The organism is Amnibacterium flavum (genome assembly GCF_003097495.1).
Lineage (GTDB): Bacteria > Actinomycetota > Actinomycetes > Actinomycetales > Microbacteriaceae > Naasia > Naasia flava.
Window position 1 is genome coordinate 229,342 of record NZ_QEOP01000001.1, and the last position, 111,987, is coordinate 341,328.

Consider the following 111,987-nt stretch of genomic DNA (forward strand, 5'->3'; position numbering starts at 1 on the left):
GTTCCGTCGGTGTGTTGATTATGCGAGCGAGTGCTTACTTCCCCAGACGGTCGCTAGAGTGAAATCCAGCTCGGGACGTGACGCGCTCGACAAGGTTCTCGAGCGGGGATTGTCCGGGCGCACGACGGCCGACCACAATATGAAGGCGTGATTGTCTGTGTCGTTTCGGCCCTGCCGCGAGGCAGCGCAGATGACATGGGAGCGCAAGGGACTACTATATGTCGCTTCGGCCTCGATGTCCAGCGGCATCCTTGACCGTCACTGTCTTGTCGGGTATAACCCCGGTGAGATGGGCCGGTATTCCCCGTTTCTTCCGCGGCATTCCGCTGATTCCCCGCTGATCGATCCGCCCCGGTTTGGGGCGCGGCCGGCTATGCGCACGAGTGCGAGAGGATCGTCCGATGGCTGAGTACCGCTTCGAATCCGGCGTCATCGCCGAGATGACTCTTCCCGGCGGCGAGAAGGCGCTCCTCGAGTACGACCGATTCCGTCCGGGCATGATCACACTCGTCGTCGACGACACACCGCAGTCGCAGGTCGACCTCGACGACCCGTCGGCGCTGGGCTTCGAGTACGTGCAGCGCATCGGCAATGTGATCGATCTGATCGGCGATCCGGGGCAGCCCATCTCGGCGGTGCATCTCGGCGCGGGCGCCCTGACGCTGCCGCGCTACGTCCTCGCGACACGCCCGGGCTCCCGCCAGCAGGTAATCGAGATCGAGCAGGCTCTCGTCGAGTTCGTCCGCGAGCACCTCCCCCTCCCGCGCGACTCGGGGATCCGCGTCCGCTACGGGGACGCACGGGAGAAGCTCGGCAACCTGCCCCCCGCGATGCGCGGCAACACCGATCTGGTCGTCGTCGACGTCTTCAGCGGCGCCCGCATCCCCGCGCATGTGACGACGGTCGAGTTCTACCGCGAGGTGGCCGAGCTGGTGTCGCCGACGGGTCTCGTCGCGGTGAACATCGCCGATGGGCCCGGACTGCAGTTCGCGCGCGGCCAGGCCGCGACCCTGGTGGAGACGTTCGGCGAGGTCGCGGCCCTGGCCGAGACCCAGATCCTCAAGGGGCGGCGGTTCGGCAACGTGGTCCTCGTCGCCTCCCCGGGGCAGCTGCCCCTCGAGTGGCTGCCGCGCCTGATGGCCGCGGGCCCGCACCCGGCGAAGGTCGTGGCGGGCCGCGAGCTGCGCGACTTCATCGCCGGCGCCCCGGTCGTGACGGACGCGACCGCCGTGGCGAGCCCCCTGCCGGGCAAGTCGATCTTCCAGCTCCCCCGCAACTAGCCCCTTCTCCCCCACGAGTGGCGCGGGCCGTCGGCGCGCGCAGGTCCGATCCTGCAGCGGGCACCCGACAGCGCCCCCGTCCCGCCGTCACCGCGAACCCGGGCATTCCGGACAGGTACGCACGTTCCGGCGCGACCCCCTGTCCGGATCGTGCGGTCTCGCGAACGCGCGGTCTCACATCGGGCTCACACCCGCTCGCCGGGGATGCGGAGGTAGGGGTGGCAGGGTCGGCGGATATGAAGAAGGTGCTGCCGCTTCTCGCTCTGACCGCCGTCGCGGTCGCCCTCGTCGGCTGCACGGAAGCGCCGGAACGCACCGCGTCACCGCGACCGGTCCCGACCGCGTCGGCCTCGACCGAGCCGACGGCCCCGCTGATCGGTGCGGTCGCTCCCGTCGGCGAGGCGACGGCGCTGGCCGCCGGCCTGCAGGCACCGTGGTCGGTGGTTCCTGTGCAGTCCGGTTCCGCGCTCGTGTCGGAACGCGACACCGCGTCGGTCGTCGAGCTCACCGCCGACGGACAGGCGCGCGTCGCGGGAGTGGTCGAGGGCGTCGTGCCCGGCGGTGAGGGCGGACTGCTCGGCCTCGCGGTTCTGCCGGAGGACTCGGGCGCCACCTGGCTCTACGCCTATTTCACCGGGGCCGACGACAACCGCATCGTCCGGATGCCGCTCGAGGGCGGCGCCGGCACCTTCGCGCTCGGAGCGCCGGAAGTGATCCTCGAGGGGATCGCGAAGGCCCGCAATCACGACGGCGGTCGTCTCGCCTTCGGTCCGGACGGCATGCTCTACGCCACCTCCGGCGACGCGGGCCAGCCGGGTGCGGCACAGGATCCCCTCTCTCTGAACGGCAAGATCCTGCGGATGACCCCGGAGGGAGATGTCCCCGCCGACAATCCGATCGAGGGATCGCTGACCTGGTCGTACGGCCACCGCAATCCGCAGGGCATCGCCTGGACCGAATCGGGCGCGATGTACGCCGCCGAGTTCGGTCAGGACACCTGGGACGAGATCAATCGGATCGAACCCGGCTCGAACTACGGCTGGCCCGAGGCGGAGGGGATCGTGGGCGACAGCTCGTTCGTCGACCCCATCGTCCAGTGGTCCACCGACGAGGCCAGCCCGAGCGGACTCGCGGCGGTCGGTTCGTCGCTCTTCGTCGCGGGCCTCGGCGGCGAGCGGCTGTGGATCGTCCAGGGCGCCGACTCGGGCTCCCCCACCACCGACGCCGCGTTCGGCGAACTCGGCCGCATCCGCGATGTGATCGCCGCTCCCGACGGCACCCTGTGGATGCTGACGGGCAACACCGACGGGCGGGGCGACCCGCGCGAGGGCGACGACCGGCTCGTCTCCGTCCCGCTCACCTCGGCCGGCTGAGCGGGACTCGCGCGGCAGGGCGAGCGACGTCGGAGGAATGGCTTAGCGTTACCGGACCAATCGATCTCGTGCCGGGGACGGAGGTTCAGACCATGGCAGAACTCGAACGTGTGCGCGTCTGGGCCGACGCGCTCATCGCCCTCCACCTGGGACGAGGGTGGAGCTTCGGCTTCGACAATGCCAAACGTCGTGCCGGCCAGTGCGACTACAACGCAAAGAAGATCACCGTGTCGCGCTACCTCGCCGCCCGGTACGCCGACGACGAGATCCATCAGGTGCTGCTGCACGAGGTCGCTCACGCGATGGCCGGGCATCGCGCGGGGCACGGGCCGCGTTGGCTCGCGGTCGCCCGCGAACTCGGCTACGAGGGATCGCGCCTGCACGATGGCGAGAGCGCCCACGAACTGGCGCGATGGGTGGGCAGCTGCCCGGGCGGGCACACCCACTACCGCTACAAGAAGCCCACCGCCCCGCTCTCCTGCCGGCTCTGCGGCCGCGGCTTCAGCGAGGCACGCCTCATCACCTGGCAGCCTCGCGATGTCACGGGCGCCGACCGACGTGCGGCGATGCAGGCCCGCGAGTTCTGACGCTCCGCTCGCCCGGTGAGCCGTTCCGGGTGTCAGTCCTCGGGCGGCACCTCGGGGACGAGCCGGTCGATGAGGGCCTCGAGAACAGCTCGCCAGTGGACGAGCATGTGGTCGCGCTCACCCTGGTCGGCGAGCCGCTCGTGGTGGAGGGCGATCGTGCTGCCCGTCGCGGCGGGGATGACGGTCACCTGGAATGTGGAGTCGTGCTCCCAGTGCGCGGGACGCCACGTGAGGCGCACCCGGCGGCCGGCAGTCCATCCCCGTAACTCCCCGGTCACCGCGTGGGAGGTGCGGTAGCTCTGGCCGATCCGCTCGGGAAGAGCCGTCTCTCCGAGCCAGACCGTCACGCCGTCCCCGACGAGGAACGCCCAGACGACATCGGAGGGAACCGGGATCGTGCGTCGCACGCCCAGTTCCCATCCGGCGTCTCTGGTGCGCCCCGTCGGAGTCATCTCATCTCCTCGAGGGTCGGGTCACTCGGTGACCTGGACCTCTTTCCAGAAGGCGACGTAGTCGCTGAAGTCCTTGCCCACGCGGTCGAAGGCCGACGGGTAAGGAGTGGGGTAGCTCCACGCCCGGTCCTGGAGCAGCTGGTCGCCGTCCTTCACGCTGAAGTACTGGCATTCGCCCTTCCAGGGGCACGTGTACGGGGTGGGGCTCTTCTCGAGGAACTCGCTCTTCACGCTCGCGGGCGGGAAGTACCAGTTGCCCTCGATCTTGATGAGCTCGTCTTCGGGGGCTTCTGCGATCACGGTGTCGCCGAGCACAGCCTTCATCTGGTTCTCCTTGTTGTTCGTGTTACCTGGGGAACGCTACGCCGCCAGCCCTCATTCCGGCTGTGATCCACGGTGGCCGAACGGGCCCTCATGATCGCTCGATCAGTCGGAGGAATCGGTCGGGAGCATCGAGGAATGAGCGCCAGCTTCGAACCAGATCGAGGTCGTCCCAGACCGACTCGCGGAGGCCCCACTCGCCGACCTCGTAGATGGTCGCGCCGGGCAGTGCTGCCAGCAGCGGCGAGTGGGTGGAGAGGAGGACCTGCGACCCTCCCTCGTCGATGAGGGCCCGCAGAACACCGATCAGAGCGAGACAGCCCGAGAACGACAGGGCCGACTCGGGCTCGTCGAGGACCCAGAGACCCCGCCCCCTGAACTTGGCGAGAACGAGTTCGATGAACGATTCGCCATGCGACATCTCGTGGAAGCGGGCCCCCGGACCGATCCGCTCGAGGTAGGTGAAGAAGCCGTGCATGGTCTCAGCCCGGAGGAAGTAGCCGAACTTGCTGGCTCCCGGGCCGCGCACCAGCTGGAGGCTCTCGCTGAGCGACGACTCGGACTCCCGGGTCGAGTGACGCGCGGCCGTGGAACCGCCCTCCGGGGAGAGGCCGAACGCCAGGGCGACCGCCTCGACGATGGTCGACTTGCCCGCACCGTTGTCCCCGACCAGCACCGTGACGTCGGAGAGGTCGAGCCCGTGGTCGAGGATCTGCTCCACGGCGGGCACGGTGGCAGGCCAGACCCCGCGGGGCATCGGCTCGAGCGGATGCTCTTCGACCCGTCGGATCGGCCGGGCCATGCGTCCGATCCCCGTCTCCCAGGACATGCCGCGATGCTATCCGCGACGTGCGACGTGATGCTGCGGCCGATCGGTTATCTCCCGAGGAGGTCGCCTCATCAGGGTGGCGCGGCACAATGAGCCCATGACCTCCGTGCGCTCCGCCAAGTCCGATCACTCCACCGCGCGCACCATCGGGCGCATCGCCCTCGGCGCCGCCCTGGTCTTCGCGGGGACCAGCCATCTGACCTTCGCGCGGGAGGAGTTCCAGGCGCAGGTGCCGAACTGGCTGCCGTTCGACGAGGACTTCGTGGTGCTGGCCTCCGGTGTCGTCGAGATCGGACTGGGCAGCGCCCTCCTCGCGGCCCGCAAGCGACGGGTTCCGGTCGGCTGGATCGTCGCGCTCTTCTTCGTCGCGATCTTCCCCGGGAATCTGTCGCAGTACTTCAACAGGGTGGACGGCTTCGGGCTCACCACCGACACCGCCCGCGGCATCCGGCTGCTGTTCCAGCCGCTGCTCGTGGTGTGGGCACTGTGGTCGACCGGGGCGTGGCGGAGCTTCCGTCAGGCGCGCCGCGCGAAGCGGTGAGGTAGGGCGAGAGCGGGGCCCTTCACTTCGCTGCGCTCAGTGGGCGGGGCACGGGCTCGCTTCGATGGGCCGAGCGGGTCAGGTGAGGTGGATGACTTCCGCGAAGTTCTGGTGGTCGCGGGCACGGTCGATGACCTCGGATCCGTGGACCGCGATCAGGTCCTGACCGCTCACCGACGCCGACAGGATGTGGGAGACCGCTCGGCGGAGTCCCTGGAACGCCGCGGCGGCCGCGGCGGCCTCGGGTGAGGCGTAGTCGATGCCGACCTCGGCGAGCGCGTCGATGACCCCACCCGCGACCAGGAGGTCCTCGACGCAGAACCGCACGCCGGATCCGTCGCTCTCGGGCGCTCCGGCCGCGACCACGGCCACGGCGAACCGGTCGCCCTTCTCGCCCTGCTGCGACAGGACCCAGTTCGCGGTGGCTGCGGCGTTCGCGTTGGTCGCCTCGAGAACGGGCCCGTCGAAACCGAGCTCGAGTGCCGGCTCCCCCGCCTCGCGGAGCGCGTCGACGAGGACGACGACGTCCGCGCCGGCGGCGATCGCCTGTCCGCCCGGCCGTCCCCAGTCGAAGCGGATCTGGTACCGGCTCTGGCCGCGGGCTGAGGAACTCACCGGAAAAGGCTAGCGTCCCGCCGTCCTCCGATCCCCACGTGCGAAACTGCGCGAATGCGTGTGCTCCTGAAGCTCATCCTCGATTGCGAACCCGAGGCCGCGTGGCGTGCGATCCAATCGCCGACCGTCTTCCGCGAAGCCTCGCTGCCCCTTCTCACCTTCCGCTCGCTCGAGCCGAACGGATTCCCGAACAGGTGGGAGGAGGGCGCACACCCCATCCGGATGTCGATCGCGGGTGTCCCCCTCGGCAGCCAGACGATCGGCATCGAGTTCCCCGAGCGCCGACACGAGGGCGTGCAGATCCTCCGCGACAACGGGGCCGGCCTGACGGGGCTCAACACGGTCTTCGACAAGTGGGATCACCGGATGGCCATCGCGGCCGACCCCGCGGGCACGGGGAAGACGCTCTACCGCGATCGACTGTCCTTCTCGGCCGGGCCGCTGACCCTGGCCGTCTGGCCGTCGATGTGGGCGCTGTGGCAGCTGCGCGGCGCGCGCCTCACCGCCCTGGCGCCGTCGTGGACGCATCCGGCGACCGAGACGAGCGCCGGGACCGAACCGGTGCCCGGCGACGACGAGGCCGCTGCGGCGTGAGCGCGCTCACCGCGATCCAGACGGCCGACTGGCGTCACCAGACTTTCGCCCTCTTCGAACAGGTCCGCTCGCTGCCTCCCGTCGAGGGTCACGCGCTCTGGCGCGAGCGCCGCGACGCCATGTTCGCCACGCATCCGGCGAGTCCCCTGCTCGCCGAGGACCGATCGTCGTTCTCGGGGCTGCCCGTCGCCGACTACGACCCCGAGTGGCGCTTCGTCGTGCCGATCCTGGACGCCGAACCGGAGCGGATGGACGTCGAGACCGGCACCGACGGGGTCGTCCCGTTCGAGCGGATCGGGCGCGTGGAGCTTCCGGAGGTCGGCTCGCTCGACGTCTGGCGCCTGTCCTCCTACGGCGGCGGCATCTTCATCCCCCTGAAGGACGCGACGGCAGGTCGACGGGGCGGAACCTACGGCGGCGGCCGCTACCTCGTCGACAGTGTCAAGGGCGCCTACCTCGGCTCCGGATCGATCGCCGGCACCAGCACCCTCACGCTCGACCTGAACTTCGCCTACAACCCGTCCTGCGCGTACGACCCCGAATGGGCGTGCCCGCTCGCACCCGTCGGCAACACCGTCCCGATCGACGTTCCTGTGGGCGAGCGATACGGCGTCTGAACGCTTTCCGGCCTCCGACTGCTAGAGTCGAGGTCAACGGCGCCCATATGCGTGCGCCGGCGTCGAAAGAACGCCCCTCTCTGCGAACCGCTTGCTCCATCGGAGCCGGTCTTCGAAACGAGCAGACATCTTCTTTGCGGCGAACGGATGCGCCAACCGGCGCGCTCGCCATTTCCCCGGTCGACCATCCTGCGTCGGCCTCAGCCTGAAGGCACAGCATCACCATGACCATCGAAACCACTTTCGGCGCGCTCGGCGTGCCCGCACCCCTCGTCTCCGAGCTCACCGCTCAGGGCATCGAGTCCCCGTTCCCCATCCAGGTCGACAGCCTGCCGGACACGCTCGCCGGACGCGACGTGCTCGGCCGCGGCCGCACGGGCAGCGGCAAGACGCTCGCGTTCTCGCTTCCCCTCGTGGCCCGCCTGGGCGGCGTTCTCGCCGGCGGTCGCCGTCGTGCCGGTCACCCGGTCGGCCTCGTGCTCGCCCCCACCCGCGAGCTCGCGACGCAGATCGCGGCGGTCCTCGCGCCCCTCGCCGAGCGCTACAACATGAAGACGACGACCATCTTCGGCGGCGTCAACCAGAGCCGTCAGGTCGCCGCCCTCCGTGCCGGCGTCGACATCGTCGTGGCCTGCCCCGGGCGCCTCGAAGACCTGATGAAGCAGAACCTCATCTCGCTCGACGGTATCGAGATCACCGTCATCGACGAGGCCGACCACATGGCCGACCTCGGCTTCCTTCCCGGTGTGACCCGGATCCTCGCAGCCACCCCGGAGCGCGGACAGCGTCTTCTCTTCTCCGCGACCCTCGACAACGGCGTGGACAAGCTCGTCCGCCGCTTCCTCCACGACGAGCGCGTCCACTCGGTCGACGAGGCCAACTCGCCCGTCGCCGCGATGACGCACCACGTGTTCGAGGTCGACTCCGCCGAGGCGAAGAAGGCGCTCGTGCAGAAGCTCGCGTCGGGCACCGGTCGCCGCATCCTCTTCACGCGCACCAAGCACCACGCCAAGAAGCTCGCCGCCTCGCTGATCGCATCGGGCATCCCCGCCGTCGATCTGCAGGGCAACCTGTCGCAGCCGCAGCGCGACCGCAACCTCGCGGCGTTCTCCGACGGATCCGTCCGCGTGCTCGTCGCCACCGACGTCGCCGCCCGCGGCGTGCACGTCGACGACGTCGAGCTCGTCGTCCACGTCGACCCGCCCACCGAGCACAAGGCGTACCTGCACCGTTCGGGCCGCACCGCCCGCGCCGGTTCCGCCGGTGACGTCGTCACCGTCGTGCTCCCCGGCGAGCGCCGCGACGTCGCGAGCCTGCTACGTAAGGCCTCGATCACGGTGACGCCGCAGACGGTGACCGCCGAGTCGGAAGCGGTCCGCACCCTCGTCGGCGCCGAGGCCGCCTATGTCACGCCCGTTCCGCGTGCCGCGGTGCAGCAGCGCCAGCCCGGAACGAGCCAGGGCGCCAACGCGCAGCGCAAGCGCGCGGCCCGTGGAGGTGCTCGCGGCGGCCAGCGCAGCGAGGCTCCCGCCGGCCGCGGTCAGCGCGGCGACGGTTCGCCCGCACGCGGTCAGCGCTCGTCCGACGGATCGGGTCAGCGTCGCGAGCGCTCGAACTCCGAGGCGCCCGCACGCTCGGCCGGCTACAGCCGTTCCGAGTCGGCCCCCGCAGCACGCACCAGCGCTCCCCGCAGCGGCGGATCGCGTCGCGCCTCGAGCGGTGGCGGCGCACCCACCAAGATCACGGTCGGCCAGGTCGTCCGCCGCAACGGCGGGGGCCGCCCCGGCCGCTGATCCCGGCCTCTGCCTCGGGCTCTGTCGCTCGGCAGGCGAAAATGCCCCCAGCAGGAGGAATCTTCCGATTCCCACCTGCTGGGGGCATTTCTCACTGCTGAGCGAGAGGATCCCGCCGGTTCCGCCTGCTGAGCGAGAGTGTCGGGCTCGCGCAGGTCAGGTCAGGTCAGGTCAGGTCAGGTCAGTCAGGGGAGTTTGCCGACGGAGGCGATGGCGGTGCGCAGGAGTGCGCCGCGCCCGCCCTCCATCTCGGCGGATACCGCGTCGCTCGCGGCTTCCGCGGGCGTCATCCAGGTGATCTCGAGAGCATCCTGACGCGGATCGCAGGTGCCGGTCACGGGAACGACGTAGGCGAGGGCCACCGCGTGCTGACGCTCGTCCACGTACTGGCTGAGAGTCGGCGACGGGAAGTACTCGGCGACCGAGAACGGGTTGGGGCTGGCGGGCAGCTGAGGGAACGCCATCGGCCCGAGGTCCTTCTCGAGATGCCGGAACAGCGCGTCGCGCAGGGTCTCGCCGTACAGCACCCGACCGGAGACGATCGTGCGGGTGATGGTGCCGGCGGAGCCCACGCGCAACAGCACGCCGACCTCGGTGACCTGCCCGAGGCCGTCGACACGCACGGGAACCGCCTCGACGTAGAGCAACGGAAGACGCTGCCGGATCCCCGCCAGTTCGTCGTCGCTCAGCCACCCGGGATTGGGGTCGGGTGTTCCGGTCCCTATGAAGCTCATGCGCCTATTCTGCCTACTCTCGGAGCCAGCACGGCGCGTGGGAGAGGATGGACGGCATGAGCGACCCCTCTTTCCCCCCGATCGACGAACGAGCGATCATCTGGTCGGCGGACTCGAGGACCCTCGGCGAGCGCCCCCTTCTGGTGCTGCTGCACGGCGTCGGATCGCATGAGGGAGACCTGTTCGCGCTCTCGCCCCACCTTCCGCTGCAGCCCGTCATCGCGTCGCTGCGCGCTCCGGGACGGTACGGCACGGGTTGGTCCTGGTACGAGCTCGGCACCCCCGACGACCCCAACAGCGAGGGCGTCGACGCCGCCGCGGTATCGGTGCTGGCGTGGCTCGACTCGCTCGACCCCGCCCCCACCTCGGTCGGTCTCTTCGGGTTCTCGCAGGGCGCCGCCGTCTCGCTGCAGCTCATACGCCACGCGCCCGAGCGCTTCGACTTCGTGATCCAGCTCTCGGGCTACGTCACGCCGGGTGACCTCCCGGGGGATGCGCAGCTCGTGTCCGTGCGCCCGCCGGTGTTCTGGGGCCGGGGGACCGAGGACGACATCATCCCGCCCGAGGCCGTCGAGTTCACCGAGGACTGGCTGCCCGGTCACAGCACCCTCGACCGTCGGACCTACGAGGGCCTCGGCCACGCGGTGTCCCAGGCGGAGCTGAGCGATGTGGTCGGCTTCCTGCGGCGGCACTACTCGGCGACGCCCTCGGCGAACTAGCAGGCCGCGCTCGGCCTCTCACGCCGGATTGTCGGCGGCATCAGCGAGGATGTCCGGGTGAACAGCGAGTCCCGGGATGTCGGCGCCGATGGCATGGCGCGTTTCTCCGAGGCCACGCGCACCTGGTTCGAGGGCGCGTTCACCGCACCGACCGATGCGCAGTCGGGCGCCTGGTCGGCGATCGCGAGCGGATCCCACGCGCTCGTCGTCGCACCCACCGGTTCCGGCAAGACCCTCGCCGCCTTCCTCTGGGCGATCGACCGGCTCGTCTCGGGAACCCCTCCCGAATCCGCCGCCACCGGCTCGGACGAGAAGCCCAGCACGCGCGTGCTGTATCTCTCCCCGCTGAAGGCGCTCGGCGTCGACGTCGAACGCAACCTCCGCAGCCCGCTCGTCGGAATCACCCAGACCGCGAAGAGACTCGGCGTCGCCGCACGCGACATCCGGGTGGGCGTCCGCTCCGGCGACACGACCTCCGCCGACCGGCGCGCTCTGGTCAGCAACCCGCCCGACATCCTCATCACCACCCCCGAGTCGCTCTACCTGATGCTGACCTCGGCGGCCCGCGAGACACTGCTCGGGGTCGACACGGTGATCATCGACGAGGTCCACGCGGTCGCGGCGACCAAGCGCGGGTCGCATCTCGCGCTGTCGCTCGAGCGCCTCGACGCGCTGCTCGATCGCCCGGCGCAGCGCATCGGCCTCTCCGCCACCGTCCGCCCTCTCGAAGAGGTCGCACGCTTCCTCGGCGGCCGCACCCCGGTCACGATCGTCGCTCCCAGCGCCACGAAGAAGTTCGACCTCCGCGTGGTCGTGCCCGTCGACGACATGGCCGACATGGGCTCGGCGCCCGCGGAAGACGGCTCCGATGCCCGTAATGGATCGATCTGGCCGCACGTCGAGGAGGCGATCGTCGACCTCGTGCTGCAGCACCGCTCCTCGATCGTGTTCGCCAACTCGCGCCGCCTCGCCGAGCGACTGACCGCACGACTCAACGAGGTGTGGGCCGAGCGGCTCGAGCTCGAGCTGGCCCCGGTCGGCGCGGCCGCCGCCGAGATGCCCGCTCAGGGCGGCGCCACGCGCGGGGCCGATCCCCTCCTAGCCCGCGCGCATCACGGCTCCGTGAGCAAGGAGCAACGAGCGTTCATCGAGGACGACCTGAAGAGCGGCCGACTCCGGGTGGTCGTCGCCACCTCCAGCCTCGAGCTCGGCATCGACATGGGCGCCGTCGACCTCGTCGTCCAGGTCGGCTCACCGCCGTCGGTCGCCAGCGGACTGCAGCGCCTCGGACGCGCCGGCCACCAGGTCGGCGAGGTCTCACGCGGTGTCATGTTCCCCACCCACCGCGCCGACCTGATCACCTCCACCGTCGTCGCGAGCCGGATGATCCGGGGCGAGATCGAGGCGATCTCCGTCCCCGCCAACCCGCTCGACATCCTCGCCCAGCAGACCGTGGCCGCCTGCGCGCTCGACGAGCTCGATGTCGAGGAGTGGTTCGACCTCGTCCGGCGCAGCGCACCGTTCGCGTCCCTCCCCCGTTCCGCCTACGACGCCACCCTCGATCTGCTGGCCGGCCGCTACCCGTCCGACGAGTTCGCCGAACTGCGCCCTCGGCTCGTCTGGGATCGCGACGCCGGCACGCTGACCGGTCGACCCGGCGCGCAGCGACTCGCGGTGACATCGGGCGGCACCATCCCCGACCGGGGCCTCTTCGGCGTGTTCATGGTGGGCGACGCCGGCGGCTCGAACCGGGTGGGCGAGCTCGACGAGGAGATGGTCTACGAGTCGCGCGTCGGCGATGTCTTCGCACTCGGCACCACCAGCTGGCGCATCCAGGAGATCACCCACGACCGCGTGCTCGTCACACCGGCGTTCGGTGTGCCCGGCCGTGTTCCGTTCTGGCGCGGCGACGGCATCGGCCGCCCCGCCGAGCTCGGCAGGGCCATCGGCGGATTCCTCCGCGAGGCCGGGGCGCTCGACCAGAGCGCGGCGATCGACACGGTGATGCAACGGGGCCTCGACGACCGTGCGGCGACCAACCTCGTGAACTACCTCGCGGAGCAGCGGGAGGCGACCGGGTCGATCCCGACCGACCGCACCCTCGTCGTCGAGAGATTCCACGACGAGCTCGGCGACTGGCGGCTCGTGCTGCACTCGCCGTTCGGCATGCAGGTGCATTCGCCGTGGGGGCTCGCCATCGCCGCCCGGGTGCAGGAGCAGTACGGGGTCGACGGCAACGTCATCACCACGGATGACGGCATCGTCGTGCGTCTGCCCGATACCGACGGCGAACCGCCCTCGGCCGACCTGTTCATCTTCGATCCCGACGAGATCGACGACATCGTCACCCGCGAGGTGTCGGGGTCCGCACTGTTCGCCTCCCGCTTCCGCGAGTGCGCCGCCCGCGCCCTGCTCCTCCCCCGCTACAACCCGTCCCGTCGCTCCCCGCTCTGGCAGCAGCGTCAGCGCGCGTCCCAGCTGCTCGACGTCGCCCGCAAGTACCCGAGCTTCCCGATCATCCTCGAGACGATCCGCGAGGTCCTCCGCGACGTCTACGACCTTCCCGCCCTCGGCGAGATCGTCCGCGAGATCGAGCAGCGCCGCATCCGCATCGTCGAGGTGACCACGCAGGCGGCGTCGCCGTTCGCGAGCTCGATCCTCTTCGGCTACGTGGGCGCGTTCATGTACGAGGGCGACAGCCCGCTCGCCGAACGCAGGGCCGCTGCGCTCGCGCTCGACACGTCGCTGCTCTCCGAGCTACTCGGCCGCACCGAGCTGCGGGAGCTGCTCGACCCCGAGGTCGTCAAACGCACCGAGCGCGAGCTGCAGCGCCTCGCCGACGATCGTCGCGCGAAGGACCTCGAGGGTGTCGCCGACCTGATGCGCATGCTCGGCCCGCTCACCGAGACCGAGGTCGCAGAGCGCCTCATCCCCGAGTCCGCGGAGTTCGCCCGCGCCTGGCTCGACCAGCTGGTCGATGCGCACCGAGCCCTGAAGGTCGGCATCGCGGGCGAGGAGCGCTGGGCCGCGATCGAGGACGCGAGCCGTCTCCGCGACGCCCTCGGAGTCCCGCTCCCCATCGGGACCCCGATCGCGTTCGTCGAGCCCGTGGAGGATCCGCTCGGCGACCTCATCAGCCGCTACGCCCGCACTCACGCGCCGTTCACGGCGACCGCGGTCGGTGAGCGGTTCGGGCTCGGCGTCTCGGTCGTCACCGACACGCTCCGTCGGCTCGGCGGCGAGCGCCGCGTGGTCGACGGCGAGTTCACTCCGGGACGCACCGGTATCGAATGGTGCGACGCCGAGGTGCTGCGCCGCCTGCGCAGCCGGTCGCTCGCGGCCCTGCGCCGAGAGGTCGAGCCGGTCGACACCGCCACCTTCGCCCGGTTCCTGCCCGTGTGGCAGCAGGTCGGCGGCCGACTGCGCGGGGTCGACGGCGTCGCGTCCGTCATCGATCAGCTGGGCGGCGTGCCGATCCCCGCGTCGGCGTGGGAGTCGCTCATCCTCCCGGCGCGGGTGCGCGACTACTCACCCGCGATGCTCGACGAGCTCAGTTCGACCGGCGAGGTCCTCTGGAGCGGTGCCGGCTCGCTTCCGGGCAACGACGGCTGGGTGAGCCTCCACCTCGCCGACACCGTGGCGGTCACCCTGCCCGAACCCGAGCAGATCGAGACCTCGCCGCTCGAGCGCGAGGTGCTCGCGACGCTCGGCGGCGGTGGCGGCTACTTCTTCCGACAGCTCTCGGACACCGTGGGCAGCACGGACGACCAGGTCCTGCAGGCCGCGCTGTGGAACCTCGTCTGGGCGGGCCTCGTCAACAACGACACCTTCGCGCCCCTGCGCGCCCTCGTCGGGTCCGGCGGTTCCGCGCACCGTCAGCCGCGCAAGCCCTCGCACACCCGGTCGTACCGTTCGCGCTCGCTCCCCCGTTCGTCGATGCCGAGCCGAGCCGGGACGCCGCTGGTGGGTGGCCGATGGTCGATCGTGCCGCTGGCCGAGACCGACCCCACCGTCCGCGCCGCCGCGACGGGAGAGCTGCTGCTCGACCGGTACGGCGTCGTCACCCGCGGATCGGTGATGTCCGAGCGCATCCCGGGCGGCTTCGCCCTCGCCTACAAGACCCTCACCGCCTTCGAGGACCGCGGGCGGGCCCGCAGGGGCTACTTCATCGAGTCGCTCGGCGCCGCGCAGTTCGCGACCTCCGGCGCAGTCGACCGGCTGCGCTCGTTCTCCCGGGCTCCGGGCGATGAGCGCCCCGAGGCGCCGGTGCTCGCGCTGGCGGCGACCGATCCTGCGAATCCGTACGGGGCGGCCCTGCCCTGGCCGCAGATCGAGGGGCATCGACCGGGCCGTAAGGCGGGGGCACTCGTGGTGCTGATCGACGGCGAGCTCGGCGTCTACCTCGAACGCGGAGGCAAGACGATGCTGACGTTCACGACGAACGCCGACGACCTGACCGCCGCGGCCTCATCACTGGCCTCGCTCGTCCACGCCAAGGCGGTCGACAAGCTCACCATCGAGAAAGTGGACGGCGAGTTCGTGCTCGGCACCGATGTGGGTCGCGCTCTCGAGACCGCCGGATTCACCGCCGGCCCACGGGGGTTGAGGCTGCGTGCCTGAGGGCGACACCGTCTACCGTGCGGCGAAGAAGCTGCGCGAGGCGCTCGAGGGCGATGTCCTGACGGGCTGCGACGTGCGCGTGCCGAAGTACGCGAACGTCGACCTCACCGGAGAACGCGTCGACGAAGTGGTCAGCCGCGGCAAGCACCTCCTCATGCGCGTGGGCGACTGGACCATTCACTCGCATCTGAAGATGGAGGGCATCTGGCACGTCTACGAGCCGGGCGAGAGGTGGCGACACCCCGCTTTCGAAGCCCGGATCGTGCTGAAGACCGAGCGCGTCCAAGCCGTGGGATTCGCGCTCGGACTGCTCGAGATCGTGCCCCGTGACGCGGAGGAGGACGTCGTCGGCTACCTCGGTCCCGACATCCTCGGGTCCGACTGGAGCGCGTCCGAGGCACTGCGCCGCATGGAGGAGCAGGGCGACCGCGCCATCGGGCTGACCCTGCTCGACCAGCGGGTCATGGCGGGCCTCGGAAACGTCTACCGCAGTGAGATCTGCTTCCTCAAGGGCGTGCTGCCGACCCGCCCGACGAACGAGGCCGGCGACCTGCGGGGCTGGATCGACCTCAGCCGACGCACCCTCATGGCCAACAAGGATCGACCGGAGCGGGTGTTCACCGGCGATACCCGGAAGGGTAAGCAGAAATGGGTCTACGGGCGGGCCGGCGACCGGTGCCGCCGCTGCGGCACCCCGATCCAGGAGGGCAGACTGGGCGACCCGATCCGACCCGCGCAGGAGAGCCAGGACCGGGTCGTGTACTGGTGCCCGCGCTGCCAGACATGATCTGGTCGACGAGTCGAAACATTCGACCGATATCGGCGCGCTTCCCCCTTTCAGTCCGCCGTCGAGGCGAGTAACTTCTGAGCCACCGGAGTCGCACGGCCCCTCCATCCGCCGCGATGGACGCAGTCAGCGAAGCACGACGGAGGGATGACTTCGGCACCGCACAGGGCCAACGCCCGAACGAAGCCGGTGGTTCATGGCAACGATGCCGGGCTCCACGGAGTCAGAACACAACACGGATCCAGAACACGACGCGGAATCAGGGCACGACTCCGCGTCCCAATACGCCGGGTCGGAAGACGACGGCGCGTCAGAACCCGCGGCGGACCGGTTCGGGCCCGTCTCGGCGTCGCCACCCGCACGCGGGGCGGGCGATCTGCCGATCACGCGCCCGATCGACATCATCCCCGTCGGCGAGGCGAGCGTCCGGCGCCGACGACAGGACGGCCACGGGCGCCGGACGACCTACGTCCCCGGCTCCCGCCTCGCCGTCTTCCTCGCGATCGCCGTCGGCCTGCTCGGGCTCGCGCTGGTGCTGCTGGTGCTGCTGGTCTTCTTCCTCGAATGACCCGCTCCCGTGGCTGTCACCCGTGGGCGAGGAGCTCCAGGGCGACGACGGCGGCGCCCAGCGCACCCTCGGCGAGGAGGACGACGGCGCGCTGCCAGAACGGCATCGGGATCCGCCGGACGGCGACGTAGCTGATCAGGATCAGTGAGACGAGCAGCACGATCGTGGAAGCTCGGAGCGCAGCCTCGATGGACATGACGTCGAGGGCGGAGAGCCCGACCAGGATCAGGGGGACCGTAACGGTCCCGAGCGCGCCGAAGGTGACCCGGTACATGTGGCCGAGCTCGCTGCGCGTCGGGAGCTGCGTGTTCACCGCGAGATGCGAGATCAGGTCGGCGAGGAAGACGGCCAGCAGTGTGCCGAGCACGGTGACGAACAAGGTGAGGGCCGCCGCGCCGGGCGAGGTGTCCTCGGGGTGGGATCCGAGGGCGAGGACGACGGCGAGCGCCGTGAAGGTGACGTAGACGCGTTCCTTCAGGGCCGCGGCGCGCTCCTCGCGCGAAGCCCGCCCGTCGCCGCCGTTCGCTGCGCCGCGCGTGCCGCCAGCTCTCATCGCCCGACCCCCCTCACCGGTCGATCCTCCCACCCGCGGATCGGTTCGCCGGCGGCCCGGTTCGTCGGCGGCCCGGTCCGCCGGCGGATCGGTTTCGCGGCGGCTCGGCTCATCGGCGGCTCGGCTCATCGGCGAGGTCAACGCAGAGTCAGGGGCGCGGCGAGCGCGCCAGGGTCTCCGGAGTAGGAGGCGGCCTCGACGGTGATCTCGCCGGGGTCGGTGACGAATCCGTCGGCGGTCCAGCGTTGGAGCGGCCGGGTCGATGCGCCGACCTCGACCTCGACGGTCTCGCCCGCCCCGATGGCGACGGAGCGGAATCCGAGGAGCGGACGGACGGTGCGTCCGCCTTCCTCGCGCGCCGCGTACACCTGGACGACGTGGCGGCCGGCCCGCACGCCCCGGTTGGTGACACGGACGACGGCGGAGAAGCGCTCGTCCTCCACCGGGCCGAGCGTGAGCGAGTCGAGGGAGAACGGCGAGTAGCCGAGGCCGAACCCGAACGGGTAGGCGGCGGGGACGCCGTCGCGGTCGAGTTTGCGCTGCCCCCACCAGCGCCCGTAGCGCACCGAACTCGCCCGCCAGTCGAGGACGGGCAGATCGCCCTTACGGTGCGGGATCGCGAGCGGCAGACGTCCCGCGGGCTCGGCGTCGCCGAACAGCACGTCGGCGAGTGCTCTTCCGCCCTCCATGCCGGGATACCAGGCGAGAAGGACAGCGGCGACCTCCTGGTCCCACGGGTCGAGCACGATCGTGCCGCCCCCGATGACCACGACGATGACACGGCGGTTCAGCCGGGCCGCCGCGCGGATGAGAGCGACGTCGGAGGCGTGGAGGCGGAGGTCGTCACGGTCACCGCCCCAGCCCTTCCATTTCGAGAGCACCCCCATCACGCGTCCGAGTGCCGCGGCGATCGGCCTGATCCTGGCGAGCCCGCCGAGAAGCTGGGTGGCGGGTGTCGTCACACCGAGGAGGGACTCCCCCTCGTCGGCCGAGGACAGTCCGACGACGACGACGACCGCATCCGCGTGCGCGATCCCCGGGAGGTCGCGTTCGGCGACGTGGACGACCCGGTCGCCGAGGCGCTCGCGCAGCCCCTGCAGCACCGAGACGGTGCTGGGCGGTGTGACCACCGACGAGCCGACATCGCCGAGGTTGGGGCTGTCGAGGAGCGAGCCGAGCACCGCGATCGTGCCGATCGCGTCGGCGTCGAGAGGGAGCGCCGGCGCCTGTCCGACGGTCGTGTTGCGGAGCAGCACCACCGAGCGACGGGCCGCCTCGCGTGCCAGCTCGCGGTGGGCCGGCGAGGCGATGACGTCGAGATCGGGGGTGGGCCGGGCCCGGAGGGCGAGTCGGATCTGCGCGGCAAGGAGCCGATCGGCCGCCGCGTGAACGTCGGCCAGCGCGAGCCGGCCGTCATGGAGGGCCTGAGGCAGCGTCGCGGCACGCTGCTGGCGGAGCGGCATCTCGAGATCCTGACCGGCGCGGACGGAGCCGACGGGGTCGCGCAGCCCCCAGACGAAGTCCGTCATGGTGAACCCCTCGAAGCCCCAGCGCTCGCGCAGGATGTCGGTCATGAGGTGCCCGTTGTCGCCGGCCCAGGTGCCGTTGACGCTGTTGTACGCCGTCATGACCGAGTCGGCGCCCGCCTCGACGACCTGGCGGAAGTGCGGGAGGTAGATCTCGTGCAGCAGGTCCTCGTCGACTCGGACGTCGACCTGGAATCGCGACACCTCCATGGAGTTGACCGCGAAGTGCTTGAGGCAGGACATGACCCACGGGTTGACGCCCTCTGTCACGGCCGAGCCCATCGCCCCGAGCAGCACCGGCTCCTCACCGTAGGACTCCTGCGATCTGCCCCACCCGGGCGCGTAGGCGAGGTTCACGCAGATCCCCGCGAACAGGTTCGCGCCCCGCGCTCGCGCCTCGGCGCCCATGGCGTCGCCGATCCGGCGCTCGAGCTCGGGATCGAAGGTCGCCGCCCTGGCGAGGGCCGCGGGGAACGCCGTGGCCACACCCGTGACGACACCGCGGGGGCCGTCGGTGAAGCGGATGCCGGGGATGCCGAGCCGATCGAGCTGGCCGCCCTGGTAGGTCGTCGCCCCGTATCCGATCGCGAAACCCCACAGGCCGCGCACGACGGGGAGATCCCCGTCGAGCAGCCACAGCAGCTCCTGCTCGGTGAGGAGCGAGCGGAGGGATGCGGCCGCTTCCTCGACACCGCGCGCGCCCCGCCGGACCGAGTCGACCGCGTCGGCGAACGCGGTGCCGGGTGTCAGGATCGGGTCGCCCGTCGTCGTCCCCCGAGGCGCCCTCTGCATGCAGTCATGCCTACACCCTCGTTCCTCGTCATTCGCTCGGTGGCAGCGGTTTCTATGCATCTGCGGGCATGGAGTGGAAGAGTTGGGTCGTCGCCGAGCCAGGCGGCAGCAGCCCACCAGGAGAGATCAATGCAGCTCATGCGCCTGGGAGCCGTCGGCTCCGAGCGACCCGTCATCCGCCTCGACGACGAACGCTACGTGGATGTGTCCGACGTCGTCGACGACTTCGACGAGGCCTTCTTCGGAAGCGGGAGGATCGCCGAGCTCCCCGCGATCGTCGATGCCCGCGTCGCGAGCGGTTCGATGGGCACCTTCGCGGGAGAGCGCATCGGCGCCCCGATCGCGCGTCCGCATCAGATCCTCTGCATCGGCCTCAACTACAGCGACCACGCCGCCGAGACCGGTCAGGCGGTGCCGAGTGAGCCGATCCTGTTCACCAAGTCGCCGAACACCCTGGTCGGTCCGATGGACGATGTGCGGATCCCGCGCGGATCGACGAAGCCCGACTGGGAGGTGGAGCTCGGCATCGTCATCGGGCGCCGCACGAGCTATCTCGACAGCGTCGACGAGGCGCGGGACGCGATCGCCGGCTACACGGTCGTCAACGACGTAAGCGAGCGGGCCTTCCAGATCGAGCGCGGGGGTCAGTGGTCGAAGGGCAAGTCGGCCGAGACCTTCAACCCGGCAGGCCCCTGTCTCGTCACCCCCGACGAGATCGACGACGTGCTCGCACTCGACATGTGGCTCGACGTGAACGGCACCCGGCGGCAGACCGGATCGACCTCGACCATGGTCTTCGACCCCTACTTCATCGTCCACTACCTGAGCCAGTTCCTGGTGCTCGAACCCGGCGACCTCATCAACACGGGAACCCCTCCCGGCGTCGGCATGGGCTTCAAGCCGCCGATCTGGCTGCAGCCGGGCGATGTGATGGAGCTCGGCATCGAGGGTCTCGGTTCGCAGCGGCAGAACGTCGTCGCCCCTCGCGCGTGAGGGCCTTCGCCCTGACGGGTCCTCGTCAGTTCGAGGTGCGGGACGAACCCGATCCGGTCGCGGGACCCGGTCAGGTGGTCGTCCACATCGAACGGGTGGGTGTCTGCGGAACCGACGTCGAGTTCTTCACCGGGGAGATGTCGTATCTGCACACCGGCCGCGCCGCGTATCCGATGCGCCTCGGCCATGAGTGGTCGGGGACAGTGACCTCCGTCGGCGACGGTGTCGACCCGGCGTGGCTCGGCCGACGCACCACTGGAGACACGATGCTCGGCTGCGGCCGGTGCGACCGGTGCCTCAGCGGCCGCCACCATGTCTGCGCCGAACTCGTCGAGGTGGGGATCAGCGGCGGGTTCGCGGGGGCTCTCGCCGAGCGGCTCGCCGTTCCGGCCTCCGCTCTCCATGCGCTGCCCGACGCGGTCGACGCCGTTTCGGGTGCCCTGGTGGAGCCCGGAGGCAACGCCCTGCGCGCGCTCGACGCCGCCTCACTCGCGGCCGGTGATCGACTGCTCGTCATGGGTCCGGGCACGATCGGGCTGCTGACGGCGCAGTTCGCGCATGCCGCCGGTATCGAGGTGCACGTGCTCGGCCTGCCGCTGCCCGCGCTCGAATTCGCGAAGGGCTTCGGCTTCGCGGGGGTGTGGACGGACGCCGATCTGCCGCTCCTGCCCTGGGACGCGGTAATCGACGCATCGAACGCCGCGGCGCTCCCATCGCGAGCGGTGGAGCTCGTCGAACCGGGCAGGCGTGTGGTGTTCATCGGTCTCGCGGGCGCGCCGAGTCTCGTGGACAGCAGATCGATCGCGCTGAAGGATGTCACCGCCGTCGGGATCCTCGGCGCCTCCGCCGGCCTCGACGGAACCATCGACCGGTTCGCGAGCGGAGCGGTCGACCCCCGGACCCTGGTGGCCGCCACGGTGGGCCTGGAGCGGGCCGGCGACGTGCTCGGCGGCTGGCGGCCGACGGACGCGGGAGCGGGACCCAAGATCCACATCGATCCGCGGCTCTGACCGAGCCCCGATCACCGGCACGAGCCGACTTCACCGGCACCAGCGAACATCACCCGCACCAGCAGACATCGCCGGCACGTCCTACTACGACCGCTTGACCGAGCCCCGATCGCCCGGAACGGCGACTCGGCGGCGGGTGCGCCCGGCGGGCTGCCGGGTACCGGGCTCAGACCAGTGCCAGCTCCACCTGCGATGCGTCGAGGATCCGCTCGCCGCTGACGAATGCGACGCGCGCCGAGCGACCCGTCTCCGCATCGACGAAATCGACGAGAGGCAGCTCGTCGACGGGACGGAAACGCATTCCCCATTCGCCGAGGGCGCCGAGCACGGCTGCGAGCCCGCGGCATGCCTCGGTGGGGATGTACTCGTCACGCGTGCGACCGCCTTCGGGCTTGTAGGCGCGCTTCTCGAGAAGTCCGCTCTCGACCAGGGACGCCAGCCGTGCGGCCAGGACGTCCCTCGGAGCTCCGAGCTCGCGCTGGAACTCGCTGAAGCGGGTTCGTCCGGCGAGCGATTCCCGGATCACGAGGAGGGTCCATCGATCGCCGAGCACGCTGAGGCTGCGTGCGATCGGGCAGCGGGTGTCGGGAGCAAGCGCGTTCATCACCCCATCCTAGGTTGAGTTTGCTAATCGAATCCAGCAGAGCTAGGTTTGCGATCCATACGCAGCAGATTCCGCTGCGGCCTGCCGCATGACGCGGCGGGCCGCGGCACGATCAGAAGGAGACCATCGTGGTCGCACTCGACGGAGCAGTAGTACTGGTGACAGGCGCGGGCGGCGGCCTGGGGGTGGAGTTCGTGCGCCAGGCGCTCGAACGAGGCGCACGCAAGGTCTACGCCACGGCGCGCATCCCGCGCGAGTGGGACGACTCGCGCGTTGTGCCCCTCGCCCTGGACGTGACCGACGAGGCGAGCGTCGCCGCCGCCGTCGCCGCCGCGGGTGACACCACGATCGTCGTCAACAACGCGGGAGTCGGCGGCGCGAACTCCCTCCTCGACAGCGATCTCGCCGAGGTGCGCCGCGTGTTCGAGACCAACCTCTTCGGAGCGCTCGCCGTTGCGAAGGAGTTCGCGCCCATCCTCGCCGCGAACGGAGGCGGCGCGCTGATCGACGTGCACTCGGTCCTCAGCTGGATCGGACTCGCGGGCGGCTACAGCGCATCCAAGGCCGCATTCTGGTCGGTCACGAACTCCCTCCGTCTCGAGCTCGCCCCGGCGGGCACCCAGGTGACCGGGGTCCACGTCGGATACACCGACACCCCCATGACCGCGGGTGTCACCGCCCCGAAGAACGACCCCGCCGACGTCGTCCGCGACACCTACGACGGGGTGGAGGCCGGCGCGACGGAGGTCCTCGCCGACCAGCTCAGCCGCGACGTTAAGACCGGCCTCGCCGGTCCGATCGAGCGGCTCTATCCCCAGCTCAGCCCTATCAGCTGAGCCCACTCCGCTCAGTCCAGCCCGGCGAACGCCCCCGCCGAACCCCGTTCGCCGGGCACAGCCGGTCCACTTCCCGCGAGCCGGGAGATCGGAACCGCGGCACTTGCCCCTCGACGCGCGGCGTCGCGGCGGGAGGTGCCGCGGTTCGGTCTGCGAACGACTCCCCGGCCCGCGCGTATACACCCCGGATCGCCGGATCCGGCGGCGCGACACGCCCGAGGTGCGTCGGAGAGGGGGTCCCTCGGCAAAGTTTTCAAAATGTACCCCGTTTTCGGGTCAGTGCCCCCCACTGCACCTCAACCCACCCCTAAGAGGTGGTGCAACTGAGCCCGCCCCGGCCATGTACCCCAGAGGGGTCACAACCCCGCCACGGCTGCCTATCGCCCTCTTGACCAGTACTTTTGCTCTCCCGGACAGCAACCCCGCGGGCGGGATCTCCCCCCGATCGGGGGTCACTTCGCGGATGGAGACAGGTCTGTCCGCCGAACGTCGGACTGGCGGATCGCTGCCAGCCGCGCCGCGCCGCCGAAACGGGCGTATCGACGGCGGTCGCGTTTGACGCCCCCGTTCGGGCGTGGTGCCATTCACTCCTGACCACAACCCCTCGACGATGCGGGACGAACACACACGAGCCGGGGGGCAATCGTTGTTCATCTTCATCCTTCAAGTCCGCCACATGCTGGGCGGGCACCCCGAGATCTACCTCTTCGCCATCTACTCGGCGCTGATCTGGGGCCTCTGGGCGCTCAAGCTCGTCCTGTCGATGCGCTACCGGCCCTTCACCGGGGAGTTCACGGGCACGACCAGCGTCGTCGTGCCGGTCGTCGACGAACCGCTGGATCTGTTCCGCGATGTGCTCCAGCGCATGGTCGACCAGAAGCCCGGCGAGATCATCGTCGTCATCAATGGCGCCCCCAATCCGGCACTCGTCGGGGTGTGCGAGGAGTTCGCACCGGCGGTCCGCTGGGTGCACACCCCGATTCCGGGCAAGCGCAACGCCGTGATGATCGGCACGCGGATGTCGACCGGTGACATCACGGTGCTCGTCGACTCCGACACGATCTGGACGCCCGGCACGCTGACCGAGCTGGTCAAGCCGTTCGCCGACGACTCGGTCGGCGGCGTGACGACACGTCAGCGCATCCTCGAGCCCGAGCGCAGCTGGATCACCCGCTGGGCCGACTGGCTGGAGAACTCCCGGGCGCTCTACTCGATGCCCGCGCAGAGCGTGCTCGGCCAGATCGGCTGCCTGCCCGGCCGGACCATCGCGTTCCGCCGCAACATCCTGATGCGCGTCATGGACAAGTTCATGACGCAAAAGTTCCTCGGCGTCTTCCTCGAGGTCTCCGACGACCGGACCCTGACGAACCTCACGCTCAAAGAGGGCTACCGCACCGTGTACCAGTACACGAGCCTCGTCTACACGGATGCTCCCCTGCAGGTGAAGAAGCTCTACAAGCAGCAGCTCCGCTGGGCTCGCGGCAGCCAGTACAACACCCTGCGGATGCTGCCCTGGATGCTCGGTCACGCACCGGTGCTGGCCCTGTTCTTCGTGATGGACATCATCCTTCCGTTCCTGCTGCTCGGCGTGATCGGCGGCTGGGTCTGGCGGGCGATCGTCGGAGGCGGATACAACTTCTACTCCGACATCCTCACCACCTACGGGGTGCAGAGCGGGCTGGCCCTGGTGGTCGCCCTGATGGTCGCCTCGTCGGTGCTCAGCATGGCGATCCGGCAGCTCCGGCACCTCGCGGAGAAGCCCACCGACTTCTTCCGCCTCCCTCTCTTCATCATCGTGTCGACCGCGTTCCTGATGCCGATCCGGATCATCGGCTTCTTCCGGATGGCGCACGCCAGCGGGTGGGGAACCCGCGCCGGTGCGTACTCGGGCGGCGATGTGGACATGAGCGACTACGAGGCAGGCGGCACGCCGGTCGCCGGCTCGGCGTCACCTGGCGCAGCCCTCGCCCTCGAACGCACCTCGGCCGAAGGGGAAGTCCTCACCCGCGCCCGCCGCCGCGTGGCCGCCCCGCAGAAGGTGCGGAAGGGCCGCCACTACAACCCACTCGCCGCTATCCCGTACCTGATCGGATTCACGATCATCGCGCTGGAAGGACTCCTCATTGTCTCCGCGTAAGCCATCCCGCCACTGGTGGGCGCAGTCGAGCCGCAACGTCCGGATCGGCGCCATCGGCGGGTTCATCCTGCTGGCCGGACTAACCACCGTCAGCTACGTCATCTGGACCTCGCCCGGCAATGCGGCCGCCACCGTCGAAGCGATCGCCGAGCAGGTCGACAACCTCGACCCGCGCATCTCGTCCCTGAAGGCCGAGAACGCGGCACTCCAGCAGAAGGTCGAGGGACTGCGGGCCGAAGTGGCCAAGCGCGACCTCGCGCTGCGGGCCAAGTACACCCCGCCCACCACTCCGACGCCGGACACCGGCGTCAAGGACGACAGCAGCCTGGGAACCGCGCCGAAGGCTCCGACGGCCAAGCCGCCGACCGCCGCGAAGCCCGCGGCACCGACCACCCCGGTCGCAGCGGCCCCCGCCCCGATCACGGCCCCGCCACTGTCGGAGCTGGTGACGGCGCAGCAGCGCTACATGGGGCTGTACACCGAGCAGGCGCCGTTCAACTGGGCGACCTACGACGACATCGCGAGCAAGCTCGAGGTCTCGCCGTCGGTGGTCGGCTACTTCGGCGGCTGGGACGAGCCGTTCCGCGCGAACGCGGTCACCCGGGCGTGGGAGAAGGGACGCCTCCCCCTCCTGACCTGGGAGTCGCGGCCGATCAACGCCCCGAACAGCGTCATCAACGAGCCGGATTACACCCTCCCCCGCATCATCGGGGATCCCGCGAACGGTGTCCCTGGTGCGTTCGACGACTATCTGCGGCAGTACTCACGAGACATCGTCAGCACAGGACTCCCCATGGCGATCCGGCTCGATCACGAGATGAACGGAGTCTGGTACCCCTGGGCCGAGACCACCGGCAGCGGAGCTCCGATCAACGGCAACAGTCCCGGCGACTACGTGAAGATGTGGCGGCACGTCCACGACATCTTCGAGCAGGAGGGCGCCGGCGAGTACGTCATCTGGATCTGGGCTCCGAACATCGTCAACAACCTGCCGGCGACGCATCAGCCGGTCGAGTATCTGGCGTCGCTCTACCCGGGAGACGAGTACGTGGACTGGGTCGGACTGTCGGGCTATCTCCGCCCGGCGTACAAGCCCGACAACGACTTCACCTTCTCCTACAGCTTCGACCGGAGCCTCAACCAGCTGCGGACGATCGCTCCCGGCAAACCGATCCTGCTGGCGGAGGTCGGCGCGTCCGAGACGGGAGGCCACAAGGTCGGTTGGGTGAACTCGATGTTCGACGCCCTCGCCAAGCCCGAGAACTCCGACGTGATCGGAATGGTCTGGTTCAACCTCGCGGTCTCGACCTACACCGAGGGAGAACTGGGCACCAACGACTGGCGGATGGACTCCCGACCGGACACCCTCGCGGCGTTCAAGACCGGGTTCGCGAGGCCCGAGCTCGAGTTCGATATCAGCCCATGACCCGCGACCTGTTCACCGACCTCAAGTACCGCACCGACCCCGCAAACCCGTGGCTGCACCCACATCCAGGAGGAGAACCGATGGACGACACGACACGACGCGCTGACAGTCACCACCCCGACAGCGGCGTGGAGGCGATCAGCTCCGGCGAGAGCCGGATGAGCAGCACCCGCCCCCGCATCAACGTGGTGGGCACCGGATACCTCGGTGCGACCCATGCCGCGGCGATGGCCGAGATGGGTTTCGAGGTGATCGGCGTCGACTCCGATCCGGCGAAGGTCGCCGCGCTGAGCCGCGGCGAGGTGCCCTTCTTCGAGCCCGGCCTGCCCGAGCTGCTGAGACGTCACGTCGAGAGCGGTCGGCTCCGGTTCACGACCGACCTGGCTGAGGCGACCGCGCTGTCGGATGTGCACTTCATCTGCGTCGGCACTCCCCAGCAGGTCGCGAGCTTCGCCGCCAACCTCTCCTATGTCGAGGAGGCGACGGCCGGGGTCGCCCGCAACCTCACCCACGACGGCATCATCGTCGGCAAGTCGACGGTGCCCGTCGGGACGGGTGAGCGGCTCCGCTCGCTCATCGCCGGGCTGGTGCCCGACGGTGTCGACGCCGAGCTGGTGTGGAATCCCGAGTTCCTGCGGGAGGGGAAGGCGGTCGAGGACACGCTGCGGCCCGACCGGATCGTCGTCGGCGGCACGTCCGACCGGTCCGAGGCGGTCCTGCGGGCCGTGTACGCGGCGCCCCTGGCGACGGGCACGCCGATGATCGTCTGCGATCTGCCGACCGCGGAGCTGGTGAAGGTGAGCGCGAACGCGTTCCTCGCGACGAAGATCTCGTTCATCAACGCCATCGCGGAGGTCTGCGAGGCGGCCGGCGCGAACGTCTCGGTCCTCGCCGATGCGCTCGGCCACGACGCACGGATCGGACGGCAGTTCCTGAACGCTGGGCTCGGCTTCGGCGGCGGCTGCCTGCCGAAAGACATCCGCGCCCTCATGTACCGGGCCAGTGAGCTCGGCGCCTTCTCGGCCTCGTCGCTGCTGCAGCAGGTGGACGAGATCAACATGGGACAGCGGCAGCGCATCATCGACATGACACTCGACGCCTGCGGCGGTTCGGTGCTCAACCGACGAATCGGGGTGCTGGGTGCCGCGTTCAAGCCCGACACCGACGACGTCCGCGACTCCCCCGCGCTCAATGTCGCGGCAGCCCTCCACCTGAGGGGCGCGCAGGTGGTCGTCTACGATCCCGAGGCCTCCGAGACCGCCCGGCGGATGTACCCGACGCTGAGCTACGCGAGCGAGCTCGACGACGCGGTGGCCGGGAGCGACGCACTGCTCGTGCTGACCGAGTGGCCCGAGTTCGTCGATGCCGACCCCGCCCGTCTCGCGGCGATCGCGGGCGTCCCGTCGCTGATCGACGGACGCAACTGCCTCGACCCCGCGATCTGGGCCGAGGCCGGCTGGCAGGTGCGGTCGCTCGGCCGCCCGACCGTGCACTCCGCCGTCGCCTCCACCGCGGCACCGTTCACGCGTCCGGCGTGGGCGTCCGCGGGGCGGCTCGTCGCGGCGCATTGAAGACCCCGGCCGTTCGGGGGGACGGCCGGACGACGCGGTACCCGTCGGGGGGCGGGGCCGCGCCTGGCGTGACTCGTTCGAGAGTCCGCCGAATGAAGAAGCTCCGGAGGCGTTCCAGGGATCGCTTCCGGAGCTTCTTCGGCAGAGGAGAACCGGGGTCAGGGATCGAGCCGGCGCACAGTGCCGGTCAGGCCGAGGACTTCCCGGTCAAGCTCTGCGGTCCTGCGGTCTTGCGGTCCTGCGGTCTTGCGGTCTTGCGGTCTTGCGGTCCTGCGAGAGCAGGCTCGTCCATGCGAGAGCAGGGTCGTCCTGATCAGGACAGGCCCGACGTGATCACCACTCGGGTCACATCCGGGTCCTTGAGGGCGTCGTAGCCCTCGTTGACGCCGTCGAGCGCGATCTCACGAGACATGAGGTCGTCGAGGTTGAAGCGACCCTGCAGGTAGAGGTCTGCGTAGAGCGGGATGTCGTGCTTCGGGGTCGTCGAGCCCATGTAAACGCCCTGGATGCGCTTCTGCGTGCCGATCAGTCCGATGGTCAGGAGGGGCAGCGTGGCCGACGGGTCGATGATGCCGATCAGGTAGAGACCGCCGCCGGGGCGGATCATCTCGAGTCCCGACGCGGTGACCGCGGGGATCCCGACGAAATCGAACGCAGCGTCCGCACCGCGACCGGTGATCGCGAGCACCTCGGCGACGGCGTCGACCTTCGTCGAGTTGATCGTGTGAGTCGCCCCGAAGCGCTTCGCCTTCTCGAGCTTGTCGTCGGCGACGTCGACCGCGATGATCTTCGTCGCGCCGGCGATGACGGCCCCGTTGATCGCGTTGAGGCCCACTCCGCCCGCACCGATGATGACGACGGAGTCGCCCGCCTGCGTGTTCGAGGTGTTGATGACGGATCCGGCGCCGGTCACGACGCCGCAGCCGAGGAGGGCGGCCTGCGGGAACGGGATCGCGTCGCTCACCTTGACGAGCTGGTTCTCGTGGATGAGCGCCTGCTGCGCGAATCCGCCGAGACCGAAGACCTGCTCGATCTTCTCGCCGTCGCCGGCGGTGACACGGGGTGCGTCGTCCGCGTGGCGGAGGGTCTCCTCGGGGTGCTCGCACTGGAAGGTGCGGCCGGTGAGGCAGGCTTCGCATTTGCCGCAGGACTGGACGAGGCATCCGACGACGTGGTCGCCCACGGCGAATTCCGTGACCCCCGGGCCGATGGCGGTGACGACCCCGGCGACCTCGTGGCCGAGCAGCATGGGCAGCGGGGCGCCCATCTCATTCCGGGAGAAGGTGAGGTCGGTGTGGCACAGGCCCGACGCCTTGACGTCGAGCAGAACCTCTCGGCCGATCGGGTCGGCGAGGGCGACGTCCTCCGTGACGAAGCCTGCGCCGATCTCGCGCACGAGTGTGGCTTTCATGGGTGTTCCTTTCATCGGGTCCGGTCAGCGCACTCCGCTGAACCAGGGCGGCAGGAGCCGCGTCAGGTGATCCACCATCTGGGCTTCGGTGAGATCGAGTTCTTCGGTGATCCAGGCGTCGAGCAGGCCGTACGCGGCGCCGGCGATGTAGCGCGCGGTGGCGACCGTGTCGAGACCGTCGGGCTTGCGGTCGTGGACGGCGAGGGTCTCCTCGATCACCGCCGCCATGGCACGGACGCCCGCCAGGTAGTGCTCCCGCGACACGGGGAGCGAGGAGACGCTCCGGTAGAGCGCCCGGTTGTCGGCGAAGTGTGCGACCAGTCGCTCCTGAGACAGTCGGAGCGCATCGACGCGCTCGTCGACATCGAAGCGATAGAGGTCGCCGATCGCGAGGAACGCGTCGCGGCGCAGGCTGCTGGCGAGCTCGTCGAGGCTCGCGTAGTGGGAGTAGAAGCTGGCGCGGCTCAGCCCCGCGGCGCGGACGATCGCGCTGACGGACAGCTCATCGCCGCTGTCGGACAGTTCGCGGACCGCGGCGAGGATCGCCGCCCTGGTCCGCGCGACCCGGGGGTCCTCGGATCGCTGGAGGGTGTGCCGGACGGCGGCGTTGCTTCCCAGAGGCGAGATCACGCCCTGAGGCTACGCCTCTTCTGGACAGGTGTACAGAAACTGCGCCGCCCTATCGGCGGGATGCAACCAGCGATGACGCCCCGCCCGAACTTCCCCGCCATCCGAGCATGTTCAACCCTCGAACGGGGATCCCGCCGACACCGCGGTCATACGACGCCGCTGGTGCCGAGCAGGGTGCCGATGAGGAACGTCGCGGCGAGCGCGATGGCTCCTCCGATCACGACGCGGAGGGTGGGGCGCAGCGCGGGGCTGCCGCCGATGCGCGCGCTGAGAGCTCCGGTCGCCGCGAGGGCGAGCAGAACGGCGGCGAAGGTGACGGGCACCCGCACCTCGGGTGGGGGAAGGAGGATGGCGAGCATCGGCAGTACGGCGCCGATGAAGAAGGCGAGGGCGGATGCGCCGGCCGCCTGCCAGGGACTCACGACATCGGCCTCGTTGATGCCGAGCTCGGCTTCCAGATGCGCACTGAGGGCGTCGTGAGCGGTCAGCTCCGTCGCCACCTGTTTCGCGGTCTCGGGCGTGAGTCCCTTCGCCTCGTACAGACCCGCCAGCTCCTGCAGCTCCTGGTCGGGGAGCTCCGCCAGCTCCTGCCTCTCCTTCGCGATGAGGGCGCGCTGACTGTCGCGCTGACTGCTGACGGAGACGTACTCGCCGAGCGCCATCGAGATCGCTCCCCCGACGAGACCCGCCGTGCCGGCAGTCAGGATCGGCGCGATCTCCGAGGTCGCGCCGGCCACCCCGACCACGATCGCAGCCACCGAGACGATGCCGTCGTTGGCGCCGAGCACCCCCGCGCGAAGCCAGTTGAGCCTGCCCGCGATGCCGTCGCCGTGGGGCTCGTGAGCGTGGGAGTGCGGTGCTGCGGCGGCGGACATGCGCACAGCAAAGCACTCGACGCGGGCGACCGCCAGCAAGGGCACCCTGGCGTGCACACCGGGGGTCCGTGCACACCGGGGGGGGGGGGTCAGCGACCGATCGCGTCCTCGTCGTCGACGACGATCTGAGGCCCCGTCCCGAGTTCGGCTGCACGGTAGACGAGATCCGCGTACCCCTCGAGCACGCTCTGGCAGATCACGAGCTGCTGCGCGGCGATCGCCTGCTCGTCCAGGGCGACGACGGAGCGCGCCTCGAGCTCGGCGAACCAGCGCTGCAGCCGCTCGAGGGACTGCTCCTCCTCCTCGAGCTCGGCGAAGGTGAGCTTGTCCGTCTCGATCTCCTTGCGGATCTCGACCTCGAACTTGCCGCACTCCGCGATGAGCTCCGTCCACTCGTCGCGGCGGGCTCCGATGAATGCCTCGCGCAGAAGATCGGTGTCGCTTCCGGATCCCCGGGTGACGACGAACACCCCGAGGGTGCCGCCACCGCGCTCAGCGAGGACACGGGCGCCGTCGATCCCCTGCTCCATCACCGGGAGTTTCGGCGCGGCCCACATGCCCGAACTGATGGGGACCGCCCCGGTCTTGCGCAGCGCCCGCCAGACGGCGACACGATGACGACTGGGCTCTTTGGGCACGCGGGCGTTCACCAGCAGCCAGTCGAACTCCTCGTCCATCGGGGCACTCTAACTCGTTGATACTGAAAACTGTGTGAAACCTGACAGTTGACTATATGGGAGGAGGCTGCATGTAACCTCGGTTACCGTTCACAGAGATGCGGACGCCGCCTTGCGCGGGACCAGCCATTCCGCCATTCGGCGGTATCAGCAAAGGAGCAATCATGAGCCTCGGAGCGGGAATCTTCCTCTTCGCCGTCGGCGCCATCCTGGCCTTCGCCGTCAACGTGTCCGTCGACTGGGTGAACCTCCAGGTCATCGGCTACATCCTGATGGCGGCCGGCCTTGTCGGCATCATCCTCGGCATCGTCCTGATCACGCGCAAGCGCACCGCCACCTCCACCACGGCGACCGGCGTCGACCCCGTTTCGGGCGAGAGCGTCCGTCGGTCGGTCCGCACCGAGGACCAGATCTGATCGGATGATCGACCGCCTGGCGACGGGAGACATCCTCGGCTCCGTCCTGGACGACCGCTACACCGTCCACGAGCTGATCGGCCGGGGCGGGATGGCCTCGGTGTACCGAGCCTGGGATGCGGAGCTCCACCGCTCCGTCGCGATCAAGGTGCTGCGCGGCGAGGCCGATTCCGGCCCCGACGCGCGGCGCCGTGTGCGCGAGGCTCGGGCCGCCGCCGCCATCAACCATCCGGCTCTGGTGACCCTGTACGACGCGGTCATCCGGGACGATCGCTCCTACCTCGTGATGGAGCTGATCGACGGGGCGACTCTGCGTGCGCAGATCGCATCGGGCCGACTGGACTCCCGGGACGTCGCTGCGATCGCGCACGACCTCGCCGACGGTCTTCACGCGGTGCACGCGGGTGGCGTCATCCACCGTGACATCAAACCCGCGAACATCCTGCTCGCGCGAACGACCCTTCCGGAGCGGCCCTTCCGGGCCAAGCTGTCCGACTTCGGAATCGCGCACGTCGTCGACGCCACCCGGGTCACCTCACCCGGACTGTTCCTCGGCACCGCGAGCTACGTCAGCCCTGAGCAGGCGCGCGGCGAGGAGGCCGCGGCGCCCGCCGACATCTACGCACTGGGACTGACCCTCCTCGAAGCCCTCACCGGCACACCCGCATTCGTCGGCTCTCCGTTGGAGGTCATGACCGCGAGGCTGGTGCGCGACCCCTCTGTTCCCGCCTGGCTCGGGTCCGAGTGGTCCGCGTTGCTGACGCGGATGACGGATCGCGACCCGAGCGCACGGCCGACGGCGATCGAGGTCGCTGCCGCGGCCCGTGCGATCCCCGCCGCCGACCGCCATCCCGGCGACCTCTCGGTCAGCACAGGCGCACTCGAGATGGGCACCCAGGAGATGAGCACCCAGGAGATGAGCACCCGGGAGATGAGCACCGTGGCGCTGAGCGCCGACGAACTCAGCACCGCAGCGACCTCCCCGACCATTTCGACCGAGAACCGCGCGACAAGAAACTCAGCAACAGCGAACTCGGCAACAGCGAACTCAGCAACAGAGACCGCAGCGACCGAGCCGTTCGATGACGGCCATCCGACGCTCCTTCTTCCTACGACCCCGACGCCCCCTGGGGCCGACGACCGATCGACCGACCTCGACGACCTCGCGATGGCCACCGCCGATCGACAGGCGGAGACCGCGGGCGGGCCGACGGAGACCGAGCGGTCGCCGCGAACACGCCGCCGCCTCACCTGGACCCTCGCCGTCACCCTCGTCGCACTCACGCTGATCGCGGTGAGTCTCCTCACCCTGCCCCGACCCGCCGCCGGGGAGAGCACGGAACTCCAGCCGAGCCCCTCCCTCCCCAGTCTCGCGCCACCGCTCGACGACGACCTCCGCGATCTCCTCGAGCAGGTGTCGCCGTGACCCGGCGCGCAGCGGCCATCCGGGCCTCCGTCGCACTGCTCGTCGCACTCCCCCTCGCGGGATGCGCGAGCACCCCTTCGACCGATATCCACACCGCGCTCTCGAAATCGCTCACCTCGGCGGTCTACGAGCTCGCCGACCAGGCGTCGACCGGCGCCTACGCCGACGCACTAGGACGGCTCGATGAACTCGAGGCGCAGGTGGCGGACGCCGCGGCGGACGATGAGATCTCCGCCGCCCGGCTCGTGACGCTGCAGGCGGCGATCGACCGTGTCCGCCAGGATCTCTCGACACTGTCGGCGTCGTCATCGGACACCGACACGACCGACACGACAGCCGACTCCGAACCGACTCAATCCACCGCCCCCGTCGACTCGACCGACACCGCACCGGAGCAGCCGGCGCCCGAGACCTCGAACGCCCCGGCTGCGCCGAGCGACGAGTCTCCGGCGACAGGGCCCGCGACGCCGGGCGGCGGCAAGGGGAACGAGAAGGGTGGAGGCAAGAAGGACGAGCAGGGACAAGAGGGCAAGGGCAAGGCGGGCGGTCCCGGCAAATGATCGGTGGTCGCGTCCTCTAGACGCTCACCCAATACTCAGGATCGTCGGTTGTAACATGGGTTACATCGCCAGGCACTGGGGTTGGCGATGAATGAACAAAGGAACCGCTGTGAACGTTCTCGTCGTCATCATCGCCATCATCGCGATCGTGCTGCTCCTCACGGGCGGCTTCGTGCAGTCCCTCAACTTCCTTCTGTGGGTCGGCGGCATCCTCCTTGTCGTCGCCCTCATCGTGTTCCTGCTGCGATTCATCACCGGTCGCCGCGTCTGACCCCCACCTCACTCCACCCCGCATAGGACGCGGGTGATGCCGAATACCCCCTCGGCATCACCCGCGTTTTTTCTTACCCGCCAGCCGCGTGACGATCAGCGTGGGCCATGCACGGAAGTGCGGCTGCCGTCATGCAGCTGAGCACTTCGCGTCGCAGAGAGTGCGACTGCCGTCATGGTGTTGGCCATTCCACGACGATCACCGCGCGACGATCAGCGCGCGAGCTCCGCGACGATGGCCGCTGACACCTGGTCCGTGGTCGCGGTGCCTCCGAGGTCCGCGGTGCGGACCCCCGCCTTCGTGACGGCGCGGAACGCGGTGGTGAGGTCGTCGGCCGCCGCGGTGTGACCGAGGTGGTCGAGCATGAGGGCGCCGGTCCAGATGGCGCCGATCGGGTTGGCGACGCCGCGTCCCGCGATGTCGGGCGCCGACCCGTGGACCGGCTCGAACAGCGACGGGAACTGCCGCTCCGGGTTGAGGTTGGCGCTGGGTGCGACGCCGATCGAGCCCGCGATCGCGCCGGCGAGGTCGGAGAGGATGTCGCCGAACAGATTCGACGCGACGATGACGTCGAACCGCCCGGGATCGAGCACCAGACGTGCGGCGAGCGCATCGATGAGGATGCTCTCGAGCGCCACGCCGGGCGCTGCCGCCGCAGCTTCCGCCACGACCTCGTCCCAGAACGGCATGGTGTGGATGATCCCGTTCGATTTGGTGGCCGAGGTGAGCCTGCCGCCACGCGACTCGGCCAGCCCGACCGCGTACCGGGCGACCCGTTCGATGCCGTGACGGGTGAACACGTTGACCTGGATCGCCTCCTCCTCGGGGCGCCCGCGGTACGAACGGCCGCCGATCTCGGAGTACTCGCCCTCGTTGTTCTCGCGCACGAGGACGACGTCGATGTCGTCACCGCCGGCGACCGGGCTCGGCACCCCGTCGAGCGCACGGATGGGCCTCAGGTTGATGTACTGGCGGAACTCACGACGGATCGGGATGAGCAGGCCCCAGAGCGTCTCGGTGTCGGGGATCTCGGGGAGACCGACGGCGCCGAGGAAGATCGCCTCATGGCGGGCGAGGGTCTCGATGCCATCGACCGGCATCATCCGTCCGGTCTTCAGGTAGAGGTCGGAGCCCCAGTCGTAGTCCACCCAATCGACCCTGCTGCCGTGGCGCGCGAGCGCGGCGTCGACGCACGCGATGGCGGCCGGGACGACCTCCTTGCCGATTCCGTCGCCTGCGAGGACTGCGATGCTCATCCGGTGTCTCCTCCGCGAGATGTTTACAAGTTGTAAAGGTACACTGATAACCTGACATAGGTGGCGGAAGGAGGCTCATGGATCAGGCAAGCCCGCAGGCCGTACTGCTGGAGAAGCTCGCGGCGAATCCGCTGTCCCGGACGGGTGGCATCGCTCTGTACTGGCAGTGCAGCGAACTGCTCAAGCGACTGATCGAGGAGAGCCACTACCCGGCCGCCGTGCCCCTGCCCGCCGAGAACGAGCTGGCGAAGGCCCTCGGGGTGAGCCGGCCGACGTTGCGCCAAGCGATGGCGCGACTGGCCTCCGACGGCATCATCCACTCCCAGCGCGGAGTCGGGGCTTTCGCACTGCGCAGCGGCCTCGTCCGTCCCGTCGGCCTCAGCAGCCTCTACCGCGACCTCGCCGACGCCGGCCAGGTACCGACGACCAAGGTGCTCGTGCTCGAGCAGGTCAATGCCGAGCCCACCGTCGCCGCCGAGCTGCACATCCCTGTCGGCACCCCCCTGCTGCACATCGAGCGGGTCCGCTTCGCCGACGGCACTCCCGTCGTCGTCACCCGATCCCTGCTCGCCCTGCCCGACGGCGTCACGCTCACCCGGGAGCAGCTCGAATCCGACGGGCTCTATAACCTCCTCCGCCGCGTCGCCTCGATCGAGCTCGTCGGCGGTTCGCAGACGGTCAGCGCGCGACACGCGACCGCTGCTGAGGCCGAACTGCTAGATCTGCCGTCCGACTCCGCGGTCATGGTCGCCCATCGCGTGACGTTCGACAGCCGCGGCAACGGCATCGAATACGTGCACATCATCTACCCCGGCGGCACCGAGCTGAGTTCCGACCTCCGCGGCACGTCCACTCACGCGGCGGAAGTGGAAGCGCGCCGATGACCGCCGTCCTGTGCCTCGGCAGTCTGCTGCTCGACACGATCGCCGTCGTCGACCGCCTGCCGGGGGACGACGAACGGGTCGAGGCCGAGCACGTCGTGCTCGCGGGCGGCGGCAACGCATCCACCTCGGCCGTCACCATCGCCCGGCTCGGCGTCGATGTCGACTTCGCCGGCGTGATCGGCGACGACGACATGGGCCGGCTCGCACTCTCGGGCCTCGCCGCCGAGGGGGTCGGGGTCTCCGGCGTCGAGATCCGCGACGACATCGAGACGAGTCACTCGGTCGTCATCGTCAACACGGGCAGAGCGGCCCGCACGATCATCACCCGTCCGACCACCATCCCGACCGCTGTGCCGACCGGGTACGAGTGGATGCACGTCGACAAGGTCGGTTATCAGGCGCTGCGGGCCGCGGGGGGCAGCGAATCGCGCGTCTCGATCGATGACGGCAACCCGGTCGCCGACCTGGATCTGAACCTGATCGATCTGTATGTGCCCACCACCCAGGTCCTGCTCGATCGGTATGGCGTCGGCGATCCGATCGAGGCGGCGAGGCGTGCTCTGGCGGACGGCGCGCGGACCGTCGTCGCGACGGACGGGAGTCGCGGATCGTTCGCGGTCACCCTGGACACCATCGCCTATGCGCCGGCCCTCCCCATCGTCCCGCTGAGCAGTCTGGGGGCGGGAGACGTCTTCCACGGAGCCCTCCTCGCCGCGGTCGTGCTCGGCAAGGAACTGCCCGACGCGATCCGTTTCGCCAACGTCACCGCCGCGCTCTCGTGCCGCGCCATCGACGGCCGCTCGGGCATCCCCGACCGGCAGGAGGTCGAGGACGTCCTCGGCGAACTCCCCACGACCACCGGCCAAACGCCGGCGCTGATCCGAGAACTGCTCGGCCGAACCGCCTAGCACCCCACCCACAGGAGAACCATGGCCATCGCAACCGTCAATCCGACCACCGGCCTCGTCGAGCAGGAATTCGACCCCATCGACGAGACGGAGATCGAGCGACGCATCGCCGCTGCCGCCGACGGGTTCGTGAGCCTCTCGAAGACCAGCTTCGAGGAGCGCGCGGGCTGGATGCGCGCCGCTGCCGATCTGCTCGAGGCCGATGTCGACGAGCTGGCGCGCCTCATCACCGTCGAGATGGGACGGCCCATCGGGCAGTCCCGGGCCGAGGTGCTGAAGAGCGCCAAGGGCATGCGCTTCTACGCCGACCACGCCGAGGAATTCCTCGCGCCAGAGTGGCTGCCCGACCCCTCCGCCGTGAACGCATCGGCGGCGGGAACGCGGTACGAGCCCATCGGTGTGGTGCTCGCCGTCATGCCATGGAACTACCCGCTCTGGCAGGCGCTGCGCTTCGCGGCCCCGGCGCTGATGGCCGGCAACGCCGGGCTCCTCAAGCACGCGTCGAACGTGCCCCAGGCGGCGCTGTACCTCGACACCCTGTTCGAGCGCGGCGGCTTCCCTGCCGGATCCTTCGCCTCCCTGCTCATTCCCGCTTCGGGTGTCGAGCGGGTGCTCCGCGACAAGCGGATCGCAGCGGCGACCCTCACCGGATCGGAGCCCGCCGGCCGCTCGCTCGCCGCGATCGCCGGTTCCGAGGTGAAGCACGTCGTGCTGGAGCTCGGCGGTTCCGACCCGTTCATCGTGATGCCGACCGCTGATGTCCCCGCCGCGGTCTCCGTCGCGGTCAAGGCCCGTGTCCAGAACAGCGGCCAGTCCTGCATCGCCGCCAAGCGCTTCATCGTCCACTCCGACGTCTACGACGAGTTCCTCGGCCTCTTCGCCGCCCGTATGGGAGAGCTGTCGGTGGGCGACCCTCTCGACGAGAGCACCGACGTCGGCCCGATCGCGACCGAATCGGGTCGTGACGAGCTCGCCGGCCTGGTCGACGACGCCCGCGCGAAGGGTGCCGACATCGTCGTGGGCGGCGCGACGCCCGACCGTGCGGGCTGGTTCTACCCGCCGACCGTGATCGCCGATGTGACGCCCGAGATGCGCCTGTTCGCGGAGGAGGCCTTCGGCCCCGTCGCGACGGTGTCCCGTGTCGCGGACGCGGCGGAGGCGGTGAAGCTCGCCAACTCGACGACCTTCGGTCTGAGCTCGGCGGTGTGGACCAACGACCCGGCGGAGGAGGACCTCTTCGTCCGCTCGCTCGCGGCCGGCGGCGTGTTCGTCAACGGGATGACCGCATCGTTCCCCGAGCTGCCGTTCGGCGGGGTGAAGGACTCGGGCGTCGGCCGCGAGCTCTCCGCGGCGGGCATCCGCGAGTTCTGCAACCTCAAGACGGTCTGGAAGGGCTGAGCCAGCCGCGGGGCCGGCACTGGTGGTCGGCCCCGTCAGCCGGGTCGCCCGTCAGCCGGGTCGCCCGTCAGCCTGGATCGACTGACGCGTACGCCGCTGCGAGGAGGGCGTGCGCGTCTTCTGCGACGCGGGTGTCCCGGTCGAGTACATCGCGCCAGACCGCCAGCCCCGCCGCATGGTCGGGTGCGAGTGCGGACACGGTGAAGGCCTCGAGCCCGAAACGGCCGCGGTAGCCCGTCTCGATCGCTCCGGTGACGAACTCGGCGAGGGGGATGTGCCCTCGGCTCAGCTCGCCGCGGTGGTTCTGCTCGAGTTCGAGGTAGCCCAGACGCGGCAGGGCTTCTGCGACGGCCGCGACCATGTCGTCTTCCTCGATGTTCATGTGGAAGACGTCGAGGTGGACGCCGAGCCGATCCGAGCCGGAGGCGGCGACGAAGTCCATGGCCTGGCCGGCCGTATTCAGCAGGGATGTCTCGTAGCGGTTGACAACCTCCACCAGCAGACCGACACCCGATTCGGCGGCCTCTTCGGCGAGGTCGCCGAGGATCTTGGCGGTCCGGTCGAAGACGGCTCGAGAGGCGGGACCCGCCGCCTTGCCGAGCACCCCGTAGAGGATGCCGGTGAGCCGGTCCGACTCCAGCTCGGCGGAGAGCTGCACGCCGCGGCGCAGGCGTGCGAGTCCGCGATCGCGCACCTCGGCGTCATCGCTCGAGATGTCCTCCGCCGCGTTCTGGTTGGTGTTGGTCATCAGACGGAGACCGTGGGACCCGACGAGGGAGCGGATACCGGAGGTGTCGTAGGTCCAGGGGTCGCGCAGGACGGCGACGATCCGGCGGTACCCGATGCGGGCGATTCGCTCGACGAGCGACTCCGCGAGGGCGGGCTGCCAGCCGGTCATCCACACCCCCGGGTTCACCGCGAGGTCCGGGCCACCGTGATCCGAGGCGACGGGACGGGGCACCGACGGGCTCACGGCAGGATCTTCCTCGCCCGAAGAGACCCGAACAGGTCCGCGAACATCTCCTCCGTATCGATCACCTCGGTGAAGCCCGCCTGTCGCAGCTTGATGGTGCTGAGGAAGAGGGGAACCGACCGGGCTTCGTGGATCGAACCGTCGGGGGTCCAGGCGAGCATGTCGTCGGCGAACTCGTGCGAGTAGCCGAGCAGTTGCGCGAGCGTGTTCGGCCGAAGACCGTGCCGTTCCACGACCCTGTCCCAGACGTCGGCGTGCTGCGGCAGCCACTCGGCGAGACTCATCCGTTCGTCGGGCCCGGTCTCGACGTCGAGCATGCCGGCGAACGCCGGCCAGATGTCGGCCCAGGCGATCACGTCGCCGTTGGTGATGTTGAAGGTCTGGTCGCGCGCTGCCGGGGCCTCTGCAGCCCAGTGCATCGCCGAGCCGATCAGTCGCGCGTCAACCGCTTCGACGGGATACCGGTGACCGCCGGTGAAGGAGAACGGCTCGCCGAGTTCCGCCCGGATCGCGGCGTAGGCGCCGATCACCGGCACCATGTTCATGGCGACGCCGATCCGGTCGCCGAAGATCGCCTGCGGCCGCCAGATCGTGTAACCGAAGCCGCGTTCGGTCGCCGCCGCAGTGAGCGCGTCCTCCTGCAGCCAGTAGAAGTTCGGATGCTCGACGCGCGGCTGGGACTCCTTGGCCGGGACGGGCATACGGCCCACGTGGTAGCCGTAGGCCTTCGTCCCCTGCAGCAGAGACACGTGTTCGACCGGGGAACCGGCGATTCCCGCCAAGACGTTCTCGAACATCAGCCCGTTGGTGATGCGCTGCTCCGGGTCCGTCCAGCCGCTGATGAGCGACGGCTTCTCGAACAGGGCCGCATAGGCGACGTGCGTGATCGGGCCGACGGATCCGAGAGCCTCGACGACGGCGTCGGCGTCGGTCAGGTCGACCGCGACATGGCGGAGACGGTCGTGCGGCGCGTAGTCGGGCAGCCGCCGGGACACGGCGACGACCTCGTACCCGTCGTCGTCGAGGAATCGGCGGGCCGCGGCGCTGCCGACGGTACCGCTCGCCCCGAGGACCAGGATCCTCTTCTGCCCGCTCATCGCTGCCTCCCGGACCCGGTCGTCGCCGAGCGGGCCGCGAGGAACTCGTCGACCTCGGCACCGGTCGGCATGGCGGTCGAGCACTCGTAGCGGGTGGCGACGATCGCGCCGGCGGCGTTGGCGAACTGCAGCGTCCGCTCGAGCGGCCAGCCTTCGATGAGGCCGCGGCACAGCGCCCCGCCGAACGCGTCGCCCGCACCGAGCCCGTTCACGACGTCGACGGGGATCGGCGGGACCTCGATGCGCTGGTCCCGCGTCTTCGCGAGCACGCCCCTCGGCCCGCGCTTGACGATCGCCAGCTCGACCCCGTGGGAGAGGAGGGCATCGGCGGCACGGTCGGGATCGCGCTCGTCGACCGCCATCTCGCACTCGTCGGCATTGCCGATGGCGACCGTCACATGCTCGAGTGCGGGCCGCACGGCGGCGGAGGCCTGTTCGAGGCCGTCCCAGAACATCGGACGGTAGTCGAGGTCGAGCACCGTGTGCGGGACACGACCTCTCGCCTGCCAGGCCGCGAAGTGCGCTGCCCGCGAGGGCTCTCGGGAGAGCCCGGTGGCCGTCGCCCAGAACACCTTCGCCGCGGCGACCTCATCGAGGGGGATGTCATCGCCGTCGAGGTACATGTCGGGCGCGGTGGGGTTGCGCCAGATGTAGAGCGGGAAGTCGTCGGGTGGGAACATCTCGCAGAAGGTCAGCACCGAGGGGATGCCGGCGACGGGGTGCACGTGACGCGTGTCGACGCCGAACCGGGCCAGCTCCTCGACCGCGTAACGGCCGAACGGGTCGTCACCGGTGCGGGTGAGTATCGTCACGGCCAGGCCGTGCCTGGCCGCGGCCACCGCGACGTTGGTCGCGCTGCCGCCGATCGACTTGCTGAAGGTCGGCACATCCTCGAGCCGGACCCCGGACACCGTCGGGTAGAGGTCGATGCAGATCCGACCCGCGACGACGACGTCGGGGCGCGCGCCGGTCACGCGACCTCCGCGGCCGACAGCTGCTGAAGGCGACGGACGGACTCGCCGGCGAGGAACGCGGCCGGGTCGTCGGACGTGGTCGCATCCGCCCAGATGGCGCGACCGGCGAGGAAGCCCTGGGCACCGCCGGCGACGCACGCGCGGACAGCGTCGGGGAAACGGGCAGCGGTCACGCCCGACGAGAGGACGACCCACGGGCAGTCCACCACTTCGGTGATCGCGCGGGCGGTCTCCGTGATGACCTCGGGGTCGCCGGCGCCGTAGGAGGGGACCTCCGCCTTGTAGAGGTCGGGGTTCGTCGTCGCGAGATCACGGGTCGCCTCGACGAGAGCGGCGTTGCGGTCGGCGTCCGTCCACGAGGCGATGTCGTCGGGTCGCACGACGCCCTCGACCACGCCGGGGAGGCCCGCACGACGGCAGAGGTCCATGAAACGGGCCGACAGGTCGATCGCCTCATCGCGGCGGTCGGGGGCCCACGGAACGAGCACCTTGAGCGCGGCGGCGCCGAATCCGATGGCGAAGTCGGGCGTGACCTCCTCGTCGAGCGAGGCGACGTTGACCTGGCCGCCCGGGATCGACGCCGACAGGATATCGGCTGCGAGGATGACCGGCCGGGTCGAGACGGCGGCCGCTGGTCCGCCGTACTGACGGTCGATCAGCACCGCGCTGGCATGAGGCACCAGGGTCTCGACGACGAGCAGCTTGAATGCGGCGAGCTCATCATCGCTCACGGGCGACGGCGCACCGACGGACAGCATGTTCCGCAGCGACTCGCGTTGATCGATGGCGAGCATCGAGAAGCGCCCATGACGATCACGCAGTCGATCAAGGGGAAGGGAGGAGGTCATGAGGCCGTCCGATTCGTCTGAGTGCCCCGATTGTCCGTGAGCGCCGTTGGTCTAGTAGTTACAAGTTGTAAACGTATCCTATCAACTGGGCATCTGATAACCTCCTTGCCCATGCGAGCAGCGCGTTATCAGGGGGATCATCTCGTCACCGTCGACGACATCCCCGTCCCCGAGGTCGGTCCGACGGACGTCCTCATCGTCCCCGAATACGTCGGACTGTGCGGCACCGACGCCCACATCGTCGACGGCGACTACCGGAGCATGCCGCCCATCACGCTCGGCCACGAGATCGGCGGCCGGATCGCCGCGGTCGGCTCGAGCGTCCGCAACCTGAAGGTCGGCGACCTCGTCAGCGTCGAACCGCACTACTACTGCGGCGTCTGCCTGTACTGCCAGACGGGACGGCTCAACATGTGCCCCGACCGGCGCGCCCCCGGAGTGCACCTCGACGGCGGGATGGCGGAGTTCCTCGTCGTCGACGAGACCATCGCCTACACGGTCCCCGGGACCGAGGACGCCCGTCGGGCCGCGCTCACCGAGCCGTTGGCCTGCGCCGTGCACGGGATGGACCGCCTCGCCCCCGAGTCGGGCCTCCCCATCGTCGTCTTCGGGGTCGGCCCGGTCGGGGCGCTGCTGATCATGCTCGCCCATCGCGCCGGACTGGGTCCGATCGTCGCCGTCGAGGGTCGGCCCGCCCGTCGTGACCTCGCTCAGCGTGTCGGCGCGGATGTGGTGCTCGACCCCTCGAGCGACGGCCTCCACGATCTCCTCATCGAGGCGAGCGGTGGCACCGGATTCCCGTACGCCATCGATGCGGTCGGCTCCGTCGCCGTAATGGAGACGGCGCTGCCCGCCCTCTCACGGGGCGGCCGCTACCTGATCTTCGGCGTCGCGCATCCCGACGCTCGTGCCAGCATCTCGCCGAACGACATCTACGCTCGCGAGCTCACCATCCTCGGCACCGCACTGAATCCGTACACCCACCGGCGGGCCGCCAATCTGGCCCACCAACTCCCCCTCGATGAACTGCGCTTCGGCGACTTCCCGCTCGAACGGTTCGACGAGGCACTGGCGGCTCAGCGGGACGGCACGTACGACAAGGTCTTCATCACCCCTCAGACGAAGGATTGACCGACATGGACCTCTTCCGACTCGACGGACGCGTCGCCCTCATCACCGGCGGCGCCTCGGGAATCGGTCTCGCGACCGCACGACTGCTCTCGGAGGCGGGAGCGAAGGTGTGGATCGGCGACCTCGACCCTGCGACGGGCGAGCCGGCCGCGGACTCCGTCGACGGGCGGTTCGTCCGGATGGACGTCTCCTCGACCGAATCGGTCGACGCGGCGGTCGACGCCGTTCTGGCCACGGAGGGGCGTCTCGACATCGGCGTGAACTGCGCGGGGATCCGGCACCTGGGCGCGAACGCGGAGTCGCTCACCGACGACGAGTGGGCGACGGTCATGGACATCAACTCCACGGGCGTCTTCCGGTCCTGCCGGGCGGAGGCGCGTCCCATGCTCGCCGCGGGTTCCGGCGCGATCGTGAACATCGCCTCGATGTCGGGGCACATCGTGAACCGGCCGCAATCGCAGGCGACGTACAACGCGTCGAAGGCGGCTGTCATCATGCTGACCAAGTCGGTCGCGGTCGAGTGGGCGGCCCGGGGAGTCCGTGTCAACAGCGTCTCCCCCGGCTACGTCGAGACGGCTCTCACCGCGCGCAGCAGGGCGATGCCCGAGCGCCTCGACGCCTGGCTGCAGGCGACACCCATGGGCCGTCTCGGGCAGCCCGAGGAGATCGCCGCCGCGGTGCTGTTCCTCGTGTCCGACGCCGCGTCGTTCGTCACCGGCTCTGACCTGTCGATCGATGGCGGCTACACGTCGGTTTGAGCGAGGGATAGTCCCTGTTCGGCGCCGCAGGATCGCGAGGGTCAACCCGACCTCGCTCTCCCTCTCCGTCTCCGTCTCCGTTCCCGTGTAAGGGCATGGAGAATGACTCGGCTCCGCACAGCAGCTGTCGCGCGGAGCCGAGTCGTTTCCGTCAGTGCAGTCAGCCCTCGGCGTGCAGTCAGTCCTCGAAGTGCAGTCAGTCCTCGAAGTGCAGTCAGTCCTCGGCGAGAAGTCTGTCGAGGGCGGCGCCCGCTCCCCCGTCGTGCAGCACGGCGAGGGTGGCAAGATACGGCTCTCGGAACGCCGGGTCGTCGACGAGGTCGCCGAAGAGCAGACGGTTCTCGATGAACGCCGTCGGGTTCTCGCGCTGCGAGAGGGCGATGGCCTGCAGGCTGTCCGCCAGCCGGTCGACGATCACGATGGGCTGGCCCTCCTCATCGACCCCCTCGGCGTAGCGAGCCCAGCTGGCGACGACGCCGGCGGAGAGCGGCACGGGAACGCCTGCCGCGAGGTCGTGTCGCACGACGGGGAGCAGCCATTTCGGGATCCGGTCGCTGGACTCCGCGCAGAGCCGAGCAAGGGTGTCGCGGATCTCGGGGTTCGAGAAGCGCTCGATCAGTTCCGCCTTGTACGCGTCGAGGTCGATGCCGGGAACGGGGTCCAGCGAGGGGGTGGCCTCGCGGTCCATGTAGCGGCGGAGGAGCTCAGCGATGCGCTCGTCGGCGAGCGCCTCGTGCGCGTAGCGGTACCCCGCGAGGTAGCCGAAGTAGGTGAGGCCCTGGTGGCTGGCGTTGAGCAGGCGCAGCTTCATGAGCTCGTACGGCAGCACATCGTCGACCAGTTGCGCTCCGACGAGCTCCCACTCGGGCCTCCCGGCCGGGAAGTGGTCCTCGACGACCCATTGCGTGAACGGTTCGCACACGACGGGCCAGCGGTCGACGATGCCGAACCGCTCTTCGATCTCGGCCCGATCGGCGTCGGTGGTCACCGGGGTGATGCGGTCGACCATGGCGTTCGGAAACGCGACCTCCGACTCGATCCAGTCGGCCAGCTCGGGGTCGACGAGGCGGGCGAAGCCGCCGATGGCCTGCTTCGCCACATCACCGTTCGATTGGATGTTGTCGCAGGACTGCACGGTGAACGGCGGGGTTCCCGCATCGCGCCGTCGTCGGAGCGCGGCCACGATCAGACCGAACGCACTGTGCGGGAGTCCCGACCCCGCGAGATCGGCCGCGATGTCGGGGCTGCTCGGGTCGAACTCGCCCGTGGCCGGGTCGATGCTGTACCCGCCCTCGGTGATGGTGAGCGAGACGATGCGCACCGCCGGATCCGCCATCCGCGCGATGACCGCCTCGGGGTCGTCGGGGGCGAACAGGTAGTCGATCATCGAGCCGATCACGCGGGCTTCGCGGCTGCCGTCCGCGTGCTTGAGCATCACGGTGTACAGGTGGTCCTGTGCGGCGAGCGCCTCGGCCATGCGCCGGTCCTGCGGGAGCACGCCGACACCGCAGAGCGCGAAGTCGAGGGCAAGACCCCGCGACATCAGTTCGTCGAGGTAGACCGCCTGGTGGGCGCGGTGGAAGCCGCCCACTCCGAAGTGCACGATTCCCACGCTGAGACTCGACCGGTCGTAAGCGGGTACCGCGACCTCCGGATCCAGCTGGTCGAGGGTCTGGTCGGAGAGCTCTGTCATGTCGGTGAGTCCCGTCAGCGGATCGCGATGGGGTTGACCGGTGCGCCGCTCGCCCCGTGCACCTTGAGAGGAGCCGCCGTGTAGAGGAAGTCCCAGCGGTTGTCCGCGGCGCAGGCCGCGGCCAGGTCGTCGAGCCAGACGATCTCGGTGAAAGCGATGCCGAGGTTGCGCATGAGCGCGTTGTGCAGTGGCAGCTCGACGCCGGACTCGTGCCAGGTGGTCTCGTTGGCGACGAGGTCGGTGACCAGGTTGGGGATCTCCATGCGCTGGAACCATTCGACGAGGTCCCGCGACCAGGTGAGTCCCGGCTCGTTCCAGTCGGCGTAGAACTCCTCCGGGGTCGTCTCGTAATAGTGCCCCAGCCAACCGGTACGGATGACGATGATGTCGCGCGGCTGGATCTCGATGCCCTGCGCGCGGGCCGCGTCCTGCAGGTCGAGGTGCGTGAAGCTCTCACCCTTGCCCAGCGACTCCTTGCCGTAGTAGCGAGCCATGTCGATGAGCACGCCGTGGCCGACCACCCCGCGTTCGGCGATCGGGAGGATGGAGGCCTTCCGCAGCTCGCCGTCGGTGGTCATCGCGTCGTAGCCGTTCCAGATCTGCCCGCCGTACCAGAGGTGCCCGAGAGCGTCGTACTGGGTCGAGCCCTGGAGGAACATTTCGATCTTGTCGTCGGCCCAGTGGTGACCGCTCGCCGGCTCCTCAGCGCCGCGCTGGAAGAAGCCCTCGTCGGACACCGACGTGCGGACGGCCCCGGTGCGGGTGGGGTGCACGGGGTCTTCGAAGCCGGGCTTGCCGATCGGCACCTGCAGGGTGAACGACTGGCCGGAACGGATCGCGGCCGCCCCTCGCAGGGCCTCTTCCGGGGTCAGGTAGTTGAGGCTGCCGACCTCGTCATCGGGACCCCATTTGCCCCAGTTCTTGGGCGCATCGTCGCCGAGCAGTTCCGCGATCGTGCGCGGTGAATCACTGGACATCAGGTACCTCTTCTACTTCTCGTCTGTCGCTTCTTCGGGACGGTAACGCCGGGGTCGCTGCCGGGTCGGCGTCAGCCCGCTCGGGTGAGCTTGCGGGCGACGGTGCTGAAGGAGACCGCCGCGATGAGCACGAGACCCTGGAACAGGAACTGCGCGAACGCCGGGACGCCGATGATCGCGAGCCCGTTGAAGCCGGTGGCGACGGTGACGACACCGACGACGGTGCCGAGGATGTGGAACTGCCCCTCCCGCATCACGGCTGTTCCGAGGAACGCGGCCGCGAAGGCTTGCAGGGTGTACCCGTCACCTCCCGTCGCCTGCCCGCTGCCGACGACGGAGGCGAGGAGGATGCCGGTGATCGCCGCGCAGATCGAGCAGATCACAAACGCCGCGGTCGTGACGCTGCGGACGGGGACGCCGACGAGACGGGATGCCTCCGCGTTGCCGCCGACGGCCTGGATGTTGCGGCCGAGGACGGTGCGGTTGAGCACCACCCAGAGGATCGCGACGATGACGACCATGTAGTAGACGTTCTTCGGGATGCCGAACCAGGTGCCGACGGAGATCTCGGTGAACTCGGGCACGTAGGCGCCGAACGGCTGGGCGGCTCCGCCCGAGATCAGGTAGTTCGCACCGATCGCCACGCTGCCGACACCGAGGGTGGCCACGAGCGCGTTGACCCCGAGTCGCGTGACGAGGAACGAGTTGAGCAGACCGACAGCCAGGCCGATCAGGATGGCGACGATGATCGCGACCGGGATCGGGACGCCGCCGATCAGCATGGCGGCGACGGCGATGCCCGAGAGGCTCGCGGTGTTGCCGATGCTGAGGTCGAACTGGTTGGCGGCGAGGACCAGGGTCAGACCGCACGCGACGATCGCCGCGAGAGCGGACTGGTTGAAGATCTGGACGATGTTGCCCCAGGACAGGAAGTACTTGGGCTCCATGATCGAGAACACGATCACGAGGAGTGCGAGCACGATGAGAGCGCCGTACTTGCCCATGAACAGGGTGACGGACTGCCCCGCCGACCGCTTCGGAGTTGTGTCGACGGCGGGCGCCGGCGCGATGTCGGTGGTCATACGATTTCTTCCTTCACGTGGTCGTTGTAGATCTCGGAGAGCATCTGTTCCTCGGTGACGCCCGGCCCCTGCAGTTCGCCGATGGTCCGCCCCTCCACCATCACCACGACGCGGTGGCAGATGGAGAGCTCCTCGAGCTCGGAGCTGACGACGACGACCGCATTGCCGGCCGCCGCGAAATCCTCCATGGTCTGCCAGATCTGCTGGCGCGCACCGATGTCGACGCCACGGGTCGGCTCGTCGAGGAGCATGACCCGGGCGCCGCGCGAGAGCCACCGGCCGAAGACGACCTTCTGCTGGTTGCCGCCCGACAGGGTTCCGACGGCCACCTGGGGGTCGCGAGCCTTGATGCTGAGCGCCTTCACCATGCGGTCGGTGACGCCGTTCGCCTTGCGGTCGCTGACGAACGGGGAGAAGCGGTTCGCGACGGTCGAACCCCAGGCACCCATCGTCATGTTCGAGCGGACCGAATCGGTCATGATGAGCGCCTGCGAGCGGCGCTCCTCGGGGACGAGTGCGACACCCTGGCGGACCGCATCGCGCACATTGGCCGCGCGGTACGGCTTGCCGTCGAGGGTCATCTCGCCGCTCGTGAGCTTGCGCTCGCCGAAGATGGCGCCGAAGGTCTCGGTCCGGCCGGCGCCGACCACGCCGGCGATGCCGACGATCTCGCCCGCGCGGACATCGAAGCTGACGTCGCGCACGCGGTCCCCGTCGGAGAGGTGCGATGCCGAGAAGACGATAGGCGCGTCGCGATCGACCCGCGAGATCTCGGCGCGGGGGCCGAGACCCACGGTCGAACCGGTGATGCCGCGGACGAGGTCGTCGCGGGTGTACCCACCGCGTTCGAAGCGACCCGTGACCCTGCCGTCCTTGAAGACGGTGATGCGGTCGCTGAGGTCCTCGATCTCTCCCAGCCGGTGACTCACGTAGGCCACGGTCACACCGGTGGCGGCGAGGTCGCGGACGATGCGGAAGAGGCGCTGGCATTCGACGTCGGAGAGCACTGCCGTCGGCTCGTCCATCGCGATGAAGCGGACATCGCGGACGAGCGCACGACCGATCGCGACGAGGCCGCGCTCCGCGGGACTGAGCTGGCGGACCGGCTTGCGGAGCGAGAAGCCCATGCCGAGCAGGTCGGCGACGTCCTTCGCGCGACGCGACGCCTCGCGTCGGTCGACGAAGCCGAGACGTCCGACCTCCTTCACACCCAGCGTCATGTTGTCGATCGCCGAGAAGTCGGGGATCAGCGCAAGCTCCTGATGGATGAAGGAGAAGCCGAGCGCATCGGCGTCGGCCGGACGCTCGATCGAACGCTCCTCGCCATCGACGAGGATGCTCCCCGAGCTCGGGGTGATCACCCCGCCGATGATGTTCAGGAGGGTGGACTTGCCGGCGCCGTTGGCGCCGACAAGTCCGTGGATCTCACCTCGACGGAAATCGAGACTGACCCCCGAGAGCGCCCTGACAGCTCCGAACGACCGGCTGACGTCGCGTGCTTCGACGAGGGGCACGCTCGGGTCGACCTGAGTCACGGTGTCGGGAGCTGGTTCGCGGTTAGCCATTGGTCCATGGTCTTTCTCGGGGGTCGATCTCGGTTCTGGCGATGCGAGCGGGAATTAGTTCCGCTCGACCTCCGGGTGATCTTCGAGGAACTGGTCGATGTTCTCGGAGGTGAGGACGATGTTCGACGCCGTCAGTCCCTTCGGCTCGCCATCCTTCAGGTATCCGTTGACCAGCTCGAGCGCCTGGGCACCCATGCCGTCGAAGTCGATCCAGAGGTCGGCGGCCACGGCACCGCTCTTGATGCCGTCGAGGATGGACACGCTGTAGTCCCAGGTGAAGATGGGCAGCGCATCGGTGCGGCCGGCCTGCTGGATGCCCGCGAGGGCTCCCGCGGTCGAGTCGGAGAAGCAGGACCAGATGGCGAAGTTGCCGGAGCCCTCCGGGTTCGCCGCGAGCCATGCAGCTGTCGCGTTCTGCGCGTCGACGACCTGGCCCGGGATCGGGAACTCGTGCTTGTCGACCTTGATATCGAGCCCGGCCTTCTCGATCTGCTCATCGCGGTACTCGGCGCGCAGACGGCACGGGGTGCCGGGCGTGTAGTCGAGCGTCAGGATGTTGGTGACCTTGTTGTCCTCGAGGTACTTCACGAAGACGTCGTTGATGGGCTCGGGGGCGACGAGGTCCACCGCGCCGGCCATGCCGTCGAGCAGGGGGCTGGCGAGGAAGAACACAGGGATCTCCGCGGCCTTCGCCTGGGAGAGGCACTGGGCCATCTGGTCCTGGGCGAACGTGGTGATGATGAGCGCCGTGACCTGACGCGTCACGTACTGGCTGCAGATCGTGTTGGCCTGGCCTGCGTCGCCCTTCGGGTCCTGGGTCAGGACCTCCCAGCCGGCATCCTTGAACGCCTTGTTGGTGCTGTTGTCGAACGCGGCGTCGGAGGCCGACGTCATGTCGAACGCGACGAGCCCGAGGGTCTGATCGCCCCCGCCGCCGCCTTCACCGCCGCCACCACCGCTGTCGCCGGCGCATCCGGCCAGGGTGATCGCGAGGCCGGCGACGATCGCCATTCCCGCGGCGACACGGCTGCGCCGCGCCACCTTGTTGAAAACAGTGCTGTGCATGACTACTCCACTTCTTTGTCAAGAGTCCGCGGTGCGACACAGGTGTGGCACCACCGTTGGTGCTGACAGGTTGTAAACGTATCCTATCAAGTGGTCATCTAGTAATATCTCGTTCCGACCGAACGAAGGTTGGTGTTCCGGCCGCGCGAGCGGACTCGCGACGGCGCCGGCCGAGTGCCGACGCGGATAGGCCGGTCATGTGAGCTCCAGCAGGCGGGCGAGGTTTCCGCCGCAGACGAGTTGGTGCGCTTCGTCCGAGTCGACAGTCCGGCGCATCTTCTCGAATTCCCAGCTGTAGTCGCTGAACGGGGAGTCGCTGCCCCAGATGGTTTTCTCGGGGCCGAGCTCGCGGATCTGGTGGGCGATCTCGAAGGCGGGGACGCGTGCCGCCTCGAGGTAGAGGTTCGGGAGTTCGCGCGCGGCCTCGATCGCCTGCTCATGCGTGCGGAAGACGCCACTGTGCGCCATCAGCACCGGCACCTCGGGATAGGCGCGAGCGACCTTCGCGAACGCCGGCGGGGCATTGAGCACGTCATCGGCGCCGTGGGAGAGCAGCACAAGTCGACGCTCGCGGACCGCATCGAGCACCGGAGCGAGCAGATCGAGGTCGGCGAGGTTGTAGCCGTGGATTGTCGGATGCAGTTTCACACCCCGGTAACCGCGGTCGGCGCGCTCGTGGATCTCGACGACGGCTCGATCACCGAACCACGGGTCGACCGCGAGGAACGGGATGAAACGCCCGGGGACGGCGGCGACCGCCTCGTCGACGTCGTCGTTCGTGAACCCGCCTTCGACATGCGGGAATATGCATGCGAGATCGACCCCGGCCTCATCCATTCGCGCACGCAGCTCGGGACCCGTCTGGGTCGACCCGATCCGGGTGCCGACATGGCTGTGAGAGTCGATGATCACTGGGTCGCTCCTTCGCGTTCCGCCCGCAGTCACGCTACCCAAACGGCCCCACCGCACCTAGCCCGCGGACGTCCTGTTCTGATACAAATTTTCACGTGGAGACAGTGAAGTCAGCCGGACGTGCGGAGCAACTGCTCAATCGTGCCGCCGAACTCGAGGTGATCGTGCGCCATCCGGAGCGCTCGGTGGTGTGGCTCGAGCACGATTTCCCAGCGCCGATCGCCCGATGGAACTATCACCCCGAGTACGAGATCCACCTCATCCGGCACGGCGCCGGCCGCTTCATCGTCGGCGACCACATCGGCGCATTCGGCCCGGGGCATGTGACGCTCGTCGGAGCGGGCCTGCCGCACCACTGGCTCAGCGATCTGGCACCGGGCGAGGTCCTCCGCAAGCGCGATGCCGTGATCCAATTCGATCGCGCATGGCTCGAGCGCGCGTCGGTCGAGATGCCCGAACTCCGGGAGCTCCGTCCGCTCCTTGATCAGTCCTCACGAGGAATCGAGTTCCACGGGCGCACCGCCGTCGAGGCGGCGGAGGCCATCGAGGCCATGGGGGCGACGGACCATCTGCTGCGGCTCATCCACTTCTTCCGGGTCCTCGGGATACTCAGCCGGTCGCCGAAGGAGGACCGGGTCGTGCTGGCGCGCGACTGGTTCACCCCGCCCGGAGCCGCATCGCCTGCCGCCGGCGCGGTCGAACGCAGCCTCGGCTACATCTTCGACAACCTCGCCGGCACCGTGCGGATGGCCGAGGCCGCCCGCTTGGCGGGGATGTCGCAGCCGACGTTCTCGCGGTTCTTCCAGCGGGCGAGCGGGCGGACGTTCAGCGAGATGGTCCGCATGCTGCGGATCGCACGCGCACGCGTCCTGCTCGAGGAGTCCGATGCCCCGATCGCGGGTATCTGCTACGACGTGGGCTACAGCAACCTGTCCAACTTCAACCGGCAGTTCCTCCGCGAAGTCGGCATGACGCCCCGGGCGTATCGACGATCGGTGGGCTCGAGACAGTAGGACGCCTCGACCGGCGACCTCGGCGGTCCGGGCATTTCCGGCCATGACACGCGGCAGCTCCGGCGCTCGATCGGCGGTCCCGAGGGGCGGTCCCGAGGGGCGGTCCCGCGCAGGTGTCGGGCCCACCTGACAGGGTGGACGACATGGATACCCGCCTCGCCGCAGAAACCGCTCTCCGCGAGCTGGTCGGTCGTCCCGACGCGGTGTTCCACGACGGCCAGTTCGAGGCCATCTCGGCCCTGGTCGACGACGCCCGGCGGGCCCTCGTCGTGCAGCGGACGGGTTGGGGCAAGTCGGCCGTCTACTTCGTCGCGACCCGGCTGCTCCGGCAGCGGGGCGCCGGACCGACTCTGCTCGTCTCTCCCCTGCTCGCGCTGATGCGGGATCAGGTCGCCGCGGCGGCCCGCGCGGGCGTGCGTGCCGTGTCCATCAATTCCGCCAATGCCCACGAGTGGGGTGAAGTGCGCGAGCAGCTCCAGCGCGATGAGGTCGATGTGCTGCTGCTCTCCCCCGAGAGACTGAACAACCCGACCTTCCGCGACGAGCAGCTTCCGGACCTGGTGGCCAGGACCGGTCTGGTCGTCGTGGACGAGGCGCACTGCATCTCCGACTGGGGGCACGACTTCCGCCCCGACTACCGCCGGCTCCGCGAATTGATCCAGGAGATCCCCTCCGGCGTTCCCGTTCTCGCAACGACGGCGACGGCGAACAGCCGGGTCGTCGCCGACGTGGTCGAGCAGCTCGGCGCCGCAGGTGAGGCCGCAGGCGAGGTCCTGACCATCCGCGGCCCGCTCGCTCGACGGTCCCTGCGTCTCGGGGTGCTGCGACTCCCCGACGCGGCCGCGCGCCTGGGCTGGCTGACCGCTCATCTGGCCGACCTGCCGGGCAGCGGGATCGTGTACGCACTGACGGTGTCGGCCGCCGAAGACACGGCCCGGCTGCTGCGTGAGGCGGGCCATGAGGTGCTCGCCTACACCGGTCAGACCGATCCCGAGCAGCGCGAGCAGGCCGAGCAGCTGTTGAAGCAGAACCGGGTCAAGGCCCTGATCGCGACGAGTGCTCTGGGGATGGGCTTCGACAAGCCCGACCTCGGCTTCGTGCTGCACCTCGGGGCGCCGAGCTCTCCAGTGGCCTACTACCAGCAGGTCGGCCGCGCCGGACGCGCCACCGAGAACGCCGACGTGCTCCTGCTGCCCGGCCCCGAGGATCCCGCCATCTGGCAGTACTTCGCCACCGCCGCGATGCCGACCGAGGAGCGCGCCGCGGCAGTGCTCCGGGAACTCGGTGACCAGCCGATCTCGACTCCGGCTCTCGAGGCGCTGGTCGACATCCGGCGGTCTCGACTCGAGCTGCTGCTCAAGGTGCTCGATGTCGACGGGGCAGTGCGCCGCGTGCGGGGCGGTTGGGTCTCCACGGGCCGGCCGTGGACCTACGACCGGGTGCGGTACGAGCGGATCGCCCAGGCGCGAACCGCCGAGCAGCAGCACATGCTCGACTACGAGACCAGCGACCGCTGCCGTATGGCGTTCCTGCAGGAGTCGCTCGACGATCCCTCCGCCGAGCCGTGCGGGCGCTGCGATCGCTGCGCGGGTGTCTGGTACCCCACGGACGTCCCCGAAGCCTCGACCCGAGCGGCGACCGCGTCGCTCGACCGCGTCGGCGTGGCCGTGGAACCCCGGGCGCAGTGGCCGACGGGTGCCGCCTCCCGCGGCGTGCCGATGCGCGGCAACCTTCCGCAGGGCGACCGCGCGAGCGAGGGGCGTGCGCTCGCGCGTCTGACCGATCTCGGTTGGGGCGGCCCGCTTCGCGAGCTCTTCGCGACCGGCGCGACGGATGTTCCCATTCCCGACGCGATGCTCGGCGCCTGCGTGCGGGTGCTCGCCGAATGGGATTGGGCTGAGCGCCCGGTGGGCATCGTCACCGTGCCGAGTCGCAGTCGACCGGTCCTCGTCGAATCGATCGCCGCGGGTGTCGCCCGGATCGGCAGGCTTCCGCTTCTGGGCTCGCTCGATCGCACCGGCGAGGGCGGAGCATCCGGAGAGACCGGCAACAGCGCGTACCGGCTGGGCGCGGTGTGGCCGGCGTTCCGCGTCGGCAACGAGCTGGCTTCGGCGTTGACCTCGGCGTCGGGGCCGGTCCTCCTGGTCGACGATCTGGCCGACAGTCGCTGGACTCTGACCGTCGCGGCGCGTCTGCTCCGGAACGCCGGCGCACCCGGCGTGCTCCCGTTCGTGCTCGCGCTGCGCAGCTGACGACGGGTCATCACGGGCGGGAGAGCATCGCAACGCAAGGTCTCGCCGCGACGCACTGAGGGCCCGTCGTCGGCGATTCATGCCGATGACGGGCCCTCAGAGTGGCGGTAGCGGTGGGATTTGAACCCACGGTGGAGTTGCCCCCACACATGTTTTCGAGACATGCTCCTTAGGCCGCTCGGACACGCTACCGGGGTCGAGTGTACGCGAGGGCGACGCGCCTTCGCCAATCCGAGGTCGAGCCCCCTCCCCGCGATGACGCGCGGTCGTCACCCCGCGAGATCGTCGGCGTCGCGACCGCTCGGGCCACCAGAACCCTCGTCGGCGTCGACGAACCAGTCCGCCAGGGTGGGGCCATCCGGTTTCGGTGCAGCCTTCGGCTTCTCGCCGACCTTGAACTTCCTGGCGAGGGCATCGCCGATCGCGGACGGTCGGGGCTCTGCGCCGTCGACCAGATCGTCGGATGCATCACTCTCGTCGACGACAGGTCGGAAGCGAACATCCCCCGGCGGTCTGATCACAGCAGCGGGATAGGTCTCGTAGGTCCTCCCGGTGGGCGAGGTCCAGTGGACCACGCCATTCGGATCCATCTCGACTTGCCATCGGCCTCTGGTCTTGACGGGGTGGTGACTCTTGCAAAGCGCCTCGAGGTTGGCGGCGGTCGTCTCACCGTCGTCGATCCAGGCCACCGTGTGGTCGATGTCGCAGTGCTCCGCCGACCTGGTGCAGCCGACGAAGCGGCAGACCTGGTCGCGGACCTGAACGTAGCGACGGAGTTCCACGGGCGGACGGTAGGTGCTGCGCCCGAAGTCGAGGATGGTGCCGTCGGCCGGGTCGGTCAGCAGCCGGATCCAGCTGCTGGCCGTGCCGGCGAGCTTGCGGGCGGTTTCGTGGTCGATGGGTCCGTAACCGCGCAGATGGCCGGGCTCCTCGCTGATGCCCAGCGCGGTGCCGGCCGACACGTGGATGAAGACCTCGGCTTTGACGCCTCGCTGTGCCGCAGGGCTCGGAACCGGCTCTCCGCCCGAGATGGTCGAGGTCAGCCCGAAGGAATCGCCGAGCAGGTCACCGGCGACGTCTGCCTCGATCTGGGACAGCGTGCGGGTCTCGCCAGGAACGCCATGGAGAGTGAGGGCGAGTCCGGTGATCGCCGCCTTGGCGCCGACGATGAGAGGCGCGTCCTGCAGGATGTGCAGCCAGGCCATGCCGTGCGGCGCGGGCTCGACAGCGATGCGCCGCTCGGTCATCGCCTCTGCGTGCTGCGCGACCATCGTGGACGGCGAGATCGCCGCCGCGACGAACGCCGCCTGCTTCTCGAATCGTGGTGCGGGCATGCGCTCGGCGAGCTCGAGGACCTGCGCCTCGTAGTCGGCGAGCAGCTCGGGCGGGACCCCGACAGAGCAGTCGACGACGACGCGCGCGTGCCGATCGGAGAACCGCGCCTCACGCAGGCGCCCGAGCGTCGTCGGGAAGTCGTGGACCAGCCGTCTCGCGTAGTGCAGCTGAGCTTCGGCGGTCCGCTCGTGGATGACGAGCGCGGCCGCGATCTCGGCGCGCAGGTCGCGCCACTCGAGGGCGTCGGGTCGGCTCCAGAGCGCCCCGTGCTCCGCTTCGTACCAGCCGCGCACGGCGTCGATCTGCTCGTAGCGTCGTGCCGCGAACTCGCGTTCGACGACGACCCCGTCTGCCAGCGCATCGACGAGCGCGAGTCCGGGACTCGCCTGCGTCGCCTCGCCGTATGCCTGACTCATCGCCATCCGTCTGCTCGGAACACAGGCGGGAACGGCCGCCGGCATCCACTGAAAAGGGTCACTTCGCCGGCACGCGATGTGCCTCCACTGTAGCACAAAATATCGAACGCGTGTTCGAATGTCGGACATCCGGCGCGCTCCTCGGCTGATGTCGGCGGGCGAACGTAGCCTTGCCGCATGGCTCGTGTCACCGCTTCGGCTTCGCCCTTCCGCTGCACCGAATGCGGGTGGACGACCTCGAAATGGGTCGGCCGCTGCGCGGAGTGCCAGCAGTGGGGCACCGTGATCGAATCGGCCGAGAAGACGGGCATCACCCGCAGCATCCGGCCCACCGCCGTCGTCGGCGATCGGGTCGCCCGGCCCATCGGCGAGATCGAGGTGGAGTCCGCCACCCACCGACCCAGCGGCATCGCCGAGTTCGATCGCGTGCTCGGCGGCGGCATCGTCCCCGGCGCCGCCGTTCTGCTCTCGGGTGAGCCGGGGGTGGGCAAGTCGACCCTGCTGCTCGAGGTCGCCGCCCGGGCCGCAGCAACGGGTTCCCGGGTCCTCTACGTCAGCGCCGAGGAGTCAGCCGGACAGGTGCGCATGCGCGCCGAGCGCACCGGGGCTCTGCACCCGCAGCTGTACCTGGCTGCCGAGACCGACCTCGCTACCGTGCTCGGCCAGGTCGACGCCGTCTCCCCCGATCTCCTCATCGTCGACTCCGTACAGACCGTGTCGTCGGGCGAGATCGACGGCTTCGCGGGCGGACCCTCCCAGGTGCGCGAGGTGGCGTCGGCTCTCATCCGGCTCGCCAAGCAGCGCGGCCTGCCCGTGCTCCTCGTCGGGCACGTCACGAAGGACGGCAGCATCGCCGGTCCACGCCTCCTCGAACACCTCGTCGATGTCGTCTGCACATTCGACGGCGACCGTCAGACCTCGCTCCGATTCATCCGCGCCCTCAAGAACCGGTTCGGCCCCGTCGACGAGGTCGGGTGCTTCGAGATGTCAGGCGACGGCATCGTCGAGGTCTCCGACCCCAGCGGCCTCTTCATGAGCCGTAACAGCAAGGCCGTCAGCGGCACCTGCGTGACCATCGCGATGGAGGGGCGGCGCGCACTCCCCGTCGAAGTTCAGGCTCTCGTCGTCAAGACCTCGGCGCCCAACCCGCGGCGCGTCGTCAGCGGCGTCGATTCAGCGCGGGTCGCCATGGTGCTCGCCGTCCTCGAACGGCGTGCGGGTATCGGCTTGAGCGGACTCGACGTCTACGTCTCGACGGTCGGCGGCATCCGCCTGACCGAGCCCGGAGCCGACCTCGCGATCGCCCTCGCCGTCGCCTCGGCCGCCCGGGACGTACCCGTCGGCCACGATGTCATCGCGGTCGGCGAGATCAGTCTCGCGGGTGAGATCCGTCCGGTGTCGATGGCCTCGCAGCGCAGCGGTGAAGCCCGGCGCCTCGGCTTCAGGAAGGTCCTCGACCACTCCACCGGCTCCGCCGAATCAGCCCTCCGCCTCGCCCTGGGCTGACCGTTCGACTCAGCTCGCCCCCGCTCGAGCGCCGCGAATCGAGTACGCCCGAACTCGCGTCGGAAGGTTCGATGGGGGCCGGTTCCCCTCCGCCTCGACCCGCCTCTGGCGTGTCGGCTGCCGGTCGCAATACGCTCCCGCCAACCGACGAACCGAGGGCAGCATGAGACGCACGATACGGGCCGCAGCGACCATCATCCTCACGGCGGGACTCGTGCTCGCCGGCGCCACGGCCGCCTTCGCCGACCATGATGCCGGGATCGAGGGAACCGACCACTGCGAATACGGAGGCACCCTTGTCGGAGGGCCGTCGACCACCCTCTACACCGACCTCTGGACGACCAAACGGGTGAAGGGCACCCTGACGGTCGTCTGCACATTCACGGGCATCCCGTCCCTCGTGCCCGCAGATCAGATGGGCGGCTGGAAGCCCGACTGGTACGCCCCGACGAAGCCGCGCCTCTACACCGAGACGGTTCCGTGCTTCCCGCCCGGAGGCGAGCTCGCGGGCGGCACCGGTCCCGGCGGCAACGGAGTGCCGACGGCAGACCGCACCGGTGTCGTCTTCTACAGGTCCACCGCGCTGCTCACCTGCTTCTGGGCGGACGACCCTACCGACGACCCCGGCTATTGGGACGCATCTGCCACACCGTAGGACTCCCCGATCGGGGCACCGCAGGGCGGCTCAGTAGAGCAGGAACTGCTTGGTGTCCGACGAGGTGAAGCCGCCCACCGAGACCTGCAGGTGATAGGAGGCGCCTCCGGCGGCGACCTGTTCGCGAACGGCGTCCGCGGCGCAGGTGTCGGTCGAGGAGCGTTCACGCGGCCAGGTGAAACTCGCCGAGGAGGTCGGCGCCGCGCCGGATGAGGCCGGCTCCAGCGTCAGGTCGAAGTCCTTCGGATCGGTCTGGCAGTCAGTCGACGTCCAGATCTTCTCGTCGCCGCTCGTCACCGTGAAGACCTGCTGCGAGGTTCCCACGTTGATGATGCAGGCCACCGAGCCCGTGTTCGCGAGCGTCCAGGAGAGCTGCGGCTCGACACCGGCGTCATACGAGTCCGCGTCGGTCACCGGGGAGACGGAAACCTGGTCGGGAGTGCACGCGACAGGCCCGGTCGCCGCCCCCGGGTCCACGGGCGCCGACGCGTCGACAGGAGCCTGCGCCGCGTCCGTCGCGGCCGGTGCAGGAGCGGCGGCATCCGCCGGGGGACGGACGAAGATCAAGACGACGACCGCGATGATCGCCACCACGACGAGCAGGACGACGAGCCGGCGCCGCCGATAGACGCGACTCGGAAGGGGTCCGGAGGGGTCACTGATGCCCGACATGTGCACAGGCTAGGCCCGTGTCCCCCGTCAGCCCCGCATTGGCGGCCCGATCCTGCGGATTCCTCAGCCTCGTGCGTCGGAGTTCCCGACGCTTCGCGCCGGGTTGGCTTCGATCAGGACAGCAGTTTGAGCATCCGGGTGTTGCCGAGAGTGTTCGGCTTCACGCGGGCCAGGTCGAGAAACTCCGCCACACCCTCGTCGGACGAGCGCACCAGCTCGGCGTAGACCTCCGGCGGAACGACCTGCTCGCCGATGGGCAGGAATCCGTTGCGCCCGAAGAACTCGGTCTCGAACGTGAGGCAGAACAGGCGGGTGAGGCCGAGTTCCGCGGCCTCCTCCTCGAGGCGGGTCAGCAGAGCCCGACCGACGCCTCGGCGAAGGCTGCTCTCCCGCACTGCCAGAGTGCGGACCTCGCCGATGTCCTCCCAGATCACGTGCAGCGCACCGCATCCGATCAGTTCGCCGTCGGCGTCCTCCGCGATCACGAACTCCTGGATGGACTCGTAGAAGACGACGAGGTCCTTGCCGAGCAGGATGCGCTTCTGCACGAGCGGCTCCACCAGGGCGGCGATGCCGGGGACGTCTGCGGTCCGCGCGCGGCGCACGACGAACGAGGAGGAACTCACCCTCCTATCTTGGCCCACCCCGGTCCTGGTGCTCGACGGAGTACCGCGTGCGCGCACGTTCCGGGCATCGGGGCCGGCCGGATCCCCCGCGCAAGCGTGCCCGGTGGGCCCAGTGCGCGCTCGCCCGGAACGCCCAGGTGTGGTGGACCGAAGGACCTTAACGGGAGAAGGCCGGACCCGCGAGGGTCCGGCCTTCTTCGCCTACTGGGTCAGCCTGCGGCTGCGATGTCGGGCGAGGCGCTGATGGCGCCCTGGGTGGTACCCGCTCCGACCATGTCGCCGCGCTTGCCCGTCGTGAAGACGAACTCGCCATCGAGGAAATCGACGTGGACGTGGTCGCCCGCGACCAGCTCGCCGTGCAGGATCTTCTCCGACAGACGGTCCTCGACCTCGTGCTGAACCGCGCGACGCAACGGACGTGCACCGAGTGCCGGGTCGAACCCGACCTCGATCAGACGGTCCTTCGCCGAATCGGTCAGCTCCACGGTCAGGTCGCGGTCCATCATGCGGAACGCGAGACGCTTCACGAACAGATCGACGATCTGACGCAGCTCGGGCTTCGTGAGCTGCGGGAAGACGATCGTCTCGTCGACGCGGTTCAGGAACTCGGGCTTGAAGTGCTTCTTCAGCTCCTCGACCACCTTGGCGCGCATCCGGTCGTAACCGGTCGCCGTGTCGCCCTCCATGACGAAGCCGACCGGACCACCCGAGATGTCGCGGGTGCCGAGGTTCGTCGTCATGATGATGACGGTGTTCTTGAAGTCGACGACGCGGCCCTGACCATCGGTCAACCGGCCCTCCTCCAGAATCTGGAGCAGGGAGTTGAAGATGTCGGGGTGCGCCTTCTCGATCTCGTCGAAGAGCACGACACTGAACGGCTTGCGGCGGACCTTCTCGGTCAGCTGGCCGCCCTCTTCGAATCCGACGAATCCGGGAGGAGCACCGAACAGGCGGGAAACGGTGTGCTTCTCGCCGTACTCCGACATGTCGAGCGAGATCAGCGCGTTCTCGTCGTCGAACAGGAACTCGGCGAGCGCCTTGGCCAGCTCGGTCTTACCGACACCCGTGGGACCGGCGAAGATGAACGAACCGGAGGGACGCTTCGGGTCCTTCAGGCCGGCGCGGGTGCGGCGGATGGTCTTGGCGAGGACCGAGATGGCCTCCTCCTGACCGATGACGCGCTCGTGCAGGGCCTTCTCCATGAAGATGAGCCGGCTCGACTCCTCCTCGGTGAGCTTGAACACCGGGATGCCCGTCGCCTGGGCGAGGACCTCGGCGATCAGACCCTCGTCGACCTCAGCGGTCGTCGCGACGTCGCCCGACTTCCACTTCTTCTCGAGGCGCAGGCGCTCGGCGAGGAGCTGCTTCTCCTCGTCGCGCAGGCCGGCGGCCTTCTCGAAGTCCTGGTCCTCGATGGCGGTCTCCTTGGCGGCACGCACCACGGCGATCTTCTCGTCGAACTCGCGCAGCTCGGGCGGGGCGGACAGGATCGACAGACGCAGGCGGGCGCCGGCCTCGTCGATCAGGTCGATGGCCTTGTCGGGCAGGAAGCGATCGGCGATGTAGCGGTCGGCCAGGTTGGCCGCTGCCACGATGGCACCGTCGGTGATGGACACCTTGTGGTGCGCCTCGTACCGGTCACGCAGCCCCTTGAGGATGTTGATCGTGTGGGGCAGCGACGGCTCGGCCACCTGGATCGGCTGGAAGCGACGCTCGAGAGCGGCATCCTTCTCGAAGTGCTTGCGGTACTCGTCGAGAGTGGTCGCACCGATGGTCTGCAGCTCACCGCGGGCGAGCAGCGGCTTGAGGATGCTGGCCGCGTCGATCGCACCCTCGGCGGCACCCGCACCGACCAGGGTGTGGATCTCGTCGATGAAGGTGATGATGTCGCCGCGGGTGCGGATCTCCTTCGTCACCTTCTTGAGACGCTCCTCGAAGTCACCGCGGTAGCGGCTTCCGGCGATGAGCGAGCCCAGGTCGAGCGTGTAGAGCTGCTTGTCCTTGAGCGTCTCGGGAACGTCTCCGCGCACGATCGCCTGGGCGAGGCCCTCGACGACGGCGGTCTTGCCGACGCCCGGCTCGCCGATGAGGACGGGGTTGTTCTTCGAGCGGCGCGACAGGATCTGCATGACGCGCTCGATCTCCTTCTCGCGCCCGATGACCGGGTCGAGCTTGCCGTCGCGCGCTGCCTGGGTGAGGTTGCGACCGAACTGGTCGAGCACCTGCGAACCCTGGGCCTGTCCCTGCTGGGTCTCACCGCCGACGGCGATGGACTCCTTGCCCTGGTAGCCCGACAGGAGCTGGATGACCTGCTGGCGCACGCGGTTCAGGTCGGCGCCCAGCTTCACGAGGACCTGGGCTGCAACGCCTTCGCCCTCGCGGATGAGGCCGAGCAGGATGTGCTCGGTTCCGATGTAGTTGTGGCCGAGCTGCAGAGCCTCGCGGAGCGAGAGCTCGAGCACCTTCTTGGCACGCGGCGTGAACGGGATGTGACCCGTGGGCTGCTGCTGGCCCTGGCCGATGATGTCCTGGACCTGCTCACGCACGGCGTCGAGCGAGATGCCCAACGACTCGAGCGCCTTGGCGGCGACGCCCTCGCCCTCGTGGATGAGACCGAGCAGGATGTGCTCGGTGCCGATGTAGTTGTGATTGAGCATCTTGGCCTCTTCTTGGGCCAAGACGACGACACGACGGGCTCGATCGGTGAATCTCTCGAACATGGTGGTCACCTCCCCCGACGCCGTTCAGGGAAGGCGGCGCCGATAGAGAAAGGGTAACCAGGCCTCGGGCCGAATCTGCTCCTGTTCGCTCACGGCAAGACACTGGGACTCCGGTGGGAGAGTCGCGGCGTCGCGCGCCCCCATCCGGGGCAGAAAGTAACCCCGGTTACCGGTAGATTCACTGGTGTGACCGATGGAGTGAGGAGCTCGGGATGATCCAGCGCGCTCCCGGGGCCGCGATCGGGCGTTACACGATCACCGGCGAGATCGGACAGGGCGGCATGTCGACGGTGTACGCCTGCTACGACCGGCTTCTCGATCGCGATGTGGCCATCAAGGTGTTCGCGGCGCAGGCGGTCAACCCCGAGCTGGTCCGGGTTCAGGAGGCCGAGGCTCGACTGGCCGCGAAGCTGAACCATCACGCCCTGACCACCCTGTTCGACGCGGGCGTCGATTCGAGCGAGCCCGAACGCCCGCAGATCTACCTGGTCATGGAGCACGTCCACGGCGACGATCTGATGCGCCGGCTCGAGCACGGCCCTCTCACCACCCTCCAGGTCTCCTATCTCGGTACCGACCTCTCCAACGCTCTGCAGTACGTGCATGAGAACGGGTTTCTGCACTGCGACATCAAACCGGCGAACATCCTCATCGCCGATCGCAACTTCGACTCCCGCATCCGAGGGAAGCTGACCGACTTCGGCATCGCCGGCATCGTCGGTGCGGCTTCCGGCAAGGGCACGACGACGGGGACCGCCGCCTATCTCAGCCCCGAGCAGATCGAGGGCGCCGACCCCAGCACCGCGACCGACGTGTACGCGCTCGGGCTCGTCCTCGTCGAGGCACTGACCGCTCGGCTCGAATACCCGGGCACCATGGAGCAGACCGCCCTCGAGCGGCTGCGGCGGGACCCTGTCATCCCGAGCACGGTGCCCGCCGATCTGGCCGACATCCTGCGTGGCATGACCCACCGCAACCCCCTCATGCGGATACCTGCTCACGAGGCAGCCGACCGGTTCGAACGCGTCGCGGCACGCCTCATCGCCGAACGACGCGGCGACGCCCCGCCTCCCGAACCGAAATCAGAGGAAGCGCGTCTGGATGCGGTGCACCGCTACGGTGTGCTCGACACCCCGCCCGACGCCGCGTTCGACCGCATCTCCCGGCTGGCGGGGCGAATGCTCGACAGTCCGATCTCCTTCGTCTCGATCGTCGACGGAGAGCGCGTCTTCCACAAGGCGCGGCTCGGGGTCGACGTCGCCGAGGTACCCCGTGAGGTCTCGCTCTGCCCGATCACCGTCGATATCGGCCGGTCGTGGACCGTCGCCGATATCAGCGTGGATGACAGGACCCGCGACAATCCGGTGCTCAAGCAGTACGGGGTCCGCGCCTATGCCGCGGCGCCGCTCGTGACGGAAGACGGGCACAACATCGGCTCGCTGTGCGTGTACGACGTGAGGCCGCGCGCGTTCACCCAGCAGAACCTCGACGACCTGACCGAGCTCGCCGCCGTTGCGATGCACGAACTGGAGCTGCGGCGCGCAGCCCGGCGGTTGGCGTTCGACCGCGACTGACGACCCTCGCCCTTATCGAATATCGATGTATTATCGTGGAACGATAACAACGATGATCGATAAGGAGCCGTCATGTCCGAATCACGGATCGACCGCGCGCCCCGCTTCGCCTCGCGAGCGGACCTACTCACGGCCACCACCGTCGGCGGCATCGCCGCCGTCTGGACCATCGTCCAACTCGTCCTCCGCCTCGTCGAGGTCATCCCCAACCGGAACGTCCCCGTCCCGGTGTGGATCGATGACGCGAGCGCCACACTCCCCCTGCCGGACGGAACGGCCGACATCGCGCTCACGAGCGGCACGGCCATCGTCAGCGGCATGCCGGCCATCACCCTGGTGAGCGTCGCCGGGGCCGCGATCATCACCGCGGCCGCTTCCCTCGCGGTGATCGGACTCGTCCTCGCGCTCTGCCTGAACCTCGCGCGCGGTCGCTACTTCAGCACCCGCAACACCCTCACCGTCACCGCCATCTCGGCGACCATCGCGGTCGGCTGGTTCGTCAGCCACCTCTTCACCCAGATGGCGAGCAACGGAGCCATCGCTGCGCTGACGGACAGGGCCTACGAGGCGAGCACGATTCCGTTCGACTGGACGCCGATCCTCGCCGCGATCGCGGTCGGCGCCGTCGCGGCCGCCTTCCGGGCGGGCGAGCGGCTCCAGCGCGACACGGAAGGGCTCGTCTGATGCCTCCCGCCGAGGGGATCGAGCTGTCACGGGTGCACTGCCGGCTCGATGAACTCCTCGCTGCGAGGAGCATGACGCTGACCAGGCTCAGCGAGCTGGTGGGCGTCAGCCTGGTGAATCTGTCGGTGCTGAAGAACGACCGGGCGAAGGCGATCCGCTTCTCGACACTGACCGCGATCTGCGAAGCACTCGAGTGCGAGATCGGCGATCTGCTCGTGCTCGGCAGCGTCACTCGCGGCAACTAGGCGGCCGACGAGCCGGTACGACCCCGTCGCTCGGACACCGGGTCCATCGCTGCACCCGGTTCTGCACGTTCCGGCGAGACACGCCTGCCGGAAGGTGCGTCCGGAGCCGGAACATCCACCTCTGCGGGTGGTCGGGCCCGGGTGGGCGAGGGCCGGGTCAGGCGCGGGCGGGCGGGAGGCCCGCCTTCGCGCGCTCTTCGGCCTCGACCTTGGCGCGAGCCTGACGCTCGTGCCGGTCGGACCGGATGATCGCGGCCATCACGAACCAGAACAGGCCACCCACGAGGACGGTCGGCGCAATCGACCACAGAGCGTTCAGCCAGAAATCCATAACGGCACCAGGATACGCGCCCGCGAACAGCCGGCGGCCGTGCGGATCAGTCGAGGTCCGCGCTCTTCTTCCGGTTGTGCAGCGTGACCGCGACGGCCACGATGCCGAACAGAGCGAGAAGCGTGAGGACGAGGATGGGGATCAGCGGATTGGTCGGAGCCGTCGCCGCAGCAGGCGTCGCTGCCGAGTCGATGCCGTCGACCTCGACCGCGAGAGTGTCGAGGGCGCCGAGGCTCGAGGTGCCGGCGGCGGCGGTGGGGCTCGGAGTGGGCGTCGGAACCGCGATGGCGGGCGTCGTCGGGGCCGGCGTCGGCACGACGGCGGGGACCGAGCTGGTCGAGCGGCGCGGAGTCGTGGTCGTCGAACGGACGATCGGGGCCGGGACGACGGGGTTGCTCACGGGAGGCGCGGGATTCTCGGCGGCGGGGGTGCTCGGCTGAGGCTCGGGCTCGGTCACCGGGGGCTCGCTGGGCACAGGCGAGGTGCTCGGATCAATCGGGCCAGTGGGGCCAGTGGGATCAGTCGGGTCCGAGGGATCGGTCGGACCAGTCGGGTCCGAGGGATCGGTCGGATCAGCTGGATCCGTGGGACCAGTCGGATCGCTTGGATTGGTCGGGTCCGTCGGATCGACGACCGCCGAGACGACCCCGCCGACGATGTCATCGACCGGGAGCAGGTCGTCGAGACCGAGTGCCGACGCCGAAGCGGCGGGGGCGAAGACGGTGGCGGAGATGACGAATCCCACTGCCAGGGCGACGGCGCGACGGCGAGTGCTGATCCGCATGGAGCTTCCTTCTGAAAAGAGACCTGTTTTCGCCGGCGGGGGCACGGCTTGGAGCAGCAGGTCGGTCTTCGACGATAGACCACGACTGACCCCCGAACAAGGGGTCGACCGGTGCACAAGACGACACACCGGAAAGATCGGATCTGGGGGGGTCAGTTGCCGCCCGAGATCATCATGAATATTCCGTTGAGCAGGAAGTACAGACCGATGCCGCTGACGATCACCCAGATCGCGATCCGGTTCATCGACGGCGGCCTCGGCTTGTTCTTGTCGCGGAGCTCGTCGTCGGGCAGATAGCTCATCGGTCGCTCATTTCACCAGGGGGAAGAGGATGGTCTCGCGGATGCCGAGGCCCGTCAGCGCCATGAGAAGGCGATCGATGCCCATCCCCATGCCGCCGGTCGGGGGCATGCCGTGCTCGAGGGCACGGAGGAACTCCTCGTCGACGCGCATGGCCTCGGGGTCGCCCTTCGACGCGAGCAGGGCCTGCTCGACGAAGCGCTCGCGCTGGATCACCGGGTCGACGAGCTCGGAGTAGCCGGTGGCGAGTTCGAAGCCGCGGACGTAGAGGTCCCACTTCTCGACGACGCCGGGGATGCTGCGGTGATCGCGCACGAGCGGCGAGGTGTCGACGGGGAAGTCCATCACGAAGGTGGGGGCCACGAGGCCGGGCTTGACGAAGTGCTCCCACAGCTCCTCGACGTACTTGCCGCGCAGCGGGTGCTCGATCTCGACCCCGACACGGTCGGCGAGGGCTGCGAGCTCGGCCTGCGGCGTCTCGGGGGTGATCAGGACGCCTGCCGCCTCACTGAGCGACTCGTACATGCTGATCCGGGTCCACTCGCCGCCGAGGTCGTACTCCGTGCCGTCGGCCCAGGTGACGACGTGCGCCCCGAAGGCGTCGAACGCCGCACCCTGGATGAGCTCCTGGGTGAGATCGGCGATGCCGTTGTAGTCGCTGTACGCCTGGTAGGCCTCGAGCATCGCGAACTCGGGCGAGTGCGTCGAGTCGGCCCCTTCGTTGCGGAAGTTGCGGTTGATCTCGAAGATGCGCTCGAGCCCGCCGACCGCCGCCCGCTTGAGGAACAGCTCGGGGGCGATGCGCAGGAACAGCTCGGTGTCGAAGGCGTTGCTGTGCGTGACGAAGGGTCGAGCGGCGGCACCGCCGTGCTGCACCTGCAGCATGGGGGTCTCGAGCTCGAGGAAGTCGTGCCGGTCGAACGTGCGCCGCAGCGACGCGACGGCCTTCGCCCTGGCGCGGACCGTCGACCGGGCCTGTTCGCGAACGATGAGATCGAGGTAACGGCTGCGGACCCGGGTCTCCTCACTGAGCTCGGCGTGCAGATTGGGGAGGGGCAGGATCGCCTTCGCGGCGATCTTCCACTCGGAGACCAGAACCGACAGCTCACCGCGGCGCGAGGTGATGACCTCGCCGACGACGAACAGGTGATCGCCGAGATCGACGAGCTCCTTCCACCGCTCGAGGGACTCCTCCCCCACCTCCGCGAGGCTCAGCATCGCCTGGATGCGGTCGCCGTCGCCGGCCTGGATGGAAGCGAAGCAGAGCTTGCCCGTGTTCCGCAGGTGGACGACACGTCCCGCCAGGGCGACCGTGTGGCCGGTCTTGACGTCGCTCTCGAGGTTCTGGAACCGCTCGCGCACGGCGGCGATGGTGTCCGTGATCGCGACACCTACCGGGTACGCCTCGGCTCCCGACTCGATCAGTCGCGCGCGCTTGGCGAGGCGGACGGCCTTCTGCTCGCTGACCTCCTCGTCGGGGTCGAACTCGTCGGGCTGCACGGGAGCAGAGGGCTGCTCGGTCACGGATGACTCCTCGGAAGATCAGGGGGCGCACTCGAGATCGGAGCGGCCACGCCAGACAACGGTACCGTCACGAGCCGGGCGCGGCGGCGGGCGGGGCTTCGGCGCGGGTCGTCAGCCGAAGTACGCGGTGTCGTTGTCGATGAGTCTGACCCCGCCCACCTCGGCGGCGATGACGATCAGCGCCGCTCCCTTGAACGAGTCGTCGGCGGGCTGGAACGTGGCCGGGTCGATGATCGAGAGATGGTCGAGACGGACCAGGTCCTCCCCCATCAGGGCGGACTGCGCCGCGGCGATCGAGGCGTCGATCCCACCATCGGCGGCCGATACCGCCGCGTCGAGGGCCTGGTGCAGCACGCGGGCCGCACGGCGTTCGCGGGCATCGAGTCGCCTGTTGCGGCTGGAGAGCGCGAGCCCGTCGTCCTCGCGGACCGTCTCGACGATCTCGATCGTCGTCGGGAAGTCGAGCTCGCGGACCATCCGGGTGACGAGGAACGCCTGCTGGGCGTCTTTCTGACCGAACACGGCGATGTCGGGTCCGACGATGTGCAGCAGCTTGGTGACGACGGTCAGCACACCGTCGAAATGCCCACGTCGGCTGCGGCCCTCGAGTCGCTGGGCGACGTCGCCGCCGGTCACCCGGGTGGCGCTGCTGCCCTGCGGGTACATCTCGTCGGCCGATGGCGCGAACACCACCGCGACCCCCTTGCCGGTCAGCATCTCGACATCGCTGTCCAGAGTCCGCGGGTAGGCCTCGAGGTCGGCCTGCTCGCCGAACTGCAGAGGGTTCACGAAGATCGACACCACGACGATGTCGGCGACTTCGCTCGCGCGCTCGACGAGCGCCAGGTGGCCGGCGTGCAGCGCTCCCATGGTGGGGACGAGCGCGACTCGGGGATGCGGTATCCCGGCTGCGACGGCATCGGCGCGCAGCGCGCGAACCCGCTCGCGCACACCCGCGATGGTGTGCTCGACGATCGGCTGGCTCACCGGTCCTCCTGCTCTTCCAGGCCGACATCACGCAGAGCAGCCAGGTCGATGCTATCCGGCTGAGCTCGAGCCAACGTGTTCTCGAGGCTCGAGCGGGCGAGGGCACCCAGTACCCGGCCGGGGTTCTCGACCCCGATGCCGTCGAGCAGCCCGACGGCCTGTTCGATGATGGCGCTGGAGAATGTCGAGACGGTTGCGATCGCCTCGGCGTACGCGGCGCGATCCGCCTCCTCGATGAGGACGGGCTCGCCGCCCATCTCGACCACGAGCGCCTGACCGATCGGCTGGACCGGAGCGGGCGCCGTGACGGCGAACCAGGCGTCGGGCAGCCGGCCCAGGTCGATGCTCGTTCCGGTGAAGACCATCGCCGGATGGATCGCGATCGGGATCACTCCCTGAGCGGTCGCGGCCCGGAGCACCCCGGTGCCGAACTTCGCCGACGTGTGGACGACGAGCTGACCGGGCTGCCAGGCCCCGATCGCCGCCAGGCCGTCGATGAGGCCGGGGAGCTCGTCGTCGGGTACGGCGAGGAGGACGAGTTCGCTGCGCTCGACGATCTCGGGAACAGTCAAGACGGGGACATCCGACAGCATCGCCGCCGCACGTTCGCGGCTCGACTCGGAGACGGCGGAGATGCCGACGAGCGCGTGCCCCGCGCCGGCGAGTGCGGCGCCGAGGACGGGACCGACACGGCCCGCCCCGATGATCCCGACACCGAGACGACCCGACCTGTTGGCGCTCATCGCTCCACCTCTCCCACCGAGGGCGGTCCCTCGACCTCGACGACCCGTGCGGTCGCCGTTCCACCGTCGGACTGGTCGACGCGCCGGTTCCACCGATGCGTCCGGTCGTCACGTCCTTCGCGCTCGGCCCCCGCGACGACATCGAGGAACAGCCGGCGAGCCACCTCGGCGTCGATGGCCCCGAGTCGGGCGTAGATGGGCCCGCTGACGATGTGGGTGTAGATCTCGGCGAGCCGCAGCGCCCGGTAGATCGGGCCCTGCGCGAGAGCCACGCTCTGCATGCGGGCCAGCGGAACGACGGTGACGGATCTCCAGATCCGCCCCTTCCGCATGAGGAACAGATCGCTCCAGAGAGCGAAACCGGTGCGGCGCCAGGACAGCGGCCGCAGCCAGCGCGCACGACGCGGGGCCGAGGTGAAGGCCTCGTCGTCGGCGCCGGTGCCGAGCAGGCCGTCGTCGACGATGAGCGCGATCTGCTCGTCGGCGTGCCCGGGCAGCAGGAGGCCGAGGACGCGGGCCACGTCCTGCCGATCACCGACGGGCAGCACCGTCGGATTGCTCGTCGACCCGCCCGACTGCCCGGCGTTCGACCCTGCGCGGGTGATCTGGATCTGCCACCAGCCCGGGAGGCGCCACAGGATCGGCTGCGAAACGTGGATGGCGTGGATCCGCCCCGGCGGGAGGGTCTCGTTGCTCGTGCTGAGCAGACCGTACCCGATCCGCACGCCGTTCGGCGTCGCCGCGATGCTGTAGCGCAGCGACCTCGAGAAGCGGTTGACGATGAATCCGGCGAGACCGATGAGGCTGGGGATGACGCCGAGCAGCAGGTACCAGGTGTCGGTGGCGAACATTACCGGGATTCCCACGACGAGCAGCAGGATGAGGATGATCGTCGAGTCGCGGAGCAGCATCGAGCCGATCAGCCGGGGAAGCGGCAACCGGACAACGGACTCCGCCGCGGCTTCGCGCGGATCCAGCTCGGGGGCCAGCAGTTCGTCGATGCGCTGGCCGATGACTCCCGTGGTTCGCGCGCGGGCGTCGGCCACCCGCTCCTCGCGCTGCACGCCCGAGGCGAGGGACAGGACGTCGCGGCGCAGCTGGTCGGCCGCAGAGGAACTCAGATAGTCGAGCTTCACCTCGGCGTCGTTGCCGGCGACGGAGATCTGCAGCCGGGCCGCACCGAAGATCCGGGCGATGAACGGCCTCACGATGTTGATGCCCTGGATGCGGTCGAGGCGAGCCTTGCGGAACGTGCGGAACACGATGCCCGAGCGGACCTCGACCACCTCGTCGGTCACGCGGAACTCGTGGAACCGCCAGGAGAGGTAGAAGCCGAGCACGGCGAGCAGGATCACACCGAGCACGATGAGCAGCCCGGGGATCAGCCAGCCGCGTTCGATGAGCAGGTCGATCGGGTCGGCCTCGTCCTGCTGGATGACGAACTCGATGACACGATCCCGCAGGTTGGCGACTAGGAGGCCGGCGATGGCGATGAGTGCGATACCGCCGCGCAGCAGCGGCGTCGCCGGGTGCAGGCGGTGCCACTCCCCATCGGCGAGCGCACTCGGCGCGGCGGCAGTCGCGGGCGGTGCCGGAGGGCCGACCTCGTCGGTCACAGACCCACCCGGCGCGACTCCGCGAGCTCGACGAGGTGATCGCGCAGCTCGGTCGCCGCGTCCTCGGTCAGGCCGGGGATCGACACCCCTGTTGTCGCGGCAGCGGTCACGAGCTTGAGGTCGGAGAGACCCATCAGTCGGGCGAGCGGCCCGCGGTTGACGTCGACGAGCTGCATCCGCCCGTAGGGCACTGCCACGAAGCGCTGGAAGAGCAGACCGCGTCGGAAGAGCAGATCGTCCTCGCGCAGCTGGTAGCCGTAGGCGCGGACCCGGCGGGGCACGAAAGCCGCCATCACCAGCGACGAGGCGGCGATCGCCGCTGCCACGAGCGCGACCCAGCCGGCGCCGAGGTTGAATGCGACGATCGCGACGGCGAGGGTGACCACGATCGAGATGACGGACCCGAGCAGCTCGACGCCGATCTGCTTGGGCGAAACCCTGCGCCACTCTGCGTCGGAGGGTTCGAGACGAGGAGGCATCCTCCTATTGTCCCTGCTGCTCGAAGGCTGTCTCGTCGGGGTCGGACGGGGGGATCTTGCACCACTGCTCGACGATGATGCCCGCGATGATCGCGAAGGCGGCCGCGGCGACGGAGAGCACGGCCTGGACGATGTCGTTGCCGGAGGCGATGACCGGCCTGCCGACGAGATGGATCAGTGCTCCGAGCGCCGCCCCGCCGAGGAGCGCGCCGACGAGGATCGACGCCTTCGCGAGCAGGACGACGCGCATCGCGCGGAACGGGTCGAGCCGCTGCAGGCGGGTGCCCCGGAGGGTCTGGCGGATCGGCCAGCCGAGCGCCAGTTCGATCGCCCCGATGGCCGCCAGCGACAGCGCCAGGCTGTAGGGCGGGATGAAACTGGCCTGCCCGGCCGCGACGAGGCCGACCTCGAGCAGGTAGGCGAGCACGGCGCCGGCACCGGCGAGAACGAGCGGGAAGCCGGGAGTGGTCGTCTTCATTCGGTCACCACCGTCACCTGATCGGAGAGGCGGGAGGCGATCCCATCGACTCGTCCGAGGCCCGGGAGCTCGGCGTCCGGGTCGACCGCGAGCCACGGAACGAGTACGAATGCGCGTTCGGCCGCCCCGGGATGCGGCAGCGTGAGCCGGGCGTCGTCGGAGCGTTCGGCGTCGTAGCTGACGATGTCGAGGTCGATGGTCCTGTCCCCCCAGCGTTCGGTGCGCTGCCGCCCCAGCCGCTCTTCGACGGTCTGCAGCCGTTCGAGGAGCGCGAGGGGCGCGAGCGAGGTGCGGGCCAGGGCGACCTGATTGAGGTAGGCGGGTCGCCCGTCGTCGAGTCCGTGGGGTGTGAGGGCCACGCTCTCGACGATCGGGGAGCGGCGCACGACGACGATTCCCGGGATCGAGGCGACGGCGTCGAGCGCCTGACCGAGGTACGCGACCCGGTCGCCGAGATTGCTGCCGAGCGCGAGGACGACACGGTGCTCGGCTGTGCGGTCGAGCGTCACGCTCACGTCGGCGAAGGGGACGGTGATCGGCGCGGACGGCTTGTGCACCGTCACGTGCACCCGGTCGACGAGCTCGTAGCCGAGCGCGACCGATGCGATGCGCTCGGCGAGGGTCTCGATGAGGGCCACCGGCTCCCCCGCGATCACCGCGCTCACCTTCTCGGCCAGCTCGCCGTAGTGCACCGTGTCCACGACATCGTCGGTGAGGGCAGCCCGCTCGAGCGACAGCTCGAGCGTGAGGTCGGCGATGAACTCCTGGCCCTGCTCCCGTTCGTGCGCGTAGACCCCGTGCCGACCGAACGCTCTGAGGCCGGTGAGGGTGATGCGGTCGGCGCTCATGAGGCGGCCCCCGCATTCCAGGCATCGGTGACGTCGAGGGCGACCGCCGTCGAGGCGACGTCGTGGACGCGCACACCCCAGGCGCCGGCACGAGCGGCGAGGGCGCTCACGACCGCGGACGGGAGGTCGCGCGGATCGGAGCCTTCGCGAGCGGCCGCCTCGACTCGGGGCAGCTCCCGGAGGAATCGTTTGCGCGAGGCCCCGACCAGGACGGGGTAGCCGAGCGCAATGACCTCGTCGAGTCGAGCGAGGACCTGCCAGTTGTGCCCGGCATCCTTGGCGAAGCCCAGCCCGGGGTCGAGGATCAGCTGCTCCTCGCGGACACCCTGTGCGGTCAAGGCGGCGACTCTCTGCACCAGTTCGTCTCCGACCTCTCGAGCCACATCGCCATACTGGGCCAGCGCGGCCATCCCGTCGCTGTGGCCACGCCAGTGCATGGCGACGTAGCGGGTGCCGGTCTCGGCGATCACCGCGGCCATCCCCGGATCGGCGAGGCCGCCCGAGACGTCGTTCACCACGAGAGCACCCGCCCGGACCGCCGCACGGGCGGTGTCGGCGTTCATGGTGTCCACGCTCACCGCGATGCCGTCACGTGCCAGGGCCGTGACGATCGGGATGACGCGCTCGCGCTCGACCTCGGGAGCCACGCGCGCGGCGCCGGGTCTCGTCGACTCGCCGCCGACGTCGATGACGTCGGCGCCCTCGCTCACCATCACACGTGCATGCTGCAGGGCGGCCTCGGGGTCGGTGAAACGTCCGCCGTCGCTGAAGGAATCGGGGGTGACGTTGAGGATCCCGAAGATCTGGGCCCGCGGGGTCATCCGGCGGCCTCGCTCGACCCGGTGAGGAGGGGCAGCACGTCTCGACGTCCTTCGCCCGACGAGTACTCCCCCCGACCCGCGATCGTCACCACGCTCGCACCCCGGGTGCGGGAACCGCGAGCCCAGAGGCACGCGTGCGACGCCGTCACGATCACCAGCGCCCCGTCGGCGTCGAGACCGCGGTGGATCGCGTCCGCGATCTCCTCGGTCAGCCGCTCCTGGATCTGGGGTCGCGACGCGACCGCATCGACGACCCGCGCCAGACGGCCGAGTCCGGTCACACGAGCGCGAGGAAGGTAGGCCAGCGAGACGGTGCCCTCGAAGGGGAGCAGATGGTGCTCGCAGGTCGAGCGGAAGGGGATGTCGCGCAGGATGACGGGTTCGGCGCCGACCGTGAGATCGAGCACATCCGACGCCTCATCGAGGTATGCCGCGGCGTCGACGCCCACGCCCGAGAAGAGCTCGGCGTAGGCGGCGGCGACGTGGTCCGGGGTCTCCCTCAGCCCGTCGCGGGTCGAGTCCTCGCCGATGGCGGCGAGGAGTTCACCCACGGCGCGACGTATGCGGTCCGCGTCGATCGCGCACCCACCTAGGCCGTGGCGGGACGAGGCTTCACGCGAGGAGCGCGAGCGCGTCCGCGCTCACCGGGAGTCGAGTCCACACCGCCGTCGACGGCGCCCGCATCGATCGGCGCCTTCGTCTTCGGCATGGAGACGGCGGGCAGGTCGGGAAGCGGCCTCTTGTCGCTCGAGAGCCACAGCGGACGCTCGGGCAGGTGCTTGATGTCGCGGAAGATCTCGGCGAGCTGGCCCTGATCGAGGGTCTCCTGCTCGAGGAGGGCCGTCGCCAGGCGGTCGAGGATGTCGCGGTTGTCGTTCAGCACCTTGTACGCCTCGTCGTGCGCGTTCTCGATGAGACGGCGGACCTCCTCATCGACCTGCTGGGCGAGCTCCTCGGAGTAGTCGCGCTGGTGACCCATGTCGCGGCCGAGGAACATCTCACCCGATGAGGCGCCGAGCTTGACCGACCCGATGCGCGAGCTCATTCCGAACTCGGTGATCATCTTGCGCGCCGTGCCCGTCGCCTTCTCGATGTCGTTCGAGGCGCCGGAGGTGGGGTCGTGGAAGACGACCTCCTCGGCGACGCGGCCGCCCATCGCGTAGGCCAGCTGGTCGAGCAGTTCGTTGCGGGTCACCGAGTAGCGGTCCTCGAGGGGCAGCACCATCGTGTAGCCGAGTGCGCGCCCGCGGGGCAGGATCGTGATCTTGGTGACCGGGTCGGTGTGGTTCATGGCCGCGGCGACGAGGGCGTGGCCACCCTCGTGGTACGCCGTGATCAGCTTCTCCTGGTCGCGCATGACGCGGGTGCGACGCTGGGGACCTGCCATCACGCGGTCGACCGCCTCGTCGAGGGCTCGGTTGTCGATCAGCTGCGCGTTGGAGCGCGCTGTCAGCAGCGCGGCCTCGTTCAGCACGTTGGCGAGATCGGCACCCGTGAAGCCCGGGGTCTTGCGGGCGAGGACCTCGAGGTCGACGCCGGCGGCCATGGGCTTGCCCTTCGAGTGCACCTCGAGGATCTTCTGACGGCCCTTGAGGTCGGGGGCGTCGACGCCGATCTGACGGTCGAAGCGTCCCGGACGTAGCAGAGCAGGGTCGAGGATGTCGGGGCGGTTCGTCGCCGCGATGAGGATGACGTTGGTCTTGACGTCGAAGCCGTCCATCTCGACCAGCAGCTGGTTGAGGGTCTGCTCGCGCTCGTCGTGCCCGCCGCCCATGCCGGCACCGCGGTGGCGGCCGACGGCGTCGATCTCGTCGACGAAGATGATGGCCGGCGAGTTCTGCTTGGCCTGCTCGAAGAGGTCGCGGACTCGGCTTGCACCGACACCGACGAACATCTCGACGAAGTCCGATCCGGAGATCGAGTAGAAGGGGACTCCCGCTTCACCCGCGACGGCGCGTGCGAGCAGGGTCTTGCCGGTTCCTGGAGGGCCGTAGAGGAGGACGCCCTTGGGGATGCGCGCGCCGACGGCCTGGAACTTTGCGGGCTCCTTGAGGAACTCCTTGATCTCGTGCAGCTCCTCGATGGCCTCCTCGGCGCCGGCGACGTCGTCGAAGGTGACCTTGGGGGTCTCCTTCGACACGAGCTTGGCGCGCGACTTGCCGAACTGCATGACCTTGTTGCCGCCGCCCTGCATGCCCGAGAGCATCAGCCAGATGAACACACCGATCAGGATGATCGGGAGCAGCACGCTGATGGCGGAGAGGAACCAGCTGGGCTGGGGGACCTCGTCGTCGAAGCCGTCTGAGGGGTTGGAGGCGTCGACCGCGGCGACCACATCCGCACCGCGGGGGGTGACGTAGTAGAACTGCACCTGCTTGCCGAGCGTGTCGTCCTCTTTCGCGAGGACCACATCGACCCGGTTCTCGCCGTCGACGATCTTGACCGACTGCACGTTGTTGCCCTTGAGCAGGTCGAGGCCCTGCTCAGTGGTGACCTGCCGGAAGCCGGAGCCGGTCAGAAGACTCGACCCGACCCACACGACGATGACCGCGATCACGATGTAGAGGATCGGGCCGCGGAAGATGCGCTTGAGGTTCATGGTGGACTAAGGGTACCGGCACGAAACAGTGCACCAGACAGCTGTTTGCCCAGGGCGAAACAAGAGAACCCAGGGGGTTCGCTGTACGCGCCGGTCAGGGCGTCCCGTACCCCGGCAGCGTCGGCACCGACGAGGTGATCACGGTGCCGTCCTCGCGGCGGTTCTCGAGCCCGGAGTTGATCGACGGGGTGCCGTGCAGGATCGGCCCCTGGTCCTCGAGTCGCACGACGACCGGGGTCCCGACGGAGACGGTGTGCGGGGTGTCCCGGACTGTGAACTCGACCGGGTCGCCCGCGACGGCTTCGACCTCGAACTGCTCCGTGGTCACCGTGACCACGAGGTCCGTCCGATGCCATTTGATGCGGAAGCGGAGCTCGGGCCACGAGGCCGGAAGGCGGGGATCGAACGACAGCTGGCCGCTGAAGTCGCGCATGCCGCCGAACCCGTACGCGAGGGCGCTCCACACGCCGCCGACCGAGGCGACGTGCACCCCGTCGGAGGTGTTGGCGTGCAGGTCGGCGAGGTCGACGTACAGGGCGTGCTCGAAGTAGCGCAGCGCCAGGTCGCGGTAGCCGATCTCGGCGGCGATGATCGACTGGACGACCGCCGACAGGGTCGAGTCACCCGTCGTCAGCGGGTCGTAGTAGTCGAAGTCGGCGTTCTTCTCGGCCTGCGTGAACTCGTCGCCGTGCAGGAAGAGCGCGAGCACCACGTCGGCCTGCTTGAGCACCTGGAAGCGGTAGATCACGAGCGGGTGGTAGTGCAGGAGGAGGGGCTTCTTGTCCTCGGGCGTCGCCGCCAGGTCCCAGACCTCGCGTTCGAGGAAGTGCTGGTCCTGGGGGTGGATGCCCACTGTGTCGTCGTAGGGCACCGCCATCGCGTCGGCCTCCCGCTCCCAGTCGAGCAGCTCAGCCGGGTCGAGGGCGAGTCGGTCGACCATGCGGCGGTACGCCTCGGGGTACTCCTGCTCGATCGCCCGCACCGACTCGACCGCGTAGCGCAGGTTGAACCGGGCCATCGTGTTGGTGAACAGGTTGTCGTTGACGACGGTCGTGTACTCGTCGGGGCCGGTCACGCCATGGATGTGGAATGTGTCGGCACCGTTGTGACGCCAGAATCCGAGAGTCGACCACATCCGTGCGGTCTCGACGGCGATGTCGACGGCTCCGCGCGCCAGGAAGTCGACGTCGCCGGTGGCCCGCACGTACTTCGCGAGGGCATAGGTCACGTCGGCGTTGATGTGGTACTGCGCTGTGCCCGCCGCGTAGTAGGCCGAGGCCTCCTGGCCGTTGATGGTGCGCCACGGGAACAGCGCGCCGCCCTCGTTCAGCTGCTGGGCCCGGATCCTCGCGGCGGGGAGCATGCGCTCGCGCATCGAGATCGCGTTCCGCGCGAACTGCGGGTTCGTGTAGGTGAGGAACGGGATCACGTAGATCTCGGTGTCCCAGAAGTAGTGACCGCTGTATCCGCTGCCGGTGACCCCCTTGGCGGCCACGCCGAGCCCGTCCGCGCGGGCGGTCGCCTGCGCGAGCTGGAAGATGTTCCAGCGGATCGCCTGCTGGAGCTCGACGTCGTGAGGGACCTCGACGTCGGAGCGGGTCCAGAAGCCGTCGAACCAGGTGCGCTGCTTGGAGTACTGGAGGTCGACGCCCTCGGCCGCGACGCGATCGAGGGTCCGCTCGCACCGATCGAGCAGCTCGTGCGCGGGGACTCCGCGCGAGCTGTGGTAGCTGACGATCTTGGTGAGCCGGATGGGCACACCGGCCCGCGCCTGCACGCGGAAGACGTTCTTCGCGCGGTCGGGCGAGACGCTGTGCCTGCGGACGACCTCGTTGTCGGTCTCGATGGTGTGGTCGACCATGACGGCGACCGTCATGCCCGACTGGGTCACCCGGTAGCTGAGCGCGCTGCGGTCCTCGTTCTGCCAGTACAGCTCGGGGTGCAGCACGCGCTCGCCGATGGTCTCGGCCTTGCGCGGGTCGAAGCCCGCCTTGGTCTGACGGCGCGAGCCGTACTCGTCCTCGCCGTCCTGGCGATTGATGACCTGCGAGGAGAGCACGACGGGCGCATCCGCGTCCTCGACGGTGATCTCGAAGCGCATGACGGCGAGATGACGCTCGTCGAAGGACACCATGCGGTCCGATGTCACCCGGACGTGTTTGCCGCTGGGGGTCAGCCAGAGGAGGTTCCGGCGGAGCACGCCGTCCTGGAAGTCGAGCTCACGGCGGTACTCGAGCAGCTCGGCGACGTCGAGGGCGAGTGGCTCATCGTCGACGTAGAGCCGGATGACCTTCGCATCCGGCACGTTGACGATCGTCTGCCCGGTCTCGGCGAAGCCGAAGGCCTGCTCGGCGTGACGGATCTGCCAGGTCTCGTGCAGTCCGTTGATGAAGGTGCCGTGCTGGTGGTTGACCCGGCCCTCCGGGTGGTTGCCGCGCATCCCGAGGTAGCCGTTGCCGACGGCGAAGAGGGTCTCGGACAGCCCGAGGTTGTCCTCGCGGTAGATGCGGTCGACGAGCTTCCACGGGTCGGCCGGGTAGCGGTCACGGTCGAGGGGCGTGAGCGGAACCTGATATTCGCGCGCTGTCACTTCGGTCATGCCCCCGCTTCGGAGTGGTCGATCAGTTCTGCCAGGTCGAGCACGACGACGTCGGCTCCCGCCGAGATCAGTGCGGGCGCACCGACGCCGCGGTCCACCGCGACGACGAGCCCGAATCCCCCCGCGCTCGCCGCTTCGACACCGGAGATGGCATCTTCCACCACGACGGCGCGTTCCGGTGCGACGCCGAGCCGTGCGGCGGCGACCAGGAACATGTCGGGAGCCGGTTTGCCGGGGATGCCCTCCTCGACAGCGGTGACCCCGTCGACGACGGTGTCGAACCGGCCCGCGAGACCGGACGCCGCGAGGACGGGACGCGCGTTCTTGGAGCTGGACACGACGGCCGTCGGAACGCCGCGTGCCACGAGGTGCTCGACGAGCTTCAGCGAGCCCGGGTAGGGCGCGACGCCGTCGTGTTCGAGGATCGATGCGAAGACGGCGTTCTTGCGGTTGCCCACACCGCACACCGTGTCGGCCTCGGGTGCGTCGTCGGGCTCACCCCACGGCAGCTCGATGCCGCGCGAGCGGAGGAGGGCGTCGACGCCGTCGTACCGGGGCTTGCCGTCGACGTAGGCGAAGTAGTCATCATCGGAGTACGGGCGGGGGTCGCCGTGGGCGGCGAGCTCTTTCGAGAAGACTGCGGCCCAGGCGACCATGTGCACCTCGGCCGTGGGCGTCAGCACCCCGTCGAGGTCGAACAGCACGGCGTCGGCCTGGGCGAAGGGGATCGCGGGGCTGTCTCTCGTCACGTGGGCTCCGGGGTGGGTGGGGGCGTGGCGCGAGCGCGCCTCGCTGGGGCGTGGGCTGCCTCAGCTCTGAGACGTGTCGGCAACACTGTACGACCCCGAGGGGTCCTCAGTGATGCGCTGGACGACGACCGTCGCAGAAATCACGCGGTCGACGGTGTCCGGCGGCCGCGAGCGCGACCCCGGACCAGGTGCCGTCAGTCGTCTTCGTGCTCGTACACGGAGGGCGAGAGGATGCCGAGGCCGCGCAGGTTGCGGTAGCGCTCCGCGTAGTCGAGCCCGTATCCGACGACGAACGCGTTGGGGATCTCGAAGCCGACGTAGCGCACGTCGACGTCGATCCTCGCGGCCTCGGGCTTGCGGAGAAGGGCGCAGACCTCGACCGACTCGGGACCTCGGGAGCGGAGGTTCTCGAGCAGCCACGAGAGCGTGAGACCCGAGTCGATGATGTCCTCGACGATCAGGACCTTGCGGCCGTGGAGAGCGGTGTCGAGGTCCTTCTGAATGCGGACCACCCCGGACGAGCGGGTGCTGGTGCCGTACGAGCTGACCGCCATCCAGTCCATCTCGACGGGGAGGCTGAGCTCGCGAGCGAGGTCGGCCATCACCATGACGGCGCCCTTGAGCACACCGACGAGCAGGAGGTTCTCGCCCGCGTAGTCGCGCTCGATCTCACGGCACATCTCGGCGATGCGAGCCTGGATCTGCTCTTCCGTGAGCAGGACTTCGACGAGATCGTCGGCGACGTCGGCCGGGTACATGGCGCTCCTAACAGGCTGGACGATGCGGGCCGTGCGGCATCCGCTGGACAGGGGCCCACCCGGGCGCGCCTCGTCTTCACGATAGTCGCGGTCGGAGGGTCGCGACGCTCACGTCAGCTGCCCTGACCTGCCGCCGCGAAGCAGATCAGGCCGTCACGACGGAAGGCCGAGACCCCGGGGAGGTCGACCGCGCCCTGGCCGCGCCAGTCGGTCGCGAGGCGCGCTACCGCGAGGGTGTGGGCGCGGGTGAGCGAGACCCCGAACTCGTGCTCGACCGCCATCCGGATGACGCGCTGCCGGACCGCCGCCGGCTGGGAGACCAGGGAGGCGACGGGAAGAGCGATACCTGCCTCGGCGTGCTCGGCGATCTCCTCGAGCCATTCCTGGGCGAGGTGGTCGAGGGCTTCGGCGTCCTCGCGGAGCTGGTCGGCGGTGCGGGCGAGCGCGGCTGCGACGCCGGGACCGATCGAGTCCTCGAGTGCCGGGAGCGCGGTGCGGCGGACTCGGACGCGCGCGAACCGGTCGTCGCTGTTGTGCGGGTCGGTCCAGGCCTCGAGCTCGGAGTCGGCGCAGAAGGTGGTGGTGATGGCGCGGCCGACGGAGAGGAGGGGGCGCAGGTAGTTGCCGGTGTCGGCTTCCATGCCGCTCAGCGAGTCCGGGCCGGATCCGCGGGCGAGCCCGAGCAGCACGGTCTCGGCCTGGTCGTCGAGGGTGTGGCCGAGCAGGATCCGCACGGCGCCGGTCTCGACGACAGCGGCGGCGAAGGCGGCTCGACGAGCGGTGCGGGCGGCGGCTTCGAGCCCGCCCTCCGTCCCGACCTCGACGCGGGAGACGATCACCGGATCGAGACCCAGTTCGCGCGCCTGTGCCGCGGCGCGCTCCGCCACCTCGGCTGATTCGTCCTGCAGTGCGTGGTCGACGACGACGGCGCCCGCCCGGATGCCTGCCCGCGGGGCTTCGAAGGCTGTAGCGGCCGCGAGCGCGAGCGAGTCGGGACCACCGCTCAACCCGACCAGCACGAGCGGACGGGAGGCGTCCGTGCCCGCCTCCGCCTCCACCGGCGCGACCGTGCCGAGCGCCTCGCGGACCGCACGGCGGACATCGGCGATAGCGGGAGTCAGGCGGGGTCGGGAGGGCATCCACTAACGTTATTGGGTCGGCGGCGAGCCGGCGGGCCGCATCCGGCCACCCGTACCCTCGGGCCCCGCGGGCCCGCATTCCCACGCGAGGAGCTGTGCCGCAATGGCCACCTACGATGTCGTCGTCGAAATCCCCAAGGGGAGCCGCAACAAGTACGAGGTCGACCACGAGACCGGTCGCGTCTACCTCGACCGTGTGCTCTTCACCAGCTTCGTGTACCCCGTCGATTACGGATACTTCGAGGGCACTCTCGGAGGCGACGGCGACCCGCTGGACGCCCTCGTATTGCTCGAATACCCGATCTTCCCGGGCGTCGGCGTCAAGGTGCGCCCCGTCGGCGTGCTCCGCATGAGCGACGAGGCGGGATCCGACGAGAAGATCCTCGTCGTCCCTCACAAGGACCCGCGCTGGTCGCACATCCAGGACCTGACCGATGTGCCCGAGCAGACCCGCAACGAGATCGAGCACTTCTTCCGCCGCTACAAGGACCTCGAACCCGGCAAGTTCGTCAACATCGACGGCTGGGGCGACGCCGCCGAGGCCGAGAAGTTGGTCGTCGAGTCGATCGAGCGCCTGAAGACCGAAGGCCACTGAGCCGGAGCGAGCCAAGTCGAACGCCCCCGGGAGACCGGGGGCGTTCTCCCGTTAACGAACCCCGCCCCACCAGGGATGGGCGTTCCGGGCGAGCGCGCACGTTCCGGCCAGCCCCGCACGCCGGAACGTGCGCGTGGACCTGCCTGCGTATCGCTTGGCTCAACGGGCGACACGTAGAGAGTTCGCCAGCGCTGGCGACGGCCAGAGCCGCGCGGGGCATTCCTGCGCGCACGTTCCGGGCAACGGGGCCAGCCGTAACGTGCGCGTTCGCCCGGAACGCCCAGCGTGGGTCAGGCGGAGGGGCGGGCCACGTAGGCGACGCGCTCGTAGCTGCGCACCGACACCTCGCGGACGGGGACACCGTCGTAGGGCGCCTCGACCATGCGGCCGCCGCCCGTGTAGATGGTGACGTGGTACATGTCGCTGCCGTCTTCGGAGTAGAAGATCAGATCTCCCGGCTGGGCCTGCGAGTAAGGAACGAGCTGTCCGCGGTTGCGGGCGGTGTTGTACTGCGCGGTCGCCGAGTGCCCGCCGATCGAGAGTCCTGCCGCTGCGTACGCCTTCATGGTCAGACCCGAGCAGTCCCAGCGATCGGGACCTTCACCGGCGAACTGGTAGGCATCGCCGATCTGCGCCCGCGCGAAGGCGATCGCCGTCGCCGCCTTGTCCGCGACAGGAGGCGCGACCGTTCCGGGATCGTTGATCGGGGGCGCTGCAGGGGGCGGCGGCACCGACGGGGCCGACTGCTGCTCCTTCTCGGCGGTGAGTCCCGCCTGGTAGCCGGCCTCGGCCTCGGCCGTCGTGTTCTTGAGCGACGCGAGCTGGGCGAACAGCTGGCTCTGCCGGGCCTGCTGCTCCGCGACGGCGGCGGCCGCGGCGTCGGAGGTCCGCTGCGCATCCGCGAGAGCCGCTTCGGCCTCCGACGCGAGCGCGGCACGCTGGGTGGTCGCGATCTTCGCCTGGCTCCCGAGCGATGCGGCGAGCTTCTGATCGGCGAGCGCGTCGTCGTAGATCGATTGCGACTGCTCGGACAGCTTGCTCATCGTGCCGAGCTGGTAGAGCAGATCGTCGGACTCGGAGCCGTTCAGGGCGAGGTTCATCGACAGGTCGTTGCCCGCGGCCCGGGCGAGGTGTGCGGCGAGGAGCCCGGCGCGCATCTTCGACACCTTGGCCTGCTCGCCCGCTGCGGCCGCCTTGTCGGTGAGGTCGCTCTCGCGGGCCGTCGCCTCGTCGAGGGCGGTCTTGGCGAGCTGGTACTTCTCGGCGGCGATCTGCTGAGCGCGGCCGGCCGCGTCCGCTGTCGCCTGCAGACCGGAGAGGAGCCCGTTGAGCTCGTCGACCTTGGCCGCGGCGGCGGCTTCGTTCTGCTTGGCGGCTTCGACGTCGTCCCACGACGGGTAGTCGGGTGCGGCGACGGCGGTGGAGACGCCGACGGCGGCCGTCACCGAGCCGATCACGACGGCGGAGATGGCGACCTCGGGCCGCATCCGTCCCGATCGCCCCCGCAGGCTAACCAAGTGGCGCTCCCCTGTCGCGCATGAACGGCACCGCGTCGATGGCGGTTCCGTTGATGCGGACCTCGAAATGCAGGTGGCACGCGGTCGATGCTCCGGTCGAACCGGTGGAGGCGATGTTCTGCCCCGCATCGACCCATTGGCCGACGTTCACGAAGATCCCGCCGGCACGGATGTGCGCGTAGCCGGTGGAGACACCCGAACCGTGGTCGATGAGGACGAAGTTGCCGTAGGTGCCGTTGGGGCCCGCGTAGATGACGGTGCCGCCGGTCGCGGCGTAGATCGGTGCCGAGCATCCGGTGCCGAGGTCGGTTCCGCGGTGGAACGCGTTGGCGCCGGCCGGCTGGCTGGGACGAGGCCCGAAGTTGTCGGTGATGCGGCCGCTTCCGGGGCGCGCCCAACCCTGGTCGCTGAGCTGCCCGTAGTCGCCGGATGCTCCGCTCGCAGCGGCCGCGGCCGCTGCCGCCTTGCGACGCTCTTCGACTCCGGCCTGGTACTGCTCGGTGGTGGCGGCGGTCGCATCCTTCAGCGCGGCGAGCTGCTGCGTGAGGGTGATGTTCATCTCCTGCTGCTGCGCGAGCTGCTCCTGCGCGGCCTGTGACGCGGCGGCGGCTTCGGCGAGCTTGGCCTCGGCCTCGACGCGGAGCTTCTCGCGTTCGGTGCGGGCGACCTGGGCCTGGTCGGTGAGCGCCTGGGCTGCGTTCTTGGTCTCGACCGCTGCGGAGTAGAGGCCGCTGTTGATCTCGGCGAGCTTCGACGCCTGACCGAGCTTGGAGAGGAACTGATCGGCCTGCCCGTCGCCGCCGAGCATGAGGTCGGTGCTGAGGTCGGATCCGCCGGTGCGGTAGAGCTGGGCGGCGAGGAGTCCGGCACGCGCGGTCGCAGCCTCGGCCTCGACCTTGCTCGCGTCGGCCTGAGCCTGGAGGGAGTTGGCGCGGAAGTCGGCCTCGTCGAAGGCGTCCTGGGCGACCTGATATTCGGCACCGCGCTGATCGGCGATCGCCTGGGTCGCGGCGACCTGAGCCTCGGAGTCGGCGATGAGGCCTTCGATGCGCGTGATCTCGGCGGCCTTGCTGGCCTCGTTCGCCTTGGCGTTCTGGACGTCCTGCCAGCTCGGATAATCGACCGCCCATGCCGGCGCCGATGTGAGGCTGATGACCGCGAGGACCGCAGCGCTCAGAGCGAGCACCCGCGTGCCGACGCGTGACCGAAGACCTCGTGCAGACGTATTCGTACGCACGCCGATCACCCCCTGGAACAGTCGAACTCCGTCCGACAGTAGCCCGGAGCCCGGGCCAGCGGGGCAGCGACACCCAACATTCGACCTTTGGATGAGGCCCCAGAACGTGGGCGACGCGCCCTCGGTTGGCGCCCGCGCCGATTCGCCTCTATGCTTGCTGACCGGTGAGTTTCTTCACAGGGACCGGCCCCATCGTTTAGCGGCCTAGGACGTCGCCCTTTCACGGCGATAACACGGGTTCGAATCCCGTTGGGGTCACAAAGCTCTAGAGTTGGAACACACCAAGTAAGGCCCTGTAGCGCAGTTGGTTAGCGTGCCGCCCTGTCACGGCGGAGGTCGCGGGTTCAAGTCCCGTCAGGGTCGCGGAGGCGGCCCTCCCCTCGGGGAGGGCCTTCTTTCACTCGGCTTGCGAGAGATCGCGAGCACGGCTCTGTAGCTCAGTTGGTAGAGCGCACGACTGAAAATCGTGAGGTCACGGGATCGACGCCCGTCGGAGCCACTGCCTCGTTTCCGGGCTTCTACCGGGAGCGGGGCTTTTTTTCCGCAGCGAATCGCGAGAGCGAGAGCCGAGTTCGACGGTTCGCGCGTCGGCATCTCACGAACGCGGTCGGGTTGCAGCCGGGTTCTCGGCCACACCCCATTCGACCAGCGGCTGCAAGGCCGCCATGAGTCGCTGACCCCGCGCCGACAGCACGTAGAGGGCATGAGCGGGAGTGGTGGGGACGACAGTCCGCTCGACGAGTCCCTGCACTTCGAGTTCTTTGAGTCGCTGCGAGAGCAGACGGCCGGATAGGCCGTCGACGGCATGGGTGATCTCGCCGAAGCGGTGTGCGCCGCGGGAGATGCTGAGCAGGATCGCGCCCGTCCAGCGCCGACCCACGAGTTCGATCGCGGTCTGGAATCCGCGACACTCCTCCTCGTCGAGGATCGACGGCTGAGGACGGAGATCGGTTACTGAAGCACTCATTGTTACTGATTGTAACTATGTAATCTGACGATTCGTCCCGGCGCCGAGCGCGCGCAGGATCGACGCCATGGTCGATTACGGACACCCCATCAGCTTCGGAATCAGCATCGATCCGACGTCCGCCGGTTTCGCGCAGGCGCTGAGCCTGGCGCACCAGGCTGACGCGGCGGGCCTTGAATATCTGGCGGTTCAGGATCACCCCTACCAGCCCTCTCACCTCGACGCCCTGTCGCTCATGTCGATCCTCGTCGACCGAACGGACCGGATCGCTGTCGTATCCGACGTGCTCGATCTGCAGCTCCGGCCACCCACGATGCTTGCGAAAGCCGCTGCGTCGCTCGCGACAATGGCCGGAGGCCGGGTGCACCTCGGCGTCGGTGGCGGAGCCACCGGCCAGGGGATCGCCGCGATGGGCGGCACTCCGCGGCGCGGCATCGAGATGGTGGCCTACACCGAGGAAGCCATCCAGATTCTGAAGTGGGCGCTTCGAGGCGAGGTGGTCCAGATCAGCAGCCCCCGGCATCGGGTCGCCGGATACCAGGCGGGGCCGATCCCTCTACGGCCGGTAGAGGTGTGGGTGGGCAGCCAGATGCCGCGGATGCTCGCCGTCACGGGCCGGTCGGGCGATGGATGGGTGTCGCCCCTCAACATCTACATCCCGCCCGAGGAGGTGCCCGCACGTCAGCAGATGATCGACGGCGCAGCCCGCGCTGCAGGGCGTGAACCGCGGGAGATACGGCGCATCTACAACGTCACCGGCGCGATCGGGGCTTTCCGAGGAGGCAACGGCCTCGTCGGCCCCGTGGAGATGTGGGTAGACACCCTCGCGGAGTGGACGGTCGAGCTCGGCTTCGACACTTTCATCTTCTGGCCGGCGATCGATGCCCCGCGCCAGCTCGCGATCTTCACTTCGGAGGTCGTCCCCGCTGTTCGCGCACGAGTGTCGGACGCGAGGGCACGGTCATGAAGCGTTCCGACGTGCCATTCCGTCTACGCGACGGAGCGGTCCTGCCGGGCGATCCCCTCTATCGGCGTCTTCGCTCGACCTACACCACCCGACACTCCCCCGCCCTCGTCCTATTGCCGACAAGCGACAGCCAGGTCGCCGAAGCCCTCGCGTTCGCGCGATCGACCGACCTGCCGCTCGCCATCCGCAGCGGCGGGCACGGTCTGAGCGGACGGTCATCGAACGACGGCGGCATCGTCATCGACCTCTCGTCGATGAAGCGGATCGAGGTGGCTGATCGGCGGCGCCGCCTCGTCCGCGTACAGGCCGGCGCTCGCTGGGCCGAGGTCGCCCGGGCTCTGGACCCGCACGGACTCGCGATCAGCTCCGGCGACCACGGAAACGTCGGAGTGGGCGGACTCGCCACGGCCGGCGGGGCCGGCTGGCTGGCCCGCAGTTACGGACTCACCATCGATCGGATTCGCGCCGCCACCGTGGTGCTGGCCGATGGCCGGATCGTGCATACCGATGCCGACAACGAGCCCGACCTGCTCTGGGCCGTCCGCGGAGCGGGAGACACCGTCGGCGTGGTCACGGACTTCACCATCGAGGCCATCGAGCTCGACGCCATAGGAATCGCCCAGATCGCCATCGAGGTCGACCGTCGCGGCGTAGGCCTGCAGCGCTGGTCGGAGCACATGGCCGGCGCGCCTCGAGAACTCACGACGAACGGGATCCTTGGCTCCGACGGACGGAGTCACATCCTCCAGCTGACCGCCGTAGCCAGCGTCGGCGATCCCGAGCGGATCCGCTCGCTGATCGAGCCGGTGGCGCGCCTCGGCGTTCGCGCCCTCAGCGTGACGGCGCAGCTCGGCCGTTACTCCATGCTCGTATCGGCAGGTCACCTCCACCCCAACCTGGGACAGCAGCGCTCGACGACCACCAACGCCTTGTTCCCGACTCTCACGGCTGACAGCGCGGAAGCCCTGATGCAGGTGACCTCGCACCCTCTCGGCCCACTCGTGCAGCTGCGTTCACTGGGCGGCGCGGTGAACGACCTCGATGCGACAGCGACGGCATATCCCCACCGGGATCAGCAGGTGCTCGCGATCGTGAGCGCCTTCCCGCCCGCCGGTGTACGAGAACTCGGGCTCGCGTCGCGTCCGCTCTGGCCTCATGCCGGAGGCGCTTATCGCAACTTCGAAAGCCACCCGACCGCCGCCACCGTCGAGCGTGCCTACGGCGCCTCGTCCGAACGGGTGCGGCTGACCGCACTGTCCTACGACCCCTCGGGCGTGTTCGCCGACTGAGGTACTCACGGCCGCCGTGATCTCGCATCACCACCGCAGCGAGGGCACGCGCAGACCAGGCGGGGAATAGGACGGTAGCGGAGAGGCTTATCCCTGACACGGTCAATATATTGCATATCAGAGGAATGGAGCGAGTCATGACTGGATACGACGTCGTCATCGTCGGAGGAGGGGCCGCAGGACTGAGTGCCGCGGTGATGCTGGGTCGCGCTCGACGCTCGGTGGCCGTTGTGGACGAGCGACGCCCCCGCAACCGATTCGCACCCCACATGCACGGGCTGCTCAGCAGGGACGGCATGTCACCCCTCGAACTCCTCGAGCACGGCCGACGCGACGCCACCAAGTACGGGGTCGACCTGATCGAGGGAACCGTCACCTCCATCGAGAAGGCCGATGGCGGATTCGTGGTCCGCGGCTCGCAGGAGCTCTCAGCCCGGCGGGTCGTCGTTGCGACGGGCCTTGTCGACGTGCTCCCGGAAGTCGCCGGCGTCGAGGCGCTCTGGGGCACCGGCGCAGTGGTCTGCCCCTACTGCGACGGCTGGGAGGTGCGCGATCAGCCCCTCGGAGTCATCGCGACGTCCCCTGCCAGCCGGAACCAAGCCCACCTGCTCCGGCAGTGGACGAATGACCTCACGGTGTTCGGCGCAACGGAGGCCGGAATCCCGGAGGTCGAGATCGCCGTGATGAGAGCTCGGGGCATCGCATTCGCCCCTCCTGCGATCGCCATTGAGGGCGAGACCGGTGCGGTCCGGATCAGCACCGCCACCGAGCAGCACGCGGTCGCGCGCGTCTTCGTCGGTGCACGACCGCGCCCTAACGCCGACCTCCTCGCCGCACTCGGCTGCGCGATGGAGGACACCCCCGCCGGACGGTTCGTCAGCACCGACTCCAGCGGCGAGACGAGCGTCGCCGGGGTGTGGGCCATCGGGAACGTCGCCGACGTCAAGGCACTCGTGCCGATCGCGCTCGGGGCCGGCACGTACGCGGCGACTCAGATCAACATCTCATTGACCGAGGAGGAGATCGCCGCGATCACGGCCTGACGCGCGATCACCCGACCGGGTCACGTCCGCGAACGCGGGTCGCGATCCGGTTCGGGGCGCAAGGGACGCGATCTCCGCCTCGGCAGATGCACCGAGCGCTGCTCGGGGAAGCGCCATCCGAAGATCACCGCACCCAGTCGCACGACGGTGGTCGTCGCGGCCGCCACGACCCCCGCGATGGGGACCGGCGTACCGAATCCAACGAGGACGATCAGCGCACCGACCCCGGCACCGGCTGCCACGGCGTAGAGCGTGCCGACATGGAGGACCGAGATCGGTCGATTCAGAATGATGTCGCGCAGCACCCCGCCGCCGATCGCACCGATGACGCCGACGACGAGAGCGCCGACGATGCCCACCCCGAGGGAGAGCGCCTTGGACGCAGCGATCGCCCCGAACAAGCCCATGACGACGGCGTCGAGCACCGTGATCGCCCAGCCGGCGCGATCCAGCAGTGGCTGCAGCGCCATTCCGAGGAGGGCGGAGGCGCCGGCCACCAGCAGTGGCTGCAGCGCCATTCCGAGGAGGGCGGAGGCGCCGGCCACCAGCAGATACCAGTTGACCCACACCACGACGGGCGGCTGATTCAGGACGATGTCTCGAAGGAGACTCCCGCCGAGTGCGACAGTGAGGCCGATGACGATCACGCCGAGGACATCGATCCGGCGGTCCCGCTGAGTGGCCGCGAACAGCGCACCCTGCAGGCCGCCGAGCCCCGCGGCGATCAGTTCGATCCAGAGAGGGATCTGGAACTGGACGATCGGCATGATCTCTCCATCGCTGACGGGCCGGCCTGTGCGACCGCCGGCCGGCCCGTGCGGGTTGGTCAGGCGCCGACGAGCGCGTTCGCAGCAGCCTCGGCGATCACGTCGGACACCACACCTGACTGGGTCAGGTAGACGGCATGGCTACCCGGCGTCGTGGTGATCTGCGCGCCGGCTCGCTGCGCCATGTGCTGGAGCATGGCCTGGTCGAAGGCGTTGTCCTCGGTCGCGATGACGGCCCAGCTGGGCTTGTCCCGCCACGCGGCACTCGACACCGCCTCGCCGAAGACCGCCATGTTCACGGGCACCTGGGAGTCGCGCAGGAAGGCCGCGTCGGCGTCGCTCGCATCAGCTGCGAAGCCCACCCGGAACTTGTCGCGATTCAGATATCCGAACCCGTCGTCGTCGATGTCGATCACGAACTCGGGTGTGGGCGCGAACCCCTCGTACTGCTGTCCCGAGGTCTCACCCGAATCGGGGATCAGGGCCGCAACGTAGACCAGGCCCGCCACCTTGTCGTGGGATCCCGCCTCGGTGATGACGGTGCCGCCCCAGGAGTGGCCGACGAGGATGGCGGGGCCGTCCTGCTGATCGAGCACACGTCGGGTCGCTGCAACGTCCGCTTCGAACGAGGTCAGCGGATTCTGCACGATCGAAACGCGGTAGCCGCGGCTCGTCAGATTCTCGTAGACCCCGCGCCAGCCCGACCCATCGGCGAATGCGCCATGGACGAGAACGACGTTCTTGATTCCTTCGACAGCGGTGCTCATGATGCTTCCTCTCCGGCCCGACCTCACGGTCGAACGATCTAGGACCGTCGAGCGACGATCTGTGATGTGCAACATATTGCATTCCGCTGCGTATTCCCATCCCTTTTCCGGATTTGCTCATTAGCCCCAGATGTGCGCAATATATTGCATGCCAATCCCCTCGGGCTCCAACGGTGTCGACCGCTCACTCCTCCGTGACAACGTCTTCAACCGGCTGCGCGATGCCATCGTCGATGGCACCTTCCAGCCCGGAGAGCAGCTGAAGGACGGCGAACTGGCCGAGTGGCTGGGCGTGAGTCGAACCCCCATCCGCGAAGCGCTGCTGCGCCTTGCGACGAGCGGCCTCGTCAAGGCCATCCCCGGCCGCTCGACGGTGGTGACCGAGATCGATGCCAAGGCCGCACAGGATGCGAGGGATGTGATCGCGGCGATGCACGCTCTCGCCGCGAGCAAGGTCACAGGTCGGCTGACCGAGAGCGATCTCACCCTGATGCGAGACGCGAATCGACGGTTCGCCGAGGCGTTGGATGGGAACGACATCGAGGCCGCCCTCCAAGCCGATGAGGAGTTGCACGGAGTCCCCATCGCCCGCCTGGACAACCCCGCCCTCGCGTCGGTTCTCGAGCACTTCGACCCGCTCGTACGGCGGGCGGAGAGACAGCGATTCAGTCGGGACGGGCACACCTCAGTCGAACTCCACGATCGCCTCATCGAAGTCCTGACGACTGGAGACGAAGGCGAGGCCGCCGCGGTTGCCTTCGAGATCTGGCACAGCCTGCCCACGAACGCCGCCGACTGAGCATTCTCTCCAGGAGGGGGCGGAGCCCGGCGCGGCCGGTTCAGTACCGACGGCGAGAGGTAGTCGGTGCGTCGGAGATGCACGAAGCCCCCGACCTGAGGCGCCCCGCCGTCGCGGGGCGCCCCAGCCTCACACGGTCGACCGGAAGATGTGCTTGACCTCCTGGAACTCGGCGAGACCGCCGAGACCGTTGAGCCGACCGAGACCGCTCTTCTTGAAGCCGCCCTCCTCGAACTGATCGAGGATCTGCGCCCACGCGTTGATCCAGACCGTGCCCGCCTCGATCCGTTCCGCCACTCGCTGCGAGCGGGCGCCGTCACGGGTCCAGACGGACGCCGACAGGCCGAAGTCGGTGGCGTTCGCCCGGCGAACCGCGTCGTCCTCGTCGTCGAACAGCTCGAAGGTCGCCACCGGGCCGAAGATCTCATCCTGGATGAGCGCGCACGAGAGCTCCTGCACCTCGATGAGAGCCGGGGAGAAGAAGGCGCCGGGGCCCTCGATGGGACCGCCACGGAGCAAGACACGCGACGGGTCGACACCCGCCACGATCCTCTCGACCCGCTCCACGGCGGCGTGGTCGACGAGCGGCCCCATCTCCGTGTCGTCCTCGGTCCCCACGCCGACCCGCACAGCGGCGAGCGATTCGATGAGCCGCCGCTTGAGGTCCTCGCTGATCGATCGCTCGACGAGGATGCGACTGCCAGTCATGCAGAACTGCCCCGCGAAGGTCGTCACCGCGGCCGTCAGCGTCGGGACCACCACATCGAGATCCGCATCGGCGAACACGATCATCGGCGTCTTGCCGCCGAGCTCGAGCGACACCTTCTTCAGCCTCTCCCCCGCTGCACTGGCGATCCGCGCGCCGACCGCCGTGCTGCCCGTGTAGCTGACGACGTGCACGTCGGGGGACGAGACGAGCTCCTTGGCGCCGGCATCCCCGGACTCGGTGAACATGTTGATCACACCCTTGGGCAGCGACTCGACCCCGTCGAGAACCTCGGCGAGCAGAGCGTTCGTGAGAGCGGTCTGCGCTGGCATCTTCACCACCGTCGTGCACCCCGCGGCGAGCGCGGGCGCGAGCGAGCGGATCGCGAGGATCGCGGGCGAGTTCCACGGCACGATGATCCCGGCAACCCCGATCGGCTCCTTGAGGAGCATCGACGTCGAACCGGGATAGACGTGAGCGGCGGAGCCCGAGTCGGTGAGCGCCAGCCCCGCGAAATAGCGCAGCTTGGGCGCGGCGATGCTGAGCTCGAAGCGGGCCTGCCCGAGCGGCTTCCCGTTCTCGAGTGAGATCGCGAGCGCGAGCCGCTCGAGGTTCGCCTCGATCGCTGCCGCGATCTCCCACAGCACGGTGCCCCGCAGCTCGCGATTCGTCGCCCAGTCGAGCTCGCGGAAGGCCGCGTTCGCGGACTGGATCGCCGCCTGCGCGACAGCGAGATCGGCGTCGAAGTAGCTGCCGAGCACCTCATCGGTCGCAGGGTTGAGGGACTGGCGCTCTGCGCCTCCCTCACTCCAGATCCCCGCGATGAGATGGCGGGCGGTGGTGTCGGCGAATGGCGTGGTCGTCATGGTGCGGATCCTGTCGTTAGTCGTTCTGTTCGATCGCGATGCGGGTGCGGCGAGTCAGTCGGCAGGGAAGACGACGACCGGCTTGATCGTCGTGCCCCTCTCCGAGTCCTCGAACGCCGTGTTGATGTCCTCGAAGGCGTAGCTGCGGACGAGTCGGTCGAACGGGAACTTGCCCGCCTTCCAGAGCTCGATGAGCGCGGGGATGAAGGTCTGCGGGATCGAGCTCCCTTGGATGATGGTCTTGAAAGTCCACCCCCGGTTGAGCGATTCCCCGATCTCGAGGTGGATCTCCGTGCCGGGCAGGGATGAGCCGACGAGCGCCAGGGTTCCGCGGATCGCGAGGTTGTCCGCCGCCAGCCGGAGCACACCCGGAATCGCCGTCGTGTCGAGCGCGAAATCGAGTCCGCGCCCACCGGTGATCTCCGCGATCCTCGCTGCGACGTCCTCGGTGCGGCTGTTGATGGTGTGCGTCGCCCCGAGGGATCGGGCGAGCTCCAGCCGACTGTCGATGATGTCGACCGCGACGATCGCCGCCGCCCCGGTGAGAGCTGCGGCCATGATGGCCGCGGATCCGACGGCGCCGGTGCCGAACACCGCCAGGTTCGCGCCCGGGAACGGCCGCAGTTCGTTGAGGATGGCCCCGGCCCCGGTCTGGAGGCCGCAGCCGAGGGGCGCCAGCAGTGCGAGATCGACGGTGCTGTCGACGACCACGACGCTGCGCGCGGCGACGTTCGCGAACGACGAGAACGAGGACTGCCCGAAGAACTGCGACCCGATGGGCTCGCCGTTCTCGCTGAGCGGCGTGGAGCCATCCGGGCGGTGTGCCCCGAAGTTCCGGCCGAAGAGATCAGCGCAGTAGGCGAGGTCGCCGCTCAGGCACTGACGGCACACACCGCACGAGTTGGCGGAGAGCACCACATGGTCGCCCACCCGCACCGTCGTGACGTCGGCGCCGACCGCCTCGACCACGCCCGCCCCTTCATGTCCGAGCACGGCAGGCAGGGGCGTCGGGATGACCCCGTCGCGGACGACCGCGTCGGTGTGGCACACACCCGAGGCGACCATCCGGACGCGGACCTCGTCGTGCCTCAGCTCGTCGAGGTCGAACTCGCTGATCGTCAGCGGCGCCCCTGTCGAGCGGGCGATTGCCGCGGTGACCTTCATGGAACTCCCTGACGATGTCGGGTGGATGGACGGCGATGCGGTCATGCGCCGAATCCTCCGTCGATGCTGATGGATGAGCCGGTGATGAAGTCCGCCTGCGGTCCGGCCAGGAAGACGGCGAGCGCCCCGACCTCCTCGACCGTGCCGAAGCGATCGAGCGCCAGGTGCTGGAACATGGCGGTGGCGAGCGGTCCCGTCGACGAGTTGAGCTCGGTGTCCACCGGACCGGGCTGGATGTTGTTGACGGTGATGCCGCGCGGGCCGAGTTCGCGCGCGAGTCCCCGCGTGAACCCGGCGATAGCCCCCTTGCTCAGCGAGTAGGCGGAACCTCCGGGGACGGGCATCCGATCGGCGTTGATGCTGCCGATGTTGATGATCCGACCACCGCGAGGAAGGTGGAGCAGCGCCTGCTTGGTTACCAGGATCGTGGCACGCACGTTCACGTCGAGGATCCACTGGATCTCGTCGCGTGTGGCCACGTCGAGCGGATCGAGGCGCCCGCCGCCGGCGTTGTTGACGAGGATGTCCAGTCCCCCGAACTCCGCGACAGCGCGGTCGACGGTCCCGACGGCCTCCTCGACATCGGCGCTGTCGGCGCGGACAGCCGATGCGGCGCCTCCACGCGAGGTGATCTCGGCCACGACCGCCTCTGCTCGGTCGGCCGACTTCGCATAGGTCACCACCACCGCTGCTCCCTCCGCGGCGAGCGCGATCGCGATGCCTGCGCCGATGCCGCGGGATCCTCCGGTGACCAGCGCGACCTTGCCGCCGAGTGCTCCGCGGCTCGTGGTCGCCGTCATCCGCGGGCCGCCGATCCGAAGCTCGGGTCGACATCGGTGACGCCCATGATCGCGAACGCCTTTCCGACGACCCCTCCGAGGTCGTGCGTGAAAACCGAGGTGAGTCCGCCGTCGACCGTCAGCGACTGGCCGGTGATGAAGCTCGAGCGGTCGCTCGCGAAGAAGAGCGCGGCATTAGCGATGTCGCGCGGGTCGCCGCCGCGACCGAGAGGGTGGAACTCCGCGAACGGCTCCCGGAGCGCCTCGACGAAGTCGTCGTACCGCGACGGATCGAGGGCGGTTCCGCGCGCCATGATCGGTGTCCTGGTCATTCCCGGCATCACGATGTTGGAACGGATGCCGAACTCCGCGAGTTCGAACGTCGCCGTCCGCGCCACCTGCAGCACGGCCGCCTTGGCGGCGTCGTAGGACGGCGCGGCGAATCCGCCTCGGATCGACGCGATGCTCGAGAGCGAGACGATGCTCCCGCCGGTGCCCTGCTTCTTCATCTGACGCCCGGCGTGCTTGTGGCCGAGCAGAACCGAGCGGGCGAGCAGATCCATGGTGCGCGAGAAGCCGTCGGCGTCGAGATCGAGCAGCCCCGACGGCTCGCCGACCGCGCCGGCGTTGTTGACCATGACGTCGAGTCGCTCGAAGCGATCGACCGTGGCGGCGACCAGCGACTCGAGGTCGCCGTCCTTCGTGACGTCGGTGCGGACGAAGGCGAAGTCCTCACCCAGCTCGTCCGCCATCGCTTCGCCCGCGGTCGCATTGATGTCGGCGGCGACGACCTGTGCGCCCTCTTCGAGGAAGAGGTCGACCATCTCGCGGCCGATGCCGCTCGCACCACCGGTGATGATGGCGACCTTGCCGAGGAGCTCGTCGCTCATGCGGTCACCTCGGCGTTCCCCGCGCCAGCGCGAGAGGCGGCCACGTACTCGGGCACATTCCAGTAGAACGGTCTGAATTCGGTGATCCGGCCGTTCTTGACGGTGACGACCTGCGCCATCGGGGCGTCGAGGATCCGGCCGGTGCCGATGGATCGTGTCACCAATCGGCAGAGCACGATCACCTGGTCACCGCGCTCGAAGTACTTCGCGTCCTGCACGTCGACCATGTCGAAGTGGCTGCTCATCTCGATCGACCAGCCCTTGAAGCCCTCGTGCCCGCGCCACTCGCCTCCCCACGGGAGATCCGGCGACTGGTGCAGTTCGACGTCGGGATCGAGCGTCGCCGCCATGCCCTCGAAGCTGGCACCCGCGTTCGCGCCGCCCGCCGCCATGTAGATGCGCTCGGTGCGGTAAAACTCCTCGAGCACCTCCATCGCCGTCGAGTCCGGGCCGAGTGGGTGAGGGGCTGTCATTGTCTCTGCTTCCTGTTGAAATGCCACGTCGCGTCTCGTGTCTTACTCTGCTGGGCCGAAGGCGGCGGTGCCAGCCGTGATGCCGCCGTCGACCACGAACTCCGCGCCGGTCGAGAAGCTCGACTCGTCGCTCGCGAGGTAGACGACGAGGCCGGCGACCTCCTCGGGCTGGGCGCCACGGCCGAGGGCTCCCCCACCTAGTGATGAGACGTCGAAGCCGTCGATCATGGGCGTGTGGATCACGCCGGGGTGGATGGAGTTGACGCGGATGCCGTCGCGCCCGACCTCCATGGCGACCGATTTGGTCAGTCCGCGAATCGCCCACTTGGACGCCGTGTAGCCGTGGAGTTCGGCCGTTCCCCAGAGTCCGGCGGTCGAGGAGATGTTGATGATCGACGAGGGTGCGTACTCCCGCAGCGCCGACATCGCTGCGGTCATCCCGAGGAACGCGCTCGTCAGGTTGATGGCCAGGATGTCGTCCCATTGTGCGCGGGAGTAGTCGCCGATGGCACCGAAGGTGGTGATGCCGGCGTTGTTGACGAGCACATTGAGCGCGCCGAATCGCTCGAGCGTCGCGGCGACGGCACTGCTCCAGTCCGCCTCGCTCGTGACATCGAGATGGATGGAGGCGGCGGGCGTGCCGAGTTCCGCGGCCAGCGCGGCGCCCTCCTCGTCGAGGATGTCCGCGATCATCACCCGGCCGCCCTCCGCCACGATGGCGCGCGCGTGCGCGGCGCCCATCCCTCTGGCACCACCGGTGATGAGGGCGACCTTGCCGGTCAAGCGGTCCATGTTCTCTTCCTGGGTCTGTCGGTCGTGGACGGGCGCTGATCAGAGCGGCTTGCCGCGCAGGTAGCGCGTGAGCGATACGGCGACGAGGAGGGCGACGCCGTTGAAGGCCGGCTCGACCCAGTTCGGCAGCCCGAGGAGATTGAGTCCGGCGACCCCCGTCGCGAGCGTGACCACGGCCGTGATCGTGCCCCAGACGTTGAACTGACCGACCTGGTAGGCCGTCGCCCCGAGGAACACCGCCGCGAAAGCCGGGAGAAGGAACGATGGCCCGACCGCGGGGTTGCCGCTGCCGAGCTGTCCCGCCTGGACGACACCGGCGATGCCGGTCAGGGTGCCGGCGAGCATGAACGTGACGATCGTGACGATGTCGGTGTTGATCCCCGAAAGGCGAGCGGCGTCCTTGCTCCCACCGACGGCGCTCATGTACCGGCCGAACGGCGTGCGCTTGAGGAACACCCAGACGAGCACGGCGATGACCGCCACATAGATGACCGGTGCCGGGATCCCGAGCGGGGCGAAGGACGAGATGTTGATCAGCTCGGGCGGGACGCCGAGGAAGATCACCGTGCCGCCGGAATAGGCCAGGACGATCGCGCCGATCAGCGCCGCGGTGCCGATGGTCGCGATGAAGGAGTTGACCTTCGCCTTCGCCACCAGCAGCCCGTTGCAGAGGCCGACGAGCGTCGTCGCGAGGATCGACAGCACGATCGCGAGCGGGATCGGCACCGCCCCGTTGGCGGTGAGCCCCGGGAGGAGCAGCGCCGAGAGTCCCATCTGCGCGCCCAGGGAGAGATCGAACTCCCCGATCACCAAGGTGAGCAGCGCGGCCATCGCGACGAGGGCGAGCACCGACTGCGTGCTCAGCACCGTGCGGGCATTGGCGAGGGTTGCGAACGTGGTCGGATTCAGGATCGAGAAGACGATGATGAAGACGACCAGCAGTCCGGGCAGTGCGAATCGCGACCCGGCCGCCATCCGCTCCCGGGTGGTGGGGGTCCGCCGTGTCGCGTCGGTCACCGGGGTGGTCCGTTCGATCGTTGTGTTGGTCATGGCTATTCCTTCGGTTCTTGCGACGTCGTTGTCGTGATGACGTCCGCTTCGTCATCCACGCCGAATGTGGCCCGGGACATGTCCTCGGTGGTCAGCCGTGAGCCGGTCAGCTCATCGACGATGCGTCCGGCACGGAGGATCACGACCCGGTCGCAGAGGTTCGCGAGATTGTCGAAATCGCTGTCGATGACCAGAACGCCGGTTCCCGCCTCGGCGGTAGAGCGCAGAAGCGCGAAGATCTCGGCTTTGGCTCCCACGTCGACCCCCTGCACGGGCTCGTCGAGGATGATGAGGCTCGGTTTGCGGGCCAGCCACTTCGCGAGCACCACCTTCTGCTGATTTCCACCCGACAGGGTGGCGACCGCTCGTCGTGGGTCGGCGGGCCTGATGTCGAACGAGCTGATCGCATCGGCTACCTGCCGTCTCTCACGACGCAGGTCGAGCAGGCCGGTCCGGTTGGTGGCGAGCTTCGCGATCGTGATGTTCTCGGCGACGCTCATGGTCAGCACGCAGCCGTCGCGTCGCCGATCCTCGGGCACCATCGCGACGCCCGCATCCATCGCCTCCCGGGCGGAGGCGGATGTCAGCTCGCGCGCTCCGATGCGGCGCGTTCCGCCGGTGGATGCCTGCGATCCGAAGATGAGGCGGGCGAGCTCGCTGCGCCCGCTGCCCGCGAGACCGGCGACGCCCACGATCTCGCCCTCTCGCACCGTGAGGTCGGCCCCCTGGATGCGCCGGCCGCTGAGCCCGGCCGCGGCCAGCACGATGGGGCTGGTCGTTTCCCCGGTCCGGGAGCCTCGGGGGGCCGTCACCGCACCGTCGGTCTGCTTGGGGCCGACGATCGCCGTGAACAGCGATGCCGGTGTCATGTCCGAGACCGTGTAGGTCCCGCTGCGGTTACCGTCTCGGAGGATCGTCGCGCGATCCGCGATCCGGAACACCTCCTCGAGGCGGTGCGTGACGTACCCGACGCCGACACCCGCCGCCGTCACGCGCTCGATCGCTGCGAAGAGCAGCTCCGCATCGTTGTCCGGCAGCGCCGAGGTCGGCTCGTCGAGGATGAGGCAGGCGAGCGGGGTGGCGTTCGCTCCACGACTGGGCTGGAAGGCACGCGCGATCGCGAGCAGGGTGCGGGCCGTCACGGGCAGTTCCCGGATCGTCGCGCCGGGCGAGATCGCGAGGCCGAAGTCATCCAGCACGGTCTGCGTCCGCATCCTCTGCGCGCGGCCGTTGATGAGCAGGCCCCTCCGCTCGAAGCCGGTGCCGATCGCCAGGTTCTCGGCCACGGTCATGTCGTCGATGAGTCCGAGGTCCTGGTGGACGAACGCGAGGCCGAACTTGCGGGCATCGCTCGGGGGGTAGGAGGACGGCACCGGCCGGCCCGCCACGTGGACGGACCCGCCGGCGTCGGGCCGGTGGACACCGGCCAGTGCCTTGATGAGCGTCGACTTCCCCGACCCGTTCTGCCCGAGCAGGGCGTGCACCTCACCGGGCGCGATCGTCAGGGAGACGTCGTTCAGCACGGTGACACCGGAGAAGGTCTTGCTCAGGTGCTCGACGGTGAGAGCGTCGGGTCGGGGGTCGACGGCGGTCATCAGCGCTGCCAGGCCTCGAGGTAGGCGGCGCGGTAGTCGACGTCACCGCTCCAGTTGCCGTCCTGCGCCTCATCCGCATTGCTCTTGTCGAACACGCGGATCGGCACGGTCTCCTCCACGGTGTCCTTGCCGTCGAGGATGCGGTTCAGGTTGTCGACCAGCGCGTACGCCTCCTGCTCGAAACTGATCGCGACCGTGACCTTGACGTACCCGTCCGCCTTGATGATGTCGAGGTTGGGACCGTCTCCGTTGGAGGAGACCATGAAGGTGTCGGAGCCCGCCAGACTCGCCTGTCGCAAGCCGTTGAGCACCTGCAGTCCGGCGAAATCGAAGCTCACCCAGTAGGCGTTGAAGCCGGGATTGGCCTGAGCGAGGCTCGCTCCGTCGGCGGGCAGCGTCGTCGTCGCGTTCGCGACCTGGAACTTCTTGTCCGCGACAACGCTGCAGTCGCCCTTGGCGTCGCCGCACTCCTGCAGGAAGCGGTCAAAGCCCGTGTCACGCGCCGACAGGTTGGATAGCGCCGGGTCGTGCATGCGCAGGAAGCGCGGGTGCCCATCCGTCTGCGGGTACGCGTACATGGCCGCGTAGTAGCCCATGTCCTCGAACACGCTCAGAGCCGGGGTGACGTCGGCGTAGTAGTCGCCGAGGTTGGTCCCGGGATCGCTGAGGTCCCAGCACGCCGCGCAGCTGACGGGGATTCCGGCATCCTTGGCTGCCTGGAGTCCGCTGCCCACGTCGGTCGGGTCGAGCGAGATGAGGACGATCGCATCGGGGCTGGTCGCGACGGCCTGCTCGAGCTTCTGGTTCGCGGTGGTCGGCGATCCCTGTCCGTCGTAGGTGGTCGAGGTCCAGCCGATGTCCTCGATCGCCGCCGTGAGCGCCTTCGAGGTGCGCAGCGCACCGGTCTCGGCGAGCGTGACGGACACGATCGCGATGTCCTTGCCGGGCAGGGCCGGGTTGGAGGCGAGCTCCAGGTCGGGCTGAGGCGCCTTCGCGGTGGCGAGGGCGTCGTCGACCTGCTGCGCGTAGCCGGCATCGACGTCGGCGCCGCCGTTCGACGTGGTCGAGGCGCCGGCGGTCGCCGAGCATCCGGCCATCGCGACGGCGATGGCTCCTGCTCCGAGCGCGGCGAGAAGCCGAGTGGGTCTGATGAACATCGTTGTCCTTACTGTGGTTGGGGTTCGGTGAGGTGTCAGGGTTCGAGTTGCGCTCGGTTGGCGATGCTGCCGATGCCGTCGATCTCGACGCGGAGCTCGTCCCCGTCGCGGATGAAGAGCTGCGGGTCGCGACGGAATCCGACGCCGCCGGGGGTTCCGGTGAGGATGACGTCGCCGGCGTTCAGCTCGGTGAAGGTGGAGATCTCGGCGATGAGACGCGGGATCGAGAAGATGAGGTGCGAGAGATCGGACTGCTGCACCAGCTGGTCGTTGAAGTAGGTGCGGATGCCCGCCCGGTTCAGGTCGATCTCCGCGGGCGGCACGATCACGTCGCCGAGCGGGGTGGAGCGATCCCACGCCTTGCCCTGGATCCACTGGTGGGTCTTGTACTGGAAGTCCCGCATCGTGACGTCGTTGGCGACCGAGTAGCCGAGCACGTGCTCCAGCGCATCCTGTTCGGAGATGCGTCGACCCCGTCGGCCGACGATCACAGCGAGCTCTCCCTCGAAGTCGACCTGGTCGGATTCGCGCGGGAGCAGGATCGGGTCGCCGTCGGCGATCAGGTTGGAGGCGAACTTGGCGAAGAAGACGGGGTACGTGGGCTTCTCCCGTCCGGTCTCGAGGATGTGCTCGTCGTAGTTGAGTCCGACGCAGAGGATCTTCTGCGCGCGCGGACTGGCCGGCAGAGGCGAGGTCGAGGCCCGATCGATCCGAGATCCGTGCAGCGCTCTCGTCAGATGATCGAGATCGTGGTCGGGTGTCAGCGCTGAGATCCCCTCGAACTCGTCGATGCCGTCCGCGGTGATGGCTCCGATGTGCGGCTCGCCGTCGCGGACGTAGCTGAGGTAGGGCATCTCAGACCGTGCCCTCGCTCGTCTTGCGCCAGGTGGGGGTCTGACCGCCCCAGAGGTTGACGCTCGCCGGCACGGGCAGCCAACGCCGCGTCGAGTAGTGGACCGCGTCGTCGTAGAACTTCTCCATCTCGGCCGACAGCTCGATGTGGTTTCCGGCGGGGTCGTCGAAGAAGACGAAGAGGTTGTTGCCCGGCCCATGCCGGCCGGGGCCCCACTGCACTTTGACGTCGAGCTCGGTGAGTCGATCGCACCAGGTCTTGAAGTCCTCCCACTCGGAGAGGTCGTAGGAGTAGTGGTCGAGCACACCCGTGCGCTCCACGTTGACGACCGCGAGCGTGTGGTGGTCCTTGTCGCTGCGCAGCCAGCAGAAGCGGCCGTCCTCGAGCTGGTCGCTGAGACGGAAGCCGACCGTGCTGGCGAAGAAGTCGACCATGGGCTGCACGGCGGCGGTGCCGACCGTCGTGTGCTGGAACTTCACGGGGCGCCGGCCGGTGTCGGCCACGTTCTCCCCCTGTCGCCAGATCGGCGAGTGGAAGTGCACGGTGGTGCCGTCGGGGTCCGAGACACTGATGCCGGATCCGACGCCGACGGAGCCGTCGAGGTAGGAGGTGTCCAGATTGGCGACGGCGTGACCTGCCGCCTCGAGACGGGAGCGGATGCCCACGAGCCCGTCGTCGTCGCGGACCTCGAAGGCGTAGTGATCGATGCCCGTCTCGCCCGGGATGAGGTCGAGCACGTGGTGTCCGGCGCCCCAACCGAGTCGGGCGCCACCGCCGTCGAGATCCCCCTGGAGCACCAGACCGAGGACGCGGCCGTAGAAGTGGACCGAGGCATCGACGTCGGGCACGCGGAGGCCGATGTGGGACACCGACGTCTTGCGCAGGGTTCCTGCGTATTCGCCCTGCTGCAGCACTACCCGGTTCGTGGTCACCGACATTGGTTCCTCCTTTTCAGGACTACCGTGTCCTGACAGTCGAAACTGTATGTCTCGTTTAGCAGGACTGTCAATCCCGTTATTCAGGACACATCTTTCGCGTCGCGGATCGCACGCCGTATGCTCGTCACGTGACGAACGATCTGGCGGCGCCGCCGAGGGAAGGCAACAGCACTGCCGATCGCGCGCTCTCGATCCTCGAGATGTTCTCCCACCAGCGACGGCAGATCTCTGCCAGAGACGTCGCGGCGGGCCTCGGCGTCGCCCGCTCGACGGCATACCGCTACCTGCAGACACTCGTCTCGGCCTCCTACCTCGAGGAGAGCCCCGAGGGCGGATTCCGGCTGGGCGCCAAGATCCTCGAGCTCGCGCAGGTCGCCCAGGGACGGAACAACCTCCCCGATCTCGCCCTGCCCGAGATGCGGCGGATCGCCACGGAGTTCGGCCAGACCGTCCTTCTCACGAAGCTCGTCGGCGACTCGATCCTCTGCCTTGAACAGGAGGATTCGCCCACCCAGTTCGTGCGCCTGTCCTATCGGCGCGGAGGCCAGATGGCCGTGAACGCCGGCGCCTCGGCGCTCGCCTGCATCGCGTGGATGACCGGCTCAGCGCTCCGCGAACTGCTCGAGCGCCAGCCGCTCCCCCACATCTCGGAGTCGACGGTCACGGACGTCGACCGGCTGCTCGATCGGCTGGATCAGGTCCGCCGCGACGGATACGTCGTCACCCGCGGCGAAGTGGATCCGGAGGGAATGGGAATCGGGGTGCCCGTCTACGACGGAGAAGGGCAGGTAGTCGGTGCTCTTAGCGTCGTGGGCCTGCAGACGCGGATCGATGCGGCCACGGTGCCCCGCATCGTCGACACGCTCCTCGCTGCGAGCGCATCTGTGACGGCCGGCCTCAGCTCATACGGCAGCTGAGAGGTGACGTCACTGCACTTACGGCGGCGACCGATAGTTCGACGTCACCGGAATCAGGCGGACGAGCCAGCGATCGCTGCCAGGGAATCGGGCGTCTGCGTCGTGAGGCCGACTGCTCCGGCGGGGTGGATGTCGAGGACCTTGTCGAAGCCGTAATCGCGGCGCCTCATGAGCACGTTGGCCAGCGCGTCGCCCCAGACCGCGGTGACGAGTGTGCTGCCCATGGCGATGACACCGCCGGGATCACCGGCCTCATCCGTTCGCAGGACGACGGTGATGTCGGCCAACTCACCGAGGGCTGACCGGGGCTCGGCGGTGACGGCGATGACCTTCACGCCCCGCTTCTGGGCGCGGGTCGAGAGATCGTTGATCTCGCCGGACTCACCACCGCGCGAGATGGACACCAAGAGGTCTGCGGCGGTCAAGACGCCCATGGTGCCGTGGAGGGCATCCATCGCGTTGATGTAGGCGGACGGCGTGCCGCACACCGACAGGAGGTGCGCCATCCGGCGCGCGACGGCGCCCGAGGTTCCGGAGCCGGTGACGAAGACCTTGCCCTCGCAGGCCAGCATCTCCTCGACCACGTCGTCGAAGGTGTCATCGAGCTGCGCGGCGACGGCCGCGACCGCTGCTGCCTCGGTGAGCACGACCTCGCGTGCCGCAGCAAGGGCTGGTGAGTCCACGGAGCTACCTCCAGTTGTCGGGGCGGACGGTTCCGAACCGGTCATGCCGCGTCCCACGCTGCGTGACGCAGGGCCGCCGGGGTCAGCGCTTCAGGAGCGAGCAGCGCACCGTCAGTACTGCCGTTGCTCATCACGATCACGTCGTCGGAGACGTCGCAGATCTCCTCCTCCTCGCTCGAGACGAGGATGACGGTCAAGCCGTCCTCGTGAGCAAGACGACGGATCATCTTGTGGATGTCGGCCTTCACTCCGAGGTCGACGCCCTTCGTCGGTTCGTCGAGAAGAAGGACCCTCGGCTGCTGGGCGAGCGCGCGAGCGAGAAGCACCTTCTGCTGATTGCCGCCCGAGAGGCTGGCGACAGGCCCGGAGCGATCGCCGCGGACCTTCAACTGATCCATCCAGCGGTCAGCCTCGTGCTTGAGTTTGCTCCGGTTGAGGAACCCGCCGCGGTATGCCGATCGGAGCACGGGGAGCATGGCGTTGACGGCGGAATCGAGCTGGGGGACGATTCCGTCGATCTTCCGCTCCTCGGTCAGGTAGACCACCCCCGCCCGGCGAGCTGCGTCCGGATCGCGGGGCGAATAGGCCTTGTCGAACAGCGACACGGTGCCCGCCCGAACTGAATCGAGACCGACGAGAGTGCGCAGCAGTTCGGTGCGTCCCGAACCGACCAGGCCGTAGATTCCGAGCACTCGTCCCGCGCGGGCCGAAAGGTCGACCCGGCTGAGTCGGTCGGTCGAGAGGCCTTCGATCCGCACGGTGACGGGTACGTCGGGGTCGGCCTCGCGGGCGGATCGAGTCGCACCGGCGAAGAACTCGACGGCTTCCTCCCCCGCGATCGCCGCCACCACGTCCTCTCGACTGACGTCGGCGACATTGGCGTCGATGCGCACCTCGCCGTCGACGAGCGCGACCACGCGGGTCGCGACCGCGTAGAGCTCCTCGAGTTTGTGGTCGACGAGGATGATGCCGATCCCGTCCGCCGCAAGCGAGCGGACGATCTCGAGGAACTGGTCGACCTGCTTGCCTTCGAGACTCGTGGTGGGCTCGTCCAGCAGCAGGAACCTGGCGTTCCGGTGCGTCGCAACCGCGATCTCGAGCAGCTGCCGCGTCGCGACGGGATGATCGCCGACCTTGCTGTCGGGGTCGACGTCGAGGCCGAATCGCTTCGTCAACGCCCGAGTCGTCTCGCGCATCGCATCTTTGTCGAGCACGCGTCGTTTGACCTGCTCGTTACCGAGGAAGACGTTCTGCGCAACCGTCAGGTTGCTAAGCAGGGAGAGCTCCTGGTAGACCGTGACGATCCCCGATCGAAGCGCGTCGATCGGAGAACCGAGCGTCTCCGGCCGTCCTCCGATCGTGATGGCACCCGAATCCGGCTTGGCCGCGCCCGAGATGATGCGCATCAAGGTCGACTTGCCTGCCCCGTTGTGCCCCACGAGGCCGACGACCTCGCCGGGGCGGACGGCGACGGACACGCCCTTGAGCACGGTCACGCCCGAATAGCTCATGACGATGTCTTGTGCCTCGAGCCCGCGGGTCTCGAGCGAGTCCGTCGCCGTCGTCATCTCAGCCCACCTCGCCCGGTGCGGGGGTGTCGCCGGTGGTGAACAGCTTGAGCGAGAGAAGGATCTCGGGCTCCGGGGTTCCTCCGTCGACCCAGTCGCGGATCTGGTCGATGACCTGGCTGCCGTAGGACTGGGGCTCCTGTGCGACGCAGCCTGCGTACTGCTCGGTCAGCGGCTCCTCGGAGGCGCAGAATCCGTAGAGCTTCACGTTGCTGTTGCCGCCGATCGCCTGCAGCGCACCGAAGGTCGCGGGTCCGGTGCTGGCGAAGATGACGTTGATGTCAGGGTTTCCGCTCAGCATCTCGGTGGTGGCGGCGAGGCTGTCGTCGGGCTTCACATTGCCGTCGACCTTCGCGACAACCGAGGCGTTCGCGTCGCTCGCGATGCCCTTCTCGAAGCCTTCGTCGCGCTGGACGGTCGGCACCTCGTCGGGTTCGGTGACGAAGCCGATCTTCAGGTCGGCGTCGGCTCCGAGGTCGGCGAGCACCTGCTCCGCCATCTGGGTACCACCCGCGGAGTTATCCGCACCGAGGTACTGCACGACGCTGGCGCCCTGCGCTTCGAGGGCGTCAGGCGAGACGGTGACGTTCACGGTGAAGACGGGGACGCCCGCATCGTTCGCGGCCTTGACGATCGCCGCTGCCGGCTCGGACTTCACGGCGTTGAGGGCCAGCGCGCACGGCTTCTTCTGCAGCATCGACTGGACCTGGGACAGCTGCTGGGCGTCGTCGTCGTTGGCGATCTGCACCTCGACGTTGAAGCCCTGGGTCTTGCCCTGCTCCTCGAAGCCCGCCTTCATGGCCACGTAGTACGGGTTGGTGAGGTTGGGCAGTGCGACGGCGATGTAAGGCGTGTCATCGTCACACGAGTCGGGACGCGGGATCTCGCCGGAGGCTGCGGTCGAGCCGCCGCCGTCGCTGACTCCTGTGTCGATGGCGCCGCTGCAGCCGGACAGCAGCAGGGCGACCGCTGCTGCAGTCGACAGCAGTGCGATGCGTCTTTGCATGGGGAACTCCTCTTGATCGGTGTTGGTGATAGCAGGTGAGCCGGATGAAGGGAACGGAGGTGGGCGGCTCGATCCCGCCTCCACGTGTTCAGGCGGTGGGGGCGCCCTGGCGGGGGGCGGCATCCACTGCTGTGCCCTTGCCGAAGTGCTTGAAGAGCGACCCGAGCGAGAGGCTTCGTCGATGAGTGTCGAGGACGACGCCGACGAGGATGATGACGCCGATGACCAGGGGCTGCCAGTAGCTTTGGACGCCGACGACGTTCATCCCGTTGGAGACCGTGGCGATGAGTACGGCGCCGAGAAGAGCGCCGCCGATGGAGCCGATTCCGCCGAACAGGCTGACTCCACCCACGACCGCGGCCGCGATCGAGTAGAAGAGTTCGTTGCCCGATCCGGCACTCGGGTAGCCCACCATGAGTCGGCTGGTCACGATGAGTCCGCCCATTGCGGCGCACACCCCGCTGAGGGCGTAGGCCAGCACGATCACCCTGCCGCTCCGAACCCCCGCGAGGCGGCTCGTCTCGGCGTTGCCGCCGACCGCGTAGACGTGCACGCCGGTCGCGGTGAAGCGCAGCAGGATCGAGAACGCGATCGCCGCGACAGCGACGAGGAGGACCGGCATCGGGATCCCGAATACCGAGCTGCGGCCGATGATGGCGAAGAAGCGGTCGCCGACGTTGACGGAGCTGGCGCCGGTGAGGATGAGCGGGATGCTCGCGGCGACCCCGAACGTGGCGAACGTGACGATGAAGGGCGGCAGTTTGAGGTAGTAGATGAGGCTGCCGTTCACGACTCCGACGAGGATGCCGACGGCGAGGGCGGCGAGGACCGCCACCCACCACGGCGCAACGAGGGTCGTCAGAGCGGCGACCATGCCGGTGAGGGCGATGTTCGAACCCGTCGACAGGTCGATGCCTCCGGTGAGGAGCACGAAGGTCTGGCCGAGCGCGAGGAAGGCGATCACCGCACCGTTGAGAAGTAGCACTTGAGCGTTCTCGAGGGTGCGGAAGTTCGGCGAGATGATGCTGAGGACCGCCGCCACGAGCAGCACCACCGCCGCGATGCCGACTTCGTTCGGAATGCGTCGTCGCATTTTCTCGTCCTCCTTGCCGAGTGACCTTCAGCGCCACTGCTCATTTGAGCGGAGATGCCGCCCATCTGAGATGGATACTAGGTCGCCTATTGACGCTTTTGCAAGCCCGGCGCGCGTGTGAGCAGGTTCTTGCGCTCGTTTGCGCAGGCAAGAGCCGCGCAAATGCACTCGGGAGCGATCAGCTCCGGGATACGGGCTGGGCCCGATCGGGCGTCGCTCAGATCGCCGGCGCGAGCCGCGGGGCCCAGCGAGCGAGTCCACCGGGCGCGATGAGGTCGGTGCCGACCACGACCCACCCGATTCCCGCTTCTTCGGCCCGAGCCGCGTGAGCCGTCTGAACTCCACCGTCGATGCCGACGCTGCGCGTGCCGTCGGCGGCGAGTCGGACGGCTTTCGCCAGCAGCGGGTCGGAGAAAGCAGACCCCGCCTGCCCCGGCACGATCGTCATGCAGAGAATGCTCACGCCGTCGGGCAGCCCGTCGACGGCCGTGCCGGGCGAGACGGCCAGACCCGGCTCGCTGCCCCGCGCGACCACACGATCGACGGCCGCTTCCCATCCCTCTGCCTCGACGTGCACGAAGACGCGGTCGCAGAAATCGGTCCAGGCGTCGACCTCACGGCGCGGGTCGACCGCCATGAGATGCGCCTCGTTCCGCAGGCCCGCCGCCATCGCGAGCCGTTCGGCCGTCTTCGCATCGAAACCGCCGGGTGCGGCGAAGACGCCGTCGGACATGTCCCAGTGCAGGCGACGGAGCCCCGCTCGCGCAAGCTCGGACGCCATCTCAGCCCGCTCCGATTCCTCGACCGACCAGAGCGATCCAGCCACCTCAAGCATCGAGAGCAGCGAGGACTGCGCCGGCGAGCGAATGATCGGCGACCAGTTCGGTGATCAGGCCCGCTCGCGCGACTGCGATGATCGCCGCCGCTTTCGCCGGGCCGCCCGCAACGGCGACCACCCGGGGAACCGCGCGGAGCTGCTCGTAGGTGATGCCGATGCTGCGAGATTCGAGATCGGATTCGACGGGGGTCCCGTCGGCTTTGACGAGGATTCCGGCGATATCAGCGACGCATCCCCCGCGCACGGCCACGTCGAGATCATCTTTCGAGAGGACTTCTCGCACCTGGGTATCCGACGGCTCCCATGCTCCGACGGAGAGCAGCGCCGTCGTCACCCGCGGAAAGAGATCGAGCGCAGCTCGGATGTCGGGATGATCGCGAAGGGACTGGGCGGTGCCGACGTCCTGCACGAAGAGGGGCGCGAAGATCGGGAAGACATTCCCACCCGACCTGTCCGAGACACGGCGGGCCACCTCGATCGGAGACGAGGCCAGATCACCCGCGACGAAGCCGGTCAGCTGGACGATGGTCAGCGGCGGCAGATAGCGGAGGGCCGAGGTCGTCGCGTTGAGGGTGCGCCCCCACGAAACCCCCACCACCTCGTCGGGCGAGAGCGTGCCGCTCAGGCTCGCGGCCGCGGCAGCACCGACCTGCGACCGCATGCTATCTCCGTCGCCGTGCGAGCGAACGACTTCGCATGAGGCGAGTCCGAGCGCCTCCCTCAGGCGTTCGCCGAGGACGGCATCGGGCAGGCCGCCGTCGTTGATCTCGATGGTGACGACACCCTCGTCCCGAGCACGTGCGAGCAACCGCGAGACCTTGAACCGGGAGACGCCGAACATATCGGCGATCTCGACGCGCGACAGATCATCGATGTAGTAGGCCCGCGCGACGGCGGCGAGGAGCGCGCGCCCTTCGGTGCCGCCGGCTTCCGGAGTGCTCATTCGAGCAGAGTATCCGGACCTCGATTCCATTGCGTTCTCCACGTGATTGATGGACCCGCCTTGCGCGTGTACGCTCAAACGTACACCCACGATGCACATGTGAGCGTGCCCGAGAGGACTGAAGTGACGGTCGAGGACGACATCCTGAAGGTGGCGCGCGAACGCCTGGCGCTCGAGGCGACGGCGATCACCGATCTGCTGCCGCAACTGGACGCATCGTTCGTCGACGCCGTGTCCCTCATCCTCAGCTCGTCGGGCAAAGTCTTCATCGGTGGTTCGGGGACCTCTGGCACGGTGGCGAGGCGGATGGCGCACATCTTCTCCGTGACGGGCACTCCCGCCGTCTCCTTCTCCCCGATGGACAGCCTTCACGGCGCGTCGGGTGCGATCACCGCCGACGACGTGGTGCTCATGATCTCGAAGGGCGGTGCGTCCGACGAGGTCCTCCAGGCTGCGCGGATCGCTCGGAGCAGAGGAGCCAGGGTCATCGCGCTCAGCGGGAGCCACGCGACACCGCTCGCCCGAGAGGCCGATCACAGCGTCGCCGTCTCCGTCGACAGCGCGACGGAGCTCGGTGGGGTGATCGCAACGGGTATCACGATCGCCCAGGCTGCCTGGGGCGATGCCTTGGCCGAGGTCCTGATGAGAACACGCGGCTACACCTGGAAAGAGTTCATGAGCACCCATCCCGCGGGGGCTGTGGGGAAGATCGAGGATCTGCCGGAGGACCTGCCGCCTCTCGAACGACCTCGCGCCTGGGTCGCACCCCGGGGCGGAGAGGAGCCGGTCCCGTGCGAGAAGTAGTCGTCGGCGTCGACAGCTCGACCCAGTCGTGCACAGCCGAGGTCAGAGATCTGGTCTCGGGCGAACTGATCTCGACGGGGCGCGCGCCGCATCCGCCGACCACACCGCCCGTCAGCGAGCAGGACCCGCAAGCCTGGTGGGATGCTCTCGTGACCGCAGTGCGCTCCGCGCTGCGCGACCTCGATGTGCGGGTGGTCGGCGTCAGCATCGGAGCCCAATGCCACGGCCTGGTCGCACTCGATTCCTCGCGGCAGGTGATCCGCCCCGCCAAACTGTGGAACGACACGACATCTGCCCCTCAGGCAGCCGCGCTGCTCGAGGCGCGCACCACCTCATGGTGGACGAATGAGATCGGCCTCGCCCCGTCTGCAGCGCTGACGATCTCCAAGTTGGCCTGGATGCGCGACATCGAGCCGGAGAACTTCGCTCGGGTGCGGCACCTGGCGGTCCCCCATGACTGGCTCACATTCCGCCTGACCGGACTGCACGTCACCGACCGCTCGGACGCCTCGGGAACGGGATACTTCTCGGCGCACGACAATCGTTGGCGCACCGACATCCTCAACGAGATGATCGCCGATCGCGACTGGTCGGCGCTTCTCCCCGACGTTCTCGGTCCGAATGACCGTGCGGGCCGTATCACCGCCGAAGCTGCGGCGATCCTGGGCATCGACGCCGGGGCGGTCGTCAGCGCGGGCGGCGGCGATCAGCACCTCGCCGCCCAGGGGATCGGACTCCGCGAGGGCGACATCGGCTACAGCCTCGGTACGTCGGGGGTCGCGTTCGCGACGACACCGCGTTCGATT

At 69.0% G+C, this 111,987-nt stretch carries 107 protein-coding genes and 4 tRNA genes (1 of these 111 only partly in view); 44 read left to right on the forward strand and 67 right to left on the reverse strand.

The window, feature by feature from the left end:
• The first annotated feature begins 401 nt into the window (after nt 1-401).
• The 3 genes from DDQ50_RS01085 (at nt 402) to DDQ50_RS01095 (ending at nt 3,240) form a co-directional block, all read left to right on the forward strand.
• Entirely contained in the window at nt 402-1,280 is an 879-nt protein-coding gene (locus DDQ50_RS01085) for a spermidine synthase (protein ID WP_165829645.1), read from the forward strand.
• A 236-nt stretch (nt 1,281-1,516) separates the two neighbouring features.
• On the forward strand, nt 1,517-2,653 hold the full coding sequence (locus tag DDQ50_RS01090; protein ID WP_116754895.1) for a PQQ-dependent sugar dehydrogenase: 1,137 nt from the start codon (nt 1,517-1,519) through the stop codon (nt 2,651-2,653).
• A gap of 92 nt (nt 2,654-2,745) precedes the next feature.
• A complete protein-coding gene (locus DDQ50_RS01095) occupies nt 2,746-3,240 on the forward strand; it encodes a SprT-like domain-containing protein (RefSeq protein WP_116754896.1) in 495 nt (164 codons plus the stop codon).
• A gap of 32 nt (nt 3,241-3,272) precedes the next feature.
• Here the strand turns inward: DDQ50_RS01095 and DDQ50_RS01100 are convergent, their stop codons facing one another.
• From DDQ50_RS01100 to DDQ50_RS01110, 3 genes are all read right to left on the reverse strand, one after another.
• The gene (locus DDQ50_RS01100) at nt 3,273-3,692 is read right to left on the reverse strand and encodes an SRPBCC domain-containing protein (RefSeq protein WP_116754897.1); all 420 of its coding nucleotides are present in this window, start codon (nt 3,690-3,692) and stop codon (nt 3,273-3,275) included.
• Nucleotides 3,693-3,713: 21 nt separating this feature from the next.
• Complete coding sequence (locus DDQ50_RS01105; RefSeq protein WP_116754898.1) at nt 3,714-4,016, reverse strand: DUF427 domain-containing protein; 303 nt, start codon at nt 4,014-4,016, stop codon at nt 3,714-3,716.
• A gap of 88 nt (nt 4,017-4,104) precedes the next feature.
• Complete coding sequence (locus DDQ50_RS01110) at nt 4,105-4,842, reverse strand: AAA family ATPase (RefSeq protein WP_116754899.1); 738 nt, start codon at nt 4,840-4,842, stop codon at nt 4,105-4,107.
• 97 nt (nt 4,843-4,939) lie between these two features.
• Between DDQ50_RS01110 and DDQ50_RS01115 the strand changes: the two genes are divergently transcribed.
• On the forward strand, nt 4,940-5,383 hold the full coding sequence (locus DDQ50_RS01115; RefSeq protein WP_116754900.1) for a DoxX family protein: 444 nt from the start codon (nt 4,940-4,942) through the stop codon (nt 5,381-5,383).
• A 78-nt stretch (nt 5,384-5,461) separates the two neighbouring features.
• Here DDQ50_RS01115 and DDQ50_RS01120 read toward each other — a convergent pair whose 3' ends face one another.
• Nucleotides 5,462-5,998: a 2-phosphosulfolactate phosphatase gene (locus DDQ50_RS01120; RefSeq protein WP_116754901.1), complete on the reverse strand. Its 537-nt coding sequence runs from the start codon at nt 5,996-5,998 to the stop codon at nt 5,462-5,464.
• Between the two features lie 54 nt (nt 5,999-6,052).
• Here DDQ50_RS01120 and DDQ50_RS01125 point away from each other — a divergent pair, with 54 nt between their 5' ends.
• The 3 genes from DDQ50_RS01125 to DDQ50_RS01135 all read left to right on the forward strand — a co-directional run bounded on the left by DDQ50_RS01125 (nt 6,053) and on the right by DDQ50_RS01135 (nt 9,002).
• Complete coding sequence (locus DDQ50_RS01125; protein ID WP_205663543.1) at nt 6,053-6,592, forward strand: hypothetical protein; 540 nt, start codon at nt 6,053-6,055, stop codon at nt 6,590-6,592.
• A complete protein-coding gene (locus DDQ50_RS01130; RefSeq protein WP_240614191.1) occupies nt 6,589-7,209 on the forward strand; it encodes a DUF1684 domain-containing protein in 621 nt (206 codons plus the stop codon). Before DDQ50_RS01125 ends, DDQ50_RS01130 begins: the two co-directional genes overlap by 4 nt.
• Before the next feature lie 224 nt (nt 7,210-7,433).
• Nucleotides 7,434-9,002: a DEAD/DEAH box helicase gene (locus tag DDQ50_RS01135; RefSeq protein ID WP_116754902.1), complete on the forward strand. Its 1,569-nt coding sequence runs from the start codon at nt 7,434-7,436 to the stop codon at nt 9,000-9,002.
• A 185-nt stretch (nt 9,003-9,187) separates the two neighbouring features.
• Here the strand turns inward: DDQ50_RS01135 and DDQ50_RS01140 are convergent, their stop codons facing one another.
• Nucleotides 9,188-9,736, reverse strand: coding sequence for an NUDIX hydrolase family protein (locus tag DDQ50_RS01140; RefSeq protein WP_116754903.1), 549 nt, complete (start codon nt 9,734-9,736; stop codon nt 9,188-9,190).
• Nucleotides 9,737-9,792: 56 nt separating this feature from the next.
• Between DDQ50_RS01140 and DDQ50_RS01145 the strand changes: the two genes are divergently transcribed.
• From DDQ50_RS01145 to DDQ50_RS01160, 4 genes are all read left to right on the forward strand, one after another.
• Nucleotides 9,793-10,455, forward strand: a complete 663-nt coding sequence (locus DDQ50_RS01145) for an alpha/beta hydrolase (RefSeq protein WP_116754904.1) — start codon at nt 9,793-9,795, stop codon at nt 10,453-10,455.
• Between the two features lie 93 nt (nt 10,456-10,548).
• Nucleotides 10,549-15,075 carry an ATP-dependent helicase gene (locus DDQ50_RS01150; protein ID WP_116756020.1) on the forward strand — a complete coding sequence of 1,509 codons (4,527 nt, stop codon included), beginning with the start codon at nt 10,549-10,551 and terminating at the stop codon, nt 15,073-15,075.
• Entirely contained in the window at nt 15,068-15,862 is a 795-nt protein-coding gene (locus DDQ50_RS01155) for a DNA-formamidopyrimidine glycosylase family protein (RefSeq protein WP_116754905.1), read from the forward strand. Before DDQ50_RS01150 ends, DDQ50_RS01155 begins: the two co-directional genes overlap by 8 nt.
• 196 nt (nt 15,863-16,058) lie before the next feature.
• The gene (locus DDQ50_RS01160) at nt 16,059-16,430 is read left to right on the forward strand and encodes a hypothetical protein (RefSeq protein WP_116754906.1); all 372 of its coding nucleotides are present in this window, start codon (nt 16,059-16,061) and stop codon (nt 16,428-16,430) included.
• 16 nt (nt 16,431-16,446) lie between these two features.
• Here DDQ50_RS01160 and DDQ50_RS01165 read toward each other — a convergent pair whose 3' ends face one another.
• Together DDQ50_RS01165 and DDQ50_RS01170 are read right to left on the reverse strand one after the other, a co-directional pair.
• Nucleotides 16,447-16,983: a hypothetical protein gene (locus DDQ50_RS01165; protein ID WP_133245877.1), complete on the reverse strand. Its 537-nt coding sequence runs from the start codon at nt 16,981-16,983 to the stop codon at nt 16,447-16,449.
• A 137-nt stretch (nt 16,984-17,120) separates the two neighbouring features.
• Nucleotides 17,121-19,301: a beta-glucosidase gene (locus DDQ50_RS01170; RefSeq protein ID WP_116754909.1), complete on the reverse strand. Its 2,181-nt coding sequence runs from the start codon at nt 19,299-19,301 to the stop codon at nt 17,121-17,123.
• A 129-nt stretch (nt 19,302-19,430) separates the two neighbouring features.
• Here DDQ50_RS01170 and DDQ50_RS01175 point away from each other — a divergent pair, with 129 nt between their 5' ends.
• Both DDQ50_RS01175 and DDQ50_RS01180 read left to right on the forward strand, forming a co-directional pair.
• On the forward strand, nt 19,431-20,294 hold the full coding sequence (locus tag DDQ50_RS01175; protein WP_116754910.1) for a fumarylacetoacetate hydrolase family protein: 864 nt from the start codon (nt 19,431-19,433) through the stop codon (nt 20,292-20,294).
• The gene (locus DDQ50_RS01180) at nt 20,291-21,304 is read left to right on the forward strand and encodes a zinc-dependent alcohol dehydrogenase (RefSeq protein ID WP_116754911.1); all 1,014 of its coding nucleotides are present in this window, start codon (nt 20,291-20,293) and stop codon (nt 21,302-21,304) included. Before DDQ50_RS01175 ends, DDQ50_RS01180 begins: the two co-directional genes overlap by 4 nt.
• 166 nt (nt 21,305-21,470) lie before the next feature.
• Here DDQ50_RS01180 and DDQ50_RS01185 read toward each other — a convergent pair whose 3' ends face one another.
• Entirely contained in the window at nt 21,471-21,908 is a 438-nt protein-coding gene (locus DDQ50_RS01185) for a winged helix-turn-helix transcriptional regulator (protein WP_116754912.1), read from the reverse strand.
• 128 nt (nt 21,909-22,036) lie between these two features.
• Between DDQ50_RS01185 and DDQ50_RS01190 the strand changes: the two genes are divergently transcribed.
• The 4 genes from DDQ50_RS01190 (at nt 22,037) to DDQ50_RS01205 (ending at nt 27,878) form a co-directional block, all read left to right on the forward strand.
• The gene (locus DDQ50_RS01190) at nt 22,037-22,744 is read left to right on the forward strand and encodes an SDR family oxidoreductase (RefSeq protein ID WP_116754913.1); all 708 of its coding nucleotides are present in this window, start codon (nt 22,037-22,039) and stop codon (nt 22,742-22,744) included.
• A gap of 646 nt (nt 22,745-23,390) precedes the next feature.
• Nucleotides 23,391-24,881, forward strand: a complete 1,491-nt coding sequence (locus DDQ50_RS01195) for a glycosyltransferase family 2 protein (RefSeq protein ID WP_116754914.1) — start codon at nt 23,391-23,393, stop codon at nt 24,879-24,881.
• Entirely contained in the window at nt 24,868-26,307 is a 1,440-nt protein-coding gene (locus DDQ50_RS01200) for a glycoside hydrolase family 26 protein (RefSeq protein WP_240614192.1), read from the forward strand. Before DDQ50_RS01195 ends, DDQ50_RS01200 begins: the two co-directional genes overlap by 14 nt.
• A gap of 158 nt (nt 26,308-26,465) precedes the next feature.
• On the forward strand, nt 26,466-27,878 hold the full coding sequence (locus DDQ50_RS01205; protein WP_116756022.1) for a UDP-glucose dehydrogenase family protein: 1,413 nt from the start codon (nt 26,466-26,468) through the stop codon (nt 27,876-27,878).
• Nucleotides 27,879-28,191: 313 nt separating this feature from the next.
• Here DDQ50_RS01205 and DDQ50_RS01210 read toward each other — a convergent pair whose 3' ends face one another.
• The 4 genes from DDQ50_RS01210 to DDQ50_RS01225 form a co-directional block, all read right to left on the reverse strand.
• On the reverse strand, nt 28,192-29,289 hold the full coding sequence (locus DDQ50_RS01210) for a zinc-binding dehydrogenase (protein ID WP_116754915.1): 1,098 nt from the start codon (nt 29,287-29,289) through the stop codon (nt 28,192-28,194).
• Nucleotides 29,290-29,313: 24 nt separating this feature from the next.
• Nucleotides 29,314-29,919: a TetR/AcrR family transcriptional regulator gene (locus DDQ50_RS01215; RefSeq protein ID WP_116754916.1), complete on the reverse strand. Its 606-nt coding sequence runs from the start codon at nt 29,917-29,919 to the stop codon at nt 29,314-29,316.
• A gap of 146 nt (nt 29,920-30,065) precedes the next feature.
• On the reverse strand, nt 30,066-30,794 hold the full coding sequence (locus DDQ50_RS01220) for a VIT1/CCC1 transporter family protein (RefSeq protein ID WP_116754917.1): 729 nt from the start codon (nt 30,792-30,794) through the stop codon (nt 30,066-30,068).
• 89 nt (nt 30,795-30,883) lie between these two features.
• The gene (locus DDQ50_RS01225; protein ID WP_116754918.1) at nt 30,884-31,471 is read right to left on the reverse strand and encodes a Chromate resistance protein ChrB; all 588 of its coding nucleotides are present in this window, start codon (nt 31,469-31,471) and stop codon (nt 30,884-30,886) included.
• 164 nt (nt 31,472-31,635) lie between these two features.
• Here DDQ50_RS01225 and DDQ50_RS01230 point away from each other — a divergent pair, with 164 nt between their 5' ends.
• The 4 genes from DDQ50_RS01230 to DDQ50_RS17135 all read left to right on the forward strand — a co-directional run bounded on the left by DDQ50_RS01230 (nt 31,636) and on the right by DDQ50_RS17135 (nt 34,144).
• On the forward strand, nt 31,636-31,887 hold the full coding sequence (locus DDQ50_RS01230) for a DUF6458 family protein (protein WP_116754919.1): 252 nt from the start codon (nt 31,636-31,638) through the stop codon (nt 31,885-31,887).
• A gap of 4 nt (nt 31,888-31,891) precedes the next feature.
• Complete coding sequence (locus DDQ50_RS01235; protein WP_116754920.1) at nt 31,892-33,313, forward strand: serine/threonine-protein kinase; 1,422 nt, start codon at nt 31,892-31,894, stop codon at nt 33,311-33,313.
• Entirely contained in the window at nt 33,310-33,873 is a 564-nt protein-coding gene (locus tag DDQ50_RS01240) for a hypothetical protein (protein WP_116754921.1), read from the forward strand. The genes DDQ50_RS01235 and DDQ50_RS01240 overlap by 4 nt, the downstream gene beginning before the upstream one ends.
• Before the next feature lie 109 nt (nt 33,874-33,982).
• On the forward strand, nt 33,983-34,144 hold the full coding sequence (locus tag DDQ50_RS17135) for a hypothetical protein (protein ID WP_165829646.1): 162 nt from the start codon (nt 33,983-33,985) through the stop codon (nt 34,142-34,144).
• 212 nt (nt 34,145-34,356) lie between these two features.
• On the opposite strand, the gene DDQ50_RS01245 is transcribed toward DDQ50_RS17135, so the two are convergent.
• Nucleotides 34,357-35,400, reverse strand: a complete 1,044-nt coding sequence (locus DDQ50_RS01245) for a tartrate dehydrogenase (protein WP_116754922.1) — start codon at nt 35,398-35,400, stop codon at nt 34,357-34,359.
• Nucleotides 35,401-35,477: 77 nt separating this feature from the next.
• On the opposite strand from DDQ50_RS01245, the gene DDQ50_RS01250 reads away from it, so the two are divergent.
• The 3 genes from DDQ50_RS01250 to DDQ50_RS01260 are packed head-to-tail and all read left to right on the forward strand — an operon-like array spanning nt 35,478 to nt 38,590.
• Entirely contained in the window at nt 35,478-36,284 is an 807-nt protein-coding gene (locus tag DDQ50_RS01250) for a GntR family transcriptional regulator (protein WP_116754923.1), read from the forward strand.
• Nucleotides 36,281-37,192: a carbohydrate kinase family protein gene (locus DDQ50_RS01255; protein ID WP_116754924.1), complete on the forward strand. Its 912-nt coding sequence runs from the start codon at nt 36,281-36,283 to the stop codon at nt 37,190-37,192. Before DDQ50_RS01250 ends, DDQ50_RS01255 begins: the two co-directional genes overlap by 4 nt.
• Before the next feature lie 21 nt (nt 37,193-37,213).
• The gene (locus DDQ50_RS01260; RefSeq protein ID WP_116754925.1) at nt 37,214-38,590 is read left to right on the forward strand and encodes an NADP-dependent succinic semialdehyde dehydrogenase; all 1,377 of its coding nucleotides are present in this window, start codon (nt 37,214-37,216) and stop codon (nt 38,588-38,590) included.
• Between the two features lie 67 nt (nt 38,591-38,657).
• Here the strand turns inward: DDQ50_RS01260 and DDQ50_RS01265 are convergent, their stop codons facing one another.
• Genes DDQ50_RS01265 through DDQ50_RS01280 form a run of 4 tightly spaced genes read right to left on the reverse strand, consistent with a single transcriptional unit; the run spans nt 38,658 to nt 42,428 of the window.
• Nucleotides 38,658-39,563 carry a sugar phosphate isomerase/epimerase family protein gene (locus DDQ50_RS01265; protein WP_116754926.1) on the reverse strand — a complete coding sequence of 302 codons (906 nt, stop codon included), beginning with the start codon at nt 39,561-39,563 and terminating at the stop codon, nt 38,658-38,660.
• Complete coding sequence (locus DDQ50_RS01270) at nt 39,560-40,660, reverse strand: NAD-dependent epimerase/dehydratase family protein (protein ID WP_116754927.1); 1,101 nt, start codon at nt 40,658-40,660, stop codon at nt 39,560-39,562. The genes DDQ50_RS01265 and DDQ50_RS01270 overlap by 4 nt, the downstream gene beginning before the upstream one ends.
• Nucleotides 40,657-41,634, reverse strand: a complete 978-nt coding sequence (gene iolC / locus DDQ50_RS01275) for a 5-dehydro-2-deoxygluconokinase (protein WP_116754928.1) — start codon at nt 41,632-41,634, stop codon at nt 40,657-40,659. Before iolC ends, DDQ50_RS01270 begins: the two co-directional genes overlap by 4 nt.
• Nucleotides 41,631-42,428, reverse strand: a complete 798-nt coding sequence (locus DDQ50_RS01280; RefSeq protein ID WP_165829647.1) for an aldolase — start codon at nt 42,426-42,428, stop codon at nt 41,631-41,633. The genes iolC and DDQ50_RS01280 overlap by 4 nt, the downstream gene beginning before the upstream one ends.
• Nucleotides 42,429-42,593: 165 nt before the next feature.
• Between DDQ50_RS01280 and DDQ50_RS01285 the strand changes: the two genes are divergently transcribed.
• Together DDQ50_RS01285 and DDQ50_RS01290 are read left to right on the forward strand one after the other, a co-directional pair.
• Nucleotides 42,594-43,613 carry an alcohol dehydrogenase catalytic domain-containing protein gene (locus tag DDQ50_RS01285; protein WP_116754930.1) on the forward strand — a complete coding sequence of 340 codons (1,020 nt, stop codon included), beginning with the start codon at nt 42,594-42,596 and terminating at the stop codon, nt 43,611-43,613.
• A gap of 5 nt (nt 43,614-43,618) precedes the next feature.
• Nucleotides 43,619-44,371, forward strand: a complete 753-nt coding sequence (locus DDQ50_RS01290; RefSeq protein ID WP_116754931.1) for an SDR family NAD(P)-dependent oxidoreductase — start codon at nt 43,619-43,621, stop codon at nt 44,369-44,371.
• Between the two features lie 214 nt (nt 44,372-44,585).
• Here the strand turns inward: DDQ50_RS01290 and DDQ50_RS01295 are convergent, their stop codons facing one another.
• The 6 genes from DDQ50_RS01295 to DDQ50_RS01320 form a co-directional block, all read right to left on the reverse strand.
• Entirely contained in the window at nt 44,586-46,064 is a 1,479-nt protein-coding gene (locus DDQ50_RS01295; protein WP_116754932.1) for a mannitol dehydrogenase family protein, read from the reverse strand.
• 14 nt (nt 46,065-46,078) lie between these two features.
• Nucleotides 46,079-47,041, reverse strand: a complete 963-nt coding sequence (locus DDQ50_RS01300; protein WP_116754933.1) for a cyclase family protein — start codon at nt 47,039-47,041, stop codon at nt 46,079-46,081.
• A 71-nt stretch (nt 47,042-47,112) separates the two neighbouring features.
• Nucleotides 47,113-48,123 (reverse strand): ABC transporter permease, encoded by a 1,011-nt coding sequence (locus tag DDQ50_RS01305; protein WP_116754934.1) that lies wholly within the window; start codon nt 48,121-48,123, stop codon nt 47,113-47,115.
• Complete coding sequence (locus DDQ50_RS01310) at nt 48,120-49,688, reverse strand: sugar ABC transporter ATP-binding protein (RefSeq protein WP_116754935.1); 1,569 nt, start codon at nt 49,686-49,688, stop codon at nt 48,120-48,122. The genes DDQ50_RS01305 and DDQ50_RS01310 overlap by 4 nt, the downstream gene beginning before the upstream one ends.
• 54 nt (nt 49,689-49,742) lie before the next feature.
• Nucleotides 49,743-50,753 carry a sugar ABC transporter substrate-binding protein gene (locus DDQ50_RS01315; RefSeq protein ID WP_116754936.1) on the reverse strand — a complete coding sequence of 337 codons (1,011 nt, stop codon included), beginning with the start codon at nt 50,751-50,753 and terminating at the stop codon, nt 49,743-49,745.
• Nucleotides 50,754-50,948: 195 nt separating this feature from the next.
• Nucleotides 50,949-51,665: an amidohydrolase family protein gene (locus DDQ50_RS01320; protein ID WP_116754937.1), complete on the reverse strand. Its 717-nt coding sequence runs from the start codon at nt 51,663-51,665 to the stop codon at nt 50,949-50,951.
• A gap of 95 nt (nt 51,666-51,760) precedes the next feature.
• Between DDQ50_RS01320 and DDQ50_RS01325 the strand changes: the two genes are divergently transcribed.
• Both DDQ50_RS01325 and DDQ50_RS01330 read left to right on the forward strand, forming a co-directional pair.
• The gene (locus tag DDQ50_RS01325; RefSeq protein ID WP_116754938.1) at nt 51,761-52,678 is read left to right on the forward strand and encodes a helix-turn-helix domain-containing protein; all 918 of its coding nucleotides are present in this window, start codon (nt 51,761-51,763) and stop codon (nt 52,676-52,678) included.
• A 143-nt stretch (nt 52,679-52,821) separates the two neighbouring features.
• The gene (locus DDQ50_RS01330; RefSeq protein WP_116754939.1) at nt 52,822-54,930 is read left to right on the forward strand and encodes a RecQ family ATP-dependent DNA helicase; all 2,109 of its coding nucleotides are present in this window, start codon (nt 52,822-52,824) and stop codon (nt 54,928-54,930) included.
• A 102-nt stretch (nt 54,931-55,032) separates the two neighbouring features.
• On the opposite strand, the gene DDQ50_RS01335 is transcribed toward DDQ50_RS01330, so the two are convergent.
• Together DDQ50_RS01335 and DDQ50_RS01340 are read right to left on the reverse strand one after the other, a co-directional pair.
• Nucleotides 55,033-55,122, reverse strand: a tRNA-Ser gene (locus DDQ50_RS01335).
• A gap of 77 nt (nt 55,123-55,199) precedes the next feature.
• A complete protein-coding gene (locus DDQ50_RS01340) occupies nt 55,200-56,681 on the reverse strand; it encodes an HNH endonuclease (RefSeq protein ID WP_165829648.1) in 1,482 nt (493 codons plus the stop codon).
• Nucleotides 56,682-56,858: 177 nt separating this feature from the next.
• On the opposite strand from DDQ50_RS01340, the gene radA reads away from it, so the two are divergent.
• Entirely contained in the window at nt 56,859-58,187 is a 1,329-nt protein-coding gene (gene radA, locus DDQ50_RS01345; protein WP_116754941.1) for a DNA repair protein RadA, read from the forward strand.
• 163 nt (nt 58,188-58,350) lie between these two features.
• Nucleotides 58,351-58,842 carry a hypothetical protein gene (locus DDQ50_RS01350; RefSeq protein ID WP_116754942.1) on the forward strand — a complete coding sequence of 164 codons (492 nt, stop codon included), beginning with the start codon at nt 58,351-58,353 and terminating at the stop codon, nt 58,840-58,842.
• A gap of 30 nt (nt 58,843-58,872) precedes the next feature.
• On the opposite strand, the gene DDQ50_RS01355 is transcribed toward DDQ50_RS01350, so the two are convergent.
• The 3 genes from DDQ50_RS01355 to DDQ50_RS01365 all read right to left on the reverse strand — a co-directional run bounded on the left by DDQ50_RS01355 (nt 58,873) and on the right by DDQ50_RS01365 (nt 62,860).
• Nucleotides 58,873-59,514 (reverse strand): hypothetical protein, encoded by a 642-nt coding sequence (locus tag DDQ50_RS01355; protein ID WP_116754943.1) that lies wholly within the window; start codon nt 59,512-59,514, stop codon nt 58,873-58,875.
• Between the two features lie 113 nt (nt 59,515-59,627).
• Entirely contained in the window at nt 59,628-60,140 is a 513-nt protein-coding gene (locus DDQ50_RS01360; protein WP_116754944.1) for an amino-acid N-acetyltransferase, read from the reverse strand.
• Between the two features lie 209 nt (nt 60,141-60,349).
• Nucleotides 60,350-62,860, reverse strand: coding sequence for an ATP-dependent Clp protease ATP-binding subunit (locus DDQ50_RS01365; RefSeq protein WP_116754945.1), 2,511 nt, complete (start codon nt 62,858-62,860; stop codon nt 60,350-60,352).
• Between the two features lie 212 nt (nt 62,861-63,072).
• On the opposite strand from DDQ50_RS01365, the gene DDQ50_RS01370 reads away from it, so the two are divergent.
• The 3 genes from DDQ50_RS01370 (at nt 63,073) to DDQ50_RS01380 (ending at nt 65,363) form a co-directional block, all read left to right on the forward strand.
• Nucleotides 63,073-64,434 carry a protein kinase domain-containing protein gene (locus DDQ50_RS01370; protein ID WP_116754946.1) on the forward strand — a complete coding sequence of 454 codons (1,362 nt, stop codon included), beginning with the start codon at nt 63,073-63,075 and terminating at the stop codon, nt 64,432-64,434.
• A 72-nt stretch (nt 64,435-64,506) separates the two neighbouring features.
• A complete protein-coding gene (locus tag DDQ50_RS01375; protein ID WP_116754947.1) occupies nt 64,507-65,118 on the forward strand; it encodes a hypothetical protein in 612 nt (203 codons plus the stop codon).
• Nucleotides 65,118-65,363 carry a helix-turn-helix domain-containing protein gene (locus DDQ50_RS01380; RefSeq protein ID WP_116754948.1) on the forward strand — a complete coding sequence of 82 codons (246 nt, stop codon included), beginning with the start codon at nt 65,118-65,120 and terminating at the stop codon, nt 65,361-65,363. The genes DDQ50_RS01375 and DDQ50_RS01380 overlap by 1 nt, the downstream gene beginning before the upstream one ends.
• A 157-nt stretch (nt 65,364-65,520) precedes the next feature.
• Here DDQ50_RS01380 and DDQ50_RS17140 read toward each other — a convergent pair whose 3' ends face one another.
• The 17 genes from DDQ50_RS17140 to tilS all read right to left on the reverse strand — a co-directional run bounded on the left by DDQ50_RS17140 (nt 65,521) and on the right by tilS (nt 82,118).
• Nucleotides 65,521-65,694, reverse strand: a complete 174-nt coding sequence (locus DDQ50_RS17140; RefSeq protein WP_165829649.1) for a hypothetical protein — start codon at nt 65,692-65,694, stop codon at nt 65,521-65,523.
• A gap of 46 nt (nt 65,695-65,740) precedes the next feature.
• Complete coding sequence (locus DDQ50_RS17445) at nt 65,741-66,478, reverse strand: hypothetical protein (RefSeq protein WP_116754949.1); 738 nt, start codon at nt 66,476-66,478, stop codon at nt 65,741-65,743.
• Between the two features lie 152 nt (nt 66,479-66,630).
• A complete protein-coding gene (locus tag DDQ50_RS17150) occupies nt 66,631-66,780 on the reverse strand; it encodes a hypothetical protein (protein WP_165829650.1) in 150 nt (49 codons plus the stop codon).
• A gap of 7 nt (nt 66,781-66,787) precedes the next feature.
• Nucleotides 66,788-68,302, reverse strand: coding sequence for a lysine--tRNA ligase (gene lysS, locus DDQ50_RS01390; RefSeq protein WP_116754950.1), 1,515 nt, complete (start codon nt 68,300-68,302; stop codon nt 66,788-66,790).
• 111 nt (nt 68,303-68,413) lie between these two features.
• On the reverse strand, nt 68,414-69,289 hold the full coding sequence (gene panC / locus DDQ50_RS01395; RefSeq protein ID WP_116754951.1) for a pantoate--beta-alanine ligase: 876 nt from the start codon (nt 69,287-69,289) through the stop codon (nt 68,414-68,416).
• Nucleotides 69,286-70,032 carry a Rossmann-like and DUF2520 domain-containing protein gene (locus tag DDQ50_RS01400; RefSeq protein ID WP_116754952.1) on the reverse strand — a complete coding sequence of 249 codons (747 nt, stop codon included), beginning with the start codon at nt 70,030-70,032 and terminating at the stop codon, nt 69,286-69,288. The genes panC and DDQ50_RS01400 overlap by 4 nt, the downstream gene beginning before the upstream one ends.
• Nucleotides 70,029-71,648, reverse strand: a complete 1,620-nt coding sequence (locus DDQ50_RS01405; RefSeq protein ID WP_116754953.1) for a PH domain-containing protein — start codon at nt 71,646-71,648, stop codon at nt 70,029-70,031. Before DDQ50_RS01405 ends, DDQ50_RS01400 begins: the two co-directional genes overlap by 4 nt.
• Nucleotides 71,645-72,127, reverse strand: a complete 483-nt coding sequence (locus DDQ50_RS01410; RefSeq protein ID WP_116754954.1) for a PH domain-containing protein — start codon at nt 72,125-72,127, stop codon at nt 71,645-71,647. The genes DDQ50_RS01405 and DDQ50_RS01410 overlap by 4 nt, the downstream gene beginning before the upstream one ends.
• 4 nt (nt 72,128-72,131) lie before the next feature.
• The gene (locus DDQ50_RS01415) at nt 72,132-72,605 is read right to left on the reverse strand and encodes a DUF3180 domain-containing protein (RefSeq protein WP_116754955.1); all 474 of its coding nucleotides are present in this window, start codon (nt 72,603-72,605) and stop codon (nt 72,132-72,134) included.
• Nucleotides 72,602-73,453 carry a 2-amino-4-hydroxy-6-hydroxymethyldihydropteridine diphosphokinase gene (gene folK / locus DDQ50_RS01420; protein WP_116754956.1) on the reverse strand — a complete coding sequence of 284 codons (852 nt, stop codon included), beginning with the start codon at nt 73,451-73,453 and terminating at the stop codon, nt 72,602-72,604. The genes DDQ50_RS01415 and folK overlap by 4 nt, the downstream gene beginning before the upstream one ends.
• Nucleotides 73,450-74,274 carry a dihydropteroate synthase gene (gene folP / locus DDQ50_RS01425; RefSeq protein ID WP_116754957.1) on the reverse strand — a complete coding sequence of 275 codons (825 nt, stop codon included), beginning with the start codon at nt 74,272-74,274 and terminating at the stop codon, nt 73,450-73,452. The genes folK and folP overlap by 4 nt, the downstream gene beginning before the upstream one ends.
• Nucleotides 74,271-74,825 (reverse strand): GTP cyclohydrolase I, encoded by a 555-nt coding sequence (gene folE / locus DDQ50_RS01430; protein ID WP_240614193.1) that lies wholly within the window; start codon nt 74,823-74,825, stop codon nt 74,271-74,273. The genes folP and folE overlap by 4 nt, the downstream gene beginning before the upstream one ends.
• Before the next feature lie 38 nt (nt 74,826-74,863).
• Nucleotides 74,864-76,873 carry an ATP-dependent zinc metalloprotease FtsH gene (gene ftsH / locus DDQ50_RS01435; RefSeq protein ID WP_116754959.1) on the reverse strand — a complete coding sequence of 670 codons (2,010 nt, stop codon included), beginning with the start codon at nt 76,871-76,873 and terminating at the stop codon, nt 74,864-74,866.
• 94 nt (nt 76,874-76,967) lie between these two features.
• Nucleotides 76,968-79,472: a glycoside hydrolase family 65 protein gene (locus tag DDQ50_RS01440; RefSeq protein ID WP_116754960.1), complete on the reverse strand. Its 2,505-nt coding sequence runs from the start codon at nt 79,470-79,472 to the stop codon at nt 76,968-76,970.
• Nucleotides 79,469-80,221, reverse strand: coding sequence for an HAD family hydrolase (locus DDQ50_RS01445; RefSeq protein WP_205663546.1), 753 nt, complete (start codon nt 80,219-80,221; stop codon nt 79,469-79,471). The genes DDQ50_RS01440 and DDQ50_RS01445 overlap by 4 nt, the downstream gene beginning before the upstream one ends.
• A gap of 194 nt (nt 80,222-80,415) precedes the next feature.
• Nucleotides 80,416-80,979, reverse strand: a complete 564-nt coding sequence (gene hpt, locus DDQ50_RS01450; protein WP_116754961.1) for a hypoxanthine phosphoribosyltransferase — start codon at nt 80,977-80,979, stop codon at nt 80,416-80,418.
• 113 nt (nt 80,980-81,092) lie between these two features.
• Nucleotides 81,093-82,118, reverse strand: coding sequence for a tRNA lysidine(34) synthetase TilS (tilS, locus tag DDQ50_RS01455; RefSeq protein WP_116754962.1), 1,026 nt, complete (start codon nt 82,116-82,118; stop codon nt 81,093-81,095).
• Nucleotides 82,119-82,221: 103 nt separating this feature from the next.
• On the opposite strand from tilS, the gene DDQ50_RS01460 reads away from it, so the two are divergent.
• Nucleotides 82,222-82,713 carry an inorganic diphosphatase gene (locus DDQ50_RS01460; protein WP_116754963.1) on the forward strand — a complete coding sequence of 164 codons (492 nt, stop codon included), beginning with the start codon at nt 82,222-82,224 and terminating at the stop codon, nt 82,711-82,713.
• A gap of 290 nt (nt 82,714-83,003) precedes the next feature.
• Here DDQ50_RS01460 and DDQ50_RS01465 read toward each other — a convergent pair whose 3' ends face one another.
• Nucleotides 83,004-84,200, reverse strand: a complete 1,197-nt coding sequence (locus tag DDQ50_RS01465; protein WP_116754964.1) for a C40 family peptidase — start codon at nt 84,198-84,200, stop codon at nt 83,004-83,006.
• 22 nt (nt 84,201-84,222) lie between these two features.
• The gene (locus tag DDQ50_RS01470) at nt 84,223-85,416 is read right to left on the reverse strand and encodes a M23 family metallopeptidase (protein WP_240614194.1); all 1,194 of its coding nucleotides are present in this window, start codon (nt 85,414-85,416) and stop codon (nt 84,223-84,225) included.
• Between the two features lie 236 nt (nt 85,417-85,652).
• Between DDQ50_RS01470 and DDQ50_RS01475 the strand changes: the two genes are divergently transcribed.
• From DDQ50_RS01475 to DDQ50_RS01485, 3 genes are all read left to right on the forward strand, one after another.
• Nucleotides 85,653-85,725: transfer RNA gene (locus DDQ50_RS01475), tRNA-Glu, on the forward strand.
• Nucleotides 85,726-85,756: 31 nt separating this feature from the next.
• A tRNA-Asp gene (locus DDQ50_RS01480) sits at nt 85,757-85,830 on the forward strand.
• 63 nt (nt 85,831-85,893) lie between these two features.
• Nucleotides 85,894-85,966 (forward strand) — tRNA-Phe (locus tag DDQ50_RS01485).
• Between the two features lie 96 nt (nt 85,967-86,062).
• Here the strand turns inward: DDQ50_RS01485 and DDQ50_RS01490 are convergent.
• Nucleotides 86,063-86,434 carry a winged helix-turn-helix transcriptional regulator gene (locus tag DDQ50_RS01490; protein ID WP_116754965.1) on the reverse strand — a complete coding sequence of 124 codons (372 nt, stop codon included), beginning with the start codon at nt 86,432-86,434 and terminating at the stop codon, nt 86,063-86,065.
• A gap of 67 nt (nt 86,435-86,501) precedes the next feature.
• On the opposite strand from DDQ50_RS01490, the gene DDQ50_RS01495 reads away from it, so the two are divergent.
• From DDQ50_RS01495 to DDQ50_RS01505, 3 genes are all read left to right on the forward strand, one after another.
• Nucleotides 86,502-87,401 (forward strand): LLM class flavin-dependent oxidoreductase, encoded by a 900-nt coding sequence (locus DDQ50_RS01495; RefSeq protein ID WP_116754966.1) that lies wholly within the window; start codon nt 86,502-86,504, stop codon nt 87,399-87,401.
• A gap of 11 nt (nt 87,402-87,412) precedes the next feature.
• A complete protein-coding gene (locus tag DDQ50_RS01500; protein ID WP_165829651.1) occupies nt 87,413-88,690 on the forward strand; it encodes an FAD-binding oxidoreductase in 1,278 nt (425 codons plus the stop codon).
• A gap of 137 nt (nt 88,691-88,827) precedes the next feature.
• Entirely contained in the window at nt 88,828-89,733 is a 906-nt protein-coding gene (locus DDQ50_RS01505) for an NAD(P)/FAD-dependent oxidoreductase (protein ID WP_165829652.1), read from the forward strand.
• 20 nt (nt 89,734-89,753) lie between these two features.
• Here DDQ50_RS01505 and DDQ50_RS01510 read toward each other — a convergent pair whose 3' ends face one another.
• On the reverse strand, nt 89,754-90,500 hold the full coding sequence (locus DDQ50_RS01510; protein ID WP_116754969.1) for a trimeric intracellular cation channel family protein: 747 nt from the start codon (nt 90,498-90,500) through the stop codon (nt 89,754-89,756).
• 59 nt (nt 90,501-90,559) lie between these two features.
• Nucleotides 90,560-91,267, reverse strand: coding sequence for an alpha/beta fold hydrolase (locus DDQ50_RS01515; RefSeq protein ID WP_116754970.1), 708 nt, complete (start codon nt 91,265-91,267; stop codon nt 90,560-90,562).
• A gap of 148 nt (nt 91,268-91,415) precedes the next feature.
• Between DDQ50_RS01515 and DDQ50_RS01520 the strand changes: the two genes are divergently transcribed.
• Nucleotides 91,416-92,066 carry a GntR family transcriptional regulator gene (locus tag DDQ50_RS01520; RefSeq protein ID WP_116754971.1) on the forward strand — a complete coding sequence of 217 codons (651 nt, stop codon included), beginning with the start codon at nt 91,416-91,418 and terminating at the stop codon, nt 92,064-92,066.
• 129 nt (nt 92,067-92,195) lie between these two features.
• Here DDQ50_RS01520 and DDQ50_RS01525 read toward each other — a convergent pair whose 3' ends face one another.
• Genes DDQ50_RS01525 through DDQ50_RS01575 form a run of 11 tightly spaced genes read right to left on the reverse strand, consistent with a single transcriptional unit; the run spans nt 92,196 to nt 103,329 of the window.
• Nucleotides 92,196-93,638 (reverse strand): aldehyde dehydrogenase family protein, encoded by a 1,443-nt coding sequence (locus tag DDQ50_RS01525; RefSeq protein ID WP_116754972.1) that lies wholly within the window; start codon nt 93,636-93,638, stop codon nt 92,196-92,198.
• A gap of 54 nt (nt 93,639-93,692) precedes the next feature.
• Nucleotides 93,693-94,847, reverse strand: coding sequence for an NAD(P)-dependent alcohol dehydrogenase (locus DDQ50_RS01530; protein ID WP_240614195.1), 1,155 nt, complete (start codon nt 94,845-94,847; stop codon nt 93,693-93,695).
• Nucleotides 94,844-95,602: an SDR family oxidoreductase gene (locus DDQ50_RS01535; RefSeq protein ID WP_116754974.1), complete on the reverse strand. Its 759-nt coding sequence runs from the start codon at nt 95,600-95,602 to the stop codon at nt 94,844-94,846. Before DDQ50_RS01535 ends, DDQ50_RS01530 begins: the two co-directional genes overlap by 4 nt.
• Nucleotides 95,599-96,471: an SDR family NAD(P)-dependent oxidoreductase gene (locus DDQ50_RS01540; RefSeq protein ID WP_116754975.1), complete on the reverse strand. Its 873-nt coding sequence runs from the start codon at nt 96,469-96,471 to the stop codon at nt 95,599-95,601. Before DDQ50_RS01540 ends, DDQ50_RS01535 begins: the two co-directional genes overlap by 4 nt.
• On the reverse strand, nt 96,468-96,944 hold the full coding sequence (locus DDQ50_RS01545) for a nuclear transport factor 2 family protein (protein WP_205663547.1): 477 nt from the start codon (nt 96,942-96,944) through the stop codon (nt 96,468-96,470). Before DDQ50_RS01545 ends, DDQ50_RS01540 begins: the two co-directional genes overlap by 4 nt.
• Nucleotides 96,945-96,986: 42 nt before the next feature.
• A complete protein-coding gene (locus DDQ50_RS01550) occupies nt 96,987-97,736 on the reverse strand; it encodes an SDR family oxidoreductase (protein ID WP_116754976.1) in 750 nt (249 codons plus the stop codon).
• Nucleotides 97,737-97,775: 39 nt separating this feature from the next.
• A complete protein-coding gene (locus tag DDQ50_RS01555) occupies nt 97,776-98,786 on the reverse strand; it encodes an ABC transporter permease (protein ID WP_116754977.1) in 1,011 nt (336 codons plus the stop codon).
• 2 nt (nt 98,787-98,788) lie between these two features.
• Entirely contained in the window at nt 98,789-100,381 is a 1,593-nt protein-coding gene (locus DDQ50_RS01560; RefSeq protein WP_116754978.1) for a sugar ABC transporter ATP-binding protein, read from the reverse strand.
• The gene (locus tag DDQ50_RS01565) at nt 100,381-101,538 is read right to left on the reverse strand and encodes a sugar ABC transporter substrate-binding protein (protein WP_116754979.1); all 1,158 of its coding nucleotides are present in this window, start codon (nt 101,536-101,538) and stop codon (nt 100,381-100,383) included. The genes DDQ50_RS01560 and DDQ50_RS01565 overlap by 1 nt, the downstream gene beginning before the upstream one ends.
• Before the next feature lie 35 nt (nt 101,539-101,573).
• On the reverse strand, nt 101,574-102,392 hold the full coding sequence (locus DDQ50_RS01570; RefSeq protein ID WP_116754980.1) for a fumarylacetoacetate hydrolase family protein: 819 nt from the start codon (nt 102,390-102,392) through the stop codon (nt 101,574-101,576).
• Between the two features lies 1 nt (nt 102,393).
• Nucleotides 102,394-103,329 carry a VOC family protein gene (locus tag DDQ50_RS01575; protein ID WP_116754981.1) on the reverse strand — a complete coding sequence of 312 codons (936 nt, stop codon included), beginning with the start codon at nt 103,327-103,329 and terminating at the stop codon, nt 102,394-102,396.
• A 128-nt stretch (nt 103,330-103,457) separates the two neighbouring features.
• Here DDQ50_RS01575 and DDQ50_RS01580 point away from each other — a divergent pair, with 128 nt between their 5' ends.
• Complete coding sequence (locus tag DDQ50_RS01580) at nt 103,458-104,246, forward strand: IclR family transcriptional regulator (RefSeq protein WP_116754982.1); 789 nt, start codon at nt 103,458-103,460, stop codon at nt 104,244-104,246.
• A 53-nt stretch (nt 104,247-104,299) separates the two neighbouring features.
• On the opposite strand, the gene DDQ50_RS01585 is transcribed toward DDQ50_RS01580, so the two are convergent.
• The 6 genes from DDQ50_RS01585 to DDQ50_RS01610 all read right to left on the reverse strand — a co-directional run bounded on the left by DDQ50_RS01585 (nt 104,300) and on the right by DDQ50_RS01610 (nt 110,377).
• On the reverse strand, nt 104,300-104,929 hold the full coding sequence (locus DDQ50_RS01585) for a KpsF/GutQ family sugar-phosphate isomerase (protein ID WP_205663548.1): 630 nt from the start codon (nt 104,927-104,929) through the stop codon (nt 104,300-104,302).
• A 41-nt stretch (nt 104,930-104,970) separates the two neighbouring features.
• On the reverse strand, nt 104,971-106,497 hold the full coding sequence (locus DDQ50_RS01590) for a sugar ABC transporter ATP-binding protein (RefSeq protein ID WP_116754983.1): 1,527 nt from the start codon (nt 106,495-106,497) through the stop codon (nt 104,971-104,973).
• A gap of 1 nt (nt 106,498) precedes the next feature.
• On the reverse strand, nt 106,499-107,503 hold the full coding sequence (locus tag DDQ50_RS01595; protein WP_116754984.1) for a substrate-binding domain-containing protein: 1,005 nt from the start codon (nt 107,501-107,503) through the stop codon (nt 106,499-106,501).
• 88 nt (nt 107,504-107,591) lie between these two features.
• Complete coding sequence (locus DDQ50_RS01600; RefSeq protein ID WP_116754985.1) at nt 107,592-108,596, reverse strand: ABC transporter permease; 1,005 nt, start codon at nt 108,594-108,596, stop codon at nt 107,592-107,594.
• A gap of 217 nt (nt 108,597-108,813) precedes the next feature.
• On the reverse strand, nt 108,814-109,422 hold the full coding sequence (locus DDQ50_RS01605) for a beta/alpha barrel domain-containing protein (RefSeq protein ID WP_165829653.1): 609 nt from the start codon (nt 109,420-109,422) through the stop codon (nt 108,814-108,816).
• 1 nt (nt 109,423) lies between these two features.
• The gene (locus DDQ50_RS01610; RefSeq protein WP_165829654.1) at nt 109,424-110,377 is read right to left on the reverse strand and encodes a sugar-binding transcriptional regulator; all 954 of its coding nucleotides are present in this window, start codon (nt 110,375-110,377) and stop codon (nt 109,424-109,426) included.
• A gap of 123 nt (nt 110,378-110,500) precedes the next feature.
• Here DDQ50_RS01610 and DDQ50_RS01615 point away from each other — a divergent pair, with 123 nt between their 5' ends.
• Nucleotides 110,501-111,181: an SIS domain-containing protein gene (locus DDQ50_RS01615; RefSeq protein WP_165829655.1), complete on the forward strand. Its 681-nt coding sequence runs from the start codon at nt 110,501-110,503 to the stop codon at nt 111,179-111,181.
• Nucleotides 111,169-111,987 carry the 5' portion of a xylulokinase gene (xylB, locus tag DDQ50_RS01620; RefSeq protein WP_165829656.1) on the forward strand. 639 nt of this gene lie beyond the right edge of the window, so the window shows 819 of its 1,458 coding nt (coding positions 1-819); the start codon lies at nt 111,169-111,171; its stop codon lies beyond the right edge, outside the window. Before DDQ50_RS01615 ends, xylB begins: the two co-directional genes overlap by 13 nt.

Bases quoted from the DNA above. Each gene is read 5' to 3' on its own strand.
- DDQ50_RS01230 (WP_116754919.1), top strand. From the start codon at position 31,636: ATGAGCCTCGGAGCGGGAATCTTCCTCTTCGCCGTCGGCGCCATCCTG.
- DDQ50_RS01600 (WP_116754985.1), bottom strand. From the start codon at position 108,596: ATGCGACGACGCATTCCGAACGAAGTCGGCATCGCGGCGGTGGTGCTG.
- DDQ50_RS01535 (WP_116754974.1), bottom strand. From the start codon at position 95,602: ATGACGGCGACCACGAGCCGCGGAGCACTCGGCGGCAAGGTCGCGCTG.
- DDQ50_RS01255 (WP_116754924.1), top strand. From the start codon at position 36,281: ATGACCGCCGTCCTGTGCCTCGGCAGTCTGCTGCTCGACACGATCGCC.
- DDQ50_RS01160 (WP_116754906.1), top strand. From the start codon at position 16,059: ATGGCAACGATGCCGGGCTCCACGGAGTCAGAACACAACACGGATCCA.
- ftsH (WP_116754959.1), bottom strand. From the start codon at position 76,873: ATGAACCTCAAGCGCATCTTCCGCGGCCCGATCCTCTACATCGTGATC.
- DDQ50_RS01115 (WP_116754900.1), top strand. From the start codon at position 4,940: ATGACCTCCGTGCGCTCCGCCAAGTCCGATCACTCCACCGCGCGCACC.
- DDQ50_RS01590 (WP_116754983.1), bottom strand. From the start codon at position 106,497: ATGACGACGGCGACGGACTCGCTCGAGACCCGCGGGCTCGAGGCACAA.
- DDQ50_RS01250 (WP_116754923.1), top strand. From the start codon at position 35,478: ATGGATCAGGCAAGCCCGCAGGCCGTACTGCTGGAGAAGCTCGCGGCG.
- DDQ50_RS01530 (WP_240614195.1), bottom strand. From the start codon at position 94,847: ATGACCGCATCGCCGTCCATCCACCCGACATCGTCAGGGAGTTCCATG.
- DDQ50_RS01260 (WP_116754925.1), top strand. From the start codon at position 37,214: ATGGCCATCGCAACCGTCAATCCGACCACCGGCCTCGTCGAGCAGGAA.
- DDQ50_RS01295 (WP_116754932.1), bottom strand. From the start codon at position 46,064: ATGACAGAGCTCTCCGACCAGACCCTCGACCAGCTGGATCCGGAGGTC.
- DDQ50_RS01595 (WP_116754984.1), bottom strand. From the start codon at position 107,503: ATGCAAAGACGCATCGCACTGCTGTCGACTGCAGCAGCGGTCGCCCTG.
- folK (WP_116754956.1), bottom strand. From the start codon at position 73,453: ATGAGCGCCGACCGCATCACCCTCACCGGCCTCAGAGCGTTCGGTCGG.
- DDQ50_RS01510 (WP_116754969.1), bottom strand. From the start codon at position 90,500: ATGCCGATCGTCCAGTTCCAGATCCCTCTCTGGATCGAACTGATCGCC.
- DDQ50_RS01350 (WP_116754942.1), top strand. From the start codon at position 58,351: ATGAGACGCACGATACGGGCCGCAGCGACCATCATCCTCACGGCGGGA.
- DDQ50_RS17150 (WP_165829650.1), bottom strand. From the start codon at position 66,780: ATGAGCTATCTGCCCGACGACGAGCTCCGCGACAAGAACAAGCCGAGG.
- DDQ50_RS01210 (WP_116754915.1), bottom strand. From the start codon at position 29,289: ATGAAAGCCACACTCGTGCGCGAGATCGGCGCAGGCTTCGTCACGGAG.
- DDQ50_RS01225 (WP_116754918.1), bottom strand. From the start codon at position 31,471: ATGGACGAGGAGTTCGACTGGCTGCTGGTGAACGCCCGCGTGCCCAAA.
- DDQ50_RS01490 (WP_116754965.1), bottom strand. From the start codon at position 86,434: ATGAGTGCTTCAGTAACCGATCTCCGTCCTCAGCCGTCGATCCTCGAC.
- DDQ50_RS01165 (WP_133245877.1), bottom strand. From the start codon at position 16,983: ATGAGAGCTGGCGGCACGCGCGGCGCAGCGAACGGCGGCGACGGGCGG.
- DDQ50_RS01400 (WP_116754952.1), bottom strand. From the start codon at position 70,032: ATGAGCGCCAACAGGTCGGGTCGTCTCGGTGTCGGGATCATCGGGGCG.
- DDQ50_RS01135 (WP_116754902.1), top strand. From the start codon at position 7,434: ATGACCATCGAAACCACTTTCGGCGCGCTCGGCGTGCCCGCACCCCTC.
- DDQ50_RS01285 (WP_116754930.1), top strand. From the start codon at position 42,594: ATGCGAGCAGCGCGTTATCAGGGGGATCATCTCGTCACCGTCGACGAC.
- DDQ50_RS01415 (WP_116754955.1), bottom strand. From the start codon at position 72,605: ATGAAGACGACCACTCCCGGCTTCCCGCTCGTTCTCGCCGGTGCCGGC.
- DDQ50_RS01150 (WP_116756020.1), top strand. From the start codon at position 10,549: ATGGCGCGTTTCTCCGAGGCCACGCGCACCTGGTTCGAGGGCGCGTTC.
- DDQ50_RS01520 (WP_116754971.1), top strand. From the start codon at position 91,416: ATGCCAATCCCCTCGGGCTCCAACGGTGTCGACCGCTCACTCCTCCGT.
- DDQ50_RS01105 (WP_116754898.1), bottom strand. From the start codon at position 4,016: ATGAAGGCTGTGCTCGGCGACACCGTGATCGCAGAAGCCCCCGAAGAC.
- DDQ50_RS17140 (WP_165829649.1), bottom strand. From the start codon at position 65,694: ATGGATTTCTGGCTGAACGCTCTGTGGTCGATTGCGCCGACCGTCCTC.
- DDQ50_RS01205 (WP_116756022.1), top strand. From the start codon at position 26,466: ATGAGCAGCACCCGCCCCCGCATCAACGTGGTGGGCACCGGATACCTC.
- DDQ50_RS01440 (WP_116754960.1), bottom strand. From the start codon at position 79,472: ATGACCGAAGTGACAGCGCGCGAATATCAGGTTCCGCTCACGCCCCTC.
- DDQ50_RS01505 (WP_165829652.1), top strand. From the start codon at position 88,828: ATGACTGGATACGACGTCGTCATCGTCGGAGGAGGGGCCGCAGGACTG.
- tilS (WP_116754962.1), bottom strand. From the start codon at position 82,118: ATGCCCTCCCGACCCCGCCTGACTCCCGCTATCGCCGATGTCCGCCGT.
- DDQ50_RS01090 (WP_116754895.1), top strand. From the start codon at position 1,517: ATGAAGAAGGTGCTGCCGCTTCTCGCTCTGACCGCCGTCGCGGTCGCC.
- DDQ50_RS01310 (WP_116754935.1), bottom strand. From the start codon at position 49,688: ATGGCTAACCGCGAACCAGCTCCCGACACCGTGACTCAGGTCGACCCG.
- DDQ50_RS01245 (WP_116754922.1), bottom strand. From the start codon at position 35,400: ATGAGCATCGCAGTCCTCGCAGGCGACGGAATCGGCAAGGAGGTCGTC.
- folP (WP_116754957.1), bottom strand. From the start codon at position 74,274: ATGACCCCGCGGGCCCAGATCTTCGGGATCCTCAACGTCACCCCCGAT.
- DDQ50_RS01565 (WP_116754979.1), bottom strand. From the start codon at position 101,538: ATGTTCATCAGACCCACTCGGCTTCTCGCCGCGCTCGGAGCAGGAGCC.
- DDQ50_RS01375 (WP_116754947.1), top strand. From the start codon at position 64,507: ATGTCCGAATCACGGATCGACCGCGCGCCCCGCTTCGCCTCGCGAGCG.
- DDQ50_RS01540 (WP_116754975.1), bottom strand. From the start codon at position 96,471: ATGAGCGACGAGCTCCTCGGCAAGGTCGCCATCATCACCGGTGGTGCG.
- DDQ50_RS01095 (WP_116754896.1), top strand. From the start codon at position 2,746: ATGGCAGAACTCGAACGTGTGCGCGTCTGGGCCGACGCGCTCATCGCC.
- DDQ50_RS01330 (WP_116754939.1), top strand. From the start codon at position 52,822: ATGGATACCCGCCTCGCCGCAGAAACCGCTCTCCGCGAGCTGGTCGGT.
- DDQ50_RS01280 (WP_165829647.1), bottom strand. From the start codon at position 42,428: ATGCTCGCCATCGATCAACGCGAGTCGCTGCGGAACATGCTGTCCGTC.
- DDQ50_RS01185 (WP_116754912.1), bottom strand. From the start codon at position 21,908: ATGAACGCGCTTGCTCCCGACACCCGCTGCCCGATCGCACGCAGCCTC.
- DDQ50_RS01370 (WP_116754946.1), top strand. From the start codon at position 63,073: ATGATCCAGCGCGCTCCCGGGGCCGCGATCGGGCGTTACACGATCACC.
- DDQ50_RS01460 (WP_116754963.1), top strand. From the start codon at position 82,222: ATGGCCACCTACGATGTCGTCGTCGAAATCCCCAAGGGGAGCCGCAAC.
- DDQ50_RS01525 (WP_116754972.1), bottom strand. From the start codon at position 93,638: ATGACGACCACGCCATTCGCCGACACCACCGCCCGCCATCTCATCGCG.
- DDQ50_RS01270 (WP_116754927.1), bottom strand. From the start codon at position 40,660: ATGAGCGGGCAGAAGAGGATCCTGGTCCTCGGGGCGAGCGGTACCGTC.
- DDQ50_RS01410 (WP_116754954.1), bottom strand. From the start codon at position 72,127: ATGCCTCCTCGTCTCGAACCCTCCGACGCAGAGTGGCGCAGGGTTTCG.
- DDQ50_RS17445 (WP_116754949.1), bottom strand. From the start codon at position 66,478: ATGCGGATCAGCACTCGCCGTCGCGCCGTCGCCCTGGCAGTGGGATTC.
- DDQ50_RS01465 (WP_116754964.1), bottom strand. From the start codon at position 84,200: ATGCGGCCCGAGGTCGCCATCTCCGCCGTCGTGATCGGCTCGGTGACG.
- DDQ50_RS01515 (WP_116754970.1), bottom strand. From the start codon at position 91,267: ATGAGCACCGCTGTCGAAGGAATCAAGAACGTCGTTCTCGTCCATGGC.
- DDQ50_RS01175 (WP_116754910.1), top strand. From the start codon at position 19,431: ATGCAGCTCATGCGCCTGGGAGCCGTCGGCTCCGAGCGACCCGTCATC.
- DDQ50_RS01085 (WP_165829645.1), top strand. From the start codon at position 402: ATGGCTGAGTACCGCTTCGAATCCGGCGTCATCGCCGAGATGACTCTT.
- DDQ50_RS01315 (WP_116754936.1), bottom strand. From the start codon at position 50,753: ATGCACAGCACTGTTTTCAACAAGGTGGCGCGGCGCAGCCGTGTCGCC.
- DDQ50_RS01610 (WP_165829654.1), bottom strand. From the start codon at position 110,377: ATGAGCACTCCGGAAGCCGGCGGCACCGAAGGGCGCGCGCTCCTCGCC.
- DDQ50_RS01555 (WP_116754977.1), bottom strand. From the start codon at position 98,786: ATGACCAACACAACGATCGAACGGACCACCCCGGTGACCGACGCGACA.
- DDQ50_RS01545 (WP_205663547.1), bottom strand. From the start codon at position 96,944: ATGACAGCCCCTCACCCACTCGGCCCGGACTCGACGGCGATGGAGGTG.
- DDQ50_RS01340 (WP_165829648.1), bottom strand. From the start codon at position 56,681: ATGAGTCAGGCATACGGCGAGGCGACGCAGGCGAGTCCCGGACTCGCG.
- DDQ50_RS01125 (WP_205663543.1), top strand. From the start codon at position 6,053: ATGCGTGTGCTCCTGAAGCTCATCCTCGATTGCGAACCCGAGGCCGCG.
- DDQ50_RS01235 (WP_116754920.1), top strand. From the start codon at position 31,892: ATGATCGACCGCCTGGCGACGGGAGACATCCTCGGCTCCGTCCTGGAC.
- DDQ50_RS01110 (WP_116754899.1), bottom strand. From the start codon at position 4,842: ATGTCCTGGGAGACGGGGATCGGACGCATGGCCCGGCCGATCCGACGG.
- DDQ50_RS01575 (WP_116754981.1), bottom strand. From the start codon at position 103,329: ATGTCGGTGACCACGAACCGGGTAGTGCTGCAGCAGGGCGAATACGCA.
- DDQ50_RS01300 (WP_116754933.1), bottom strand. From the start codon at position 47,041: ATGTCCAGTGATTCACCGCGCACGATCGCGGAACTGCTCGGCGACGAT.
- DDQ50_RS01495 (WP_116754966.1), top strand. From the start codon at position 86,502: ATGGTCGATTACGGACACCCCATCAGCTTCGGAATCAGCATCGATCCG.
- DDQ50_RS01170 (WP_116754909.1), bottom strand. From the start codon at position 19,301: ATGCAGAGGGCGCCTCGGGGGACGACGACGGGCGACCCGATCCTGACA.
- DDQ50_RS01100 (WP_116754897.1), bottom strand. From the start codon at position 3,692: ATGACTCCGACGGGGCGCACCAGAGACGCCGGATGGGAACTGGGCGTG.
- hpt (WP_116754961.1), bottom strand. From the start codon at position 80,979: ATGTACCCGGCCGACGTCGCCGACGATCTCGTCGAAGTCCTGCTCACG.
- DDQ50_RS01355 (WP_116754943.1), bottom strand. From the start codon at position 59,514: ATGTCGGGCATCAGTGACCCCTCCGGACCCCTTCCGAGTCGCGTCTAT.
- radA (WP_116754941.1), top strand. From the start codon at position 56,859: ATGGCTCGTGTCACCGCTTCGGCTTCGCCCTTCCGCTGCACCGAATGC.
- DDQ50_RS01140 (WP_116754903.1), bottom strand. From the start codon at position 9,736: ATGAGCTTCATAGGGACCGGAACACCCGACCCCAATCCCGGGTGGCTG.
- DDQ50_RS01220 (WP_116754917.1), bottom strand. From the start codon at position 30,794: ATGTCCGCCGCCGCAGCACCGCACTCCCACGCTCACGAGCCCCACGGC.
- DDQ50_RS01570 (WP_116754980.1), bottom strand. From the start codon at position 102,392: ATGCCCTACCTCAGCTACGTCCGCGACGGCGAGCCGCACATCGGAGCC.
- DDQ50_RS01365 (WP_116754945.1), bottom strand. From the start codon at position 62,860: ATGTTCGAGAGATTCACCGATCGAGCCCGTCGTGTCGTCGTCTTGGCC.
- DDQ50_RS01290 (WP_116754931.1), top strand. From the start codon at position 43,619: ATGGACCTCTTCCGACTCGACGGACGCGTCGCCCTCATCACCGGCGGC.
- DDQ50_RS01550 (WP_116754976.1), bottom strand. From the start codon at position 97,736: ATGGACCGCTTGACCGGCAAGGTCGCCCTCATCACCGGTGGTGCCAGA.
- DDQ50_RS01305 (WP_116754934.1), bottom strand. From the start codon at position 48,123: ATGACCACCGACATCGCGCCGGCGCCCGCCGTCGACACAACTCCGAAG.
- DDQ50_RS01560 (WP_116754978.1), bottom strand. From the start codon at position 100,381: ATGACCGCCGTCGACCCCCGACCCGACGCTCTCACCGTCGAGCACCTG.
- DDQ50_RS01145 (WP_116754904.1), top strand. From the start codon at position 9,793: ATGAGCGACCCCTCTTTCCCCCCGATCGACGAACGAGCGATCATCTGG.
- DDQ50_RS01380 (WP_116754948.1), top strand. From the start codon at position 65,118: ATGCCTCCCGCCGAGGGGATCGAGCTGTCACGGGTGCACTGCCGGCTC.